The sequence below is a fragment of the Bradyrhizobium sp. CCBAU 53338 genome (assembly GCF_015291665.1).
Taxonomy (GTDB): domain Bacteria; phylum Pseudomonadota; class Alphaproteobacteria; order Rhizobiales; family Xanthobacteraceae; genus Bradyrhizobium.
Genome location: NZ_CP030048.1, coordinates 3,285,779 through 3,397,962 on the forward strand (window position 1 = coordinate 3,285,779; position 112,184 = coordinate 3,397,962).

A 112,184-nucleotide genomic window follows, 5' to 3' on the forward strand; every position below is an offset into this window, starting at 1 on the left:
CTCGACGCAGCTGACGCTGGACAATGTGACGGTGACCGGCACGACGATCACCGACAAGGGCACGCTGGCGCTGGCGGACACGGTGACGCTGGCGGGGATCGACATCATCACCGGGACGGGTGGCAGCACGATCAGCAACAGCGGGCTGCTGGACATCACCGGCACGACGACGCTGAACACCGACAGCGTGACCAACGGCGGCACGATCAGGGTCGGCAACACGCTGAAGCTGAACGGCACGACGATCAGCGGCGGCACGATCACCGACAACGGGCTGATCGAGACGGTGCAGGGCGTCAGCACGATCACCGGCAACGCGCAGCTGAACGGCGGCCTGGTGACGATCGATGCCTCGACGCAGCTGACGCTGGACAATGTGACGGTGACCGGCACGACGATCACCGACAAGGGCACGCTGGCGCTGGCGGACACGGTGACGCTGGCGGGGATCGACATCATCACCGGGACGGGTGGCAGCACGATCAGCAACAGCGGGCTGCTGGACATCACCGGCACGACGACGCTGAACACCGACAGCGTGACCAACGGCGGCACGATCAGGGTCGGCAACACGCTGAAGCTGAACGGCACGACGATCAGCGGCGGCACGATCGCCGACAACGGGCTGATCGAGACGGTGCAGGGCGTCAGCACGATCACCGGCAACGCGCAGCTGAACGGCGGCCTGGTGACGATCGATGCCTCGACGCAGCTGACGCTGGACAATGTGACGGTGACCGGCACGACGATCACCGACAAGGGCACGCTGGCGCTGGCGGACACGGTGACGCTGGCGGGGATCGACATCATCACCGGGACGGGTGGCAGCACGATCAGCAACAGCGGGCTGCTGGACATCACCGGCACGACGACGCTGAACACCGACAGCGTGACCAACGGCGGCACGATCAGGGTCGGCAACACGCTGAAGCTGAACGGCACGACGATCAGCGGCGGCACGATCGCCGACAACGGGCTGATCGAGACGGTGCAGGGCGTCAGCACGATCACCGGCAACGCGCAGCTGAACGGCGGCCTGGTGACGATCGATGCCTCGACGCAGCTGACGCTGGACAATGTGACGGTGACCGGCACGACGATCACCGACAAGGGCACGCTGGCGCTGGCGGACACGGTGACGCTGGCGGGGATCGACATCATCACCGGGACGGGTGGCAGCACGATCAGCAACAGCGGGCTGCTGGACATCACCGGCACGACGACGCTGAACACCGACAGCGTGATCAACAGCGGCACGGTCAGGGTCGACGGCGGCGCAACGCTTACGCTGAATTCATCAAATATTGCCGGGGGAACCGTCGCCGACTATGGCACGATTTACGCCATCACGGCAGTTGATATATCCGGGGACATCATTGGCACCGGCGCGATCAATATCGCCGACCTTGTACAGCTGCAGATCGGGGGCTCGGTCGCGTCTGGCAATATTGTGTTGTTTGCGGGCGTCCAAGGTGAACTCATTCTCGATCAATCGAAGCAATTCCTCGGATTGATCGCGGGATCTTCCGTCGGGACGCTTCTCACGCTGGATGATCAGATCGACTTGAGGGATCTGTCTTTCAATGCGAACAGCATGTCTACGACGGTTTCCTACAGCTCGAACATCAGCACTGTCACTTTCATCGATCACACCGTTGCCGGCGACATCTCCGTCCAGATCCGTTTCTCCGGTGACTATACAAACCAGGGCTGGCAATTCACGGATGATGGTCACGGCGGCAGCTTGGTCCAGTTGGCACCGCCACCCGTGTTCTCAGACATTATCGACAACCAATATGCGTTCACGGGCAATAAGACGGCGTCGGGAAGCATTTGGACGTTCCAGGCCGCTGTGACGGACAACGATGCGGCCGTTGTCGGCCAGGGCGGCATTACAAAATTCGATCTCACGGATAACGGAGTGCTCCTTGGCTCTGCGGCATTCAATGGAGGCGTATGGACGCTTTCGGGCTTGTTGTCGTCGGTTACTTACCAGTCCGGAATTTACACGATCACAACGAGTTCTACGACCCTCATCAAGAACAATGACGTTCTTGTAATCACTGCGTATGACTCCGCGAACTTGTCTGCAACCAAGTCGGTGGAATTGACGAATAACTCCTCCTTCCAAGTCGCGCCTGCCGGTACGTCCGGAGAGCCCATCAATTTGGCGCTGACGGATCCATCAGGCGTCCAGCTGACGGGTCCAGTCCATCTGACGTTGACCGGAGTACCGACGGATTGGAGCCTCAGCGAAGGTACGAATCTCGATAACGGCATTTGGACGGTAGACACGAATGATCTGAATGCACTGACGGTAACGACGGCCGCCGCCTTTTCTGGCGCCATGGTGCTGGGCGTGACCGAAACCTGGACCAATGCAGATGGCAGCATCGGAACCGCGCTGGTGCTGGACAACGTCGAAGCCTATGCGACGGGTTCGCCGATCTTTGCCCTGTCAGGCGACGACACGCTGACCGGCGCCGGTGGAAATGATCTTTTCGTTTTTGGGCAGCCGATCGGGCACGACACGGTTTACAGTTTTGACACGGCACGCGATCAGATCGACCTGATCGGATATGACGACTTTAAAAGCTTCAGCGAAGTCCAGGCGCATCTGACCGAAGACGTCAATGGCAATAGTTTGATCATGCTGGGAGAAGGGCAGTCGATCGAGTTGCAGGGAGTGCATGCGGCCGCCTTAAGCGAGAGCAATTTCGTTTTCGACCAGATGCCGACGCTCGACAATGCAGGGACAATGACGATCAGCGATGGGGCCGTGATGCCCTTCAGCGGCACAATCAACAATACCGGCACCATTGCGTTGAATTCCGCTGGCGATGAAACCGATTTTCAGCTGATTGGGTACGGTGTGACGCTGCTGGGCGGCGGTCACCTCGAACTGTCGGATAGCGATGACAACGTCATTTGCGGAACGGGCGCCGCCGTCACGCTCGATAACGAAGACAATACGATCTCCGGAGCCGGACGCCTCGGCAACGGCGAACTGACGCTGACCAACGCCGGCAATATCGACGCGACTGGTACTCACGCTCTCACGATCAATACCGGCGTCAACACGATATACAATTCAGGAGTTTTGGAAGCGTCGGGCAGTGGCGGTTTGATGGTTATGGGCTCGATCGCGAACTCAGGTGTATTGTGGGCCAACGGATCGAGCCTTACGGTTCAGGGCCAGCTGAGCGGAAGCGGCACCGCCAAGATCGATGGTGCTGCGACGCTTGACCTCGAAGCCTCCGCAACCATCAGTGTAACGTTCGGTTCGGGCTCCGGCGTTCTAAGGCTTGGCGACGCATTCCACTTCAATGGCACGATAGCGGGCTTCGGCGAAGCAGACGTGGTTGATCTTGCCAATCTTGATTTTGGTGCGGCCTCGCTCAGTTACCATCAGAACGTCGGCGGCGCTGGCGGCATGCTCACGATTTCCGATGGAGCCCACATCGCCGAGCTGTCGCTGATCGGTAATTACTCGGCGGACAATTTCAGCCTTGCATCCGATCTTTCAAAGGGGACTGCGATTACCTATGTGAACCACGATATTGTCGTTTGACTGGGGATGCACCGGGCAGCTTTCGATTGCACAAAATCATCACGCGGGTTTGCCCTGAAGTGCGGAGGTTCCGCGTGACCTCTCCGCAACAGGAAAAATCCTGAAAATCTGGTTCAATGTCCAGCTGAAGCGGAATATAGCCGAGGGGTGAGTCGATCAGCGCGGTGTCGCATGGCGGCCGCTGTGACGCCAGCCTCGGGAACCGCATCCGTCATGTATCTCGGCATCGATCTCGGCACCTCCGCAGTCAAGACCGTTCTCGTCGATGGCGCGCAGCACGTGATTGCGAGCGAGAGCAGGGCCCTGACGAGCGCCTCGCCGCATCCGGGCTATTTCGAGCAGGATCCCGCACAGTGGGTCGCGGCGACGTTTGCCACGCTCGATGCCCTGAAGGCGTCGCATGGGAAGGAGCTGGCATCCGTCGAAGGCATCGGGCTGTCAGGCCAGATGCATGGTCCCACGCTGCTCGATGCGAACGATACGCCATTGCGGCCCTGCATTCTCTGGAACGACGGGCGCTCCGCCGCGGAGTGCCGCATTCTGGAGCAGCGCTGGCCCGCCTTGCGCGCGATCACGGGCAACAAGGCGATGCCGGGCTTCGCGGCGCCAAAGCTGCTCTGGATCGCGACGCACGAGCCTGAGGTCTTTGCGGCGACCAAACGCGTTCTGCTGCCGAAGGCCTATCTGCGCCTGGTGCTGTCAGGCGAGGCGATCGAGGATGTCTCGGACGCGTCCGGATCCCTATGGCTCGATGCGGCGCGGCGGGACTGGTCGGATGCGGCACTGGCCGCGACCGGCCTGTCGCGCGCGCACATGCCGCGTCTGGTCGAGGGGTGCGCGCCCGCGGCCACGTTGCGGCGCGAGCTCGCGCAGCGTTGGGGCATGGCGCGGTGCCCGATGATCGCGGGCGGCGCCGGCGACAATCCCGCCGGCGCTGTCGGCATCGGCGCGATCAGGCCCGGCACTGCGTTCATCTCGCTGGGAACCTCCGGTGCACTGCTGGCGCCGTCCGACCATATTGCCGCCAATCCGGACCGCGTGGTCCACACCTTCTGCCACGCGATTCCCCACATGTGGATTCAGGCCGGTGCCATCCTCTCGGCGGCGTCGTGTCTGGCCTGGGCCGCCCGGCTGTTCGGCGCCACTGAAGCCGAGCTGTTAGCGCCGCTGGGAGAGTGCGCGCAGGCGCCGTCGCCGGTGAGCTTCCTGCCTTATCTTGCGGGCGAACGGACACCGCACGATGATCCCGTCGTGCGTGGCATGCTCGATGGCTTGAGCCACGGCATCGACCGCACCGCGATCGTGCAGGCCGTGCTCGAGGGGGTTGCCTTCGCGCTGGCCGATTGTCGTGAGGCGCTTGGCGATGCTGGCATCGCGGTGACGGAAGCTGATGTCATCGGCGGCGGTTCACGGTCCCGGTTCTGGCTGTCGGTGCTATCAAACGTTCTGAACGTCCCGATCCATCGCTTTGCCGACGGCGAAACCGGCGCGGCGTTCGGTGCGGCGAGATTGGGGCGGCTTGCTGTCACTGGCGAGGCAATCGAAACCGTCTGCACGCCACCGCAACGCGTCGAGACTTTCGAACCCGATCGCGCGCTGGTGGAGGCCTATGCCGAGCGGCTTCCCGCCTGGCGCCACTTGTATCGGCCGCACCACTAGCATCGCTTTGGATGCGCATTTCGCCTTGTTCGCTGTTGCCCTGCGCGATGGCCTTTTGTTTAATGGGCGAACCGCGCTCGAAACGAAGCGCGGACAGGAAATGCATTGTGCGCCGGGAGGCACGATGAACGATCCGATCCTCGAGATGCGGGGAGTTTCAAAATCCTTCTTCGGCATCAAGGCGCTGCGTGCGGTCGACCTGACCGTCTATGCCGGCGAGATCCATGCCCTGATGGGCGAGAACGGCGCCGGCAAATCGACTTTGATGAAAATCCTGTCGGGGGCCTACCGGCCCGATCCCGGCGGCGAGATCCGCATCGAGGGCAAGCCTGTCAGGATCGAAGGTCCGCTCGGCGGCCGGGCCGCGGGTATCTCGATCATCTATCAGGAACTGTCTTTGGCCCCCAATTTGAGCGTCGCGGAGAATATTTATCTCGGCCGCGAGATATCGCGTTCAGGTTTGCTGGCGCGCGGCACCATGCGCGAGGGCGTCGGCCCGATCCTTGCGCGGCTGGGCGCGGACTTCCTGCCCTCGACATTGGTGGCCCATCTGTCCATGGGCCAGCGCCAGCTGGTCGAGATCGCGCGTGCGCTGCACGCGCGCTCGAAAATCCTGATCATGGACGAGCCGACCACGGCGCTGTCGGCCGGCGAGAGCGAGCGGCTGTTTGCGCTGATCCGTCAGCTCCGTGCCGAAGGGCTTGCCATCATCTACATCTCGCACCGCATGGACGAGGTCTACGCGCTCGGGGACCGCGTCACCGTGCTGCGCGACGGCCGCCTGGTCGGCTCGCTCGACAAGCAGGACATCCGCGCCGACGCCATCGTCCGCATGATGGTCGGGCGCGACGTCTCGTCCTTCTACAAGAAGGATCACGATCCCGAGGCCGGGAAGGGGCACCCCGTGCTCACGGCGAGCGACATGGCCGACGGGCAGCGCGTCAGAGGCTGCTCGCTCACCGTGCATGCGGGGGAGGTGGTGGGACTTGCCGGCCTGATCGGTGCCGGCCGCACCGAGCTTGCGCATCTCATCGTCGGCGCGGCACCAAAGACGTCAGGCCGTCTCGAACTCGAAGGCCAGCCAATCGAGATCCGTACGCCCGGCGAGGCCCTCGAGGCCGGTATCGCCTATCTGACCGAGGACCGGAAGGCGCTTGGCTTGTTCCTCGACATGTCGTGCCTGGACAACATCAACCTTGCCGTGCTCGGGCGCGATGCGAGGCTCGGCTGGTTCCTGGATCGCGACAAGGCGCGCGAGCGCGCCGACAGGGCGTTTGCGGGACTCAGCATCCGCGCCGCCAATGTCGGCGTGCCCGCGGGCGGTCTTTCCGGCGGCAACCAGCAGAAGGTGCTGTTGTCGCGGCTTCTCGCCATTGCGCCGAAGGTGCTGATCCTCGACGAGCCGACGCGCGGCGTTGACGTCGGCGCCAAGTCGGAGATCTATTCGATCATCGACAATCTCGCCAAGGCCGGCACCGCGATCCTCGTCATTTCGTCCGATCTGCCTGAAATCATCGGCATCTGCGACCGCGTCCTCGTGATGCGGTCGGGGCTGATCGCAGGTGAGGTCAGGCGAACCGAGACGGCACCCCTTACTCAGGAAGACATCATGGCCCTCGCTACGGGGACGGAGCATCTCGATGCCTGACAATGGATCGACGCAGGCGAAGGCTGCGATGACGAACGGCCCTGCTGCCGCCGAGGCGACGAAGCGCCAACGCATCAGGCTGCTGATCCGCGCGGCCGGCATGCTGCCGGTGCTGCTGCTGCTCTGCGCCGGCTTTCATTATCTCTCGGACGGCCGTTTCTTCACCGGACAGAATCTCGGCATCGTCCTGCAGCAGGCCGCGGTCAACACGGTGCTTGCAGCGGGCATGACCTTCGTCATCCTCACCGGCGGCATCGATCTCTCGGTCGGCTCGATCCTGGCGGCATCCGCGATGGCTGGCCTGACGATTTCCAAGCTGCCTGACCTTGGCGCGCTGTGGCTGCCGGTCGCCGTTCTCACCGGCCTCGGCTTCGGCGTCGTCAATGGCGCGCTGATCGCGCTGTTGCGCCTGCCGCCCTTCATCGTCACGCTGGGCTCGCTCACCGCCGTGCGCGGCCTGGCGCGGCTGCTCGGCGCCGACACCACGGTGTTCAATCCGTCGATACCCTATGCCTTCATCGGCAACGGCTCGCTGACGCTCATCCCCGGCGTCGCCTCGATCCCCTGGCTCTCGGTGATCGCGCTGCTCGTCATCCTCGTCTCGTGGCTGGTGCTGCGCCGGACGGTGCTCGGCGTGCACATCTACGCGGTGGGCGGCAACGAGAGCGCCGCGCGGCTTGCCGGCATCAAGGTCTGGGCCGTCCTCATCTTCGTCTATGGCGTGTCGGGATTGCTGGCCGGGCTAGGCGGCGGCATGCAGGCGGCGCGGCTCTATGCGGCCAACGGCTTGCAACTCGGCCAAAGCTACGAGCTCGACGCCATCACCGCGGTGATCCTCGGCGGCACGTCCTTCGTCGGCGGCATCGGTTCGATCTGGGGAACGCTGGTCGGCGCGCTGATCATCGCGGTGCTCTCGAACGGCCTGATCCTCACCGGCGTCTCCGACATCTGGCAATATGTGATCAAGGGCCTCGTGATCATCGGCGCCGTGGCGCTGGATCGCTACCGGCTGCAAGGCTCCGCACGAACCTAGTGATGCGAAATTCGGTTGCGGCAACTGGTCTGCCGTGCCCGGGGATGAAGACAGACCAGGGAGGAAGACAATGTTGAAGATGACCATGCTCGCCGGCGCCGCGATGGCGCTCGCCCTGACCACCGTGCCGTCCTCTGCCAAGGAGCTCAAGTCGATCGGCGTCTCGCTGGGGTCGATGGGCAATCCGTTCTTCGTCGCGCTGTCGAAGGGCGCCGAGTTCGAGGCCAAGAAGACCAATCCCAATGTGAAGATCACCACCGTCGGCTTCGAATACGACCTCGGCAAGCAAGTCACCCAAATCGACAATTTCATCGCGGCCGGCGTCGACCTGATCCTGCTCAACCCCGGCGACCCCAAGGCGATCGGGCCGGCGATCAAGAAGGCGCAGGCGGCGGGCATCGTCGTCGTCGCGGTCGACACCGCGGCCGAAGGCGCCGATGCGACGGTGACCACCAACAACGTCCAGGCCGGCGAGATCTCGTGCCAGTACATCGTCGACAAGCTCGGCGGCAAGGGCGATGTCATCATCGAGAACGGGCCGCAGGTCTCGGCCGTGATCGATCGCGTCACCGGCTGCAAGAACGTGTTCGCGAAGAATGCGGGGATCAAGGTGCTGTCCAGCGACCAGGACGGCAAGGGCTCGCGTGAGGGCGGCCTCACCGTCGCGCAAGGCTATCTGACCCGTTTCTCCAAGATCGACGCCATCTTCGCCATCAATGATCCGCAGGCGATCGGGACCGACCTTGCGGCGAAACAGCAGAACCGCAGCGGCATCATCATCACCGCGGTCGACGGCGCGCCCGACATCGAGGCCGCACTGAAGGACCCGGCGTCGCCGCAGATCCAGGCGTCGGCCTCGCAGGACCCGTTCTTCATGGCGCGGCGCGCGGTGCAGCTGGGCGTCGGAATTCTCAATGGGCAGAAGCCGGCCTCGCCCGTCGAGCTGCTGCCCTCGAAGCTCGTGACCCGCGACAATATCAAGGATTACAAGGGCTGGACCTCGGACCGCTCGCAATAGAACGGGCTGCAATGGACGGCGATCCTCTCGCGGGATCGCCGTCCATTTTACGTTCGCATGATCGCCCGCTTTGGCACCGTCAGCGCCAACGGCACGGCGATGGCAAAAATCGCGACGCCGATGATCCATACGAGCCCGGTTCTGTCGGGGCGCGACAAGGCGTAAATTGCGCCGAAGACGAGCGGGCCGAGGATCGCAGCCAGGCTGACGAAGCTCGCGACGACCCCCTGCAACTGGCCCTGACGTTCGCCATCGATGACCTTGGACTGGAGCGCGCGCAATGCTGGCGCGCTGACGCCGCCGAACGCGATCAGCGGGATCAGCGCGAAAGCGATCCAGCCTGCTTGTGCGAAGGCGAGGGCGAGAAGAGCGATCGCCTCGCAGCTTATGCCGAGAATGAGCGTGCCACGTTCGCCAAGCCGGCCTGTGAGCGGGGCGATGGCGAAAGCCTGCACCAGCACGACCAGGGCGCCGAAGATGCCGAGCGAAACGCCGATATCGGTCGCGGTCCAGTGGAAGCGGTCGGTGACGAACAGCACCCAGACCGTGCTGTAGGTCTGGCCGACGAGACTGACGAGCAGGAACACCAGCAGCAGCGGGATCAGCGTGCGAAACGTCAGCGCCCAGCGCAGCGGTGCGAACGGGTTGAGCGTCCGCCACGCGAACGGCTTGCGCGCGGTGCGGTGCGTTTCCGGGAGCACGAACGCCGCGATCAGGACGTTCACGCTGCTCAAAGCCGCAGCGGCAAGGAACGGCGCGCGCAGCGAAATGTCGCCGAGCACGCCGCCGATGACAGGCCCGATGACGAAGCCGGCACCGAAGCAGGCGTGGAACAGGCCGAAACGGCGGGCGCGCTCCGCCTCCGGCGTGATGTCCGCGATCGTGGCGGTGATCATCGCGACGCCCGCCGCGGTGAGGCCGGCGATGGTGCGGCCGATGAACAGCAGCGACAGATAGGGCGTGAAGGCCATCACCAGATAGTCGATGGTCGAGCCGGCAAGCGCGAGCAACAGCACCGGCCGGCGGCCGAGCCGGTCCGAGAGAACACCGAGCACCGGCGTGACGACGAATTGCGTGAATGCGTGCAGCGCCAGCAGCACGCCATAGAGCGCCGACACGTTGTCCGTGAATGCCATGGCGCGCAGCAGATGAGGTAGAGTCGGAAAGATCAGCGCGATGCCCGATGCTTCGAGGGCGGCACAGGCGAGGATTGCGACGAGCGGCCGGCTCATGGGATTTTGCGGCCTGCCCATCAGCCGACCGTTTCCGGGAGCGCGGACGATGCAAGCGGCGGAGCCTCGGTCCAGCGAACGGGATCTGTCAAATCAGATGCGGTCAATCTGGCGTCGGCGGCTTCCACGGCCAGGGCGACGGCCTCGTCATCGGTAGGTGCCAGCGCGGTCAGCAGATCCGGGCGCCGGCGCTCTGCGATCGCCAGATAAGGATCGTTGGGGATGGGGTGCCAGAGCCAATAGGCCCCGGGCTGCTCGGCCGTAAAGCCGTCGACATGAGCCGCAACCTCTTGCGTGAACTCGGCCGCCGCGGCTTGAACGAGCATCGATGTCCGATAAGCGATCGGAGCGAGGATGTTCATCGAGAATCCCGTGGCATCGCGGCACGATGCGAAGCCGGGCAGAACCAGCGTGCCCGTCCGCGCGTAGCGCGCAGGTCCGGGTGGATAGCGGAATTCGGAATCATGGGTGTTGACGGTGATCCCGGCGTAGATGGCGCTGGGATAGACGTCCACGACCATGAAGACGACGCCTTTGTTCTGAAGCACGCGGGCGATCTCGGCTCCGGTGTTGCGTCGTGCGAACGCGATCGGCGTCGCCCCGGTTGCACTTCGGCCTGCATAGATCCATTGTTCGGTCGGTGTCGGCCGGCGGCCGATCGAATAGACGAAGCCGACGTTGAAGCCGCAGTCCTTGAGATGTGCTGCGAACAGTTCGAGGCTGCCGATATGGGGCACGGCAATGATGCAGCCGTTGCGCGATTCTGAAAGCGCCCGCGCGAGACGATCGAGCGCATCGCCCGGAATCCTGGCTTCGAGACCCAAGGCTCTGCCGCGATCCTGCTGAAGATTGGCAAGGTCGAACAGGACGGTGACCCACGCGGCCAATCCGTCGATCACATTGTCGGATGTCGCGGTACTGCGGCGAATGATGCTCTGGCGTAGGAACATGTTGTTGCCCATCGCGCTCGGCAGGCTCGCGATCAGGCTTGCGATCTCGCAGGCAACGTGTCCCTGACGTGCGACGGGGACGATTGGGGCCAGGCGGTCGACGAGAGTTACTACGGCGGTCTGGATGTCCCCGTGCTCGCGAGGAAAGGGCCGCGGATTTGTCCCGCGCTGGTCGATCCCCGCTGCTGTTTCCCGAAACGTCACGTGAGCCCCAGATCCCGCCAGAAATTGCGGGAAAATCACACCATACAAGTGTTACCAGCTTCTCAAGGTTTCCCTTCGGCCTTCGGTGCCGCCCCTCCGGCTCGCGGCCGGAATCCTCGGAAAAAGAACGGTTTAACGCCGTAGTGGGTTGACCCCGGCGAACGATGTGTCAGAGAAGGGCAGGTTTCGGAAGCCGGCCCCGCGGGGCCGATTGGGAGCGTTTGCGGATATGGCTGAGCGGGTCGCTCTCATCACCGGTGTGACGGGTCAGGACGGCGCTTACCTTGCCGAGCATCTGCTGTCGCTCGGTTATGTCGTGCACGGGATCAAGCGGCGCTCGTCCTCGTTCAACACCGCGCGCGTCGATCACCTTTACCAGGACCCGCATGTCGGCAACGTGCCGTTCCTGATGCACTACGGCGACATGACGGATTCGACCAATCTGATCCGCCTGGTGCAGCAGATCCGGCCAACCGAGATCTACAATCTCGCCGCCCAGAGCCACGTCGCCGTCAGCTTCGAGAGCCCCGAATATACCGCCAACGCCGACGCCATCGGCGTGCTGCGCTTGCTGGAGGCGATCCGTATCCTCGGCATGGAGAAGCAGACGCGGTTCTACCAGGCCTCGACCTCCGAGCTCTACGGCCTCGTGCAGGAGATCCCGCAGAAGGAGACGACGCCGTTCTATCCGCGCTCGCCCTATGGCGTGGCAAAACTCTATGGCTACTGGATCACGGTGAACTACCGCGAAGCCTATGGCATGTTTGCCAGCAACGGCATCCTGTTCAACCACGAGAGCCCGATCCGCGGCGAGACCTTCGTCACGCGCAAGATCACGCGCGGTGTGGCGCGGATCGAGGTCGGGCTGGAGCAGACGCTCTATCTCGGCAATCTCGAGGCCAAGCGCGACTGGGGCCATGCCAAGGATTACGTCGAGGGCATGCACATGATCCTGCAAGCCGACAAGCCCGACGATTTCGTGCTCGCCACCGGTGAGACGCGCTCAGTGCGTGAATTGGTCGAGCTGTCCTTTGCCCATGTCGGCCGTCGCATCGAATGGCGCGGTGCTGGCGTCGATGAAACCGGCATTGATGCCGCCAGCGGCAAGGCGGTGGTGAAGATCGACCCGACCTATTTCCGCCCGACCGAGGTCGATCTGCTCGTCGGCGATGCAAGCAAGGCGCGGCAGGTGCTCGGCTGGAAGCCGAAGCGGAGCTTTGCGCAACTCGTCGAGGAGATGATGACGAGCGATCTGGCCGATGCCAAACGGGATGTCGTCAATGGCAAGCGTACCGTTTGAGCTGAAAGGCAAGAGCGTCTACGTCGCCGGCCATCGCGGCATGGTCGGCAGCGCCATCGTGCGCCGGCTGGCGCGGGAGAATGTGAATCTCGTCACCGTCGACCGGCGCGAGGTCGATCTCTGCAACCAGGCTGCCGTGTTCGACTGGTTCGCGCGCCTGCGGCCGCAGGTCATCTTCCTCGCCGCGGCCAAGGTCGGCGGCATCGTCGCCAACAACACGCTGCGCGCCGAGTTCATCTACGACAACATCGCGATCGCCGCGAATGTGATCCAGGCCGCGCATCAAAACGGGGCCGAGAAGCTGATGTTCCTCGGCTCCTCCTGCATCTATCCGAAACTGGCGCCGCAGCCGCTGCGCGAGGACAGCGTGCTATCGGGCCCGCTGGAGCCGACCAACGAGCCCTACGCGATTGCCAAGATCGCGGGCATCAAGATGGCGGAGGCCTATCGCAGCCAGTATGGCAGCGACTTCATCAGCGTGATGCCGACCAATCTCTACGGCCCCGGCGACAATTATCACCCCGAGCTGAGCCACGTCGTTGCCGCGCTGATCCGTCGCTTTCACGAGGCGAAAGTGTCGGACGCGAAGACCGTCGCGGTCTGGGGTACCGGCACGCCGCGTCGCGAGTTCCTCTATGTCGACGACATGGCGGATGCCTGCGTGCATCTGATGAAGATCCATTCCGGCGCGGAGCTGGTCAACATCGGCACCGGCGAGGACATCGCCATCGCCGAGTTCGCGCGCGTCGTCGCCGAGATCGTCGGCTATCGGGGCGAGATTGTCTTCGACACCTCGCGTCCCGACGGCACGCCGCGCAAGCTGCTCGATGTCAACAGGCTGACCAGGCTCGGCTGGCGCGCGACGACGTCGCTTCAGGATGGCTTGAAGCAGGCTTACGAGGCGTATCAGGCCGCGTCGTCGGTTCCCGCGCAATAGACCTCACACGATCAGACGGCCGCGCCGCCCGGCAATGCCGATCGCGACCTCGGCGCCCGCATTGAAATCGAGGCGGTCGGCTTCGACGCCGTCGCTGAAGATGACGCCGTTCTCCGCCATCAGCGAGCGGATGCGCAATTTCTCCTCGGACGCGAGGCGCCCGCAGACCAGATTGGTCTGCGAGTAGCGGCTCGGGAAGGGCTCGCGCACGGCAAAGCGCAGCTCCGCGGCGTCCCAGGGCAGGGCCTCGTAGCCCGTCAGAGCAGGCGGCAGGCCAAAGCTGCCGGCGATGGCCAGCGAGCCGGTGACGATGCTCTTGAACCAGGCGGTCGATCCGAGACCGGTCGAGACGATCAGTCCGCTCGAGGATTGCCGTTCCGTCGTTCCTCCCGCTGCGATCTCGTAGATCGCGGAAGTATGGGTGCGCGCGCCGATGAAGAGGTCGTTTACGGCATGGAGCACCTGGCCGTCGCTGAGTCGCGCCTCGGCCATCGTCACGGCCTGGCTGTTGCGCTTGTCGGCTGCGACCTCCGGCAGCAGCTTTGCGAGGTCGGGCGGTTCGAAGGGAAGCAGGATGCCGTCGTAGCGCGCAGGATCCGGGTTGAGCCCGATCAGAGGATGGTCGTCGAGATATTTCATGGTGTTGGCGACGACGCCGTCCTGGCCCAGCGCGACCACGATGTCATCGGGCGCGAAGATGAAATTGGGCAGGAAGCCGCGCTCGATGACCTGGTAACGCCCCCATTGCTCCAGCACCTGAAGCGTCGCGTGTCGCTGCGCATGATAGATCTCGTGCTCGTGTTCATAGTCCGAGAAGTCGGCGCCGAGGTGCTCGACATAGAAGCGCGCCTGCGCCGCCGTCAGGTAACGCGCGACCAGGTCCTCCAGCCTGGTCTTGCGCGTCACCAGCACGACCTTGCGGTCATTGGCGGCGGGCATTGATGGCCTCCGGCTTCGGCTTCTCGATCAGCTGGCTGAGCAGGTCAGGCGAGACGTTGAGCTGGCCGATCCTCTCGGCCTTCTCGGCGATGCCGGAGAAGGCCTGCGCGATCAGCTGGCCCGGCTGCATGCCGGCCGCGGCGAGCGCCTGGATGACGCGGGTGTCGACGCCCTCGAAAATCTTCATCAGCGCGCCGACGCGATAGGCTTCGGCATCGGCCAGCGTACGAGTGTTCCCGGCGTTGAGGCCGACGAAATCCTTGCGCTTGCCTTCCAGCACGATGTCCGCGGCCATGCCGGCCTGGCGCAGCTCGTTGCGCTTGGCGGCGACGCTCGCCTCGGCGTCCATCTGGGTCTCGCGGATCGAGCGCTTCTTCTGCTCGACCGCGATCTCGGTGTCGAGCTCGCTCTCGCGAATGGCGCGCTCCTGCTCGACCGCGAAATTGCGCCGCGCGAAGATCGCCTCGTCCGCGATCTTCAGGATCGCTTCGCGGGCCTGCGCCTCCAGCGCCTTGGCGGTGTCAGGCGTCGGCTTGATGCCGCGGATCGACACGCCCAGGATTTCGAGGCCGAGGGCCTCGATGTCGGCGCGTCCCCGCAAGCCGCCTGCAATGATGTCGGCGATGCGGTCGGAAGCCTGCAACGCGTCCTTCAGCGCCAGCTCCTTGATCGCCTGCTGCGCGAGCACCTCGACCGTACCGAGAATACGCTCGGGCAGCTTCTCCGGATCGTCGCTCTCATAGGTCTTGCCGTCGGGCTTCAGGGTGAAGTTCAGCATCGAGGCCGCCTTCTTCGGCTCGCTGACGCGATAGGTGACGAGGCCCTGCACGGTCAGCGTTTGAAAGTCGCGCGCGATCAATGGGAAGATGAAGGAGGCGTCGCGGCTGCCGACGGGCACGGCGACGAGCGTGGTCACCGGCGCGTAGTACAGGGCGGAAAGGCCGGTGCCCTCGGCGACGACCGCACCGGCGCGGTACTTCATCAGATAGGTGGTGGGCTGGGCCTTGATGAATCGGATGCCGAACATGGCTTGCCTCCTATGGCAGTAAGTTGGTCTAAGCAACTAAGTAAGTTGGACTGTACAACTAACTGTGCTAGTGTCAAGGTCGAACGGGGGAGGCTGCCAATGGCGGGCGAGGATCGGGTCCAAGGGGCTGGACAATCAGGGCAATTGGATTTCGCGCGGCCGCTGACCACGGTCGACGTCGTGATCTTTGCGATTCTCGACGACAGGCTTCAGGTGCTGCTGGTGCAGCGTCCGGCCGGCGAGGGCGAGCCGTTTCCACTCAGCCTGGCGCTGCCGGGCGGCTTCGTCGACGTCGCCAAGGACCGTGACCTCGCCGCCTGTGCGGCACGCAAGCTGAAGGACAAGACCGGCGTCACCAGTCCTTATCTCGAGCAGCTCGGAAGCTGGGGAAGCGCGACGCGCGACCCGCGCGGCTGGTCGGCAACCCACGCCTATTTCGCGCTGATCCCGGCCGATGCAAGGGAGATTACCAGCGATGCGCGCTGGTGTCCGATCAGCGGCGGCAAGGTCAGGGAGAAGCTCGCCTTCGACCACGGCGATATCCTGACAAGCGCAATCCAGCGCCTGCGCAACAAGGTGGAGTATACCTCGCTGCCCGCTTATTTGATGCCTGCGGAATTCACGCTGCCCGATTTGCAACGCGTCTACGAGGTCGTGCTCGATCGTCCGCTGGAGAAGAGCGCCTTCCGCACAAGGATCCTCTCGGCCGACATCATCGAGCCGGTCGCAAAGATGCGGCGCGGCCCGAACCGTCCGGCGCAGCTCTATCGCCTCAGGAAGGGCAGGGAGCCCGTCTATTTCGTGCGGACATTCAATCCGCCGGAATGACGTCGCGTCGGGAGCTCCGGACGCAGATAACATCATGTTAGGTTTATCGCATAACTGGGTAATTGTGTTAGTCCGGCGAAAGCCTATTGTCGCGCCAATCAAACACCCATCGGCAGTGACGAACGCTTGCGGAGACCCCGCACGGCGCGCGGACAGTGCTGCCCAGTTTCTTCGAAGAAGCCCGACCACGGGACGCCAGCAAACCAGTTTGGAGGACTCTCAGGATGACCGGAATCCATCAGGTGAGCCAGTCGAGGAAAGCCGCTGCGAGCGGCTGGATCGGGTCGGCGCTCGAATATTATGACTTCTTCATCTACGCGACCGCCGCGTCGCTGATCTTCCCGCAAATCTTCTTCCCGTCGGACAATCCCACGGTCGCGATCGTCGCGTCGCTGGCGACCTATGGCGTTGGCTATGTGGCCCGGCCGATCGGCGCCTTCGTGCTCGGACATTGGGGCGACACCCACGGCCGCAAGACCGTTCTCATCGTCTGCATGTTCCTGATGGGCATCTCGACCATGGCGGTGGGCATCCTGCCGACCTATCAACAGGTCGGCATCCTCGCGCCGATCCTGCTGGTCATCCTTCGCCTGGTGCAGGGCTTTGCCGTTGCCGGCGAAATCTCCGGCGCAAGCTCGATGATTCTGGAGCATGCGCCGTTCGGCCGGCGCGGCTTCTATGCGAGTTTTGCGCTCCAGGGCGTGCAGGCCGGACAAATTCTCGCGGCCGCCGTCTTCCTGCCGCTGGCGGCTTACATGCCGACTGATGCCTTCAACAGTTGGGGCTGGCGGATTCCGTTCCTGCTCAGCTTCTTCGTCATCGTCGCAGGCTACATCATTCGTCGCGAAGTCGACGAAACCCCCGCCTTTGCGCGAGAAGGCGAAAGGGGAGAAACGCCGCGGACGCCCGTCGTTCAGGCCATCAAGCTGAACTGGCCCGACATGCTCAGGGTCATCTGCATGGCGCTGATGAACGTCATCCCGGTCGTTGCGACCATCTTCGGCGCGGCCTACGCCGTGCAGCCGGCCTACGGCATCGGCTTTGCCAAGGACGTCTATCTGTGGATCCCGGTGCTCGGAAACATGGTGGCCGTGTTCGTCATTCCCTTCGTCGGCAGTCTCTCCGACAGGATCGGCCGCAAGCCTCCGATCATCGTGGGTGCGCTGCTCTCCGGCCTGCTCGCCTTCCTCTATCTCTACGCCATCAGCATCCGGAACGTGCCGCTCGCGATCCTGGTCTCGCTCTTGATGTGGGGCGTCGTCTATCAGGGCTACAACGCGATCTTCCCGAGCTTCTATCCGGAGCTGTTTCCGACGCGCACCCGCGTCTCGGCGATGGCGATCTCGCAGAACATTGGAACGACCATCACGGCGTTGCTTCCGGCCCTGTTTGCGACGGTGGCGCCTCCCGGCTCGGCCAACATTCCGACAACGGTGGGCGCGATCGCCTTCGGCATCACTGTCATCGCGGCGCTGGCGGCTGTCACGGCGAGGGAAACCTACCGGATCAGCATCGACGATCTCGGCAATCCCACGGCCGTTCCGATGGCGCGCTCCGACTACGAGCGGCAGCGGGCGGGCGCCGCGAGCGGTGCTGTCGCCGTTCGGATCTGAAGGGGCAACGCCGCTGCGATGAGGTTCGCAGCGGCGAGACTTCACTGTATAAGCTGACCGTCGATTGAAGTTTGAAGCGCGCGAGCGCGATCATGATGAGGTTTGCAGATGAATCCCGTTGTTGTTGCCGTCGCAATCACCGGCTCCGTTCCGCGCAAGAAGGACAATCCGGCGGTGCCGATCTTGCCGGCCGAGCAGGTCGAATCGACACACCAGGCCTTCGAGGCCGGCGCCACGCTTGCGCATATCCATGTCCGCAACGACGACGAAACGCCGTCCTCCGACCCGGAGCGTTTTGCGCAGGTGCAGCAGGGGATCAAGAAGCATTGTCCCGGGATGATCGTGCAGTTCTCGACCGGCGGGCGCGGCCGCGATCCCTCGGCGCGAGGATCGTCGCTCTACCTGAAGCCGGACATGGCCTCGCTGTCGACGGGGTCGGTGAACTTTCCAACCATTGTCTACGAAAACAGCGCCGCCCTGGTCGAGACTCTCGCCACCGGCATGAAGGCGAATGGCATTCGCCCTGAGATCGAGATCTTCGATCTGTCGCATCTGCACGGCGCGCGACGCCTGATCGAGGCGGGGCTGATGGACGCGCGTCCGCACGTGCAGTTCGTCATGGGCGTCAAGAACGCGATGCCGGCCGACGAGCATGTGCTCGACATCCTGCTGGCTGAACTCCGTCGCCTGATCCCGAAAGCGACCTGGACCGCGGCCGGGATCGGACGCCATCAGGCCGAGGTGATGGGCTGGGCCTTGGCGCGCGGCGCCGATGCGGTTCGCACCGGGCTCGAGGACAATATCAGGGTCGACAAGACGCGCCTCGCCGCCAGCAATGCGGAGCTCGTGAGCATCGCTTGTGAAGCCGTCACGCACCACGGCCGGCGCGTGGCGACTGCGGCCGAGGCGCGATCCTTGCTCGGGATCGCGGGGTAGGGACGCCCGTCCCACACCTGACATCTGCCTGACATGCTCCTGGCTGCCTTCTGCCATTCGGCGCTCGGCGTTCCCGTGCGCTGAGTCTCCGGGTAAGACAGGGCTCACAGGCGTGATCGGCGCCTGCCGGGCAGGCGACGACTGGAATGCGGTTCTTGAAATCTGACAGCGGGCTCCTCGGGGTCCTGCTGGTGCTTGCAATCACCCAACTCATCGGATGGGGTACGATCGGCCTTCCGGCCGTGGTCGGCCGCGACCTCGGAGCTGATCTCGGCATGAGCCTGCCGGCGGTGTTCGCGGGCAGCTCGGTTCTCTATGTCACCATGGGTCTGTGTGCGCCGTGGCTGGCCAAGGCCTTTGCGCGGCACGGCGCGCGCAAGGTGATGATGGTCGGCACTCTTGTTTCCGCGCCGGGCTTTGTCGCTCTGTTTTTCGCGCGCGAACCGTTGCTCTATTTCGCCGGCTGGGTGATTCTCGGCATGGGCGGCAGCGCCACGCTGTCGACCGGCGCCTATATCATGCTCAACGAGGTGGCCGGACGAGGCGCCAAGAATGCGATCGGCGGGCTGATGCTGGTGACGGGTCTCTCCAGCAGCATCTTCTGGCCGACCACGTCGTTCCTGAGCGATTGGCTCGGCTGGCGCGGCACGTGCCTGGTCTATGCGGCGATGATGCTCGCCATCAACCTTCCGCTCTACGCGTTCGTCGCGCCGCGCCGGAAAATTACGACGGAGGATCGCGGCGAGGCCGTCAAGCGTGCGCCACCGTCGGCGATCCCAAGAAGCACCTTCGGTCTCGTCGTCTGCGTGATCACGATGAACGCCTTCGTCAATTTCGGCATCAGCGCGATCCTGATCGAACTGTTGCGGGCGGAGGGCCTCGCGCCCGCGCAGGCGCTTGCTTTCGGTTCGATGCTGGGCGTGATCCAGGTCAGCGCGCGCGGCCTCGACTTCCTCGGCGGCGGCCGATGGGACGGCATCACCACCGGGCTCGTCGCGGGCACGGCACTCCCCGTCGCCATGGTGCTGCTGATGCTGAGCGAGGGCGCGACCTGGGCGGTCGCGACCTTCATCCTGCTCTATGGTGCCGGCAGCGGCGCGATGGCGGTGGCGCGGGCGACGATCCCGCTCGTCTTCTACGACCAGGCCGAATTCGCCAAGGCGATGTCGATGATCGCGTTGCCGCTCAACCTGGCCTCGGCGATCTCGCCACCGCTGCTGGCCGGCCTGCTCACCCAGTTCGGCAGCCGCGGAGCGCTTGGCCTCACGCTGGTGTTTTCCTGCGCGACGGTGCTGATCCTGGTTTGGCTGGGCCGGAGGCGTCCGCAATTGGCTGCGGCAACAGCGACCTGAGGTCATCAGGGTAATATTCGCGGCGCGGAATGGCGCATCGCGGGCCGCCTCCGCTGCGGGGCCGGGGATGGCCGTATGCCCATAGCGCAGTGCTCGGGTCGCCAAAATGGTGTATCCGCAGGGAGCGCGGCCCGCGATCTCGCCGCCGCGCCAAGATCAGCTTCAAGATTCAGTTCCCGGAGGAAATCGACATGTCGGCCCTGCCGCTCTCAGGCATCAAGATCCTTGACTTCACGCGCGTGCTCGCGGGGCCCTTGTCGGCCCAGATGCTGGGCGATCTCGGCGCCGAGGTGATCAAGATCGAGCGGCCCGGCACCGGCGACGACGCGCGTGCCTTCGGCCCGCCTTATCTAACGGACCCCGAGGGCAAGGCGAACAACAACAATTCGTTCTATCTGTGCGCCAACCGCAACAAGAAGTCGGTCACGGTCAACATCGCAAAGCCCGAGGGGCAGGCGATCATCCGCGAACTCGCGAAAGATGTCGACGTCTTCATGGAGAACTACAAGGTCGGCGATCTCAAGCGCTACGGCCTCGACTACGAGACGATCAAGGCGATCAATCCAAAAATCATCTACTGCTCGGTGACCGGCTTCGGCCAGACCGGACCTTACGCGCCGCGTGCCGGCTATGACGCGATTCTCCAGGCGATGGGCGGCCTGATGAGCGTCACCGGCCATATCGACGGCGAGCCCGGCGAGGGCCCGATGAAGGTCGGCCCGTCGATCGTCGACTACATGACCGGCATGAACACCTCGATCGGGCTGCTCTCTGCGCTATACCACCGCGACGTCAATGGCGGGCAGGGACAGCACATCGATGTCTGCCTGTTCGACACCGTCATCGCCTCGCTGTCGCACTGGCTCCAGATCTATCTGGTCAACGGCAAGACGCCGCCGCGCCGCGGCACCTGGGGCAATGGCGGCATGCCGGCCGGCGTGTTCCGCTGTACCGACGGCGAACTGATGCTGGTGGTCGGCAATGACGGCCAGTTCCGGAAGACCTGCGCCGTGCTCGGCGAGCCGGAGCTTGCGAGCGATCCGCGCTTCATCAAGAACAACGACCGCGTCGTGCACGGCAAGGAGATCATGGCGATCTTCGCCGGCCTGTTCCTGAAGCAGCCGGTGGCCTATTGGCTCGAGAAGCTGGAGGAGGCCGGCGTGCCGTCGGGCCCGATCAACAATTTCGAGCAGGTGTTTTCGGATCCGCATGTGCAGTCGCGCGGCATGCGGGTGAAGGTCGACCATCCTTTCGAGCCCAATCTGTCGCTGATCCGCAACGCGCTGACCTTCTCGGAGACCCCCGTGAAGACCTATCGCGCCCCGCCGCTGCTCGGCGAGCACACCCAGGAGATTCTCGGCGGCAAGCTCGGCTATGATGCCGGCAAGATCGACGAGTTGAAGAAGCAGGGGATCATCTAGCGCTTTTCCTTCGCGCCCGCGGGGGCCGGCCACGATAAAATCGTGACTGAAGCATGACGATCGCGCGGCCTTGCGTAGGGCTTGCGCGCAATCCCCAGACAAACACGGTCCGTAGTACAACCGGCTTCCGCTTCGGCCTCGACTCAGATTCGATCAGTCTCACTGAGTTCGGGGAGACAAGTGCATGTCCTACACGATCGGGTTCCAGGCGAAGAACCAGAAGTCCATTCTGGCGACTGAGGCGGCGACGGCCAACCAGGCCGTCGCGATCATTGCCGCGCTGCGGCAAAGTGCCGAGGAGATCAAGTTCATCCGCTCGCCGCAGGAAGGCGACATGGGCATCGAGATGCTGCTGCTACTCGCCAAGGAAGAGGCCGAGGAGATGCCGCAGCGGGCCTAGCCCCGCGCATAGCAGCCACACTTCGAGCTTTGACGAAGCATACCGGCTACGGAACAATGTAGTCAGGCCTCAGTCTCGCTTGAACCGAAGGTGGCCCATGAAACGCGAAGCGCTCCGCGTCGAACCGATCTCGTCCTTTCTCGACCGCGTGAAGGCGCCGACCTCGCCGGTGACGCGCGCCGGTAACATGATATTTGTCGCCGGCCTGCCGCCGTTCCATCCCGAGACAGGCGAGATCGGAGGCATGCCGATCGAGCGGCAGAGCGAGATCGTCATGGAGCAGATGAAGTTGTGCCTGGAGGCGGCCGGCGCTTCGCTCGACAATGTCATGAAGTGCAACGTCTATTGCACCTCCACACAACACTTCGCCGCCTTCAACGCGGTCTATGCCCGCTACTTCCCGGTCGATCCGCCGGCGCGGATCTTCGTCGTGACGCCGGAATGGTTCGGCCCATTCGACGTCGAGATCGACTGCATCGCGATGATGTGAGGGACTAGCGAGCCGCGATCCTGGCGGCCGCCTTCGTCTCCGTCCGTCCCGCCGTCAGCGCCATCGTTGCCACGCTGACGACGCGCTGCACAACGTCCTCGACGTCGTCGAGATCGCATTTTCCTTCCGACAGTTTCGTCAGGCGTTCGCTCTCGCGGATGGTGTGATGCGCCATCGCGAGCGCGAAGTTCAGGCCCCAATAGATATCGACGTCGCTGCGGTCGGGCAGGGAGCGGCGCATCGCGCCCGCGAATTTCCGCAAATGATCGATCTCACGGTTCTTGATGCGGCGGATCGGCGGCACTGACTCGATCGAGGCGCGGATCATGAAGCGTGCCGCGGTGGAGCGCTGGTTCTCAGGGCCAAGGCAACCGCGCAGCGTGGGGCCGACCAGCGCACGCAGGATCACCTCGATCGGTGCGCGGCCGCCGCCGCCTTCCTCCGCCGCCTTCAGCTCGCGCAGGCGCTCGCGGTTGGTCGCGATCGAGCGGGTGACAAATAATTCCGCGATCAGCTCGTCCTTCGAGCCGAAATGATAGTTCACCGCAGCCAGGTTGACGTTCGCCTCCGCGACGATGTCCCGCAGCGTGACGTCGCCGAAGCCGCGATCGGCATAGAGCCGTTCCGCGGCGGCGAGAATGGCAGACCTCGTATGATCGCTGGCCATGGATTGCCCTCCGGGAGGGGAGTTGCATTTCAAACACTTGTATGAAACTATCGTTTGAAGGCCGGAGAAAGTCAATCCGCAATCGCAACTCGTTCGCATCAAGCGCAACGGTTCCGACGCTCGCAAAGCCTCATTCGCGCTTGCGGGCCGGGCATTGCGGGAGGACAGTCCGGCGCAAAACGAGATCGCAAAAGAGAGAGACCGAGGAGCGTCCCATGGATTTCGATATGTCGCCCAAGCAGAAGGAATGGCTCGACCGCGTGCAGTCCTTCATGGCCAAGCACGTGCGTCCGGCGGTGCCTGTTTACAACGAGCAGGATCACAGCGGCGAGCGCTGGAAGGTCATTCCTGTTCTCGAAGACCTCAAGAAGAAGGCGAAGGCCGAGGGCCTCTGGAACATGTTCATGCCGCCGAGCGAGCATGAGGATGACGAATTCCGCGGCGCGGGATTGAGCAATCTCGAATACGCGCTGCTCTCGGAAGAGATGGGCCGCATCACCTGGGCCTCGGAAGTGTTCAACTGCTCCGCGCCCGACACCGGCAACATGGAAGTCTTCATCCGCTACGGCTCCAAGGAGCAGAAGCGCAAATGGCTGCGTCCGCTGATGGACGGCGAGATCCGCTCGGCCTTCCTGATGACGGAACCGGCCGTCGCCTCGTCGGATGCCACCAACATCGAGACCCGCATCGAGAAGGACGGCGATCACTACGTCATCAACGGCCGCAAATGGTGGTCGTCGGGCGTCGGCGATCCCCGCTGCAAGGTCGCGATCCTGATGGGCAAGACCGACTTCAACGCGGCCAAGCACCAGCAGCAGTCGCAGATCCTGGTTCCGCTCGACACCCCCGGCATCAAGGTCGAGAAGATGCTGCCCGTGTTCGGCTTCGACGATGCGCCGCACGGCCACGCCCAGGTGCTGCTCGATAACGTGCGCGTGCCCAAGGAGAACATCCTGCTGGGCGAGGGCCGTGGTTTCGAGATCGCACAGGGCCGTCTCGGTCCCGGCCGTATTCACCACTGCATGCGCACCATCGGCAAGGCCGAGGAAGCGCTGGAGAAGATGGTGAAGCGTCTGACGTCGCGCACCGCCTTCGGCAAGAAGATCGTCGAGCACTCCGTGTGGGAGCAGCGCATCGGCGAGGCCCGCACCAACATCGAGATGACGCGTCTGCTCTGCCTCAAGGCCGCCGACATGATGGACAAGGTCGGCAACAAGACCGCGCAGGCCGAGATCGCCATGATCAAGGTCGCCGCCCCCAACATGGCGCTGAAGATCATCGACGAGGCGATCCAGGCGTTTGGCGGCGCGGGCGTCTCCGACGATGCCGGCCTTGCCAAGGACTACGCCCATATCCGCACGCTGCGTCTCGCCGACGGTCCGGACGAGGTGCACAATCGCGCCATTGCAAGGCTCGAGGTTCGGAAGTATGCCAACTCTCCCAAGCATTAAGCGGGGGAGCCCTGCGGCGCTCCTGACTTGAAGAAACGACGGGGCGTGATCCAATCGCGGTGACCGCTTGACGCAAGTGCGTCGGCGGTTACCGATTAGGATCATGTTCGGACTGAAGAGGGAGCGTCACAGTGGCTGACGGCGTCAGGAAAGACGAAGAGTTCTCGGGCACCAAGCCGGTCGAGGAGCGTCATCGCTTCGACGAGCTGCGGCTCGAAGCCTGGATGCACGAGCACGTCGAAGGCTTTGAAGGCCCGCTGGTCGTCCTCCAGTTCAAGGGCGGCCAGTCCAATCCGACCTACCGGCTCAACACGCCGAAGCGCTCATACGTGATGCGCAGAAAGCCGTTCGGCAAATTGCTGCCCTCGGCGCATGCGGTCGATCGCGAGTATCGCGTCATCGCGGCCCTTGGAAAACAGGGTTTTCCGGTCGCCCATGCCTACGCACTGTGCCAGGACGACAGCATCATCGGCGCTGCCTTCTACATCATGTCGATGGAGGAGGGCCGCGTGTTCTGGGATCCGACGCTGCCGAGCCAGGACAATGACGCGCGCCGCAAGATCTTCACCAGCAAGATCGAGACGCTGGCGAAACTCCACATGTACGATCCCGTTGCGATCGGGCTCGGCGATTTCGGTAAGCCCGGCAATTATTTCGCGCGCCAGATCGACCGCTGGACCAAGCAGTATCGCGCGTCCGAGACCCAGCACATTCCGGAGTTCGAGAAGGTTGCCGAATGGCTGCCCAAGACGGTGCCGGAGCAGGCGCGCGTCTCGATCGTCCACGGCGACTATCGCCTCGACAACATGATTTTCCACGCGACGGAACCGCGCGTGCAGGCGGTGCTCGACTGGGAGCTGTCGACGCTCGGCGATCCCATGGCCGACTTCACCTATCTGTTGATGCAGTGGATCATGCCGGGTCTGCAGGGTGCCGACCTCAAGGCACTCAACATTCCGAGCGTGGAAGAGGCAGCGCAGATCTATTGCAACGTCACCAAGATGACGGTGCCTGATCTCAACTGGTACTTCGCCTACAATCTGTTCCGCCTCGCCGGCATCACCCAGGGCATCGCCGGCCGCGTCCGCGACGGCACCGCCGCCAACGCCAAGGCGCTGGAGTCAGCCAAGCGCACCGTGCCACTGTCGAAGGCGTCATGGGAATACGCGCAGAAGGCGGGGGCGGTGTAGGAATAACAAGAGCGCGGCGGTGGCCGCGCTTTTTTCTTGCACCGCTCTCCTGTCCCGGACGCGCTGCAGCGTGAAATGCTGCTGCGCAGAGCCGGGACCCAGAGTTTTCGTGGAGGTCGATTACCTGGCCGCGCAATGCGCGATCAGCTTCTCCACGAAGCCTGCGCATTTCTCCAGCTCTGCCATCGCGACGAACTCATCCGGCGTATGCGCCTGCGCGATCGAGCCCGGGCCGATCACCACGGAGGGGATATCGGCCATGCTGGCAAACAAACTCGCTTCGGTGCCGAAGGCGACCTTGGCGTGGTCGTTGCGGCCCGCAAGGCTCTTGGCCAGCGTGACGATGGCGGCATCGGCCTTGGTGTCGAGGGCGGGGTAGTCCAAAATCTCCTCGAAATCGATGCCGCAATCCGGATGCTGCTTCTTCATCGCCGGCTCCAGCTCGGCCTTGGCCCAGGCGACGATCGAATCCGTCACCTCCTTGGACTCGGTGATGCCGATGCCGCGGCATTCGAAATCCACGGTGCAGGTGTCGGGCACGATGTTGAGCGCCGCGCCGCCATGCACGATGCTGGTGAGCAGCGTTGAGTGCGGCACGTCGTAGAGACTGTTGCGCTCGACTTCGGCTGCAAGCTTCACGGCGCGGCGACGGATCTCGGTGATCATCTCGGCGGCATATTCGATGGCGTTGACACCGTCAGGCGCGATCGAGGAGTGGCGGGCGAGGCCATGGAACGTCGCGCGCACGCCGTGCTTGCCCTTGTGGCCGATGATGACCTTCATCTCGGTCGGCTCGCCGATGAAGGCGCCGAGCGGCCGCACTTTCTTCTTCGCGACCTCGAGAAGCATCGGCCGCACGCCGATGCAGCCGATTTCCTCGTCATAGGAGATGGCGAGATGAATCGGCGTCGTCAGCTTGGCCTCCAGCATCTCTGGCACCATGGCAAGGCACACCGCGACAAAGCCCTTCATGTCGGTGGTGCCGCGGCCAAAGAGCTTGCCGTCGCGCTCGACCAGCTTGAACGGGTCATGGCTCCAATCCTGGCCGAGGACAGGCACGACGTCCGTATGCCCTGACAGCACCAGACCAGGCTTGTCCTCCGGTCCGATCGTGACCCAGAGCGAAGCCTTCTGCCCGGTCTCATCGACGACGCGCTCACCCTTGACGCCGAGGAAGGCGAGGTAGCTCTCGATATGCGCGATCAGCGGCAAATTGGTGCGGTCGCTGATGGTGTCGAAGCCGACGAGGTCAGCGAGAATATTGCGGATGCGATCGGCGCGTGAACTCGGGAAGATTGGATTGGGCATTTTCTTTTCTGTCGGAGATTGCAGAGGCTGAGGTTGCTTGCACGAACCATACCAACGGGGCGGCCCGTCAGGCAAATGTCAGCGCCTGCTATTGCCCGCGATTTGTTCCAGCGAAGCGAGGTCGCGCGGCAAAAGCTGCTTGAACAGCGCCAGCGATCGGCGGCCTTCGGCAGGCGGCAGGATGATCGCATGGCGCACGGCGGCGGCAATCAGCACCATCGTGATCTGTGAGAACGAGGTGAGGATAGTCCCCGGGACGTTTGGGGCGACGCGTTTCAATGCATCGCAGAGCAGGCCGGCCAGGAAAGCCACATCCTCCCTGTCGATCTCTTGAAGCGTCAGGTCTCCCTGCGTCGCCTGCCAGATGTGATGCATCACGGGATGCTCGCGGAACATCTGGTAATAGCCGTCGGTGATGCGGCCGAGCGCTGCATGAAGGTCGGACAGCTTCTTCATCTCGGCAAGGTCGCGCGCTACGCATTCGCGGCCGATGGCATTGCAGCGCTCGGCAAGTGTTCCGATCACGGCGCTCTTGTCCGGAAAATATTGATAGAGCGAGCCGAAGGCGATGCCGGTGCGCTCGACAATGTCGCTCATCCGGAAGGCGTCGCTGCCTTTTTCCGTCAATATCTCGCTTGCTGCGATCAGGATGCGATCGAAACGCTCCCGGCTGCGCTCCTGCGTCGGCACCAGCGGCGTGCGCCGCCCGGCCGCTTGCGTCGCTTTGCCCGCCCTGATCTTCCGTTCCGGCATCCTGATTTCCCGCGATCCGCGCTTGACGCCAAAAATAAGAGAGTCTATCGCTTTTATCAAATACGAGAGTTTATCGTATTTAATGGAGGCGTGGCATGCGGCAGGTTTTGACGAGCGGATTGCTGTGGTTTTCAGCCCTTGGCTGCGGCCTCATGGCCGGCGTCTATTTCGCCTTCTCGACCTTCATCATGACCTCGCTCGGCCGTCTCGATCAGGCCGCCGGCATTGCGGCGATGAACGCGATCAATGCCGACATCGTGCGCTCGCCGTTCATGCCGTTATTCCTCGGGACCACGGTGGCGGGCGCGGCTTTGGTGGTGATCGGCGCACTGCGTCTCAACGAGCCGGGGGCGATCAGCATGATCGCCGGCGGTGGCCTCTACGTCATCGGGATGTTCGTGGTGACGATGGCGTTCAATGTGCCGCTGAACGACGCACTCGCCGCGGTGCAGGCCTCTGCGCCGAAGGCGGGCGCGGTGTGGACAACGTATCTGAAGGACTGGGTGTTCTGGAACCATGTGCGGACGGTCGTGTCGGCAGCGACGAGCGCGCTCTTTATCGTTGCGCTCGCTGCGTAGCCCGGATGGCGCAAAATTCAGGCGAGACAAGCCGCGAGGATGCGAAGGTCCGCCTGCGATGAAGTTGCGGATCGAAAGAGCGGCGCCGCCACCACACGCTCCGTCCTTGCGAGCGTAGCTGCGCAGCAGCGTAAGAACGCTGCTGCGCGTGCGGGACATGCGAGAGAGCGTATTAAACCGGCTTCCCTGTGTAAGGCATCGAGGCCGTAAGGCCGCCGTCCACCGGGAACGCCTGGCCGTTGACATACGACGCCTCGTCGCTCGCCAGGAATAACCCCATCGCGGCAAGCTCGTGCGGCTGGCCGGGGCGCTTCAGCGGATTGAGCTGGCCGATCTTGTCCTGGGTGCCGCGCTCCTTGGCGCGGTCGAAGATCGGCTTGGTCATGCCTGTTTCGATAAGGCCCGGGCAGACCGCATTGATGCGTACGCCGGTGCCGGTGAGCGAATAGGCCGTGGTCTGCACCAGAGAGATCACGCCGGCCTTGCTCGCGGCATAGGGATGTCCGCTCGCGCCGGCCTTGAGGCCCGCAACCGACGCCGTGAGCACGATCGCGCCGGACTGCTGCTTCACCATGTGGGGCATCGCGTACTTCACCGCGAGGAACGGGCCGATCAGGTTGACGCGCAGGATTTCCTGCCAGTGTTCGACCGTCTGCTCGGCGATCGGAATGAGGCCGCCGGAGACGCCGGCATTGGCCCAGATCACGTCGAGCCTTCCATGCGTCTTCACCGCCTTGTCGATGACGGCCATGACGTCGGTCTCGGAGCCGGCATCGGCGATCATCGCCTCGGCAATGCCGCCGGCCTTCTTCACCTCGTCGACGGTCTCCTTCACCGCCTCGGTGCGATCGACCGCGATCAGTTTTGCGCCTTCCCTGGTGAACAGGTGCGCAGCCGCGCGGCCGATGCCGCTGCCGGCGCCGGTGATGATGACGGATTTGCCTTGCAGGCGACCCATGCGTTTCTCCCTTTGGTGCGCGCGCGACGCTTGCCGCGCGACGGAATTTCAAACAGAATTTCAAACGGCAAAGTGTCTTGAGACACGTTCACACCTGACGTACAGCGACATCACACGGGATGGAAGAGGCTCAATGGCAACCGCAGACAAGCCTGATGTGGTCACGACGCGCTGGTGGTGGGTTCGTCACGCGCCGGTGCGCAATGACGGCGGCAACATCTACGGGCAGAGCGATCTTCCCTGCGACACCAGCGACACCTACGTGTTCAACGCCGTTGCCAAGGTGCTGCCGCGCAACGCGGTCTGGTATTCGAGCAATCTGATGCGCACGCATCAGACCGCCGAAGCGATCTGGGAGGCCGGCTACCCGCGGCCTGCGTCGATGAAATGGGAGGCTGATCTCGCCGAACAGAATCTCGGCCGCTGGCAGGGCATGAACCGCGCCGCGTTCATCGCCAGCCGTCCCGTCGGTTCGAGCTGGTTCGCCGACATCAACGAGCCCGCGCCTGGCGGCGAAAGCTTCATGGACCTCTACAACCGCACCCGCCGCACCGTCGAACGGATCAACAATGAGGCGGGCGGGCAGGACATCATCGCAGTCGCGCATGGCGGAACCATCAAGGCGGCGATCGGCCTCGCGCTCGACGGCCAGGTCGAGCGGGCGCTGTCGTTCGACATCGACAACGTCTCGATCACGCGGCTCGATTATTTCGCAAGCCCCGAGCGTAGCGTCTGGCGGCTGCCGATGGTGAACCAGCAGCCGTGGATCGCCGACGATGCGCATGCCGAGCTGCATCAGTTGGCGGGACCGGAAGTCAAGAAGCTGGCGTAAGCGAATTGTCATTCCGGGACGGTCCGCAGGACCGAACGCGGTATCACATTGAAGATCACTCTGGGAGAGAAGCATGACCTTGTTCGACATGAAGGGGAAAGTCGCCGTCATCACCGGCTCGACGCGCGGCATCGGACTTGCGATCGCGGAACGCATGGCGGAGCACGGCGCCAAGGTCGTGATTTCGTCGCGCAAGGCGGACGTCTGCGAAGAGGTCGCCAAGGGCATCAACGACAAGTTCGGCAAGGGCACTGCGGTCGCGATCGCCGCCAACATCTCCTCGAAGGAAAATCTGCAGAACCTCGTCGACGAGAGCAACCGCGCCTTCGGCAAGATCGACGTGCTGGTCTGCAATGCGGCGTCCAATCCGTATTACGGTCCGCTCGCCGGCATCTCCGATGATCAATTCCGAAAGATTCTCGACAACAACATCGTCGCCAACAACTGGTTGATCTCGATGGTGGTGCCGCAGATGATCGAGCGCAAGGACGGCTCCGTCATCATCGTCTCTTCGATCGGCGGCCTGAAGGGCTCGACCATCCTCGGCGCCTACGCGATCTCGAAGGCTGCCGACATGCAACTCGCGCGCAACCTCGCCTGCGAATACGGCAAGCACAACATCCGCGTGAACTGCATCGCGCCCGGCCTGATCAAGACCGACTTTGCCAAAGCGCTGTGGGACAATCCGGAGAATTTGAAAGCCTCGACCTCGCGCTCGCCGTTGCTGCGCATCGGCATCCCCGACGAGATCGCCGGCGCGGCGGTGTTCCTCGGTTCGAAGGCCGGCGACTTCATGACCGGCCAGACCATGGTGATCGACGGCGGCGCGACGATCAGCTGACGCGTCAATGCCGGTATCATCGCCCGCGAAAGCGGGCGATCCAGTACTCCGCGGCGGAAGTTGTGTGAACGAACTGCCGCCGCGGAGTACTCGATGCCCCGGTCAAGCCGGGGCATGACAGCGAGTGTGTGGATGCGGCCTCGCGACGCGAGCCTAAGCGAGCGATTTCAATCCACCGCCGCGTAAACCAGATCCCGCACCAGCGTCCTTGTAAAATCGCGCTGGCCCGGACCTTGCGTCATGAACACCGTGAACAGATCCTCCCTCGGATCGATCCAGAAGAACGTGCCGGCGATGCCGCTCCAGAAATAGTTGCCGACGCTGCCGGGGAAGGGCGCGATGCCGGCCTCGCGGCGGACGGCGAAGCCGAGACCGAAACCATGGCCGGGCGAGAGCAGCGTGCCGTTGGTGACGACGTGAGGCCCGAGATGGTCGGACGCCATCAGTTCCAGCGTCTTGCGGCCGATGATCCTGACGCCGTCGAGCGTGCCGCCATTGCGCAGCATCAGCGCGAAGCGGGCATAGTCCATCGTGGTCGAGACCAGACCGCCGCCGCCTGATTCCATCACCGGCTGCTCGAGCATGTTGAACAGCGCGACCTTGTCGCCGGTCCAGGGATCGGCTTCGAACGGCTGGGCGAGCCTGCCAGCATTGACCTCGGAGGTGGAGAAGCCGGTCTCGGTCATCTGCAAGGGCGCGAGGATGCGTTCGGTGAGGAACGTGCCGAGTGATTTGCCGCTGACGACCTCGATGATGCGGCCGAGAATGTCGGTGGAGCGGCTGTAGTTGAACTCGTCGCCGGGGTGGCAGACGAGGGGGAAGCTCGCCACCAGCGCGGCGTGCTCGGCATTGGTGATCTTGCGGCTGCGGACGCGGGACTCCTGGTAGATCTTGTGCACGGGGCCATCGCCCTGATGCTCGTAAGTCAAGCCCGAGGTATGGCGGAGCAGGTCCTGCACCGTCATCGGCCGCTTCGGTGGAACCAGTTCCAGCCTGCCGCCGCTGACGACGCCGACTTTCTGGTTCGCGAACTCCGGAATGAACTTGGCGACGGGATCGCCAAGGAGCAGGTGGCCGTCCTCGACCAGCGCCATGACGCCGACCGACACGATCGGCTTGGTCATCGAGAAGATCCGGAAGATCGAATCAAGCGCCATCGCCGGACCCGCCGGGCCCTGCTTGCCGAGCGCCTCGAACCAGCCGATTTGGCCGCGGCGGGCCACCAGCACGGTCACACCGGGCACGGTTCCCTTGTCGATCTCGCGCTTGAAGGCGTCCGACATCGCCTGGAGGCGGGATCGCGACAGGCCCAGCGTTTCCGGATTGGCCTCGGGCAGAGGCGGGGTTTTCGGCGGGGTCGAGGGGCGGGCGGCGGTGGCGGTCATGTTCACTCCCGGGGGCGCGTTATTATAGGGAACGGAGAGTGGCCCAGAAGCCGCGGTACAAACAAGCGAAGCCAGCGCGCTTCACCCTTGCAATCCGTCCTTGCAATCCGGCCGTCCCCTGTGCTTGAAAGCGCCCCTGATCCGCGTGGCAACGCGAGGGTCCGTAGGAGTGTAGCTCAATTGGTAGAGCACCGGTCTCCAAAACCGGGGGTCGCAGGTTCGAGCCCTGCCACTCCTGCCAGCTAATCCCGACATTCAGGATCGACAGGCGGGACGGCGCCGGGCCGAAGGCGCGGACCGCGGTCAGCGGCCCCTGTAAACCCTTGATCTGCATCACGTCCGTCAGCCGGCCCCGCGCGCATCGCACTCCGGCCACACCTTGACCTTTGGCCCCATCCGCAGTAGATACCCCGCACTCGCAGCCGGCCCGTTAGACGCGGATCTCCGGCGCGGCTTTGAAATCCCCGAACATCAGAGCCCGGTTTTCCGGCTCATCCTTCGAGACAGAGGGCTGGGCCACAGGCGGCTGTTCGGATCCCTGAAATCTTCAATGGCGTCTCAAACGATGGCAGTCAGCCCGTTCAAGTTCTTGCAGGAAGTGCGCTCGGAGACCGCCAAGGTCACCTGGCCGACCCGTCGTGAGACCACGATCACCACCATCATGGTGTTCGTGATGGTCGCCGTGGCCTCGATCTTCTTCTTCGCCGCCGACCAGATCATCCGCTACCTCATCACCTTCCTTTTGGGCATTCACTGATGGCTACAGCAACGGCTCAACTGTCCGACAAGCGCTGGTACATCGTCCACGCCTATTCGAACTTCGAGAAGAAGGTCGCCGAATCCATTCGCGAGCAGGCCAAGCAGCGCGGGCTCGAGGAGCTGTTCGAGCTGGTGCTGGTTCCAACCGAGAAGGTCACGGAGGTGCGCCGCGGCCGCAAGATCGACGCCGAGCGCAAGTTCTTCCCGGGCTACGTGCTGGTGAAGATGAAGCTGACCGACGAGGCGTTTCATCTGATCAAGAACACCCCGAAGGTCACGGGCTTCCTCGGCGCCGAGAACAAGCCGATGCCGATCTCTGAAGCCGAGGCCATGCGCATTCTGCATCAGGTGCAGGAGGGCGTGGAGCGGCCGAAGGCGTCGGTGTCGTTCGAGATCGGCGAGAACGTGCGCGTGGCCGATGGCCCGTTCGCCTCGTTCTCGGGTGTGGTCGAGGAAATCGACGAGGCGCGCTCGCGCGTGAAGGTCGCGGTGTCGATCTTCGGTCGCGCAACGCCGGTCGAACTGGAATTCGGTCAGGTCGAGAAGGTCTGACCGGGTAACGCGTAAAGCCGAGAGGCTTTGCGCAAAGAGAGGCCGTGGGAGGGAGAGGGCGGTTGCCAGCCGCATCCGACCCAGACCACGAACCTGAAACCGCCGGCACTCGTCGGCACAACAGGAGTGATACATGGCAAAGAAAGTGACCGGATACCTGAAGCTTCAGGTCCCGGCCGGTGCGGCGAATCCCTCGCCCCCGATCGGTCCCGCGCTTGGTCAGCGCGGTCTCAACATCATGGAGTTCTGCAAGGCGTTCAACGCCCAGACCCAGAAGGAAGAGAAGAACACCCCGATTCCCGTCGTGATCACGATCTACGCCGATCGTTCGTTCACGTTCGAGATGAAGACCCCCCCGATGTCCTTCTTCCTCAAGCAGGCTGCCAAGATCCAGTCGGGCTCGAAGGCGCCGGGCCGTGACAAGGCCGGCAAGGTGACCAAGGCGCAGGTGCGCGAGATCGCCGAGAAGAAGATGAAGGATCTCAATTGCGATACCATCGAATCGGCCATGAAGATGGTCGAGGGCTCCGCCCGTTCGATGGGTCTGGAAGTTGCGGGGTAAGCGGTCATGGCAATCGGAAAGCGTTTGAACAAAGCCCGCGAAGGTGTTGACCGCGAGAGGCTCTACCCGCTCGCGGACGCCATCAAGATGGTCAAGGAACGCGCGAAAGCGAAGTTCGACGAGACCATCGAGGTCGCGATCAATCTCGGCGTCGATCCGCGTCACGCCGACCAGATGGTCCGCGGCGTCGTGACCCTGCCGAACGGCACCGGCCGTACGCTCCGTGTCGGCGTGTTCGCCCGCGGCGCCAAGGCTGACGAAGCCAAGGCCGCAGGTGCTGACGTTGTCGGCGCCGAAGACCTGGTCGAGAAGGTGCAGAACGGTTCGATCGATTTCGACCGCTGCATCGCCACCCCCGACATGATGCCGCTGGTCGGCCGTCTCGGTAAGGTGCTCGGCCCGCGCGGCCTGATGCCGAACCCGAAGATCGGCACCGTGACCATGGACGTCACCGGTGCGGTGAAGGGTGCCAAGGGCGGCTCGGTCGAGTTCCGCGTCGAGAAGGCGGGCATCCTGCAGGCCGGCGTCGGCAAGGCCTCGTTCTCCGAGGAGAAGCTGGTCGAGAACATCAAGGCGCTCGCGGATGCGGTTGCGAAGGCGAAGCCGGCTGGCTCCAAGGGCACCTACATCCAGCGCGTCGCGGTATCCTCGACGATGGGCCCGGGCGTGAAGGTCGAGCCGGGTACCATTCTCGGCTAAGTCTGGAAATTGCATGAGGCGAGGGGCGGAATTGGGCAACCGATTCCGCCCCTCGTCGTTTGTGGGCGGCACTCACCGGAAACGAGAACAATGGCTGACAAGGTCCTGATCTATTCGCGCTTTCCCAAGACGATGATGGCGCGCTTCGCCGAGCGGTTCGAACTGCTCGACACTGGTGGAAAGCCCGCGCGCGACGTCTTTCCTGCCGAGGAGCTCAGCGGCATCCGCGCGTTGCTGACCGCCGGCGGCTCGCCGCTGGGGGCTGAGGCGATGGACCTGCTTCCAAAGCTCGGTGCCATCGTCTGCTACGGCACCGGCTATGACGGCGTCGACCTGAAGGCGGCGGCCAGCCGCAACATCACGGTCGCCCACAGCCCCGGCGCCAATGCGGCATCGGTCGCCGACATCGCGATGACCCTGATGCTGGCGACGACGCGGCGGATTCTGGTGGCCGACCAATATGTTCGCAGCGGTGATTGGGCCGCGTCAAAACAGTCGCCGATGATGCGGCCTCAGGCCGGCATGCCCGGCCGCCGCATCGGCGTCTTTGGCATGGGCGAGATCGGCCGCAAGATCGCCGCGCGCTGCGCCGCCTTCGAGAGCGAGGTCGGCTATTTCAGCCGCGCCAGGTACGATCTGCCCTATCAATATTTCCCGACCCTGGAGGCGCTCGCCGACTGGTGCAGCGTGCTGATGATCGCGGTCCGGGCGGGGGCCGACACGCAGCACGTCGTCAACGGCGATATCCTGGGGCGCCTCGGCGCGGACGGCTATGTCGTCAACATCTCCCGCGGCTCGGTCATTGACGAGAAGGCCCTGGTCGCCGCGCTGACCGACAAGACCATCGCCGGCGCCGGCCTCGACGTCTTCGAGAAGGAACCGCACGGCCCGGACGCGTTGACGGCGCTCCCCAACGTGGTGTTTGCCCCCCATATCGGCGGTCACACCCTCGAATCGCACGTCGCCATGCAGAGCTGCGTCCTGGCCAATTTGGGCGCATTTTTCGAGGGCAAACCGCTGCCTCATCCGGTCAAATCAGCCTGAATCGGCCCTTGTCCGGCTGCCTCGCGCCCTGATAGCAACGGATTGGAACTGGTGTGAATTTTGCTCTTGGCAATCAGGTAGAGAGCGGTTAAAGAACCGCCTCCGGACGTGCCGGCTCTGGCTGGCGCGTCCGTGCACGCATTCCGAAAACCCGACACGCAGGAGATCATTCCTTTTCAGGACGTCCGCAAGGATTGGCCCGAAAAGGAAGGAAAATCCATCGGCCGGTGGGATGCGGGCAGAGGTCAGGCGGTTCGCCGGCTGGCCTTGTCCTGTCCAAGACTGCAGGCGCCCGCGGGAAATTTCGATTTCTCAACGGCTTAATCGCATGGCCTGCATAGACGGGTGAAGACCGGATTTCACTTCGCTTCTCACCTTTCGGTGGTCGCGGAAGGAGTTTGGTTCGGACCTCGACACGCCGTGGGCTCTTACAGGCTCCCGGAGGGCAGGCTTTTAAATTGTCGTCTTGCCCGGCGTGTCCGATGGGTTTTGACCCTGAGGTTCAGGTTTGGGCGGGACGATGGGTGCAACCCGGCGGTCCCGCTTTCGCGATGACCGCCAACCGGAAAGAGCTTGCTGTGGAACGAGCGGCAAAAAAAGACGCGGTCGAACAGCTCAATGGGGTCTTCAAGACCACGAGCGTCGCGATCGTTGCTCAATATTCCGGCCTCACCGTCGCCCAGATGCAGAAGCTGCGCCAGCAGATGAAGCAGGCGGGTGCCTCGGTGAAGGTCTCGAAGAACCGTCTCGCCAAAATTGCTCTTGAAGGCACTGACGTCGTTGCCATCGGCCCCATGCTGAAGGGACCGACCGTGATCGCCACTTCGAACGATCCGGTAGCGGCGCCGAAGGTCGCCGTCGAATTCGCCAAGGCGAACGAAAAGTTCGTCATCGTTGGCGGTTCGATGGGAACGACCGTCCTGAATGTCGACGGCGTGAAGGCTCTTGCCTCGCTGCCGTCGCTTGACGAACTGCGTGCCAAGATCGTCGGCCTGCTCGTGGCCCCGGCGACCAAGCTCGCTCAGCTCGCCAATGCGCCCGCGGGCAAGCTCGCGCGCGTCATCCAGGCTCATGCCTCAAAGGGCGAAGCGGCCTGACGCCCTTCGCAAAACTCAAACCCGAACCAGACTTACACCTAAGGAAACTGAACAATGGCTGACTTGCAGAAGATCGTTGACGACCTCTCGAGCCTCACCGTGCTCGAGGCTGCCGAACTCGCGAAGCTCCTCGAAGAGAAGTGGGGCGTTTCGGCTGCCGCGGCTGTCGCCGTGGCCGGCCCGGCCGGTGGTGGCGCTGCCGCCGCTCCGGCGGAAGAGAAGACCGAGTTCACGGTCGTTCTCGCCTCTGCCGGCGAGAAGAAGATCGAGGTCATCAAGGAAGTCCGCGCCATCACCGGTCTCGGCCTGAAGGAAGCAAAGGACCTCGTCGAGGGTGCTCCGAAGCCGCTGAAGGAAGGCGTGAACAAGGAAGAAGCCGAGAAGATCAAGGCCCAGATCGAGAAGGCTGGCGCCAAGGTCGAGCTCAAGTAAGCATTGCTTACGGGCAGGGTCCCGGGCCGAGGCTCGGGACCCTGGTCCGCCCCGCAAGAGGGCGGCCTGATGCAAAAGGCGTGCGACGGATCGTCCCGACGCAGGCCAAACACGAAAATGTGTGGGGATTTGAGGGTTTAACCCTCGAATCTACTCTATTGTCGCCCCATATCGGGTCGGCAGCACGAAAGCGCGGTGGGCAGGGATGCCGGATTTCCCTGTAAGCCGTTGGGAGAGCAGGCTATTTCGGGCTTTTGCAGTCCGTGAAGACGATCGTTGTGACGGGCGGGCGCGCGCTAGCGCCCCGCGCGTCGTTTTGCGTTTTGAAGGTCTGAAGAACAGATTCAGGACATTCCCGCCTGAAGCTGAGTCTCCGGCCCCCAAAGCGGGTTCGAAAAATTCAACCCGGGGAGCGGTGGCAGCCGCGTTCCGGACGGTTCGCCCAGAGCGGGCGACGAAAATGAGAGGCCACGATGGCGCAGCAGACATTCACCGGTCGCAAACGCGTTCGCAAGTTTTTCGGACACATCAAGGAAGTCGCCGAGATGCCGAACCTCATCGAGGTTCAGAAGGCGTCCTATGACCAGTTCCTGATGGTCGACGAACCCGCGGGTGGGCGCCTCGACGAGGGCCTGCAGGCTGTGTTCCGTTCCGTGTTCCCGATCTCGGACTTCTCGGGCACCTCGATGCTGGAATTCGTTCGCTACGAGTTCGAGCAGCCGAAGTACGACGTCGATGAGTGCCGTCAGCGCGGCATGACCTTCGCGGCTCCCCTCAAGGTGACGCTGCGCCTCATCGTGTTCGATATCGACGAAGAAACCGGCGCGAAGTCCGTCAAGGACATCAAGGAGCAGGACGTCTACATGGGCGACATCCCGCTCATGACGATGAACGGCACCTTCATCGTGAACGGCACCGAGCGCGTCATCGTTTCGCAGATGCACCGTTCGCCGGGCGTGTTCTTCGACCACGACAAGGGCAAGACCCATTCGTCGGGCAAGCTGCTGTTCGCTGCCCGCGTGATCCCGTATCGCGGCTCCTGGCTCGACATCGAGTTCGACGCCAAGGACATCGTCTATGCGCGTATCGACCGTCGCCGCAAGATTCCGGTGACGTCGCTGATGTTCGCCCTCGGTCTCGACGGCGAGGCGATCCTGTCGACCTTCTACAAGAAGATCCTCTACAAGCGGACCAAGGAAGGCTGGCGCGTTCCGTTCGACGCCAACCGTTTCCGCGGTTACTCGACCATCAACGACCTGATCGATGCCGACACCGGCAAGGTCGTGCTCGAGGCCGGCAAGAAGCTCACCGTCCGCGCCGCCCGCCAGCTCCAGGAGAAGGGGCTCAAGGCGCTGCGTCTGTCGGATGAGGAACTCGTCGGCAACTACCTCGCCGAGGACCTGGTCAACCCGAAGACGGGCGAGATCCACGCCGAAGCCGGTGAGGAAATCACCGACAAGTCGATGAAGGCCCTCAACGAGCACGGCTACAAGGAACTGCCGCTGCTCGACATCGACCACGTCAATGTCGGCGCCTACATCCGCAATACGCTCTCGGCCGACAAGAACATGACGCGTGAAGACGCGCTGTTCGACATCTACCGCGTGATGCGTCCGGGCGAGCCGCCGACGCTGGATTCGGCGCAGGCGATGTTCCAGTCGCTGTTCTTCGACGCTGAGCGCTACGACCTCTCCGCGGTCGGCCGCGTCAAGATGAACATGCGGCTCGATCTCGATGCGCCCGACACCCAGCGCACGCTGCGCAAGGAAGACATTCTTTGCGTCATCAAGACGCTGGTGGACCTGCGCGACGGCAAGGGCGAGATCGACGACATCGACCATCTCGGCAACCGCCGTGTGCGCTCGGTCGGCGAGCTCATGGAGAACCAGTACCGCATCGGCCTGCTGCGCATGGAGCGTGCGATCAAGGAGCGCATGTCCTCGGTCGACATCGACACGGTCATGCCGCAGGACCTGATCAACGCGAAGCCGGCGGCTGCCGCCGTGCGCGAGTTCTTCGGCTCCTCGCAGCTCTCGCAGTTCATGGACCAGACCAACCCGCTCAGCGAGATCACCCACAAGCGCCGTCTCTCGGCGCTTGGACCGGGCGGTCTGACCCGCGAGCGCGCCGGCTTCGAAGTGCGCGACGTGCATCCGACGCATTACGGCCGTATCTGCCCCATCGAGACGCCGGAAGGTCCGAACATCGGCCTGATCAACTCGCTCGCCACCTTCGCGCGCGTGAACAAGTACGGCTTCGTCGAGACGCCGTACCGCAAGGTCAAGGACGGTCGCGTCACCGACGAGGTCGTGTACCTCTCGGCGATGGAGGAAGGCCGCTACTCGGTTGCGCAGGCGAACGTGCCGGTCGACGCCAAGGGCCGCTTCACCGAAGACCTCGTGGTCTGCCGCGCCAGCGGCACCCGCGACGTCGTGCCGATGACGCCCGACAAGGTCGACTACATGGACGTGTCGCCGAAGCAGCTCGTTTCGGTCGCCGCGGCCCTGATCCCGTTCCTCGAGAACGACGACGCCAACCGCGCGCTGATGGGCTCGAACATGCAGCGCCAGGCGGTGCCGCTGGTTCGCGCCGAGGCACCGTTCGTCGGCACCGGCATGGAAGGCGTGGTTGCGCGTGACTCGGGTGCTGCGATCGCGGCGCGCCGTTCGGGCGTGATCGACCAGATCGACGCGACCCGCGTCGTGATCCGCGCTACCGAAGATCTCGATCCGACCAAGTCGGGCGTCGATATCTACCGTCTGATGAAGTACCAGCGCTCCAACCAGTCGACCTGCATCAACCAGCGCCCGCTCGTGAAGGTCGGCGACATCGTCAAGAAGGGCGACATCATCGCTGACGGTCCGTCGACCGACCTCGGTGAGCTCGCTCTGGGCCGCAACGTGCTCGTCGCGTTCATGCCGTGGAACGGCTACAACTTCGAAGACTCGATCCTGCTCTCCGAGCGCATCGTGAAGGAAGACGTCTTCACCTCGATCCACATCGAGGAGTTCGAGGTGATGGCCCGCGACACCAAGCTCGGCCCCGAGGAAATCACCCGCGACATTCCGAACGTGTCGGAAGAAGCGCTGAAGAACCTCGACGAAGCCGGTATCGTCTACATCGGTGCGGAAGTGCGTGCCGGCGATATCCTGGTCGGCAAGATCACGCCGAAGGGCGAAAGCCCGATGACGCCGGAAGAAAAGCTCCTGCGCGCCATCTTCGGCGAAAAGGCCTCCGACGTTCGCGACACCTCGCTGCGCGTTCCTCCGGGCGTGCAGGGCACGATCGTGGAAGTCCGCGTGTTCAACCGCCACGGCGTCGACAAGGACGAGCGTGCGCTGGCGATCGAGCGGGAAGAGATCGAGCGTCTGGCCAAGGACCGCGACGACGAGCAGGCGATCCTGGACCGCAACGTCTACAACCGTCTTGCCGAGCTCCTCGAGGGGCGGCAGGGCATTGCCGGTCCGAAGGGCTTCAAGAAGGACACCAAGATCACCCGTGCGGTGCTCGAGGAGTATCCGAAGTCGCAGTGGTGGCTGTTCGCTTCGCCGAACGACAAGCTGATGGCCGAGATCGAGGCGATGCGGAAGCAGTACGACGAGTCGAAGAAGGGGCTCGAGCAGCGCTTCCTCGACAAGGTCGAGAAGCTTCAGCGCGGTGACGAATTGCCGCCCGGCGTGATGAAGATGGTCAAGGTCTTCGTCGCGGTGAAGCGCAAGATCCAGCCCGGCGACAAGATGGCCGGCCGCCACGGCAACAAGGGCGTGGTGTCGAAGATCGTGCCGATCGAGGACATGCCGTTCCTCGAAGACGGTACGCACGCCGACATCGTGCTCAATCCGCTGGGCGTGCCCTCGCGCATGAACGTCGGACAGATCCTCGAGACGCATCTCGGCTGGGCTTGCGCCGGCCTCGGCAAGCGTATCGGCCAGACCGTCGATGCGTATCTGTCGAAGCAGGACATCAAGCCGCTGAAGGAAACCTTGAAGAAGGTCTACGGCGAGGACGAGACGATCAAGACGCTCAACGACAACGAGCTGCTTGAACTCGGCCATAACCTCAGCCGCGGCGTGCCGATTGCGACGCCGGTGTTCGACGGTGCCAAGGAGACCGACATCGAGGAGATGCTGAAGCTCGCGGGTCTGGACGCTTCGGGGCAGTCGACCGTCTATGACGGCCGCACCGGCGACGCGTTCGATCGCAAGGTGACGGTGGGCTACATCTACATGCTCAAGCTGCACCATCTCGTGGACGACAAGATCCACGCGCGGTCGATCGGTCCGTACTCGCTCGTCACCCAGCAGCCGCTGGGCGGCAAGGCGCAGTTCGGCGGCCAGCGCTTCGGCGAAATGGAGGTGTGGGCCCTCGAAGCTTACGGCGCGGCCTACACGCTCCAGGAAATGCTGACCGTGAAATCGGACGACGTCGCCGGCCGTACCAAGGTGTACGAGGCGATCGTGCGTGGCGACGACACCTTCGAGGCAGGTATTCCGGAATCGTTCAACGTGCTGGTCAAGGAAATGCGCTCGCTCGGCCTCAACGTCGATCTGCACAATTCCAAGATGGGTCCGGCGCCGACGTCGGAAGCGGCCGAGTAACCCGACCTTCCATGCCCGGCCTTCGCGGCCGGGCATTGGCGCCCCTCCCGATGCCTTGAGGGCAGGGCGCCCCGCTCAAGTGATTTTCGAATTTGCGGCCGGAGGCGACCGGTACGCGAGGAGAAGACGATGAACCAAGAAATTATGAATCTCTTTAACCCGACGACGCCGGCTCAGGTCTTCGACCAGATCCGGATCTCGATCGCGTCCCCGGAGAAGATTCTGTCCTGGTCCTACGGCGAGATCAAGAAGCCGGAGACCATCAACTACCGTACCTTCAAGCCCGAGCGCGACGGCCTGTTCTGCGCCCGCATCTTCGGGCCGATCAAGGACTACGAGTGCTTGTGCGGCAAGTACAAGCGCATGAAATACAAGGGCATCATCTGCGAGAAGTGCTCGGTCGAGGTCACGCTGTCGCGCGTCCGGCGCGAGCGCATGGGCCATATCGAGCTCGCAGCGCCCGTCGCCCACATCTGGTTCCTGAAGTCGCTGCCCTCGCGCATCGGCCTCCTGCTCGACATGACGCTGAAGGATCTCGAGCGGATCCTCTACTTCGAATATTACGTCGTGCTCGAGCCGGGCCTCACCGCGCTGAAGGACCGTCAGCTGCTGTCGGAAGACGAGTATCTGAAGGCGCAGGACGAGTACGGCCAGGATTCCTTCACCGCCATGATCGGCGCCGAGGCGATCCGCGAGCTGCTCAAGGGCATGGACCTCGAGAAGCTCGAAGTGTCGCTTCGTGCCGAGATGCAGGAGACCGACTCCGACATCAAGCACAAGAAGCTCGCCAAGCGACTCAAGATCGTCGAGGCTTTCCGCCACTCCGGCAACAAGCCGGAATGGATGATCCTGACCGTCGTTCCCGTGATCCCGCCGGACCTGCGTCCGCTGGTGCCGCTGGACGGCGGCCGCTTCGCGACCTCCGATCTCAACGACCTCTATCGCCGCGTCATCAACCGCAACAACCGCTTGAAGCGGCTGATGGAGCTACGCGCCCCCGACATCATCATCCGCAACGAGAAGCGCATGCTTCAGGAAGCGGTCGATGCGCTGTTCGACAACGGCCGCCGTGGCCGCGTCATCACGGGTGCGAACAAGCGCCCGCTGAAGTCGCTCGCCGACATGCTCAAGGGCAAGCAGGGTCGCTTCCGCCAGAACCTGCTCGGCAAGCGCGTCGACTATTCGGGCCGTTCGGTGATCGTGGTCGGTCCCGAACTGCGCCTGCATCAGTGCGGCCTGCCGAAGAAGATGGCGCTCGAGCTTTTCAAGCCGTTCATCTACTCACGGCTTGACGCCAAGGGCCTGTCCACCACCGTGAAGCAGGCGAAGAAGCTGGTCGAGAAGGAGCGGCCCGAGGTCTGGGACATCCTGGACGAGGTCATCCGCGAGCATCCGGTGCTGCTGAACCGCGCGCCGACGCTGCATCGTCTGGGCATCCAGGCGTTCGAGCCGGTGCTGATCGAGGGCAAGGCGATCCAGCTTCACCCGCTGGTCTGCTCGGCGTTCAACGCCGACTTCGACGGCGACCAGATGGCCGTGCACGTTCCGCTGTCGCTCGAAGCGCAGCTGGAAGCGCGCGTCCTGATGATGTCGACCAACAACATCCTGCATCCCGCGAACGGCCAGCCGATCATCGTGCCGTCGCAGGACATCGTGCTCGGTCTCTATTACGTCTCGATCATGCGCGAGGGCCTGCCCGGCGAGGGCAAGCTGTTCGGCGACATGGCCGAGCTCGAGCACGCCCTGCACGCGAAGGTCATCCACCTCCACACCAAGATCAAGTATCGGTGGGAAGGCATGGACGAGACCGGCAAGGTCTCCAAGCGCTGGATCGAAACCACCGCTGGCCGCGTCATGCTCGGCAACCTGCTGCCGAAGAACCCGCGCATCTCGTACGAGATCATCAACAAGCTGATGACCAAGCGCGAGATCTCGGGCGTCATCGACCAGGTCTACCGTCACTGCGGCCAGAAGGAGACGGTGATCTTCTGCGACCGCATCATGGCGCTCGGCTTCTACAACGCGTTCAAGGCCGGCATCTCGTTCGGCAAGGACGACATGGTCGTACCGCACTCCAAGTGGAAGATCGTCGACACCACCCGTACGCTGGCGAAGGATTTCGAGCAGCAGTACAACGACGGCCTGATCACCCATGGTGAGAAGTACAACAAGGTCGTCGACGCCTGGTCGAAGGCCACGGAAGAAATCGCCAAGGCGATGATGAAGGAGATCTCCTCCACCAAGAAGACTGCGGCTGGAGCCGATGCCGACATCAACTCGATCTACATGATGGCTCACTCCGGTGCCCGCGGTTCGCCGGCCCAGATGCGCCAGCTCGCCGGCATGCGCGGCCTGATGGCCAAGCCGTCGGGCGAGATCATCGAGACGCCGATCATCTCGAACTTCAAGGAAGGCCTCTCGGTTCTCGAGTACTTCAACTCGACCCACGGCGCCCGTAAGGGTCTCGCGGACACCGCGCTGAAGACCGCGAACTCCGGCTACCTGACCCGTCGTCTGGTCGACGTCGCGCAGGACTGCATCATCACGCAGTCCGATTGCGGCACCAAGCTCGGCATCAAGATGCGCGCCATCGTCGATGCCGGCACCGTGGTCGCTTCGCTCGGCTCGCGCATCCTCGGACGCACGGCCTGCGAAGACATCCGCGACAGCTCTGGCAAGGTGATCATCAAGCGCGACACGCTGATGGAAGAAAGCCATCTGGACGCCATCCAGCAGGGTGGCGTGCAGGAGGTGAAGATCCGCTCGGCGCTGACCTGCGAACTCGTCAACGGCATCTGCGGCAAGTGCTACGGCCGCGATCTCGCTCGCGGTACGCCGGTCAACCACGGCGAAGCCGTGGGCGTCATCGCGGCGCAGTCGATCGGCGAGCCGGGCACCCAGCTGACCATGCGCACCTTCCACATCGGTGGTGCGGCGCAGCTCAACGAGCAGTCCTTCGTCGAAGCCAACTTCGACGGCAAGATCGTGATCCGGAACAAGGCCATCGCCCGCAACAGCGAAGGTCACCTGGTCGCGATGGTCCGCAACATGGTGATTGCGATCGTCGATGCCGACGGTACCGAGCGTGCGACGCACCGTATTCAGTACGGCGCGCGCCTGCACGTGGACGAGGGCGACATGGTCAAGCGTGGCCAGCGCATCGTCGAGTGGGATCCGTACACCCGTCCGCTTCTCACCGAAGTCGAAGGCACCATCGGCTTCGAGGATCTGGTCGAAGGGCAGTCGATCTCGGAAACGCTGGACGAGGCCACCGGCATCGCCAAGCGCGTGGTCATCGACTGGCGCTCGACCCGCGGCGGCTCGGACCTGCGTCCGGCAATCGTGGTCAAGGGCAAGGACGGCAAGGTGCTCAAGCTCGCCCGCGGCGGCGATGCCCGCTACATGCTGTCGGTCGACGGCATTCTGTCGGTCGACGTCGGAGCCAAGGTCAACCCGGGCGACATCCTCGCGCGTGTCTCGACCGAAAGCGCAAAGACGCGTGACATCACCGGCGGTCTGCCGCGGGTGGCGGAGCTGTTCGAGGCACGGCGTCCGAAGGATGCGGCGATCATCGCCGAAATCGCGGGCACCATCCGGTTCGGACGCGACTACAAGAACAAGCGTCGCATCTCGATCGAGCCGATGGACAAGACCGATGAGGCGCGCGAGTACCTGATCCCGAAGGGCAAGCACATCCACCTTCAGGACGGCGACGTCGTCGAAAAGGGCGACTTCATCGTGGAAGGCAACCCGGCGCCGCACGACATCCTCGCGGTCAAGGGCATCGAGGAGCTTGCGGCCTACCTGGTCAACGAAATCCAGGAAGTCTACCGGCTCCAGGGCGTGCTCATCAACGACAAGCACATCGAGGTGATTGTCCGTCAGATGCTCCAGAAGGTGGAAGTCACCGACCAGGGCGATACGGACATGATCTCCGGCGAACAGGTCGACAAGATCGAGTTCGACGCGCTGAACGAGAAGGCCAAGGAAGAAGGCAAGAAGCCCGCCACGGGTACGCCGGTTCTGCTCGGCATCACCAAGGCGAGCCTCCAGACCCGCTCGTTCTTCTCGGCGGCTTCGTTCCAGGAGACCACCCGCGTCCTCACGGAAGCGGCGGTCAACGGCAAGATCGATCCGCTCGAGGGCCTCAAGGAGAACGTCATCGTCGGCCGGCTGATCCCGGCAGGCACCGGCGCCTCCATGGCCAAGATCCGCGAAGTCGCCATGAAGCGCGACAAGCTGATTCTGGACGAGCGCGAGAAGCAGCAGTCCGTCGTGCCGCCGGCGCCGGAAGCTGAACTTCCCGCGCTTCCGCCCGCGGAATAATGGTTCATCCGTAGGAATACCGAGGACAACGAAAAGGCCGGCGAAAGCCGGCCTTTTTGCTGCTTTGTTTGCCTGTTGCGATGCGGGATCAACCTTTGTTCATCTTTCCTTCAGGCGCAAAAGCGCTTCTGCTAAGGGAGCTTAGACCGGTGGATCCCGTGACGGGGGCAGGGCCGGAGACCACGGAACTAATATGCTGGATCTCGCAATCGTAGGCGGCGGCCCGGGCGGGCTGATGAGCGCCTGGTATCTGAAGCGTAAGCTCGGCGACCTCTGCCGCATCACCATCTTCGAGGCCTCCGACAGGCTCGGCGGCAAGATCGTCACGCGCAAATTCGATTCGGCGCCGGCAATGTACGAGGCTGGTGTTGCCGAGATCTACGACTACTCGATGACGGGTCCAGATCCGCTGCGCGAGCTGATCCAGCATTTCGGCTTGCAGACGATTCCGATGGATGCCGAGCAGGTGCAGTTCGGCGGTGAGTTGCTCAACGACGTCGCCGGCATGCGCCGCAAATACGGTGCCAAGACTGCGGCCGCGATCGAGGAGTTTCGCAAGCGCTGTGCCGACGAGATGTCGCCGATCGAGTATTACGAAGGCGTCGGCGCCCATGACAACGAGAACCCCTGGGCCTACAAGACCGCCGAGCAGGTGCTCGACGAGGAGGTCAAGGACGAGATCGCAAAGCGGTTCTTCAAGGTGATGGCGCGCTCGGACATCGCGACCGAGAGTCACAACACCAACGGCCTCAACGCGCTCAAGAACTATCTGATGGATGTCGACGGCTATATCGGCCTCTACTCCATCCAGAACGGCAACGAGCAGCTGATCGACTGCCTCCAGTCGGAGGTCAACGCCGACATCCAGCTCAATCATCGCGTGCTGACCGTCGGCAAGGCGTCGACCGGCCGCTATCAGCTCAAGATGATGAACGGGAAGGGGCCGGAGACTCGCGACTTCGATCTCGTGCTGGTTTGTCTGCCGCACTCCTGGCTCTCCACCGTCGGATGGGAAGGCGAGCAGCTGCGCAAGTCGATGGTCAAGCACGTCGCTTTTTTCGACCGTCCCGCGCATTATTTGCGCGTCTCGATCCTGTTCGACAGCCCGTTCTGGGGCGACAGGATTTCCGGCGCCTGGTTCATGTCGGAAGCCTTCGGCGGCTGCTGCGTCTACAACGAGGGCGCCCGTCACGACGTCGGCAAGCACGGCGTGCTGAACTGGCTGATTCCGGGCTCCGATGCGCTCGCCTTCGCCAACCTGTCAGACCAGGAACTGATCGACGCCGCGCTGAAATCATTGCCGGCCTCGCTTGGGGACGCGCGCGCGCACTTCATGGAAGGCAAGATCCACCGCTGGCTGTCGTCGGTGAATGCGCTGCCTGGCGGCCTGCCCGTGCGCGACATCATGACCAACCATCGCCCCGAGCCGAAGGAACATCCCGGCATCGTGGTGGTCGGCGATTATCTGTTCGACTCGACGCTGAACGGTCTGCTCGATTCCTCGGACGCCGCGACCGACATCATCCTGACCGAGATGATGCGCCTGCGCCGCGAGCGCGCGCAGGAAGCCGGCGAGGCGATCTCCGACAAGATCGACCGCGACTATTTCGAGAACTACCGCGGCCTCGGCCCCTATGGCGAGGTCTGGAAGCAGTTCACCGATCCGGATTATCTGTCCGGGCTGATCAGCATCGTCTGGGGCAAGACCAAGGGCGCGCGGCTGCTGGTCGCAGGCTCCGCCAGCGGCGAGCTGGTCGGCGCGTTGCGAGATCGCGGTATCGATGCCTGGGGCATCGAGAACAACCGCGCCATTCACGCCAAGACGCCGAAGGCGCTGAAGAAGTTCAACAAGCTCGGCTCGATCACCGACATGCCGTTCAAGGACGGCAGCTTCGACTACGTGTTCGAGACCAGCCTCTGCCACGTTGCCCCGAAGCAGGTGGTCCGTGCGATCCGCGAGTTGAACCGCGTGGTCAAGACCGGCCTCGTGTTCGGCTCGGTCACCTCGGACATGGCATCGGCCGTGATCGACCGCTACGATCTCTTGCGCGGGGTCAAGAAGCTCGGCACCTGGTGGGAATGGTCCGAACTGTTCTTCGGCAACGGCTTCGATCTGTCGATGCACCGCAAGGACTGCACCGACGCGCTCTGGACGGCGACGCTCGCCGCCAACAAGGGCCCGGGCCAGTGGTATGCCGACGCCGACAGTTTGCGCTATTCCTTCTTCGACAAGGTCGAGGACGAAGACGACGACTAGCATCACGAGGCGGATGAATTCGCCAATTGTTTTGCCGAATTCATCCTGATCGCATAGAATCGCTGCAAGTAGCGGCTTCCGCTATTTCCCTGCTTTCTCTGCGGTCATGCCGGCCGTCAGCATCGGTTGGTTTCATGGCGTCCAGGCCTCTTTCTCCCGACAAACAGAAGCTCGCCGCGCAAGAGGCGGCCGAGCTCGAGGACAAGCTCGTCGCCGGTCAGGAGCCCGAGCTGGAAGACGACGAGGACGACCAAGACGAGGACGACGACGAGCTCGAGCTCGAGGACGATGATGACGAGGATCTCGTCGTCTTTACCGCCCGCGAAGCCGCCGGCGCGCTGGCGACCATCCTGGGTTTCGTCAGACCCTTCCTGTCCAACTACAAGCGCATCCTGGGCTATGTGGCGTTCGGCGTTCTGGTCGAGACGCTGTTCAACGTCATCATGCCGCTCAGCCTCAAATTCCTCATCGACGATGCGCTCGGCGAGGAGGATTTCCAGGCGCTGTACAAGATCCTCGGCGTGCTCGCGGTCGCCGGTATCTTCACATCGATTGTCGCGGTCTGGTACGAGCGCTGGGACGCACGGCTGGCCGCCTGCATCATCTCCGACGTCCGCAAGCGGCTGTTCGAGCACGTCCAGGATCTGCCGGCGGCCTATTTCGGCCGCACCAAGCGCGGTGAGATCCTGTCGCGTTTCTCGGTCGACCTCTCGGCTTTCGAAGGCTCGGTCAAGACCTTTGCCAACAGCGCGGCGCTGCCGTTCCTGGAGTTGATCGCCGGCATCATTCTGATGCTGTTCCTGAACTGGCAGCTCGCCGTGGTCGCGCTGCTGGTGTTTCCGATCACGCTGATTGGCCCGCGCATCCTGACGCCCAAGGCGGTGCAGGCCAATTACGAGCAGAAGCTCAACGAAAGCGCACTGCTCGGCATGGTGCAGGAGAACGTGGCGGCGCAGGCCGTGATCAAGGCGTTCAGCCTGCAACGCAAGATGTTCGGCTTCTTCAGCTTCCGCAACGACGCGACCCGCGACAGGATTGCGGCCGCGGCGTTCCTGTCGACGATGGTGGAGCGGACGGTCACCATCTCGGTGCTGCTGTTGCACCTCGTCGTGCTCGCCATCGGCGCCTATCTGGCGACCAAGGGCCAGATCACCATCGGCACCTTCGTCACCTTCGAGAGCGCGTTCTGGGAAGTGTCCTACAACATCGCCCACGTGATGCACTTCATCCCGGTGTCGATCTCCTCGGCTGCTGCAATCCGTCACATCCAGGAGTTGCTCGACGAGCCGACCCGCGGGGCCGATCGCCCGGGCGCGCCGGATCTGCCGCGCATCACCAACGACATCACCTTCGACCACGTGACGTTCCAGTACGAGGGCGGCCAGACGCCGGTGCTGGACAATCTCAGCCTCAAGCTCAATGCCGGCAAGAGCATCGCCATCGTCGGCCCGTCAGGCTCCGGCAAAAGCACGCTCCTCAATCTGATCCTGCGGCTTTACGTGCCGGACGAGGGGCGCGTCACCATCGACGGCGTCGACGTGCGCAAGGTGACGCTGGATTCGCTGCGTCGGAGCATGGCCGTGGTGTTCCAGGAGAACATGCTGTTCAACATGTCGATCCGCGAGAACATCCGGCTCGGCAAGGAAGGCGCCACCGACGCGGAGGTGGAGGAGGCCGCCAAGAAGGCCGAGATCCACCGCTACATCATGAGCCTGCCGCAGCGCTACGACACGCCGGTCGGTGAGCGCGGCGACACGCTGTCGGGCGGCCAGCGCCAGCGCATCGCGATCGCGCGCGCGATCATCCGTAACCCTTCCGTGCTGCTGCTGGATGAGGCCACCTCGGCGCTCGACCAGACCACGGAGGCTGCGATCAACCGCACGTTGCTGAAGGTCGCCAAGGGCCGCACCATGATCTGGTCGACCCACCGCCTGACTTCGGTGGTCGAGATGGACGAGATCATCGTGATTTCAGGGGGCAGGGCGATCGAGCGCGGCTCGCACGCCGAACTGCTCGCCAAGAACGGCACCTATCGCAAGCTCTGGAACGACCAGATCCATCAGCCGCACGGCGGGGCCGCTCAGGCTGAAGACGACAGCGACGATGACGACGAGGATGAGGACGACCTCGACGAGGATGATGAGGACGAGGACGAGGAGGAGGAGTGACCAAGGAAGTTCGGCTCCAGATCGAAGGCGCCTCCAAGCCTGCGCAATAATCCCTGGGTCGACCACGCCATGAAGCGCGCCCAGCGCTGCGCCGTCCAGTACGGGCCGGTTGCCATCGAAACCGAGCGGAAGTGGAAGGCTTTCGCCGCCGACCATTCATCGCAGGCCCGCTTGACCGGATCGGCATAGTAGCCGGCGATCTTGTTCGCATCCATCGCGTCGGACGCCAGCCATTGTGGGATGTAGACGTTGCAGAGCCGCTCGACGTCGGTGAAGACCTTGTCGCAGCCGGTGCCCGCAACCGGGCAAGAGGTGGCAAAGGCATCGCCCGCCAGCACCACGCCTGGCTGATGGCCGGCATCGTTCACGTAGAGGTCGACGGGACGGATCTTCGGCTCGCCGGCGATGTCGAAGGCGCCGGTGATGCGCTTCAGCCGCGGCAGGGAGGCGTTCAATGTCTCGGCCGGCGCGCGGCGGAACTCGCGCAGCCAAGGATCGTCGAAACCGCGGTACACGAACAGATTGGCCCGCATCCGCGGGCCGATCGGAAACAGCGAGAAATAGGGGATCCGATCGCTCGGCCGCTCCGAGAAATAGGTCAGCGCCGGGAAGTCGAACGAAGTCCGTCCCGCCGGCACCACGTCGAAGCCGATCGAGATCGAATGGCAGGCGCTGATGACGTTGCGCTCGATCCCAAGCTGGTGGCGCAGGCCGACGTTCAGGCCGTTGGCGAGCACCACCAGACGGGCCGAGATGGCCTCGCCGTTCGCGAGGGCGATTCTCTGCCGCTCCGGGCTGGTCTCGACCGATACGGCTTTGGTCCAGATTCGCTCGACCGTCTCGGGGATTTCGTCGCGGATCGCGTTGACCAGGGAATCGTAGAGGATGTTGAACTGCCGACTCGGCGCCTTGTCGAGCAGATGGCCGAAGCGCGCGATCCAGTTCTCGCCGGAGAAAGTTGCCCGGCGCAGCACCGAGTCGGCGATTCCCGTCCGCTGAAATCGCTCGACCTGTCCGTGACCGCTGAGTTTCTCGACGCGAAAATCGACCGGGTAGGTCTCATGCGGGTCGATCATGACTGCCGAAATGCCGGCGCGCCCGAGCATCGCAGCGGCCGTCGAGCCGGCCAGTCCCCCGCCAATGATGGCAATATCGGTGTACCGCATGGCGCTTGTCTCTGCCGGAGGCGGCAGATTGACGCATCAACAGGAAAAAAAACCTTAGCGGGCGATATAAAAGTATATTTCTTCCGGGTATAAATGACTTGTGGGCTGGCGGAACAGGGCGGCTTTCCCACATCAGGGAGGCGCGGCGAGGGTGCCCAACGGGCGATTTCCGGAGGCGCGCGAAGCGCTTTCCAGCTGTGGTTTCGCCTTGACTTGAGCGATTCTCACTTATAGAAAGCGCCTCACTTAACGACAGGCGGTGAGCATTGCCAACGTCGGAACGGGCCACCCGTTGATCCGCTGGGATCGCCAAACGGGCACCAACCTCGACGAATGCCGCTCAAACGCTGTCGATAATAGCTAGGCAATGCCAGTGCGATTTTAGGCCTCTCGAGCAAGTTCTCCTGAGACCGAATTCGGATGCATGACCTCAGTGCGCGGGCCGCGGCTTCACGCTGATCGGCCTCAATACTGCGGTCCTCTGTGGCGTCGAAGCGCTTTCCACTCAGCAATGGGCGGTTGGCGCGATTTCGCTTTGTGCGGATTGTTCCGTGCGAGGTGGCCTCCGTCGGCGGGTAGCGCGACAAGAATTTGCGGTCCCGGCAACGGGCCGCGGCAAGACAGCGGATCCGCAAGGGGCCGCGATAACAAAGGGTAAGGCCAGGATGCCGACGATCAACCAGCTGATCGCTCAACCGCGTGAAGTGCAGAAGTCGCGCAAGAAGGTGCCGGCGCTGCAGCAGTCGCCGCAGAAGCGTGGCGTTTGCACGCGCGTCTACACCACGACCCCGAAGAAGCCGAACTCGGCGCTTCGTAAGGTCGCCAAGGTGCGTCTGACCAACGGTTTCGAGGTGATCGGCTACATCCCGGGTGAGGGTCATAACCTCCAGGAGCACTCGGTGGTCATGATCCGCGGCGGTCGCGTCAAGGACTTGCCCGGCGTGCGCTACCACATCCTCCGCGGCGTTCTGGATACCCAGGGCGTCAAGAACCGTAAGCAGCGTCGTTCGAAGTACGGCGCGAAGCGTCCGAAGTAAGCGGGAACCAGCTCAATGTCTCGTCGCCACTCAGCGGAAAAGCGCGAAGTTCTTCCCGATCCGAAGTTCGGGAACATCATCGTCACGAAGTTCATGAACTCGGTGATGTACGCCGGCAAGAAGTCGGTCGCCGAAGGCATCGTCTACGGTGCGTTCGGTCTCATCGAAGCCAAGACCAAGCAGAGCCCCCTCGGCGTGTTCGAGCAGGCGCTCGAGAACGTCATGCCGACAATCGAGGTGCGCTCCCGCCGCGTTGGTGGCGCGACCTACCAGGTTCCGGTCGAGGTTCGCTCGACCCGCCGTCAGGCTCTGGGCATTCGCTGGCTGATCTCGGCTGCGCGCGAGCGCAACGAGAAGACCATGACCGAGCGTCTTTCGGCCGAGCTCCTCGACGCATCGAACAACCGTGGCAACGCCGTCAAGAAGCGCGAAGACGTGCACCGGATGGCGGAAGCCAACCGTGCCTTCTCGCACTATCGCTGGTAACGGCGAAGCAAACGGACTCGCAAGGAACACCCCATGCCCCGCCAACATGCCATCGAAGACTACCGTAACTTCGGTATCATGGCGCATATCGACGCCGGCAAGACGACCACGACCGAGCGCATCCTCTATTACACCGGCAAGAGCCACAAGATCGGCGAAGTGCACGAAGGTGCCGCGACGATGGACTGGATGGAGCAGGAGCAGGAGCGTGGCATCACGATCACCTCCGCTGCGACCACCGCCTTCTGGGCCGGCAAGCGCCTGAACATCATCGACACCCCCGGTCACGTCGACTTCACCATCGAAGTCGAGCGTTCGCTGCGCGTGCTCGATGGCGCCGTCTGCGTGCTCGACTCGAACCAGGGCGTCGAGCCCCAGACCGAAACCGTCTGGCGCCAGGGCGACAAGTACAAGGTTCCGCGCATCGTCTTCGCCAACAAGATGGACAAGACCGGCGCCGACTTCTTCAAGTGCCTTGCCGACATCGTGGACCGCCTCGGTGCCAAGCCGATCGCGATTCAGCTTCCGATCGGTGCCGAGAACAACTTCAAGGGTCTCGTCGACCTCGTGAAGATGAAGGGCATCGTCTGGAACGACGAGTCGCTCGGCGCGAAGTTCGACTACGTCGACATTCCGGAAGACATGGTCGAGCAGGCCAAGGAATACCGCGAGAAGATGGTGGAAGCCGCCGTCGAGCTCGATGACGACGCCATGGCCGCCTATCTCGACGGCAAGGAGCCGGACGAGGCGACCCTGAAGCGTCTGCTCCGCAAGGCGGTGCTGACCGGCGCGTTCTATCCCGTGCTGTGCGGCTCGGCGTTCAAGAACAAGGGCGTGCAGCCGCTGCTGGATGCCGTCGTCGACTATCTGCCGTCGCCGATCGACGTGCCCGCGATCAAGGGTACCGACGACAGCGGCAACGAGGTCGTGCGCAAGGCGGACGACAAGGAGCCGCTGGCTCTGCTCGCGTTCAAGATCATGGACGATCCGTTCGTCGGCACCATCACCTTCTGCCGCATCTATTCCGGCGTTCTGCAGAGCGGCACCGGCGTCGTGAACTCGACCCGTGAGAAGAAGGAGCGCATTGGACGCATGCTGTTGATGCATGCGAACAACCGCGAAGACATCAAGGAAGCCTATGCTGGCGACATCGTCGCTCTGGCTGGCCTGAAGGAAGCGCGCACCGGTGACACGCTGTGCGATCCCGACAAGCAGGTGATCCTGGAGAAGATGGAATTCCCCGAGCCGGTCATCGAGATCGCGATCGAGCCGAAGTCCAAGGCCGACCAGGAAAAGCTGGGTGTGGCTCTGGCCAAGCTCGCTGCGGAGGATCCGTCCTTCCGCGTGTCGACCGACCAGGAGTCCGGCCAGACCATTCTCAAGGGCATGGGCGAACTCCACCTCGACATCAAGGTCGACATTCTCCGCCGCACCTACAAGGTCGACGCCAACATCGGCGCGCCGCAGGTTGCGTTCCGTGAGCGCGTCACCAAGAAGGCCGAAGTCAAGTACACGCACAAGAAGCAGACCGGTGGTACCGGTCAGTTCGCCGAAGTGTCGATCGTCGTCGAGCCGAACGAGCCCGGTAAGGGCTACGAGTTCGAGTCGAAGATCGTCGGCGGCGCGGTGCCGAAGGAATACATCCCCGGCGTCGAAAAGGGCCTCAACAGCGTGATGAGCTCTGGCGTGGTTGCGGGCTTCCCCGTGGTCGACGTCAAGGTTCAGCTCGTCGACGGCAAGTATCACGACGTCGACTCGTCGGCGCTCGCCTTCGAAATCGCCTCGCGCGCTGCATTCCGCGAAGCCTTGCAGAAGGGCAAGTCCGTCCTGCTCGAGCCGATCATGAAGGTCGAAGTGGTGACCCCGGAAGACTACACCGGTTCGGTCATCGGCGACCTGAATTCCCGGCGCGGTCAGATCCAGGGGCAGGACATGCGCGGCAACGCCAACGTCATCAACGCGATGGTGCCGCTCATGAACATGTTCGGTTACGTGAATAACCTGCGCTCGATGAGCCAGGGTCGCGCAACCTTCACCATGCAGTTCGACCACTACGCAGAAGCGCCGGCCAACGTGTCGGCAGAAGTCCAGAAGAAGTTTGCCTGATTGTCGTCGGTCACGAACTGACGATTGAACGGAGAGTCAAATGGCCAAAGCTAAGTTTGAACGTAACAAGCCGCACTGCAACATCGGTACCATCGGTCACGTCGACCATGGCAAGACGTCGCTGACCGCGGCGATCACCAAGGTTCTCGCCGAAGCCGGCGGCGCGACGTTCACCGCGTACGACCAGATCGACAAGGCGCCGGAAGAGAAGGCGCGCGGCATCACCATCTCGACCGCGCACGTCGAGTACGAGACACCGAACCGCCACTACGCGCACGTCGACTGCCCCGGCCACGCCGACTACGTGAAGAACATGATCACCGGTGCCGCCCAGATGGACGGCGCGATCCTGGTCGTGTCGGCCGCTGACGGCCCGATGCCGCAGACCCGCGAGCACATCCTGCTCGCCCGCCAGGTCGGCGTGCCCGCGCTCGTCGTGTTCCTCAACAAGTGCGACATGGTCGACGATCCGGAGCTCCTCGAGCTCGTCGAGCTCGAAGTCCGCGAACTGCTCTCGAAGTACGACTTCCCGGGCGACAAGATTCCGATCATCAAGGGCTCGGCGCTCGCCGCTCTCGAAGACAGCGACAAGAAGCTCGGCCACGACGCCATCCTCGAGCTGATGAAGAACGTCGACGAGTACATCCCGCAGCCGGAGCGTCCGATCGATCAGCCGTTCCTGATGCCGGTTGAAGACGTGTTCTCGATCTCGGGCCGCGGCACCGTCGTGACCGGCCGTGTCGAGCGCGGCATCGTCAAGGTCGGCGAGGAAATCGAGATCGTCGGTCTCCGCGCGACCCAGAAGACCACCGTCACCGGCGTCGAAATGTTCCGCAAGCTGCTCGATCAGGGCCAGGCCGGCGACAACATCGGTGCGCTGCTCCGCGGCACCAAGCGTGAAGACGTCGAACGCGGCCAGGTGCTGTGCAAGCCGGGTTCGGTCAAGCCGCACACCAAGTTCAAGGCTGAGGCTTACATCCTCACCAAGGAGGAGGGCGGTCGCCACACCCCGTTCTTCACCAACTACCGTCCGCAGTTCTACTTCCGCACCACCGACGTGACCGGTGTCGTGCACCTGCCGGAAGGTACCGAGATGGTGATGCCGGGCGACAACATCGCGATGGAAGTGCACCTCATCGTGCCGATCGCGATGGAAGAGAAGCTCCGCTTCGCGATCCGCGAAGGTGGCCGCACCGTCGGCGCCGGCGTCGTCGCTTCGATCATCGAGTAATTACGAGAATAGGGACCGGCGAGTAGCGAATGGTGACATTCGCTATTCGCTATTCGCCACCCAACGAAGAGAGACCACGGCAATGAACGGCCAGAATATTCGCATCCGTCTCAAGGCGTTCGACCATCGGATCCTCGATACGTCGACCCGCGAGATCGTGAACACGGCGAAGCGCACCGGTGCGCAGGTTCGCGGACCCATTCCGCTGCCCACCCGCATCGAGAAGTTCACCGTCAACCGTTCGCCCCACGTCGACAAGAAGAGCCGCGAACAGTTCGAGATGCGCACTCACAAGCGTCTGCTCGACATCGTCGATCCGACCCCGCAGACCGTCGATGCTTTGATGAAGCTCGACCTGGCCGCCGGTGTCGACGTCGAGATCAAGCTCTAAGATTTTTGGATCACGTTCGCACCTAGCGGACAGAAAGAACAGGAAGCACGCCGATGCGCTCCGGAGTGATCGCACAAAAGGTCGGGATGACGCGAGTCTTTACAGAGGCCGGCGAACATATCCCCGTGACCGTGCTGAAGCTCGGCAATTGCCAGGTCGTAGGCCACCGCACTGAAGAGAAGAACGGTTACGTTGCGCTCCAGCTTGGTTCTGGCAGCCGCAAGACCGTGTACATGCCCAAGGCAGAGCGCGGCCAGTTCGCGGTCGCCAAGGTAGAGCCGAAGCGGCAGGTCGAGGAGTTCCGCGTTTCCGCGGACGCCATGATCCCCGTGGGCGCCGAGATCCTCGCCGACCATTTCGTCGTCGGCCAGTTCGTCGACGTCACCGGCACCTCGGTCGGTAAGGGCTTCGCCGGCGGTATGAAGCGCTGGAACTTCGGCGGTCTGCGCGCCACGCACGGTGTGTCGGTCTCGCACCGTTCGATCGGTTCGACCGGTGGTCGTCAGGACCCGGGCAAGACCTGGAAGAACAAGAAGATGCCCGGCCACATGGGCGTCGACCGCATCACCACGCTCAACCTGCGCGTCGTTCAGCTCGACGTCGAGCGTGGCCTGATCCTCGTCGAAGGCGCCGTTCCTGGCTCCAAGGGCGGCTGGATCCGCGTGCGCGACGCCGTCAAGAAGCCGCTGCCGAAGGAAGCTCCGAAGCCCGGCAAGTTCAAGGTTGCGGGCGGCGAAGCCGAGGCTGCGGCCCAGCAAGAGGGTGCGTGAGATGGAATTGAAGGTCACCACTCTCGAGGGCAAGGAAGCGGGCTCCGTCCAGCTGTCCGACGCCATTTTCGGCCTCGAGCCGCGCCAGGACATCATTGCACGTTGCGTGCAGTGGCAGCTCAACAAGCGTCAGGCCGGTACGCACAAGGCCAAGGGTCGCGCCGAGATCTGGCGCACCGGCAAGAAGATGTACAAGCAGAAGGGGACCGGCGGTGCTCGTCACGGCTCGGCCCGCGTGCCGCAGTTCCGCGGCGGCGGTCGTGCCTTCGGTCCGGTCGTGCGTTCGCACGCCACCGACCTGCCGAAGAAGGTCCGTGCGCTCGCTCTGAAGCATGCGCTCTCGGCCAAGGCCAAGGACGGCGATCTGCTCGTGATCGACAAGGCGGCGCTGGAGGCTGCCAAGACCAAGGCGCTGCTCGGTCACTTCTCGGGCCTGGGGCTCACCAACGCGCTGATCATTGACGGTGCCGAGCTCAACAACGGCTTTGCCGCGGCGGCCCGCAACATCCCGAACATGGACGTGCTGCCGATCCAGGGCATCAACGTCTATGACATCCTGCGCCGTCAGAAGCTCGTTCTGACCAAGGCCGCCATCGATGCGCTGGAGGCGCGCTTCAAATGACGAAGAACATCGAGGCTCGCCATTACGACGTGATCGTCGCCCCGGTCGTCACCGAAAAGGCGACGCTGGCGTCCGAGCACAACAAGGTTCTGTTCAAGGTGGCCGCGAAGGCGACCAAGCCGCAGATCAAGGAAGCGATCGAGAAGCTGTTTGACGTCAAGGTCAAGAGCGTCAACACGCTGGTCCGCAAGGGCAAGACCAAGGTCTTCCGCGGAAATCTCGGCTCGCAGTCGAACACCAAGCGCGCGATCGTGACCCTCGAAGAGGGTCATCGGATCGACGTGACCACCGGTCTGTAAGGTCGCACGACGATGGCACTGAAGAAATTCAATCCCACGACACCGGGTCAGCGCCAGCTGGTCATGGTCGATCGTTCAGCCCTCTACAAGGGCAAGCCGGTCAAGGCGCTCACCGAAGGCAAGAAGTCCTCGGGTGGCCGCAACAACACCGGTCGCATCACCGTGCGCTTCCGTGGCGGTGGCCACAAGCAGACGCTGCGCACCGTCGACTTCAAGCGTGAGAAGATCGACGTTCCCGCAACCGTCGAGCGGCTCGAGTACGATCCGAACCGGACCGGCTTCATCGCGCTGATCAAGTATCAGGACGGCGAACAGGCCTACATCCTGGCGCCGCAGCGCCTGGCCGTGGGTGATACCATCGTCGCCGGCAACTACGTCGACGTGAAGCCGGGCAACGTCATGCCGCTCGGCAACATGCCGGTCGGCACGATCATCCACAACATCGAGGTCAAGATCGGGAAGGGCGGCCAGCTCGCCCGGTCCGCCGGCACCTACGCCCAGCTCGTCGGCCGCGACCAGGACTACGTGATCATCCGCCTGAACTCGGGTGAGCAGCGCCTGGTGCACGGCCGTTGCCGCGGTACGATCGGTGCGGTGTCGAATCCGGACCACATGAACACCTCGATCGGCAAGGCCGGTCGCAAGCGTTGGATGGGCCGTCGCCCGCACAACCGCGGTGTCGCGATGAACCCGATCGACCATCCGCACGGCGGTGGTGAAGGTCGTACCTCGGGCGGTCGCCACCCGGTCACCCCGTGGGGCAAGCCGACCAAGGGCAAGAAGACCCGCACCAACAAGTCGACCAACAAATTCATTCTCCTAAGCCGCCACAAGCGGAAGAAGTAAGGAACGACGGACATGGTTCGTTCAGTCTGGAAAGGCCCGTTCGTCGAGGGTTCTCTGCTCAAGAAGGCAGATGCCGCGCGCGCGTCCGGCCGTCACGACGTCATCAAGATCTGGAGCCGTCGCTCGACGATCCTGCCGCAGTTCGTCGGCCTGACCTTCGGCGTCTACAACGGTCAGAAGCACGTGCCGGTGGCCGTCAACGAGGAAATGGTCGGTCACAAGTTCGGCGAGTTCTCGCCGACCCGGACCTTCCATGGCCACTCGGGCGACAAGAAAGCCAAGAAGGCTTGAGGATTAAACGATGAGCAAACCTAAGCGCGAACGGAGCCTCGCCGAGAACGAGGCCAAGGCGGTCGCCCGGATGCTGCGGGTGAGCCCGCAGAAGCTCAACCTGGTCGCCCAGCTCATTCGCGGCCGGAAGGCTTCTGCTGCGCTCGCCGACCTGCAGTTTTCGCGCAAGCGGATCGCGGTTGACGTGAAGAAGTGCCTGGAATCGGCTATCGCCAATGCCGAAAACAACCACGACCTCGACGTCGATGATCTCGTCGTGGCGCAGGCCTTCGTCGGCAACGGCCTCGTGATGAAGCGCTTTGCCGCCCGCGGCCGTGGCCGCTCGGGCCGCGTCTACAAACCATTTTCGCAGCTGACGATCATTGTTCGTCAGGTCGAAGCCGAAGCAGCAGCGGCTTAAGGGTCGCAGGAGAAAACGATGGGTCAAAAGATCAATCCGATCGGTCTGCGTCTCGGCATCAACCGGACCTGGGATTCCCGCTGGTTCGCCGGCAAGCAGGAATACGGCAAGCTGCTGCATGAGGACGTCAAGATCCGCGAGATCCTGCACAAGGAGCTCAAGCAGGCGGCCGTCGCCCGCATCGTGATCGAGCGTCCGCACAAGAAGTGCCGCGTCACCATCCACTCGGCTCGTCCGGGCGTGGTGATCGGCAAGAAGGGCGCCGACATCGACAAGCTTCGCAAGAAGGTCGCGGACATCACCTCGTCCGACGTCGTCATCAACATCGTCGAAATCCGCAAGCCGGAACTCGACGCGACGCTGGTGGCCGAGTCGATCGCGCAGCAGCTCGAGCGCCGCGTGGCGTTCCGCCGCGCCATGAAGCGCGCCGTTCAGTCGGCGATGCGTCTCGGCGCGGAAGGCATCCGCATCAACTGCTCGGGTCGTCTGGGCGGTGCGGAAATCGCGCGCATGGAGTGGTATCGCGAGGGGCGCGTGCCGCTGCACACGCTGCGCGCCGACATCGACTACGGCGTTGCGACCGCGTTCACGACCTTCGGCACCTGCGGCGTCAAGGTCTGGATCTTCAAGGGCGAGATCCTCGAGCACGATCCGATGGCCCAGGACAAGAGAATGGCCGAGGGCGAGACGGGTGGCAGTGGTGATCGTGGTGGCCGTCAGCGCCGCGATACGGCTGCAGCCTGATCCAGCACAGGAATTTGAGGGCTTAAAGCCATGATGCAACCTAAGAAAACGAAGTTCCGGAAGGCGCATAAGGGCCGCATTCACGGCGTTGCGACTTCGGGCGCGACGTTGGCGTTCGGCCAGTTCGGCCTGAAGGCGACCGAGCCTGAGCGCGTCACCGCGCGTCAGATCGAAGCCGCCCGCCGCGCGCTGACCCGCCACATGAAGCGCGCCGGCCGCGTCTGGATCCGCGTGTTCCCCGACGTTCCGGTGTCGAAGAAGCCGGCCGAAGTCCGCATGGGCTCCGGCAAGGGTTCGCCGGAATTGTGGGTCGCCCGCGTCAAGCCGGGCCGGGTGCTGTTCGAGATCGACGGCGTCAACACCCAGACGGCGCGTGAGGCGCTGACCCTGGCGGCCGCCAAGCTGCCGATCAAGACGCGCTTCGTCGAGCGCATTGCGGAGTAATGGCCATGGCCCAGATGAAGATCGAAGACATCCGCGCGATGAGCCCCGACCAGCAGGACGACGCCGTCCTGAACCTGAAGAAGGAGCGCTTCAACCTGCGCTTCCAGCGTGCCACCGGGCAGCTCGAGAACACCTCGCGTCTGCGCGAGGCTCGCCGTGACATCGCCCGGATCAAGACCGTCGCCGCGCAGCAGCGCGCGAAGAAGAAGTAAGGGGCTAACGGATATGCCGAAACGTACTTTGCAAGGCGTGGTCGTCAGCGACAAGACTGCCAAGACCGTCGTGGTGCGCGTCGATCGCCGCTTCACGCACCCGATCTACAAGAAGACCATCCGCCGTTCGAAGAACTACCACGCGCACGACGAGAACAACGAGTTCAAGCCGGGCGACATGGTCTGGATCGAAGAGACCAAGCCGATCTCGAAGTTGAAGTGCTGGATCGTGATCCGGGGCGAACACAAGAAAAGCGCCTGATCTGTTGGCCTTGGCCGACTGACTTCAGGGAAATGTTGAGCGCCGGCTAGGCTGGCGCAAAGAGAAAGAGGACGAGGTGCATCAATGATTCAGATGCAGACCAACCTCGACGTGGCCGACAATTCTGGCGCACGCCGTGTCATGTGTATCAAGGTGCTCGGAGGCTCCAAGCGCCGCTACGCCACGATCGGCGACGTCATTGTCGTCTCGATCAAGGAAGCCATTCCGCGTGGCAAGGTGAAGAAGGGCGACGTGATGAAGGCCGTCGTGGTGCGTGTCCGCAAGGACATCCGCCGCGCTGACGGTTCGGTCATCCGGTTCGACCGCAACGCCGCCGTTCTGATCAACAATCAGTCCGAGCCGGTCGGCACCCGTATCTTCGGGCCCGTGCCGCGCGAGCTGCGCGCCAAGAACCACATGAAGATCATTTCGCTCGCGCCGGAGGTGCTGTGATGGCTGCGAAGATCCGCAAGGGCGACAAGGTCGTCGTGCTGACCGGCCGCGACAAGGGTCGCACCGGCGAAGTGTTCGAAGTTCGCCCCGACGCCGGCACGGCGCTCGTGCGCGGCATCAACATGGTCAAGCGTCACCAGAAGCAGACGCAGGCCCAGGAGGGCGGCATCATCTCGAAGGAGTCGCCGATCCAACTGTCCAACATCGCGTATGTCGGCAAGGACGGAAAGCCGACCCGCGTCGGATTCAAGATTCTGGCGGACGGCAAGAAGGTCCGCATCGCCAAGAGCTCGGGAGCTGAGATCGATGGCTGAGGCCGCTTACACCCCGCGCCTGCGCGCGGAATACGACGCGAAGATCCGCACGGCCATGACCGAGAAGTTCGGTTATGAGAACGTGATGCAGGTTCCGCGCCTGGACAAGGTCGTGCTGAACATGGGCGTGGGCGACAGCGTCAACGACCGCAAGAAGGCCGAGACCGCCGCTGCCGAACTGACCCAGATCGCCGGCCAGAAGGCGATCGTGACCTATTCGCGCATCGCGATCGCGACCTTCAAGCTGCGTGAGAACCAGCCGATCGGCTGCAAGGTCACGCTGCGCAAGGCCCGCATGTACGAGTTCATCGATCGCCTGGTGACGGTCGCGCTGCCGCGCGTCCGCGACTTCCGCGGCCTGAACCCGAAGAGCTTTGACGGCCGCGGCAACTACTCGCTCGGCATCAAGGAGCACATCATTTTCCCCGAGATCGACTTCGACAAGGTCACGGAAGCCCGCGGCATGGACATCACCGTCTGCACCACGGCCAAGACCGACGAAGAGGCGAGGGCCTTGTTGACCGCTTTCAATTTCCCGTTCCGGCAGTGAGACGCTGACCTAAAGCCTCTCAAACGCGGATACCCAGGAGCCAAGCATGGCAAAGAAGAGTTCAGTCGAGAAGAACAACCGGCGCAAGCGGATGGTGAAGAACGCCGCCCCGAAGCGCGAGCGGTTGAAGGCGATCATCGCCGACAAGACGCTGCCGATGGAGGAGCGGTTCGCCGCGACCCTGAAGCTTGCGGAAATGCCGCGCAATTCGTCGGCCACCCGCATCCGTCTGCGTTGCGAGCTGTCGGGCCGTCCGCGCTCGAACTACCGCAAGAACAAGCTGTCCCGTATCGCGCTCCGCGACCTTGGCTCCAAGGGCATGGTCCCGGGCCTCGTGAAGTCGAGCTGGTAAGGAGGGTCGTTTAGATGTCTACGCACGATCCAATCAGCGATCTGATCACCCGCATCCGCAACGCGCAGATGCGCTCCAAGAGCAAGGTCTCCACGCCTGGCTCGAAGATGCGCGAGAACGTCCTCGAAGTGCTCAAGAGCGAGGGCTACATCCGCGGTTATGCGACCCTCGAGCACTCCTCGGGTCGCAGCGAGATCGAGATCGAGCTGAAGTATTTCGACGGCGAGCCCGTCATCCGCGAAATCGAACGTGTTTCCAAGCCCGGGCGTCGCGTCTACGCCTCGGTGAAGAACCTGCCGCGGGTCAATAACGGACTCGGTATTTCGGTGTTGTCGACGCCGAAGGGGATCATGGCCGACCACAGTGCGCGTGAAGCGAACGTGGGCGGTGAAGTCCTCTTCACGGTGTTCTGAGAAGGGTTTTTGATCCATGTCACGTGTTGGCAAAAGGCCTGTGGCGGTGCCGTCCGGTGTGACCGCGACCGTCGACGGGCAGACCGTCAAGATGAAGGGGCCGAAGGGCCAGCTTCAGTTCGTCGTCCATGACGACGTCGAGGTGAAGCTCGAGAGCGGCCAGATCAAGGTCCAGCCGCGGGCCGAGACCAACCGCGCGCGGGCGCTGTACGGCACCGCTCGCGCCCAGGTCGCGAATCTGGTCGAAGGCGTCACCAAGGGCTTCGAGAAGAAGCTCGAAATCACCGGCGTCGGTTACCGCGCCGCGATGCAGGGCAAGAACCTGCAACTCGCGCTCGGCTACAGCCACGACGTGATCTACACGATCCCGGAAGGGATCACGATCACCGTGCCGAAGCCGACCGAGATCACGGTGACGGGCAGCGACATCCAGCGCGTCGGCCAGGTCGCCGCTGAGATCCGCTCGTATCGCCCGCCGGAGCCCTACAAGGGCAAGGGCGTGAAGTATGTTGGCGAATTCATCTTCCGCAAGGAAGGCAAGAAGAAGTAACGGAGCCGGTCATGTCCAAAGCCAAGGTTACCAATGCCCGGCGCAAGCGGAGTGTGCGGCTGAAGCTGCGCCGCTCCGGTGGTGGTCGTCCGCGTCTGTCGGTGTTCCGCTCGTCCAAGCACATCTACGCCCAGGTCATCGACGACCTGAAGGGCGAGACGCTGGCCTCTGCCTCCTCGCTCGAGAAGGCGATGCGCGACGGCGGCAAGACCGGCGCCGACATCGATGCGGCGAAAGCGGTCGGCAAGCTGCTGGCCGAGCGCGCTGCCGAGAAGGGCGTCAAGGAAGTCGTGTTCGATCGCGGCAGCTACCTCTACCACGGGCGTGTCAAGGCTCTCGCCGACGCTGCGCGTGAGAGCGGGCTGAGCTTCTAACAGAATTTGAGGATTGAGGCGCAAGCCTCTGAAGGATTGGAAAAATGGCAGAACGCGAACAACGTGGTGGACGCGATCAACGCGGCGGCGGGCGTGAACGCAAGGAGCGCGAGGAGCGCGACAGCGAGTTCGTCGACAAGCTGGTCCACATCAACCGCGTGGCCAAGGTCGTCAAGGGCGGCAAGCGCTTCGGTTTCGCGGCGCTGGTCGTGATCGGCGATCAGAAGGGCCGCGCCGGCTTCGGTCACGGCAAGGCGCGCGAAGTGCCTGAGGCGATCCGCAAGGCCACCGAGTCCGCCAAGCGCAACCTGACCCGCGTGTCGCTGCGCGAGGGCCGTACGCTGCATCACGACATCGCCGGCCGTCATGGCGCGGGCCGTGTCTACCTGCGTGCCGCTCCGGCCGGCACCGGCATCATCGCCGGCGGCCCGATGCGCGCCGTGTTCGAGACGCTCGGCGTCCAGGACGTGGTCGCGAAGTCGATCGGCTCGTCGAACCCGTACAACATGGTTCGCGCGACCTTCGATGCGCTCAAGCACCAAGACAGCCCGCGTTCGGTCGCGGCGCGCCGCAACATCAAGGTGTCCACCCTCCAGGGTCGTCGCGTCGGCGGCGATGCCGAGGCGGCTGCGGACTAACCAACGTTTTTCGGAGTAGACCACGATGGCCAAGGACGCCGCTAAGTCCGCAAAGACGATCAAGCTCGAGCAGACTGGCAGCGCGATCCGCCGCCATCACTCGCAGCGTTCGACGCTGATCGGGCTCAAGCTCAACAAGATCGGCCGCACCAGCGAACTGCCGGACACCCCGGCCGTGCGCGGCATGATCGAAAAGGTTCACCATCTCGTTCGCATCGTCGACGAGAAGTAAAATTTGCGCGCATGATCCCGAAAAGTGGATCCCGGTTTTCGGACCAGGTCATGCGCAAAACACAAGGAGCAGGGCGATGAAGCTCAGCGATATCGCCGACAACGCCGGCTCGCGCAAGAAGCGCATGCGCGTCGGCCGTGGCATCGGTTCGGGCAAGGGCAAGCAGTCCGGCCGCGGCGGCAAGGGCCAGACCGCGCGTTCGGGCGTGCGCATCAAGGGTTTCGAAGGCGGTCAGATGCCGATGCATCGCCGTCTGCCCAAGCGCGGCTTCAACAACATCTTCCGCGTCGAGTACGCCGAGATCAATCTCGACCGTCTCCAGGATGCGGTCGATGCCAAGAAGCTCGAAGCCGGCAGCATCGTGAACGTCGAGGCCCTGGTGAAGGCCGGCGTGCTGCGCCGCGCCAAGGGCGGCCTGCGGCTGCTCGGCCGCGGCGAGCTCAAGGCCAAGCTGAACATCGAAGTCCATGGGGCCACCAAGTCCGCGATCGAGGCGGTCGAGAAGGCCGGCGGTTCGGTGAAGATCCTCGCCCCTGCCAAGGAAGAAGGCGAGGCGGCGTAACAACTGCGTCATTGGCCCGCGCCTCGCGGGCCTTTACGCATGCGGGACGATGGACTTATCGAAGCCGAAGCCCCAGATAATGTCCGGCGTCCGCTAGAATAGCCCGGCCGCGGGTATGACGGCGCAACAGGCGGCGGGAGAAAGTCCAATATGGCCTCAGCAGCGGAACAACTGGCAGCCAATCTCAATTTCGGCGCGTTTGCCAAGGCCGACGAACTGAAGAAGCGCATCTGGTTCACGCTGGGTGCGCTGCTCGTTTATCGGCTCGGAACCTACATCCCGCTGCCCGGCATCGATCCCAACATCTGGGAGCAGGTGTTCAAGTCGCAGGCGGGCGGCATCCTCGGCATGTTCAACATGTTCGCCGGCGGCGGCATCCACCGCATGGCGATCTTCGCGCTGAACATCATGCCGTACATCTCGGCCTCGATCATCATCCAGCTCCTCACCACCGTCTCGCCGCAGCTCGAGGCGCTGAAGAAGGAGGGTGAGGCGGGCCGCAAGACGCTGAACCAGTACACCCGCTACCTCACGGTGATCCTGGCCGCATTCCAGTCCTACGGCATCGCGGTCGGCCTCGAAGGTGCCGGCAATGTCGTCAGCGACCCCGGCATGTTCTTCCGTCTTTCCACCGCGATCACGCTGACCGGCGGCACCATGTTCCTGATGTGGCTGGGCGAGCAGATCACCTCGCGCGGCATCGGCAACGGCATCTCGCTGATCATTCTCTCCGGCATCGTCGCCGAGCTGCCCGCAGCTCTCGCCAACATGCTCGAGCTCGGCCGTCAGGGTGCGATGTCGACCGGCCTGATCCTGGTCGTGATCGTGATGGCGGTCGCCGTGATCGCCTTCATCGTGTTCATGGAGCGCGCCCAGCGCCGGCTGCTGATCCAGTATCCGAAGCGCCAGGTCGGCAACAAGATGTTCGAGGGGCAGTCCTCGCATCTGCCGCTCAAGCTCAACACCTCGGGCGTGATCCCGCCGATCTTCGCGTCCTCGCTGCTCCTCTTGCCGACCACGGTTGCGAACTTCAACGCAGGCAAGGGGCCGGAGTGGTTCCAGTGGATCACCACGCAGCTCGGCCACGGCCGTCCGCTGTTCCTGGTGCTCTATCTCGCGCTGATCGTGTTCTTCGCCTTCTTCTACACCGCGATCGTGTTCAACCCGACCGAGACCGCCGACAATCTGAAGAAGCATGGCGGCTTCATCCCGGGCATCCGGCCGGGCGAGCGCACCGCGGAATATATCGACTACGTGCTCTCGCGCATCACTGTGCTCGGTGCGATCTATCTCGCGATCGTCTGCTTGATCCCGGAGATCCTGATCTCCTACGCGTCGGTGCCGTTCTACTTCGGCGGCACCTCGCTGCTGATCGTGGTCAGCGTCACCATGGACACGGTGGCACAGGTGCAGGGTTATCTGCTGGCTCATCAGTATGAGGGCCTGATCCGCAAGTCGAAGCTGCGAGGCCGCCGCCGCTAAGCCGCGGCGTCCTCCAAGGCGGCGCGCCTGCGCCGTCGATTCGCCGCGCGAGCGACGCGCGGCGCCTTCGGAAGGCGATCGACAACGGTTCGGTCGCACCGGCAGAGCTGCTCTCTATGCAGCGCAATCACTGATTTCAAAGCTGTCTTGGCGTCCGGGCGTTTGCTCCCCTATGATATGGGTAGCGGTGCGGCGCTGATTATGATTTGCACTGTTACTGAATTTTCAAACACAGGTGCGCGATCTGTCGCTCACCAATCCGGGGGGCGTACGCAATGAGAATTATACTTCTGGGACCGCCAGGATCGGGCAAGGGGACCCAGGCGCAGCTGCTGGTGCAGCGCTACGGTATCGTCCAGCTCTCGACCGGCGAAATGTTGCGTGCAGCCGTCGCGGCGGGGACGCCGGTCGGGCTGAAGGCCAAGGAGATCATGGCCAGCGGCGGACTCGTGCCCGACGACGTCGTGGTGGGAATCATCTCCGACCGCATCGACCAGCCCGACGCGAAAAATGGATTCATCCTGGACGGTTTCCCGCGCACCGTGCCGCAGGCCGCAGCGCTGGATGATTTGCTCAGGCACAAGCATCTCAAGCTCGACGCCGTGATCGAGCTCCGCGTCAACGAGAGCGCGCTGTTGAGCCGCGTCGAGACCCGCGTCGCCCAGATGCGGGAGCGCGGGGAGGAGGTCCGGCTCGACGACACCCCGGAAGTCCTGACCAAGCGCCTCGCCAGCTACCGCAGCCAGACGGAACCGCTGATTCACTATTATTCCGAGCGTCGGAAGCTATCGACGATCGACGGCATGATGGCCATCGACGAGGTCACTCGTGCCATCCACCGCCAGCTTCTGGCGCTGGGCGCGGTCGACCCAAAGACCCATGCCCGCAGCGCGGCCAAGGCGGCGCCCGCGAAGAAGGCGGTAAGGAAGGTCAAGGCAGCGAAGAAATCGGCCAAAAAGGCGGCGAAATCAGCCAAAAAGGCTGCCAAATCGGCCAAAAAAGCCGTGAAGGGCGCAAAAAGGGCGGCCAGGAAGGCAGCCCAGAAGACGGTCAAAAAGACCGCCAAGAAGACCGCCAAGAAGGCCGTCAAAAAGGGTGCCAAAAAGGCCGCAAAAAAGGTCACGAAAAAGCGAGCCAGGCGCTAGCGGCGGTTGACGGAAGCCCCCTGAATCCCTTAATAAGCCCCGCATCCAAGTCGGATAGTTTCAAACGATGCCGGGCCCCAGGAAGACCAGGGGTGGGCGTCGTGTTCGCGTTTGTGAACACCTGCCCGAGAAACACAAGCACTTAAAGCCCGATTCCTGACGAGGGATCGGCAACAGGAGAGAAGGCCGTGGCCCGTATTGCCGGCGTGAACATTCCGACCAACAAGCGCGTGCTGATCGCGCTCCAGTACATCCATGGCATCGGCCAGAAGATCGCTGGTGAGATCCTTGAAAAGGTGAAGATCCCCGAGGATCGTCGCGTCAATCAGCTCAGCGACGCCGAGGTGCTTCAGATCCGCGAAGTGATCGACCGCGACTATCTCGTCGAGGGCGATCTGCGTCGCGAAGTCGGTATCAACATCAAGCGTCTAATGGACCTCGGCTGCTATCGCGGCCTGCGCCATCGTCGCGGTCTGCCGGTGCGCGGCCAGCGCACCCACACCAATGCGCGTACGCGCAAGGGCCCGGCCAAGGCCATCGCCGGCAAGAAGAAGTAAGTTTTCGAATCCAATCGCGGCGTGTGGCGATAGGGGAAGCCCGTTCGCCACGCGCCTTTCGTTCCATCAGGTGTAGCCGCTGGCATTACGGCGGCGTTTGAGATCTTCAGGAAAGGTACTCTATGGGCAAGGAAGCCACCCGTGTTCGTCGTCGTGAGCGCAAGAACATCGCCTCCGGCGTCGCGCACGTGAACTCGTCCTTCAACAACACGACCATCACCATCACCGATGCGCAGGGCAACACGATTGCCTGGTCCTCCGCCGGCACGATGGGCTTCAAGGGCTCGCGCAAGTCGACCCCGTATGCTGCGCAGGTTGCTGCCGAGGACGTCTCCAAGAAGGCGCAGGAACACGGCATGCGCACGCTGGAAGTCGAGGTCGCCGGTCCCGGTTCGGGCCGTGAGTCGGCGCTCCGTGCGCTCCAGGCCGCGGGCTTCACCGTCACCTCGATCCGCGACGTGACCACGATCCCGCACAACGGTTGCCGTCCGCGCAAGCGCCGGCGCGTCTGATGCGAAGTTGCGGGCGCTGTGGTGCCCGCGATGCTTTTTTTAAGAAGCCGCGGGTTTGATCTGCGGCCTTTCTCCAACGCCAGTATTTGAATTTTTCAAATCGACTGGCCTGTATGGGTGAAACAGTGACGATCCAGAAAAATTGGCAAGAACTGATTCGGCCGAACAAGCTCCAGGTCACGCCCGGCAGCGATCCGTCGCGCTTCGCGACCATCGTTGCCGAGCCGCTCGAGCGTGGTTTCGGCCAGACCCTCGGCAACGCGCTGCGTCGCATCCTGCTCTCCTCGCTTCAGGGCGCGGCGGTGCAGTCGGTGCACATCGACGGCGTGCTGCACGAGTTCTCCTCGATCGCGGGCGTCCGTGAGGACGTCACCGACATCGTGCTGAACATCAAGGACATCTCGATCAAGATGCAGGGCGAAGGCCCCAAGCGCATGGTCGTGAAGAAGAGCGGCCCGGGCGTCGTCACGGCCGGCGACATCCAGACAGTCGGCGATGTCACCGTGCTGAACCCTGACCTCCAGATCTGCACGCTCGACGAGGGCGCCGAGATCCGCATGGAGTTCACGGTCGCGACCGGCAAGGGCTATGTGCCCGCCGAGCGCAACCGTCCCGAGGATGCACCGATCGGCCTGATCCCGGTCGACAGCCTGTACTCGCCCGTCCGCAAGGTCTCCTACAAGGTCGAGAACACCCGCGAGGGCCAGATCCTCGACTACGACAAGCTGACCATGACGATCGAGACCAACGGCGCCATCTCGCCGGATGATTCGGTGGCTTACGCCGCCCGCATCCTGCAGGATCAGCTCAACGTGTTCGTCAACTTCGAAGAGCCGCGCAAGGAAGTCGCCCAGGAGATCATCCCGGACCTCGCCTTCAACCCGGCCTTCCTCAAGAAGGTGGACGAGCTCGAGCTGTCGGTGCGTTCGGCCAACTGCCTGAAGAACGACAACATCGTCTACATCGGCGACCTCGTGCAGAAGAGCGAAGCGGAAATGCTCCGCACCCCGAACTTCGGCCGCAAGTCGCTGAACGAAATCAAGGAAGTGCTGGCCCAGATGGGTCTGCACCTCGGCATGGAAGTGCCGGGCTGGCCGCCGGAGAACATCGACGAGCTCGCCAAGCGTTTCGAAGATCACTACTGAGAATTCGTCGTTCCGGGGCGATGCGCGAGCATCGAACCCGGAACCTCGAGATTCCGGATCGTCGCTTCGCGGCGTCCGGAATGACCGACCAGGGCGAACGCAGGCAGCCCACCTGAGCAACATGTCCGACGAACCGTCGCGGCAGTTTTAAGTAAGGACTACACACATGCGTCACGGCAAGGTTCATCGGAAGCTCAACCGCACGGCCGAGCACCGCCGCGCGATGTTCGCCAACATGGCGGCCGCGCTGATCAAGCACGAGCAGATCGTCACCACGCTGCCCAAGGCCAAGGAGCTTCGTCCGATCGTCGAGAAGCTCGTCACCCTCGGCAAGAAGGGCGGCCTCTCCATGCGTCGCCAGGCCATCTCCGAGATGCGCGACAAGGACCAGGTCAAGAAGCTGTTCGACGTGCTGGCGCCCCGCTACAAGGATCGCCAGGGTGGCTACACCAGGATCATCAAGGCCGGCTTCCGCTACGGCGACAACGCCGCGATGGCCGTGATCGAGTTTGTCGATCGCGACGTCGATGCCAAGGGCCAGGACTCCGGTCCGGTGCAGGCGAAGGAAGCCGAGGCGGCGTAAGCCGACTCGCAATCAGCGTTTCAGAAGCGGCGCCCCTGGGGCGCCGCTTTTTTTACATCCGGCAGCCATTTCTCGTGCTGCGCACGATGATGACGAAATCAAGCGTGCGATTGCGCAAGGCATCGCGCACGACGGTCGCAAGCTGAAGCCGCCGATGGCCTATGCTGGCTGCGCCACCATGACGGCCCAGGATCTCGATGCATCGTCGCGTTTGTCCGGACGCTACCGCCGAAAAGCTCAATCCTCACGCGTCGGTGAGGGACGATTGAAGCTGCGTGTGCAGCGCACGATATCTCCGTCAACAGCAATGGAGATTGACTGATGAAGATCGACCTTTCCGGAAAGACCGCCCTCGTGACCGGCTCGACCGCCGGCATCGGCCACGCAATCGCCAAGGGTCTTGCCGGCTCGGGCGCGAGCGTCGTGATCAACGGGCGTAGCCGGGACAAGGTCGATGCAGCCGTGCACAAGCTGGAAGCGACCGGCGCCAAGGTGCGCGGCATCGCCGCCGACGTTTCGACTTCGGCAGGCTGCAAGGCGCTGGTGGCGGCGCTGCCCGAGGTCGATATCCTCATCAACAACGCCGGCATCTTCGAGCCGAAGGACTTCTTCGAGATTCCGGACGAGGATTGGAGTCGATTCTTCGAGGTCAACGTGATGAGCGGCGTGCGGCTGTCGCGCGCTTACATGAAGGGCATGCTCGAGCGCAACTGGGGCCGCATCGTCTTCATCTCCTCGGAATCGGGTCTCAACATTCCCGTCGAGATGATCCACTACGGCACGAGCAAGACGGCCCAACTCGCGGTCGCGCGTGGCCTCGCGCAGCTCACCCGGGGCAGCGGCGTCACGGTGAACTCGGTGCTGCCTGGCCCGACCATGTCCGAAGGCGTCGAAACCTTCGTGAGGGATCTGGCCAGGCAGAACGGGCAATCGGTCGACGAGGCCGCCGCCAATTTCGTCAAGCAACACCGCCCGAGTTCGCTGATCCAGCGTTTTGCCAGCGTCGACGAGATTGCCAACATGGTGGTCTATGTCGCCTCGAAAGAGGCATCCGCCACCAACGGTGCGGCACTGCGCGCCGAAGGCGGCATCGTCAATACGATTGCGTAAGAGGGGCGCATGACGGCGTATGTGATTTCCGAAGTCGAGATGCGCGATCTCGATGGTTTCGAGGCCTATCGCGCGCTCGCGGCGAAGACGATCGCGCAATATGGTGGGCGATATCTCGTTCGTGGCGGCAAGGCGGAGCTGGCGGAAGGCAACCTTCCGCCGAGGGCCATCGTCGTCGTCGAATTTCCGTCGATGGCGAGGCTCAAGGAATGGTATGCCTCGCCGGAATACGCCGAGGCGTTGAAGATCCGCGCCGGCGCACTGGAACGCCGGTTGCTGTTCGTCGAGGGCGTGGTTCCGGACTAGCTGGTCTTCCCACTTGCCGCTTTAATTCGGGGCCCGACCGGTTAAAACAGGGGCTCCATGTTCCGTCCCCTCTCGACCCGCCACAAGCGCCTGTTCAGGCTGACGTCTGCGCGATGGCAGCGACGGGCAATCTTTCTGCTCGGGGGGATCGGGGTCGGCGCTGCGGCCGTGGCGCTGGCGCAGCTCGCTGATCTCGCGCAGCACGCCTTTGCACTCCTGCTTGGCAAGTCGCGCTATGCCGTGCTGGCGGTGACGCCGCTCGGATTCATGCTGTCGGCCTATCTGACCATCCGCCTGTTTCCGAACGCGCAAGGAAGCGGCATTCCGCAGGCGATTGCCGCGCGGCATCTGACCGATCAAAGTGCGCGCGAGAGCTTGGTCTCGATCCGGATTGCAATCGGCAAGATTATCCTCACGCTGTTCGGCCTCCTCTGCGGCGGCTCGGTGGGGCGGGAAGGGCCGACTGTTCAGGTCGGCGCCTCGATCATGTTCGCGCTCGGGCGTGTCTCGCCGCGCCGTCAGCCCGGGTTGATCCTCGCCGGTGCCGCCGCGGGCGTCGCCGCGGCCTTCAACACGCCGCTTGCGGGAATTGTCTTCGGCATCGAGGAAATGAGCCGCGCTTTCGAGACCCGAACATCCAGCCTCATCATCGCGGCGGTCATCGCGGCCGGCCTGACCTCGCTCGCGCTGGCCGGCAACTACGCCTATTTCGGCAGCAGCGCGATGTCGCTTTCGCGTGGCGCCGACTGGCTGGCCGTTCCGCTGTGTGGGATGGTCGGTGGCCTCGCCGGCGGCCTGTTCAGCCGGATCGTCATCGCCTTGGCGCGCGGTTTCAAGACCCCGCTCGGACGTGCGATCAAGGGCCACCCGCTCTGGTTCGCGTGTGCTTGCGGTCTCGCCGTCGCGATCTGCGGCCTGGTGTCTGGCGATACGATCTATGGCACGGGCTATGAGCAGGTGAAGACGGCGCTGGAGCACGGTACGCCGCTGCCTCGAGATTTTGGCGTGCTCAAGCTCCTGGCGACCACCTTCGCCGCGATTAGCGGCATTCCCGGCGGCATCTTCTCGCCCTCGCTGGCGGTCGGTGCCGGCATCGGCAGCAACATCGCGGCGCTCTTCCACGACGCGCCGCTCGGCGCGATCATGCTGCTCGGCATGGTCTCGTATTTCGCCGGCGTCGTGCAGGCGCCGATCACCGCCTTCGTGATCGTGACCGAGATGACCGACAATCACGGCATGGTCGTGCCGTTGATGACGGCCGCACTGATCGCGCATTTCGTCTCGCGGATGATCTGTGAGGAGGGTATCTATCACGCGCTGGCAAAAGGCTTCGTCGAGCGGGCGACGCGTTCGCGTGAGGGGGAGTGACGATGAGCCGTTTCTGGAGCAGCTTGACGCATGAGTTGAAGCCCTACGTGCCGGGCGAACAGCCCCGCATGGCGGATTTAGTCAAGCTGAATACCAACGAGAACCCGGCAGGTCCGTCGCCGCGTGCGCTGGAGGCGATTCGCGAGGCGGCGGCCGATACGCTGCGTCTCTATCCGGACCCGCAGGCCACCGCGCTGCGGGCGACCCTGGCCGCCTATCACGGCGTGAGCCCCGAGCAGGTGTTTGTCGGCAATGGCTCGGACGAGGTGCTCGCGCATGCCTTCGTCGCCCTGCTGAAGCACGATGCGCCGCTGCTGTTTCCGGATATCACCTACAGTTTCTATCCGGTCTATTGTCGCCTGTTCGGCATCGCCTACGAGACCGTGCCGCTCGATCAGGCCATGCGGATCCGCGTTGCCGACTATCGCCGGCCGGCCGGTGCGATCATCATCCCCAATCCGAATGCGCCGACGGGGATCGCGCTGCCGCGCGCCGAGATCATAATGCTGCTTGAAGAGCATCCGGATGTGCCCGTGGTCGTCGACGAGGCCTATGTCGATTTCGGCGCCGAGACCGCGATTCCGCTGGTCGCGTCCCATCGCAATCTGCTGGTCGTGCAGACCATGTCGAAGTCGCGTGCGCTGGCCGGGCTTCGGGTCGGATATGCGATCGGCGATGCCGATCTGATCGATGCGCTGACCCGCGTGAAGGACAGCTTCAATTCATATCCGCTTGGCCGGCCGGCTCAGGCCGGCGCGATCGCCTCGCTCGAGGACGAAGCCTATTTCCAGCAGAGCCGCCTTCGCGTGATCGAGGGCAGGGAGCGGTTGACCCGTGGACTCAAGGGCGCTGGCTTCGAGGTGCTGCCGTCGCTGGCAAACTTCGTCTTCGCGCGCCATCCCGCGCATCGGGGGGCTGCCCTTGCAGCGGCGCTGCGGGAGCAGGCGGTGATCGTCCGCCACTTCTCCGCACCTCGGATATCGGACTATCTGCGGATCACCGTGGGCACGGATGAGCAGATCGACCGGATGTTGTCGGCCTTGTCCCGGATCATGGGATAACTAAGAACGGTGGGCACGGCGCAAGCGCCTTTGCCCACCTTGCGAGAGACTTGCCTACCACCCCTCCAGCACGATCTTGCCGCGCGACTTGCCGCTCTCGAGCAGTACATGTGCGCGCTTGAGATTGGTGGCGTTAATCGTGCCGAAGGTCTGGTCGAGCGTGGTGCGCAGCACGCCCTTGTCGATGAGGTCGGCGACGTCGTTGAGCAGGTGATGCTGCGCGATCATGTCGGGCGTCTGGAACGAGGAGCGCGTGAACATCGATTCCCAGTGCACCGAGATCGCCTTGCCCTTGAAGGTGCTCATGGTGAACTCAGGAGGATCGTCGATCAGGCCGAAGCGCCCTTGCGGCGCCATCAACTCGGCGATGCCCTTATAGTGCTGATCGGTGAAGGTGAGGCTCGCCACCAGCGCGACCGGCGGCAGCTTCAGCTTCTCGATCTGCTCTCTCATCGGCTTGCCGTGATCGATTACCGCATGCGCGCCGAGATCGAGGCACCATTTCTGCGATTCCGGCCGCGTCGCGGTTGCAACCACGGTGAGGCCGGTGAGTCGGCGTGCCAGCTGGATCAGGATCGAGCCGACACCGCCGGCGCCACCGGTGATCAAGAGAGTGCGCGGATCGACGCTTTTGCCTGGGACCGCACCGAGGCGGTCGAACAGCAATTCCCAGGCGGTGATGGAGGTGAGGGGAAGGGCTGCGGCCTGCGCGAACGAGAGCGATTTCGGTTTGTTGCCGACGATACGTTCGTCAACCAGATGGAATTCCGAATTGGTGCCCTGGCGCAGGATCGAGCCCGCGTAAAACACCTCGTCTCCGGGCTTGAACAGCGTGACCTCGGGGCCGACGGCGTCGACCACGCCGGCTGCGTCATACCCCAGGATCTTGGTCTCGCCTTCGGGCGGGGCGGCGCGCTTGCGTACCTTGTAATCGACCGGATTGGCCGAGATCGCCTTCACAGCGACGCGGATGTCGCGTCCCCTGGGCTCCGGCTTGGCGGTCTCGAAATCGATCAGCGCGTCCCGATCGTCGATCGGAAGCGACTTCCTGTAGCCGACGGCCTTCATGGCTTGTCTCCATCAGATGGCGAATTCGCCTGCCGCTCTAATTGTCGCGCTGGCTCCCATTTGGCAAGTACTGTACGTTTGGGGATATAGTCCCTGTTTGGATACTATTGGGAAAATGCAGATGAAGCGGCGTAATTTTGCCCGTCGTCCGGGCTGCTCGGTCGAGGCGACGCTGGATCTGATCGACGGCAAATGGAAGGGCGTGATCCTCTATCACCTCCAGAGCGGCACCCAGCGCTTCGGCGAACTGCGCCGCATGATGCCCGGCATCACCCAGCGGATGCTGACCAAGCAGCTTCGCGCGCTGGAGGAGGACAAGCTCGTCATCCGCAAGGTCTATGCCGAGGTGCCGCCGCGGGTGGAATATTGCCTGTCCGAGCTCGGCGAGAGCCTGCGGCCGGTGATCGACATTCTCAAGGCCTGGGGCGAGAGCCACCAGCAACGGCTGTCCTGTGCGCCGCCGCCGGTGGTCGTGAAGAAGGCGAAGCGCGCGGCGTGATATCCGGGAGCGGCGTGCCGCTCCCGGAAGAGATCGCCTTAGAACGCGACTTGCGTCCGCATCGCCACCGCATTGAACGTCGAGCCCGCGTTCACCGCGGAGACGGCGCTGGCCTGCTTGGAGATGTCGCCATGCAGATAGTCGAGCATGAAGCGGACATTGTTGTTGACGTACCAGTTCAGCGCGGCGGTGTAGATGGTTTGCCGTCCACCGGCGATGCCGGCGGCGGTTGCGAGCTGATCGTTCAGGTTCATCGTGCTCACGCGTCCTGCGATTTCCCATGCGCCCCAGCCGCCGCCCGCGAGTGAGAAGGGATTGGCCGGCTTGATGCCGCCATAGGCGGCCGACGCCGGATTGTAGGCACGGTGCTCGCCGGTCAGGACGTACCCGACCTGCGCGTAACCGCCGTCGAACTTCAGGCTCGTCGCGCCAACCGGCGGCAGGCCGGTGTTCGCCGTGCGGTCGACGTTGAACCAGTAGTATTCGCCCTGCGCGATGAACGAGCCATAGGTCGCGGCCGCTTCGACGCCATAGACCTGCGCGCCGGAGACGTTGGCGATTGCACCGGTCGAGATCAGCGTCGTCGGATCGATCCGCAACTCCGGCCGGTCGCTGAGCGTGAGCGTCTGGGCCTGCGTTACCAGGTTGCGCGGCGGCTGGATCAGCCATTCCGCGTCGGCGCCGATATGCACGGAGTAGCCGTTGCCGCTGATCGGATTGCCGGCGACACGGGCGACTGCGCCATACTGCTCGCTGGTGCCGGGCGGCGAGACGCTGGACGCCGAGTGAATCTGGCCAGTGGTCGGTCCCGTGACGTAGGCGCCCATCCAGAGCTGGTCATTCCACCAGCGGGTCCCGACGGCCGAGCGGAAGTCGCCGGCTGCAATATTCTGCGCGATGAGACCGGGCGTGGCGCGCTCCATGAACATGATGTCGTTGGAGCTGGTGGATTCATCCATGGTCCAGGCGATATCCATGACGCCGGCCTCGACCGCCATCTTGCCGCCGAATGGCTTGAGGCCGGTGTAGCTGAGAAAGGCGTTTTCGATGCCCGACGTTCCGCCGCCCGGAAGGAAGCCGACAGCAGTGCCGCCAGCCGCGCCGGTGCCGCCAAAACCGTCGGACGAACCGCCGAAGTCGTAGATCAGGCTGTAGTTCCAGTCGCCAAAGAACTTGCCGACGATGCCGATGCGCGCGCGGCGGATGTTCTCGCCGCTGTCGAGCTTTTGCGGCACAGTTGATGCTGTGTCGGGACGGTAATTGTAGCCGCCGACATCCCAGTGCACGCGGCTCGTGATGGCCACGCAGTTCTGGTCGTCGGCCGTGCAGATGGTCGGCCGGTTGTTCGGCATCGTCACCACGACACCGGACGGGGCCACCGGGCCCTTGACCGGAATTGCCGCGTTGGCATTGGCGAGGGCAGCCTTCGCCTCGGAGCGCGCTTCAGCCTTGGCCTCTGCCTTCGCTTCCTGTCTCGCCTTCGCCGTGGCTGCCGTGTTGGCGGCGGTCTGGCTCTGAAGCTTGTCGAGCTTCTGCTCGAGCATCTTCAGCTGCTGTTTCAGGAGCGCGATCTCCTGTTCGCTGTTGCTTGCCGATTGGGCCTGGGCCTGTGAGGCCGCCAGCACGCCGGCGAGACCAATCGCCGTGGCTGCAATTCTCGTCCTGCTCATGTTGTGACTCCATCCTTTGACGAACTTCCCCAAGTCGCAACGGGAGAGCCTAAGAGTGATCGATGACTGCCCCGCGACGGCACGCGCCCGGTTGCGCGGTTCCCACTGATGCCAATTCGCCGCAACCGAATCCGCCATCGCGCACAATGCAAGATGACGCGCATCATGCCAATCCACCAACCCCTGCAGATCGCGATTTCGCACGCGGGGCTTGCATGCCGGACACACCGGCCAGGAGCTGAATATTGCGGTCCGGCGCCCTTCTATTGGGGAGCGAACGCGCCTATATTCCGGCGTCTTTTCCAAGAGGTAGGAATGTTTCGATCGACCTGGACCGCCGTCGTCACGGCATTGTGCATAGCCTTTTCGGCCCACTTCAATCCTGCTGCGGCGCAGGACCGTCGCGTGCCCTCGTCGCCGGCCGAGCTGCGGCTGTCCTACGCGCCGATCGTGCAGCGTGTGCAGCCGGCGGTCGTCAACGTCTATGCCGCCAAGGTGGTGCAGAACCGCAATCCGCTGCTCGATGACCCGATCTTCCGCCGCTTCTTCGGCGTGCCGGGCCAGCAGCAGGAGCAGGTGCAGCGGTCGCTGGGCTCGGGCGTGATCGTCGATTCCTCGGGTCTCGTCGTCACCAATGTCCACGTCATCGAGGGCGCCGACCAGGTGAAGGTGTCGCTGTCGGACAAGCGCGAGTTCGAGGCCGAGATCGTGCTGAAGGATTCCCGCAGCGATCTCGCGGTGCTGCGCCTCAAGGACACCAAGGAGAAGTTTCCGGCGCTCGAATTCACCAATTCGGATGAGCTGATGGTGGGGGACGTCGTGCTGGCGATCGGCAATCCCTTCGGCGTCGGTCAGACCGTGACCCACGGCATCATCTCGGCGCTGGCGCGCACGCAGGTCGGCATCACCGACTATCAGTTTTTCATCCAGACCGACGCGGCGATCAATCCCGGCAATTCCGGCGGCGCGCTGGTCGACATGAACGGCCGGCTCGCCGGCATCAACACCGCGATCTACTCGCGCTCCGGCGGCTCGCAGGGCATCGGCTTTGCGATTCCGGCCAACATGGTGCGCGTCGTCGTCGCCTCCGCCAAGAGCGGCGGCACCGCAGTGAAGCGGCCGTGGCTGGGGGCGAAGCTCCAGGCCGTGACGCCCGAGATCGCCGAGAGCCTCGGCCTGCGTTCGCCGACCGGCGCGCTGGTCGCGAGCGTCGTTCCGAACGGTCCTGCCGCGAAGGCCGGTTTGAAATCCTCCGACCTCATCACCGGCATCGACGGCCAGACCGTGGACGATCCCAACGCGTTCGACTACCGCTTCGCCACCCGTCCGCTCGGCGGCAGTGCGCAGATCGACGTGCAACGCAGCGGCAGGCCGCTCAAGCTCGCGATCGCGCTGGAGACGGCGCCCGATACCGGCCGCAACGAACTCGTCCTCACCGCCCGCTCGCCGTTCCAGGGGGCGAAGATCTCGACCATCACACCCGCCCTTGCCGACGAGCTGCACCTTGACGCCGACACCGAAGGCGTCGTGATCACCGATCTCGGCGGTGACAGCGCGGCCGCGAATGTCGGCTTCCAGAAGGGCGACATCATTCTGGCCGTCAACAACCAGAAGATGGTCAAGAGCGTCGACCTGGAGAGAGTCGCCAGCGAGCGCCAGCGGCTCTGGCGCATCACGCTCTTGCGCGGCGGTCAGCAGATCAACGTCACGCTGGGCGGATGAGTCCGAAGCGACCACAGGAGACGCCAACTCTCTTTGCCGCGGCGGGGCTCGATCACGAGGCCCCGCATCCGCTGCCGGATCGGCTGCGGCCGCGTGCGCTGTCGGAGGTGGTCGGCCAGGATCACATCCTCGGCCCCGACGGCGCGCTGACGCGCATGCTGGAGACGCGCACGCTGGGTTCGCTGGTGTTCTGGGGCCCGCCCGGCACCGGCAAGACCACGGTGGCGCGGCTGCTGGCGGATGCGACCGACCTGCATTTCGAGCAGATATCGGCAGTGTTCTCCGGCGTCGCCGACCTGAAGAAGGCGTTCGATGCCGCGCGGGCCCGCCGCGAGATGGGCAAGGGCACGCTCTTGTTCGTCGACGAGGTGCATCGCTTCAACCGTGCCCAGCAGGATTCGTTTCTGCCCGTGATGGAGGACGGCACCGTCGTCATGGTCGGCGCGACTACGGAGAATCCGTCCTTCGAGCTCAACGCGGCGTTGCTCTCTCGCGCGCGCGTGCTGGTGTTCCGCTCGCTTGATGCCGCGGCGATCGAAAAGCTGTTCGCGCATGCGGAGGAGGTCGAGGGCCGCAAACTGCCGCTCGATGCAGAGGCGCGCGCCGTCCTGGTGCGGATGGCCGATGGCGATGGCCGCGCGTCGCTGACGCTGGCCGAAGAGGTCTGGCGCTCGGCACGGGCTGACGAGGTTTTCAATGCCGCGCAGTTGCAGGACATCCTGCAGCGTCGCGCGCCGATCTACGACAAATCGGCCGATGGCCATTACAACCTGATTTCGGCGCTGCATAAATCGGTGCGCGGCTCCGATCCGGACGCGGCGCTGTATTATCTCTGCCGCATGCTCGATGCCGGCGAGGACCCGCTGTTCCTGGCGCGGCGCGTCGTGCGCATGGCGGTGGAGGATATCGGCCTTGCCGATCCACAGGCGCTCGTCGTCGCCAATGCCGCGAAGGACGCCTTCGACTTCCTTGGCCATCCCGAGGGCGAGCTCGCCATCGCGCAAGCGGTGGTCTATCTCGCAACGGCGCCGAAATCGAACGCGGTCTATACCGCCTTCGGGACGGCGATGCAGGTCGCAAAACAGGCCGGTTCGCTGCTGCCGCCCAAGCACATCCTGAACTCGCCGACCAAGCTGATGAAGTCCGAGGGCTACGGCGCAGCTTACGAATACGACCACGACGCCCCCGATGCCTTCTCCGGCCAGGACTACTTCCCGGAGGCCCTGGGCCGCCAGACCTTCTACGACCCGCCAGAGCGGGGCTTTGAGCGCGAGATAAGGAAGCGGCTGGATTACTGGGCCAAGCTGCGCAAGGAGCGGGGCGGCTCGCGCTAAAGCATGATCCGGAAAAGTGCGTAGCGGTTTTCCGAAAAGATCATGCTCAACAATAGCCTAAGGCGCGATGACGATTCGCCCTCATCTCGTCGCGCTTTAGAAGGGCCATTTCGTCGTGACGAAAGGCCACTTTTAGGGTAGGCAGGCAGCCATGAGCCGCCGCATCAAAAGAACCAATCAAGAGCCCCGTTCGCGCGACGAGCGCAAGGATTCGCGTCCATTCAAGGCGCGTAGCACGAAGAAGGCGGGGCCTCGTCCGGCGGCCAAGCCGGGCAGCAAGCCGCCGCGCTTTGCGGCTGAGCGCACTGAACGGCGTCCGCCCAAGGCGGAAGCGGAGAGGGCCGTGCCGGCAAAGCCGGTTGAGGCGCTGCTGCCGACCAAGGTGCAGACCGTCACCGTGACGGCGGACGAGAACAACATGCGCGTTGATCGTTTCCTCGAAGCGCGCTTTCCCGGCCTGTCGTTCTCCCATATCCAGCGCGTCGTCCGCAAAGGCGAGCTGCGCGTCGACGGCAAGCGCGTCGACAGCAAGGACCGGCTGGAGGAGGGACAGAGCGTCCGCATTCCGCCGCTGAAGCTCGACGCACCAAAGGTTGTCGGCGAGCTTTCGGAGGCCGCGCAGAAGACGCTGAAGGCATTGAAGGAGATGACCATCTACGAGGACGACGACGTCCTCGTGCTGAACAAGCCCGCCGGCCTTGCCGTGCAGGGCGGCTCGGGCATGACCCGCCACATCGACCAGATGCTGGAGGTGATGCGCGATTCCAAGGGGCAGAAGCCGCGCCTCGTGCATCGCATCGATCGCGAGACGTCAGGCTGTCTGCTGATCGCCAAGACGCGCTTTGCTGCCTCGCATCTGACCGGCGCGTTCCGCTCGCGCTCGGCGCGGAAGGTGTATTGGGCGCTGGTGCCAGGTCTGCCGAAGCCGAAGCAGGGGCGCATCTCGACCTTCCTTGCAAAGGAAGAGAGCGAGGACGACACCATCATGCGCATCGCCCAGCACGGCGACGAGGGCGCCAGCCACGCGGTGACCTATTACGCGGTGGTCGAGACCGCCGGCAACAAGCTGACCTGGGTATCGCTGAAGCCGGTGACCGGCCGCACCCATCAGCTGCGCGCCCACATGGCGCATATCGGCCATCCCATCGTCGGCGATCCCAAATATTTCAACATCGAGAACTGGCAGCTGCCGGGCGGCCTGCAAAACCGGCTGCATCTGCTCGCGCGCCGCATCGTCATCCCGCATCCGCGCGGCGGCGTGATCGACGCCACCGCGCCGCTGCCGCCGCATATGCAGCAGTCGTGGAATCTGCTCGGGCTGGACGCGAGCCGGTTCGATCCGATCGAGAACGCGCCGGAGGAGTAGGATTGGGTCGACGGTGTCGTCGCTTCAATTCCGAAACTGCTCCAGAAACATCCGCAATGAGTCATGCGGGCTCTCGACGTCGGTGATCAGCCAGCCCTCCGGCTCGTTGACCAGGATGAAGTTCAGCCTCACAGGCCGGCCGCGATTGTCGAAACTCGCCGCGACATAGGTCTTGTCGTATTCCTTGCGGATGATTGAGATCGCGACCGGGCCGAGCTTCCAGCTCGGGCTCTGAACCAGGAAATCGTAGGGCTCGCTGCGCGGCGCGGACCACGCTCTGCGCAAGGAGGGATCGAAGAATTGCCGGGCCGTGGCATCGTCCCGCGGCAGGCCCCTGGAGAGTTCCGGCACGCCCTCGCCATAATGGGCGTAGACGTTGCGGATCAGCGATTCCGGGGTGCGAAAGCCGGCCTCGGCTCCGGCCGGCCAAAGCCCGGCGAACAGGGCCACGATGCCCGCAAGTTCCCTCATGCCCGCTCGCTTTATCGGCCGCAACTCTTAGCATAAAATCTTGGCATAAAATCTTGGCTTAAAACGCGCTTACCTTAAAAGCCTAGCATCCAGTGACCGGGACCGAAAACTCACATGCGCGAATTGTTCGAAGAAGCCGCCAGGCAACCACCGCCGGACCCCCGGGAATCGGCGCGCGCTTCGGCACGGATGCCGCTGCGCAAGCGCTTCTACAGGGAGGCCGGCGTCACCGAGGCCGAGGGCGGCTTTACCATCACGCTCGACGGCAAGCCGATCCGCACGCCCTCTGCACGCCCGGTGGTGATCCCCTCGCGCGGGCTTGCCGATGCCGTGGCCGCGGAATGGGCCGCCCAGGGCGAGGCGATCGATCCTGTCACCATGCCGCTGACGCGGATCGCCAACAGCGTGGTCGAGGGCGTGGTCGACCGCGTCGAACTCGTCACGGACGACCTTGCAAAATACTTCGAGACGGACCTGCTGTTTTATCGCGCCGGTCATCCCGATGGGCTGGTCGCTCGCGAGGCCGCCCATTGGGACCCAGTGCTGTTTTGGGCCGCCGAGACGCTGGGGGCGCATTTCATCCTCTCCGAGGGCATCACGCATGTGAAGCAGCCCGACGAGGCGCTCCGGGCGGCCCGCAGCGCGCTGCCGGGAGATCCCTGGTCGGTGGCTGCCCTCCACATGGTGACGACCCTGACCGGCTCGGCGTTGCTGGCGCTGGCGCTCGCCCATGGCGCGCGTGACGCCGATCAGGTCTGGGCCGCCGCCCACGTCGATGAGGACTGGAACATCGACCAATGGGGCGTGGACGAGGAGGCGGCCGTCCGTCGCGCCGCGCGCCTCAGGGATTTCGAGGCCGCCGTGGCGGTCCTTACGGCCGTGAACCCGCTCGGGGCCTAAGGTCCTTAACGAGAGGTTTACGAGGGGGCCTTAGGGTGGGAATCGCGTTCCCCGGGCCCTTGAGATGCCGACGCCGATAAGCTCGATCATTCCGGTCAGTGCCGCCAGCCCCGTGGCTGATGCGGCAACGCCCGATCTCGTGCTGCAGGCCGGGAGCGTCGTCGATGCCAGGGTCGTCAGCGTGCTCGCCGACAATCTGGTGCGGATCGCGATCGCCAATCTGTCGATGGACGTGATGTCCGAGGTGTCGCTGACCCCAGGGCAAAATCTCGAGCTTGCGGTCTCGCAAAACGACGGCACGATCAGGCTCGCCGTGGTCAATGGGGCAGGCGGGGCGAGCGCCGATCAGGTGACGTTGACGCCGACGGCGGCGTCGCTGGTCGACAGCCCGTCGCTTGCGCCGTCCGCAATCGCGGTGCGTAACCCCCTGACGCCGGCCGAGCAGGTCGCTGTCACCGTCGCCTCGGCCGAGGCCGTGACCAAGCAGGGCGGCCAGGCGCCTCTATTCGCCAACCTCGCATCGGTCGTCACCGGTAGCGATCTGCCTGAGGGGCTGAAGCAGGCCGTGCTTGATGTGCTGGCACAACAGACGCCGCTCACCACTGCGCTCGACGGCGGCGATATCGAATCCGCCTTCCAGAAGTCCGGACTGTTTCTCGAGGCCTCGCTTGCAGCAGTCGCGACGCCGCCATCAGGTGCGGTGCCCGACCTGAAGGCCGCGCTGCTCGTGTTGCGCCAGACGCTGGCGGCGACGTCAGGCACCCTCAAGCCCCCAGGGCCGCAAGTCGCAGCACAAAGCGCAGCGGTTTCGCTGCCCGCTGCGGCCGCGCCGCGGATCGCAGTTTCGGTCCCGCAAGCGGCAGGCGAGGCCGTGCAGTCAGTAATGCCGACGGTTGACGCAGAGGTTGCTCAATCCGCCCAACTGCCGCGCGAGGCTGCGCTTGCGGCTGCCGTGCTGAAAGACATGGCCGGCGGTGCGTCGCAGGCAACACCGCCGCGGACCATCTCCGCAGGCCTTGCCGCGACCCTGCTGCAAGAGGTCACGCAAAACCTGCCGCGCATGACCGGCAATGTGCCGGGTTCAAATAAAGCAGTGCCTGACAGTCACGCCTTCGAAGCGGCCGCGCGTGCGACCACGCCGCCACCGTTTCGCGGCGCGCTGCCATCGCCGCAGGCCGTCGCCTCGCCATCGCTTGCACCAAACGCACCGCTCGCTGCGACCGTGCATCGCCTGCTCGGCGACACCGATGCCGCGATCGCGCGGCAGACGTTATTGCAGGTGGCCTCGTTGCCCGATCGCGCCGATGCTGGCGGCCATCGCATCGACCCGACCGTGCCGCAGTGGAATTTCGAGATTCCGTTCGCGACCCCGCAGGGCACGGCGATGGCGCAGTTCGAGATCTCGCGCGATGGCGGCAACGATCAGGCCGATCCCGCCAAGCGCGCCTGGCGCGCGCGCTTCACGCTCAATGTCGAGCCGAGCGGACCGGTGCATGCGCTGATCACGCTGAGCGGGGACAAGACCTTCGTGCGGATGTGGGCCGAGCGGCCCGCAACCGTGCAGCAGCTTCGCGCCGGGATCGGTGAGCTCAATCAGGCGCTGACCAAGGCCGAGCTCAAGCCCGGCGACATCATCGTGCGCGACGGCACCCCGCCGCAGCCGGCACCCGCGCGCGCCGGGCATTTCCTGGATCGCGCCACATGAGTGACGAATCCAAGCTCGCAATTGCGCTGCATTACGAGAAGGGCAGCGGTGCGCCTGTCGTCGTGGCCAAGGGCAAGGGCACGATCGGCGCCAAGATCGTCGAGATTGCGAAGGCCAACGATATCCCGATCGAGGAGAACGAGATTCTGGCCGGCGCGCTCTCCAAGGTCGAGCTCGGTGAGGAAATCCCGCCTGACCTCTACAAGGCCGTCGCCGAAGTCCTCGTGTTTGTGCTGCGGCTTTCGGGCCGCGCGCGCTAGCGACGATCCCTGGCGCGCCTGACGCGCGGGCGCATCACGCCTCGTCGGCCGGCTTCGTCGCCGTCAGCGCCTGGTCGATGGCGAAGCCGCCGATCTCGCTCATCGCCTGCGAGATCACGTCGCCCTTCCGCGCAAAGCCGCTGGAGAGATAGTCGAACTGGGTCCGCGCCAGCCGCAGCACCTCGATCGGCACGGAGATAGCGGTCTCGTTGAACGCGTCGACCGAGGCGCGCAACGTCTCGAGTTCGGTGGTGAGCTTGCCGATATGGCCTTCCGCATCCTGCATCAGGTCGAGCAGCTTGCCGCGCTCGGTGTCGAACGCGGCCCGTTCGGCGGCCGCAGCTGTCGTCGCCTCGGTGAGCTGCGCCCGCAGCGCGGCGATCTGGCCGACCATCGCGTCGGAGGCGAGCTCGGTGGCCTCGCGCAGCTCCACCAGGCGCTTGTTCTGTTCCTGCTGTTCGTGAAACAGCCGTTCGGCCGACATGGCCCGTTGGGTGAGTGATGCAATCAGCGCGGCCGCGCGCAGCAGAATCTCGCCGTTCCGCCCCGACACCATGCTGGCCATGCGCCGCAGGAAATCTGTGGTCTCGGACGCGCTGTTCGGAAGCAGGGGAACGACCGTGGCGGACATGAGGTGATGCTTGCAGCCGGACGTGGTGACCGCCGCCGTACCGACTGAGCTCACGCAACATTCGGCGCCTGATCGAAGCGGTGAGCAAGCCTGAATCGGCAGGCCCGGTCAACCTGTCAGCCCCGTCAAAATGGCGGTCATCCCGCCGCCAGTCCGCGCAAGGATCAGCCGTCCTTCTGCCGGCCGATCCGCCCCAGATGGGTGAAGCCGAAGCCGGCCGAATATTTCAGGCCATAGCCCAGGGCCCGGTCGATGCCGATATGGGCGAGCCAGATCAAGGCGATGGACAAGGTGAGGGGCGAGGCGAGGCCGAACCCCAGCGTCATCAGCGTCACCGGCGCCATGTAGCTGTGGGCGGCGTTGTAAGCCAGCGCGCCGAATTTGGCGTCCGACAAATAGGCCAGGAAGCTCAGATCCGGCACCAGGAAGAGCAGTAGATAGACCGTCCAGGAGCCGCCCCAGGCCGCATAGAGCGCCGTCATGCCCGCGAACAGAACGAGCCCCTCGAGCCGCAGCAGAATCCGGACGCCGCCGGTCACGGCGCCGGCTTCAGTCCCTCTCTCGTCCATCGTCGCCTCCGGGCAAAACTTTGTAATTCCTTGCGCTTTCACGCTGCGGCAGGGCAGCCCTGCGGCGCCGAAAGCCGCTTCCCGGCTTGCAAAATGCCGTGTTAGAACCCCGCATCACTTAAGGCTTAAGAACTGGCGGGAGCAAATGAAACATATCCTGGACGCCCTTGAAGACCGTCGCGCCGGCGCAAAGCTCGGCGGCGGGGAGAAGCGCATCGAGGCGCAGCACGCCCGCGGCAAGCTGACCGCGCGTGAGCGCATCGAGCTCTTGCTCGACAAGGGATCGTTCGAGGAGTTCGACATGTTCGTCGAGCACCGCTCCACCGAGTTCGGCATGGAGAAAAACAAGGTGCCCGGCGACGGCGTCGTCACCGGCTGGGGCACCGTCAATGGTCGCAAGACCTTCGTGTTCGCTAAAGACTTCACCGTGTTCGGCGGCTCGCTGTCGGAAACACATGCGCTGAAGATCACCAAGCTCCAGGACATGGCGATGAAGGCGCGCGCGCCCATCATCGGCCTCTATGACGCGGGCGGCGCCCGCATTCAGGAGGGCGTCGCCGCGCTCGCCGGCTATTCCTACGTGTTCCGCCGCAACGTGCTCGCCTCGGGCGTGATCCCGCAGATCTCCGTCATCATGGGCCCCTGCGCCGGCGGCGATGTCTATTCGCCTGCCATGACCGACTTCATCTTCATGGTGAAGAACACCAGCTACATGTTCGTCACCGGTCCCGACGTGGTGAAGACCGTGACCAACGAGGTCGTCACCGCCGAAGAGCTCGGCGGCGCCTCGGTGCACGCCACGCGTTCGTCGATTGCGGACGGCGCCTTCGAGAACGACGTCGAGACGCTTCTGCAGATGCGTCGCCTGATCGACTTCCTGCCGTCCAACAACACCGACGGCGTGCCGGAATGGCCGAGCTTCGACGACATTGGCCGCGTCGACATGTCGCTCGACACGCTGATTCCCGACAATCCGAACAAGCCCTACGACATGAAGGAATTGATCCTGAAGGTCGTCGACGAGGGCGACTTCTTCGAGATCGCGGAGAGCTTCGCCAAGAACATCGTCACCGGCTTTGGCCGCATCGCGGGCCGCACCGTCGGCTTCGTCGCCAACCAGCCGATGGTGCTGGCCGGCGTGCTCGACAGCGATGCATCACGCAAGGCCGCGCGCTTTGTCCGGTTTTGCGACGCATTCAACATTCCGATCGTGACCTTCGTCGACGTGCCGGGCTTCCTGCCGGGCACCGCGCAGGAATATGGCGGCCTGATCAAGCACGGCGCGAAGCTCCTGTTCGCGTACTCGCAGTGCACCGTGCCGCTGGTGACGATCATCACCCGCAAGGCCTATGGCGGCGCCTTTGACGTCATGGCCTCCAAGGAAATCGGCGCCGACATGAACTACGCCTGGCCGACCGCCCAGATCGCTGTCATGGGTGCCAAGGGCGCGGTCGAGATCATCTTTCGCAGTGACATCGGCGACCCCGACAAGATCGCTGCGCGCACCAAGGAATACGAAGACCGCTTCCTGTCACCCTTCATCGCCGCCGAGCGCGGCTACATCGACGACGTCATCATGCCGCACTCGACCCGCAAGCGGATCGCACGCGCGCTGGCGATGCTGAAGGACAAGAAGGTCGAAGCGCCGGCGAAGAAGCACGACAATTTGCCGTTGTAGAGGGCCATGGCAAAGAAGAAACCAAGTAGAGCGAAACTGCAGGCGACGGCGAGTGCTAAGGCAGAAGTCGTTGCCAAAGCATCCTACGAGCGAAAGCGCGTGACCACGGAGGTGATTCCTCCAGATGTGACACGAGCGAGAACAAGCGCGTGGCTCGACTTGGTTTCTCCCCTTACTGAATGGGCCGGATTGAAGGGGGATGAACTTAGACTCAAGCGAGCACAGTTGCGCCTTCAGCAAGAAGACGTGTTGGGCGAAATTGTTCGGAGAGCTCAAACGCGCATAAAAGGGTCTACGGCGGAGCTTAAGCCAATTCAGAACAAGTTTCTCGTCCCATTTCTTGAGAAAGCGTCGCTAGAAGATGAGGAAAGCTCCCTAATTGATCTTTGGGCAGGTTTGTTGGCCTCTGCGGCTGAAGGTGGAAGTTCCCAGCATATTCATTTCGTCAGCATCATTTCCCAGTTGTCGCCAGCGCAAGGTAGTCTGTTCGCCAAGCTGATTCATACCAAGTCGGAAGAAAGACTTGGGCTTGCGATGGATTACATCAAGAACCTAGAATTTCACGCGGTTCGCGACGCGCTGACAAAGAGGCTTGAGCCAATACTAGCATCGCTTCCAACGGCGTTTGACCCAATCGAGTCCAAGATTGCGGAATATCTGGATTGCTTGGGCGTGGCGGTTGTGTACGGCGATCTGGGAATAGCTAGCCCGGATAATTTTGTCGAGATCGATTTTCCAAATGGAGAGATCTATTCCGACGCTATTGACGTCGATTTCTCAATTCTCGAAGCCGTTGGGTTGATCCGAAGAGTGGAAACAACCTTCGTTGCTAAGGAGATCTATTCAATATCGTTGGTCTATTATCACCTAGCAAGCATGGGGTTCCATTTCGCTAAAGCTTGTGGCTTAGTCCGGCTCCTCGGGGAGGTAAGCTCGATCGAATTCGATGGCGACGATATGATGGTCCATTTCGACGATGGGCGGTCGCTTAGGGTGAGCCTAACGTTGTTTCCCGTGCTTCTCGACGCTTCTTCATTGGAAAGAGAAAATTTTCATATCACTGCGGTTTCGATTGAATGGGAAAAACTGGAAGAAGAAATCCTCATTGAGGATCTTTTAGAAGCTGCCCAGGGCAAATGATACTTATCTCGCCCGACGTGACCCCAATGACCGAAGACGATCAGACCGACGAAATCTCCGACATCGAAGATCGGATCGAGCGGCTCGCCGAGATCGCCGAGCGATGCCGGAAATACATCCTGGCGTCCAAGATCGCGATCGGCAGCGGTGCGACGCTGCTCCTGGTCACCATTCTCGGATTGTTTGGGTTTGGTCAGACCGCCGCGCTCGGCTCGATCGCCTTGGTGCTCGGTGGCATCGTCTCGCTCGGCTCGAACATCAGCACGTTGCGGCAGACGGACGATGCGATCGGGGCTGCAGAGGCGCGCCGCGCTGCGCTGATTGGAACAATCGACCTGCGTGTGGTCGCCGATACACCGATGAAGCTGGTGTGACGCGCTGCCTTACGCGGCAGGCTTGAGGCTCAGCACCTGCAACTCCGCGCGGCATTCGGCGGCGAAGGCCTGAAGCCGTTCCGCGGTGTGCTGGTCGAGGATCGCCTTCGCCAGACGTTCAGCACGGGCTACTTGCGCTTTGAGATAGTCGATGCGGGCCATGTGTCACCTTCCGCAGGGATAATTTGAGGCAAATTGCTTCGTTCCAGTGGCCATGAGCCTATGGCTAACCCTGGGTTAATGATGTGCGGTGGGTCACACCGAGCGCGTCGCGTCCGCCGCAGCGAAATGCGCCATCTGGTCGTCCCGCGCTTTTGCGAACGCAGGCCTCGCCGTGGCGCGCGCGACGTAGGCGCGGCAGGCAGGGCTCCCGGCGAGCCCGTCGAAACGTTCGACGATGCGCAGCACGTCCGCCATTAGGATGTCGGCGACGGAGAAGGAGCCCGCAAGCCATTCGCGGTCGGCCAGCACCGCTTCCATGCGCTTGAGGCGAAGCTCGATGAAGTTGTCGAAGAACTTCGATCCCGGCTCGCCCATGAATTTCAGCATCGTCCAGGGAAGGCTTGCCATCTCCACCGAATTGAGCGCACCGAATACCCATTCCGTCACGTCACTGCGGCCGCGCCGATCAGACGGCATCAGCTTGGCGCTGAGCCCGCCGAGATGCAGCAGGATCGCGCCGGTCTCGAAAATCGAGAGATCGCCGTCGGTCAGCCATGGCGCCTGGCCGAACGGCTGGTGCGCCAGATGCGCTGGGCCACGGTCGTCGAATGGCGTGCTGGCGACGCGATAGGGCAAGCCGGCCTCTTCTAGCGCCCAGCGCACCCTGAGGTCGCGGACATAACCGCGCGGTGGCGGCGGAACCCAGTCGTAGGTGAACAAGGTGAGGTCGGGCATGCGGTGTCTCCGTGCTGTCTCAGGGATAGGACGGATGGAGGCGGCGCGTTCCGACAGGCAGAGGCGATTTTTTTGCGTGGTGCTACCGGCACGCCGGGTAGCCGAAGCGCCTGACGATTTCGCTTCCCGAGATTGAATGAAAGGCGAAGGTGTCCATGAAATGGTTGCCGGTCACGTATTGGCGCAAGGCGGCGCTGTAGGCGCTGGCCATTTGTTGCGTGAGCGATGGGCTGATGATGCCCTTTTTCCTGGAGCTGCCGAGATTCATGTTCCGTCGCGCGGCGCTCGCGCGAGACGCTGGTGCTGGCGCAGGAGTTCGCGAAATAGCACGCTATCCTGACATCCTTGCAATGAACCTGAACGGGCGATTCAGCGGCAGTTCATGTCATGCCCGCGACACTTCCTCCGCATCACTTGATCGATGAAGCAGAGGATATCTCATGGAGCGCCGGAACTTTTTGAAACTTGCCTTCGGTGTCGCGGCGGGAGCGGCCGCGTTCACCGCCGCCGCACAGGCTGCGCCGCTGGCGCCGCAGGTGCTCGGGAATGGCGGCACGCCATCGGCCAATCCGGATGCTCATCCCGCCGTCACCAGCAGTGAGGAGGCCGCCCAGCTCAAGCCCGAGCAGGTGCATTGGCACGGTCACGGTCACGGCCACTGGCACCGCCGTCACTGGGGCTGGCGCCATCGCCATTGGGGCTGGCATCGTCGCTGGCACCATCATCGGCATTGGCGCCGCTGGTAACGGCGCTGGACTGAAAAGGGGATCGCGACTGCGATCCCCTTTTTGTCGAGGTCGGGCCTCAACGAAAATGGCCGCGCAGGCTTTTGCCGCGCGGCCATTTCGCGGGTGCGGTCAATCAGAACGGACGGCAGCGGCCGGCGTACCAGCGGAAGCCATAGGGGCACACGCGCGGACGCACGACGACGACCGGCGGGGCGACCACGACCGGAGCGGGGGCGACGACGACATGACCGCGCATCGGACGGCAGCCGCCATAGGCGCCGCGGTACCAGCCCGGGCCGCAACCACCGGCGGCGCTGGCCGCCTCGCTGAAGCCGACGACCGCGCTGGCGAGCATCAGGGCGGCAAACAGATATTTCATTTGATTTTCCTTCTCGTCCTTGGGACTGGGCCTGGCGCTTGCGGCGCACAATCAATCAAACCATACGATTTGACATGTTAATTTTTGCGACATGTCGGCACGGCGCGATCCAAACCTGCCAATCATGACCTGAATGCGGCATGAATATTCGCCGCGTGCGGCCTTGCGCGACATGATGGCGCGTGAGCCTCGTCCCGATGAATCGGAACGAGCTCACGAATCTTGTTTGATGCGCTTTGTGGACGCCCGGCCATGACGACGGCGAAAGTCGGTACGCGACTTGTGCGCTCTCACACAAATCGCGCGATCAGTCCTTGCCGTTCCCGAACAGGGCCGCAAACTGCTTCTCGCCGGTGCGCGTAAAGTTCACCACGCGGCTGCCGGGGGTGGCGTCGCGCGCGGCCCATTTCAGCTCGGCGAAACGCTGCATCATCGCGGCGCCAAGCGTGCCGGCGAGATGATGGCGCCGCTCGCTCCAGTCGAGGCAGGCCTTGCAGACTGGCCGGCGCGGATGGCTGAGCATGTCAGGCGAGATCTGCAGATGCTTGGCGAGGAAGCGCTCGCCGTCCGCGGTCAGCTCGATGTCCTGCTTCTTCTGCCTGACCAGGTTTCGCATCCGCAGGCTGTCGAGCATCTGCACGCCGAGATCGCCGGCGAGATGGTCGTAGCAGATCCGCGCGCGCCGCAGTGCCGGGTCCTTCGGCCCGGTGCGCACGCGCATGTGGCCGGTGCGCGCGGCAAGTCCGGCAAGGCCTTCGAGCACGCCGGCGACGTCGTCGTCGGTGAGGCGGTAGTAACGGTGACGACCCTGCTTCTCCGGCTCGACCAGCCCGCCGGCCTCGAGTTTCGCCAGATGCGAGCTCGCGGTCTGCGGCGTGATGCCCGCCTCCTGCGCCAGCTCGCTCGCGGTGAGCGCGCGGCCGTTCATCAGCGCCGTGAGCATGTTGGCGCGGGCGGGGTCGCCGACCAGCGAGGCGACCATGGCGATGTCGGGTCCTGATTTCATGCTTCGATGGTAGCCGAAGCATTGTGGTCGGGCAAGCGCGTAGCGTGGTGCTGCGAATACGTCATTGCGAACGAAGCGAAGCAATTCAGATGCTTCAGCGGCGACGGTGTCGCTCGCGCTGCGCAATGAAAACCAAGGAGCCCATCATGTCCGTCACCGTCTTCATCCGCTACCAGCTCGATCCCTTCAAGCGCGCCCAGTTCGAGGAGTATTCGAAACGCTGGCTCACCATCATCCCGAAATGCGGCGGCGACCTGATCGGCTATTTCATGCCGCACGAAGGCACCAACAACATCGCCTTCGCGCTGATCACCTTCGAAAGCCTGGCTGCCTACGAGGCCTATCGCGCGCGGCTGCGGCAGGATGCGGAAGGCATGGCGAACTTCCATTTCGCCGAGGACAACAAATTCATCCTCGCCGAAGAGCGCACCTTCCTGCGCAAGGTGGTAGTGTAGGCCATCCAGTCAAGGAGACGCCCATGATCGCCGTGATCTTCGAGGTCTGGCCCAAGCCAGAACACAGTCAGACTTACTTCGACCTCGCGGCCGATCTGAAGCCGATCCTGCAAACCATCGACGGCTTCATCTCGGTCGAGCGCTTCGAGAGCCTGACCGAGAAGGGCAAGATCCTGTCGCTGTCGTTCTGGCGCGATGAGGCCGCGGTGCAAGCCTGGCGCAACACGATGGAGCACCGCCGCACCCAGGCCAAGGGCAGGGCGAAGATCTTCTCCGACTATCACCTGCGCATCGCCAGCGTCGTCAGGGACTACGGCATGACCGATCGCGAGCAGGCGCCGAAGGACAGTCGCGCCGTGCACGACGCGCACTAGGGCTGTCGGGCGCGCACTGGCGCTGCCCACTCAGTGTGCCTATCTCTGCGCGGCCAACAAGGGAGAGAAACATGCATGTGACGACCGCTGACAAGCGCGCGACGTTCAGGAAGATGCACGAGAGCGGCTGCTTCATCCTGCCCAATCCGGTCGATGTCGGCAGTGCCAAGGCCTTGCAGCATCTCGGTTTCAAGGCGATTGCGTCTTCGAGTGCGGGCTTCGCCTGGACCATCGGCAAGGCCGACAATCGCGTCACCGTCGAGGATGTCTGTCAGCATCTGGCAGCATTGAGCTCGTCCGTCGACATTCCCGTGAACGCGGATTTCGAGGGCGGTTTTGCGGTCGAGCCTGACAAGGTCGCCGATCACGTCGAGCGCGGCGTGCGCACCGGCGTTGCCGGCCTCTCGATCGAGGATTCCACCGGCGACAAGGACAAGCCGTTCTATGAGCACGCGCTCGCGGTCGAACGCATCAAGGCCTCGCGCAAGGCGATCGGCGACAGCGGCACGCTCTTGGTCGGACGCTGCGAGGCGTATCTCTGGGGCGTCACCGATCTCAAGCTCGTCATCGACCGGCTCACCGCTTACGCCGATGCCGGCGCCGACTGCCTCTACGCGCCGGGCCTGAAGACCCGCGAGGACATCGCCGCGGTGGTGAAGGCCGTCGCACCAAAACCGTTCAATCTGCTGATTGGTGCCTCCGGCCTGTCGTTGAAGGAAGCCGAAGATCTCGGCGTGCGCCGCATCAGCGTCGGCGGCTCGCTCGCGCGCGCCGCCTGGGGCGGCTTCATGCGTGCGGCGAAGGAGATGGCGGAGAAGGGGACGTTCACCGAACTCGCCAGCGGTTACCCCGGCGGCGAGCTCAACAAGATGTTCAGCTAGAACCAGAACAAAGCGGCGGGATCTTTCGATCCCGCCGCTGTCACATCGTGTTGCAAATCGTTACTTCGCGCCGTCAGACGGTGTCTGCGTAGCCGGCGCGGGCTTTGCCGCAGGCGTATCCGCCGGCGCAGCCGGCTTGCTCGGTGCGGCGCCCGTCGTCACGCCGGGCGAGGTGTTGCTGCGCGGCGTCACGTCACGCATGCCGGGAGGTGCGGCCGGATTGGCCGGAGCCGTCTGCTGCGCGGTCTGCGTGCTCGGCGTGGTACTTGCCTGGTTGCTCGTGCTGCTGTTGTTCAAGCCGTAGAACACAGCGCCCAGCACCAGGGCGATTGCCACCGCGAACAGCGCGACCTTGCCGCTGGAGGCGGGGCCTTCGCCCAGTTCGGGATCGGCCTGAAGGTCGGCATCCCGGCGCGCCGCGCGAAGATACTCATCGTCGGCGAGGTTCGGGCGGTACGGATCGTTGGGAAAACGGTCGTCAGCCATCGATTGGATCTCCTCGTTGATTGCGTTCTGACAACCCCGAGGTGCGAGATTCCGTTCCGCGCGCATTATGCTTTCGTCGCATGTTGCCCTCGCGCCAGGAATCGGGAACCTGTTCATGCGGGAACCCAGTGCGTAAGTTCCATCGCGGGAGAAGGGAACAAGGCGATGTGGAACCTGCCGCCGAGCGATAGCGTGCTGCATTTCCTGTCTCTTGTCGCGGTGGCCGCGCAAGGCATGACCGCCGCACTTGCAGCGGGACGGCGCAGCATGGACTGGCTTGGCGTCTGCTTCCTCGGCTGCATCACGGCGCTCGGCGGCGGCACGCTGCGCGATCTCTTCCTCGGGCACTATCCGCTGGCCTGGGTGCAAAACCCTGTTTACCTCGCGCTCGCCGGCGGTGCCGCTTTCCTCACGATCTTGATGGCCCGTCTCGTGCACCGGCTGAAGATTGCCTTCATCGTGCTCGATGCCATCGGCCTCGTCGTCTTCACCATGGCCGGCTGCGACGTCGCCTGGCAGATGGATGCCTCGCTGCCGATCGTGATCGTCTCCGGCATGGTGACGGGCTGCGCCGGCGGCGTGCTCCGCGACGTGCTCTGCAACGACGTGCCGCTGTTGTTTCGCTCCGAGCTCTACGCCAGCGTCTCGGTGGTGACGGGGTTGTTCTACGCGACCGCCTTCGGCCTGAAGCTCAATGCCGAGCTCTGGACCATCCTGACCTTCGTGCTCGGCATCAGCTTCCGCCTGCTTGCGGTGCGCTACAAATGGGAAATGCCGAAATTCGTCTTCACGGGGGATGAGGAGAAGTAGCTACGGCTGTTGCCCGCGTGCCTTCGCCACCTGTGCCGGCGTTACCAACGGGCCGGCATTGCCCCAGGAATTGCGGATGTAGTTCGTCACCGCCGCGATCTCCTCGTCGGACAATTGCCTGGCATAGGGCGGCATCTCGCCGGTGTTCGGCGCGCGCGGCGTCGTCACGGTGTGGGCGCCATCGAGGATGATACGCAGGGTCGAGGACGGGTTGATCGATTGCAGCAGCGCGTTCGCCGGCAGCGGCGGATAGATGCGCGGTGCGCCGGAGCCATCGGCCTCATGGCAGGCGATGCAGAACTTTGCGTAGACCGCCTGGCCCGCCTTCATCTCGGCCTCGTCGGGCGGCGTCACGTTGGTCTCGCGGCGCGCCGGCGGCAGGCTCTTCAGGTACACCGCGATTGCGCGCACATCGGCATCGCTCATCTTCGAGGTCGAGTTGACGATGACCTCGGCCATGGGACCGCCGGCATGGCTTTTGGCGTTGCGGCCGCTCTGCAGGTATTCCGTGATGTCATCCGCGCTCCACGATTGCAGCCCGCTGCGCGCGGCGCCATCGAGGCGCGGCGCGTACCAGCCGCCGATCTCGCTGCCGGCCAGCGCCTGCGCAGTCTTGTCCGCACCGAAATAGTTCTTCGGCGTATGACAGGCGCCGCAATGGCCGAGGCCGGTGACGAGATAGCCACCTCTGTTCCAGGCCGCGCTCTTGCTCTGGTCCGGCTCGAACAGGCCGGGCGAGAAGAACAGCAGGTTCCAGCCGCGCATCAGGAAGCGATAGTTGAGGGGCCAGTCCAGCTGCGGTGGTTTGTTGCGGTTCACGACGGGCGCGAGCGTGCCGAGATAGGCGCGGATTGCCAGCGTGTCGTCCTTGGTCATCCGCGTGAAGTAGGGGTAGGGGAAGGCCGGGTAGTAAAGCGAGCCGTCGGGCGCGGTGCCGGTGCGCACGGCACGGGTGAAATCGGCGTCCGTCCAGGCGCCGATGCCGGTGTCGCGGTCCGGGGTCAGGTTCGGTGCATAGATAGCGCCGAAGGGCGTGTCGATGCGCTTGCCGCCGGCAAACGGTTTGGCGGGGTCGGCGGTGTGGCAGCCCGCGCAGTCGCCGGCCTCAACCAGCGTCTTGCCGTAGGCGATCAGCTCGGGCGACGGCTCGGCGGCGAAAGCGGTCGTCGCAACCGCACTGCACAAGAGCGCAACAGCCAGAATCGTCCGCATCGAAAGCCTTCCCCTGCGACCATCGGTCGAGTGCCCGAGCATAGCGGCGTCATGTCGTTTCGCGACAGCCGGGGTATGGTGACACAAATTGAAAATCGCCAATGCCTTTCCGGCCACGAAATTGCGTTTTTTTCCCGCCGCCGCCGAAGGTCCAGATTTGTGATGCGCCGCGTTAAATATCCGACATAGAGTGGCAGAGGTGGTCGGCGTGCCCTAGCTAAAAACAACGGGCAGGCAACGGCTTAAGCAGCCAAACGCTCAAAAGGGCGGAAGAGGACAATAATGGGCATCAACCAGGGTCCGATCAGTCTCGATCAGAAATACACCCAGGACACCGGCCATATCTTCACGACGGGCATCCAGGCGCTGGTCCGTCTGCCCATGGCCCAGATTCGCCGCGACCGCGCCGCCGGCCTGAACACCGCAGGCTTCATCTCCGGCTATCGCGGCTCGCCGCTCGGCGGCTACGATCAGCAGCTCTTCGCCGCGCGAAAACATCTCGAGCAGTACAACATCAAATTCCAGCCCGGCGTGAACGAGGACCTGGCGGCGACCGCGGTGTGGGGCTCGCAGCAGCTCAACCTCTCGCCCGGCGCCAAGTATGATGGCGTGGTCGGCATCTGGTACGGCAAGGGCCCCGGCGTCGACCGCTGCGGCGACGTCTTCCGCCACGGCAACGCCGCCGGCTCCGCCAAGAATGGCGGCGTGCTGTGCCTTGCTGGCGACGACCACGGCGCCAAATCCTCCACCGTTCCCCACCAGTCCGACCACGCCTTCATCTCGGCGCTGATGCCGTATCTCTATCCCTCGAGCATCCACGAAATGATCGAGATGGGCCTGCTCGGCATCGCGATGTCGCGCTACTCCGGCTGCTGGGTCGGCATGAAGGTGATCACGGAGACGGTGGAGACCACCGCCGAGATCGACCTCACCGACGAGATGAAGCCCTTCATCATCCCGCCTGACTTCGAGTTGCCGCCCGGCGGGCTCAATCTGCGCTGGCCCGACGACCGCTTCGAGCAGGACCGCCGCCTGCAGGACTACAAGGGCTTTGCCGCGATCGCTTTCGCCCGCGCCAACAAGGTCAACCGCATTACCATGGATTCGCCGAACGCACGCTTCGGCATCATGGCCTCGGGAAAGAGCTATGAGGACGTCCGCCAGGCGCTGCGCGAGCTCGGCATCACCGAGCAGGTCGCCGCCAAGATCGGTCTCCGTCTCTACAAGATCGGCATGCCCTGGCCGTTGGAGCCGGAAGGCGTGCATGAATTCGCCGTCGGGCTCGAGGAGATCTTCATCGTCGAGGAGCGCCGCGAAATCGTCGAGAACCAGGTCAAGCAGGTGTTGTTCAACTGGCGCGACGACGTCCGCCCCCGCATCGTCGGCAAGATGGACGAGCACGACAAGCGCTTCCTGACCTTCGCCGCCGAGCTCAGCGTCGCCTCGCTTGCGACCTCGCTGACCGAACGACTCCTTCGACTTAATCTCAATCCTGAAATCGCGGAGATGCTCCGCGCCAAGGCCGACTGGTTCAACGGCCGCCAGGCGTCCCAGATGATCCCCACGGCGCCCGTCTCCCGCACCCCGTATTTCTGCTCCGGCTGCCCCCACAACACCTCGACCAAGGTCCCCGAAGGCAGCCGCGCGCTGGCCGGCATCGGCTGCCACTTCATGGCGCTGTGGATGGATCGCTCGACCGAGACGTTTACCCATATGGGCGGCGAGGGCGTGCCGTGGGTCGGCATCGCACCGTTCACCAACGAGAACCACATCTTCGCCAATCTCGGCGACGGCACTTATTTCCACTCCGGCCTTCTCGCCATCCGCCAGGCGGTCGCGTCCAAGACCAACATCACCTACAAGATCCTCTACAACGACGCCGTCGCCATGACCGGCGGCCAGCGCCATGACGGCGATCTCTCGCCGCAGCAGATCACTTTCCAGCTCCACGCCGAGGGCATCCGCGAGATCTATCTGGTCTCGGAGAATCCCGATGCCTATCCGGCCAGCACCATCGCGCCCGGTGTGAAGCTGCACCATCGCGACGAGCTGCAAGACGTCATGAAGATGTGCCGCGAATACAAGGGTACGTCGGCGATCGTCTTCGTGCAGACCTGCGCCGCCGAGAAGCGCCGCCGCCGCAAGCGCGGCCTGATGGAAGATCCGGCGCGCCGCGTCATGATCAACCCGGCGGTCTGCGAAGGCTGCGGCGATTGCTCGGTGCAGTCGAACTGCATCTCGGTCGAACCGCTGGAGACGGAGTTCGGCCGCAAGCGCGCCATCAACCAGTCCGCCTGCAACAAGGATTATTCCTGCCTGAAGGGTTTTTGCCCGTCCTTCGTCACCGTGGACGGCGGCAAGCCGCGCCATCGCGCGCCGGCTGATCTGTCCGACATCGGTGCAATTCCCGAGCCGGCCTCGCGGCCGACGCTGGACAAGCCTTACAACATCGCGGTCGGTGGTGTCGGCGGCACCGGCGTGCTCACCATCGGTGCGTTGCTCGGCATGGCTGCGCATATCGAGGGCAAGGCCTCGATGATCCTCGACATGTCCGGGCTCGCGCAGAAGGGCGGTGCGGTGCTCAGCCACGTCCGCCTGTCTGATCATCCGGCCGAAGTGACGTGCTCGCGCATCGTCACCGGCACCGCCGACGTCGTGCTCGCAGCCGACGAGGTGGTTGCGGTCGCCAAGGACACGATCTCGCTCTGCGACACCAGCCGTACCCGCGGCATCATCAACAGCCACGTCATCCCGACCGCGGACTTCGTGCTCAACCGCGACTTCAACTTCCAGACCCGCAAGCTGAATGGCTTGCTGGAAACGGCGCTGCACAAGGACTCGGTCTTCTTCGACTTCACCAAGCCGGCCGAGCAGCTGCTCGGCGATGCCATCGCCACCAACATGATGATGATGGGCTACGCCTATCAGAAGGGCCTGTTCCCGCTGTCGGCGGAATCGATCGAGCAGGCGATCGAGATCAACGGCGTCTCGATCAAGATGAACAAGGAAGCCTTCCGTCTCGGCCGCCTCGCGGTCGCGGACCCCGCGCGCCTCGCCGAGATGTTGAAGGGCACCGACGAGGTTGAGGCGCCCAAGGCGCTGGACGCCATGACGCTCGACGAAATCATCGAGCACCGCGCCAAGCATCTCACCGCCTATCAGAATGGCCGCCTCGCCAAGCGCTACCGCAAGCTGGTCGACCAGGTCCGCGACGCCGCGGTCAAGGGCGGTTACGGCGATGCGCTGCCGCGCGCGGTCGCGATCAATTATGCGAAGCTGCTGGCCTACAAGGACGAGTATGAAGTGGCGCGGCTCTTCACCGACGGCGCCTTCGCAAAGCAGCTCCAGGACCAGTTCGAGGGCGACTTCAAGTTCAGCTTCAACCTGGCCCCGCCCATCCTGGCGTCAGGCGTCGATGCGCTGGGCCGCCCGAAGAAGCGCGCGTTTGGCCCGTGGATGCTGAAGGTGTTCGGCGTGCTGGCCAAGTTCAGGTTCCTGCGCGGCACCCCGCTCGACATCTTCGGTCGCAGCGCCGACCGAAAGCTCGAGCGCGATCTGATCGTCGGTTACGAGAAGGACGTCGCCACCGTGCTTGGCCTGTTGTCGCCGGTTACGGTCGACACGTCGGTCGAATTGCTCTCGCTGCCCGACCGCATCCGCGGCTACGGTCCGGTCAAGGAGAAGGCGGTGGCGGACGCGAAAGCCCGCTACGCCCAGCTTGCTGCGGATCTGGCGAACCCGCCGCCTGCGCCAAGGCAGATCGCGGCGGAGTAGGGGCTTTCGGTGGCGTAGCGGATTGCGCGAAGCGCAAACCGCTGGGCGTAACCCACCACTTCGACGTCCGCGTGGAGAGCAAAAAGGTGGGTTACGCTTTCGCTCACCCACCCTACGAATTCTCCTTTGAAATCAACCCCAGCTCTACTGTGCATGGGGTTGTTTTCGTAGGAGGAGACATTTCGACAAAAGCGAAATACTGCTTGCGCCGTCGGGCAAAACACCTTTAGGCTTTCGGCTGTCTCTTCCGTCATCGTGAGCGCCGCGAAGCAATCCAGAAATGCATCAGCGGAAAGACTTCTGGATTGCTTCGCCGCGCTCGCAACGACGGTGAGGAGGCGCACGGCCACCCCACTTGCGCCAACCCGCTACCCTCTCGTCCGACGGAATATTTCCGCGCTTGCCAATCCGCCCGGTGCGGTTCAGAAAAAAGAGCCAAGAAGAAACGCGAGCGGAGACCTCTGTTTTGACCATCAAGGGCAAGGCCTACATTGCCGGGATCTACGAACACCCGACCCGGCATGCGCCGGACAAATCCACCGCCCAGCTTCACGCCGAGGTCGCCAAGGGCGCGATCGAGGATGCCGGGCTCTCCAAGGACGATGTCGACGGCTATTTCTGCGCGGGCGATGCGCCCGGCGGTGCCTGGCCGATGGTCGACTATCTCGGTCTGAACACCAAGAAGCTTCGTCACGTCGATTCCACCGAGACCGGCGGTTGTTCCTACATCATCCATCTCGGCCATGCCGCCGAGGCGATCGCCGCGGGCAAGTGCTCGATCGCGCTTGTTACGCTCGCCGGTAAGCCGCGCACCGGCGTGATGCCGCCGCGTGCGGCCGGCGCCGAGGTCGATTTCGAATCCGCTTACGGCGCGACCACGCACAATGCCTATGGCATGTGTGCCATGCGCCATATGCACGACTATGGCACCACCTCGGAGCAGCTCGCCTGGATCAAGGTCGCAGCTTCCCACCATGCGCAATACAATCCGCATGCGATGCTCAAGGATGTCGTCACCGTCGAGGACGTGCTGAACTCGCCGATGATCTCCGATCCGCTTCATCGCATGGATTGTTGCGTCGTCTCCGACGGCGGCGGCGCGCTGATCGTGACGACGCCCGAGATTGCCAAGAGCCTGAAGAAGCCGCTGGTCAAGTTGATCGGCCATGGCGAGGCCATGAAAGGACCGCGCGGCGGCAAGGATCTCGACCTCACTTATTCGGCCGGTGTCTGGTCCGGTCCGCGTGCGTTCGAGGAAGCCGGCATCACGCCGAAGGACATCAAGTACGCTTCGATCTATGACAGCTTCACCATCACGGTGCTGATGCAGCTCGAAGACCTCGGCTTCTGCAAGAAGGGCGAGGGCGGCAAGTTCGTCGCCGACGGCAACCTGATCTCGGGCGTGGGCAAGCTGCCGTTCAACACCGATGGCGGCGGCCTTTGCAGCAATCACCCCGTCAACCGCGGCGGCATGACCAAGATCATCGAGGCGGTCAGGCAACTGCGCGGCGAGGCGCATCCGAAGGTGCAGGTCAAGAATTGCGATCTCGCCATCGCCCACGGCACCGGCGGATTGTTGGGCGTCCGCCACGCTGCCTCGACGGCCATTCTGGAGCGCGTGTGATGAGCGAAGCCAAAAAATATCCGGCCCCGGTCACGAACCCCGAGACCGCCGCATTCTGGGATGCAGCCAAGCAGGGCAGGTTCATGATCAAGCGCTGCACCGCCTGCGGCGAAGCGCATTACTTCCCGCGCTCGATCTGCCCGTTCTGCTACTCCGACAAGACGGTGTGGGAGGAGGCGTCGGGCGAGGGCACGATCTACACCTGGAGCCTGATGCGGAAGTCTCCGACCGGCCCCTATGCCATCGGCTACGTCAGGCTGAAGGAGGGTCCGTCGGTGCAGACCAATTTCGTCGACTGCGATCTCGAGAAGCTCAAGATCGGGCAGAAGGTGAAGGTGGTGTTCAAGCCGACCGACGGCGCGCCGCTGCCGTTTTTTACGGTGGCCTGACTGCTTTCTTCCTTCTCCCCTTGTGGGAGAAGGTGGCGCGAAGCGCCGGATGAGGGGTTCTCTCCGCACCGAGAGTCTTGCTGCCGAGGCAACCCCTCACCCAAACGAGCTTGCTGCACCGTCCTCGCAGCCCTGTCCCGCAAGGAAAGAGGGCTGCAACCGGCGGTGTCGAAGACATTCGGGAGGAAACAAACAAAATGTCCGCCAGATACGAAGAACTGAAAGGCCTGAAAAATCTCGGCCAGAAATATGCCTATGGCGATCGCGAGGTCATGCTCTACGCCTACGGCATCGGCCTGGGTGCCGATCCCATGGACGAGAACGAGCTTGCCTTCGTCAACGAGGGCACGTTCACGCCGCGGCCGCTCAAGGTGGTGCCGACCTTCGCCTCCGTCGCCGCCTGGGGCTCTGGTCCCGGCGAGATGAAGCTCAACCGCGTGATGGTGGTGGACGGCGAGCGCGACATTACCTTCCACCAGCCGCTGCCGATCGCTGCCAACATCACCGCCGACTCCTCCGTGCTCGAGGTCTACGACAAGGGCGAGGGCAAGGGCGTTGTCATTAGCCATCAGACCGTGCTCAGGAACGAGAAGGGCGACAAGCTCGCGACTCTCGTCGCCTCCCGCTTCGCCCGCGGCGACGGCGGCTTTGGCGGGCCGAGCCTGATCCAGCCCGATCCGCACAAGATCCCCTCGCGCAGCCCTGACAAGACCATCGACATCGTCACGCGGCCCGATCAGGCGCTGGTCTATCGTCTTTGCGGTGATCGCAATCCGCTGCACTCCGATCCCGAGTTCGCCAGGAAGGCCGGCTTCCCGCGTCCGATCCTGCACGGCATGTGCACCTACGGCATCACCTGCCGCGGCGTGCTCCAGACCTACGCCGACTACGACGCGTCCGCCTTCCGCCAGCACGTCGCGCGCTTCTCTTCGCCCGTCTACCCCGGCGAGACCGTGACCATGGACCTCTGGAAGGACGGCAACACGATCTCGTTCGAAGCCAAGGTGAAGTCGCGCGGCGTCACCGTGATCAGGAACGGCAAGACGGTGCTGGGTTAGGCGGATAGAGGCGAAGAAAGAAAAGCGAAACAGGGAGAAGCCACCATGGGACTACTCGACGGCAAGGTTGCGCTGATCACCGGCGCGGGCGGCGGGCTCGGTGAGGCCTACGCAAAGCTGTTCGCGCGGGAAGGGGCCTCGGTCGTCGTCAACGACCTCGGCGGGCCCCGTGACGGCTCCGGCGCGGACAAGTCGATGGCGCAGCTTGTGGTGGACGCGATCAAGGCCGAGGGCGGCAAGGCCGTCGCCAACGGCGCCGACATCTCCACCATGGAAGGTGGGCAGTCGGTGTTCGACGACGCCATCAAGCATTTTGGCCGCGCCGACATCCTCGTCAACAATGCCGGCATTTTGCGTGACCAGACCTTCGCCAAGGCCAGTGAGTCAGATTGGGACAAGGTGATCAAGGTGCACCTGAAAGGCACCTTTTGTTGCACCATGCCGGTGTTTCGCTGGATGCGGGAAAACGGCGGCGGCGTCATCGTCAACACCTCCTCGACATCTGGCCTGATCGGCAATTTCGGCCAGACCAATTACGGCGCTGCCAAGGGCGGCATCTGGGGCTTGTCCAACGTGCTGGCGATCGAGGGCCGGAAGTACAACATCCGGATCTGGACCCTCGCCCCAGGGGCCCTGACCCGCATGACCGCAGACCTGCCCCGCTATAAGGAGAACCCAGGTGCGGCGCTGGGGCCGGACGGCATCGCGCCGGCCGTGCTATATATGGTCAGCGATTTGTCGGGCGACCAGACCGGCAAGGTGCTGGGCGTGTCCGGGCCTCGCGGCGTGCGCGAAATGCGGATGATGGAAATGGAAGGCTGGAGACCGCCGCACACGGGCTGGAACGCCCAGGACATCGTCAATCATGCCAAGGAGATCTTCTTCTCCGAGGAGCAGATCAAGATGGGTGCGAGGCGGTTCTAGCCATCGACAAAGAGAAACAAGGAAGACGATGAAACTCACCGCCGACGCCAAGGGCACCTTCGCAATCGCGCCGACGCCGTTCCACGATGACGGCCGGATCGACGAGCGCTCGATCGACCGCCTGGCCGATTTCTACGAGGAGGTCGGCTGCGACGGCGTCACGGTGCTGGGCATCCTCGGTGAGGCGCCAAAGCTTGATGCCACCGAGGCCGAGCAGGTGGCGGTACGCTACGTCAAGCGTGCCAAGAAGATGCAGGTGATCGTCGGCGTCTCCGCGCCGGGGTTTGCCACCATGCGCTCGCTGGCGAGGGCCTCGATGGACGCGGGCGCGGCCGGCGTGATGATCGCGCCGCCGCCCTCGCTCCGCACCGACGACCAGATCGTCGGCTATTTCAAGCAGGCGGCCGAGGCGATCGGTCCTGACGTGCCCTGGGTGCTCCAGGACTATCCGCTGACGCTCACGGTGGTGTTCACTCCCGCCGTGATCCGCAAGATCGTCATGGACAATCCGAACTGCGTGATGCTCAAGCACGAGGACTGGCCGGGCCTCGAGAAGATCTCGACGCTGCGCGGCTTCCAGAAGGACGGCTCGCTGCGCCCGCTCTCGATCCTTTGCGGCAATGGCGGCACATTCCTTGATTTCGAGATGGAGCGCGGCGCCGACGGCGCCATGACCGGCTATGCGTTCCCCGAGCTTCTGATCGATGTCGTCAACCTCTCCAAGGCCGGCAAGCGCGACGCCGCGCATGATCTGTTCGATGCACATCTACCTCTAATCCGCTACGAACAGCAGCCCGGCGTCGGCCTGACCGTCCGCAAATACGTGCTGCAGAAGCGCGGCATCATCGCCTCCAGCGCGCAGCGCAAGCCGGGCGCGACGATGACGGCGACCGCGAAGGCCGAGGTCGACTACCTCTTGTCTCGCGTCGCCCGTTTCGACAAGCGCGCCAATCTCGGCCCGCAATCCAGCGCCGCAGGTTAGTTGAATGGCCGAGACATCAGCATCACGTCCGGCTTCGACGATCCTCCTGCTGCGCGACGGCACCAAGGAGGTCGAAATCTTCATGATGGTTCGCCATCATCAGATCGAGTTCAACTCGGGCGCGCTGGTGTTTCCGGGCGGCAGCGTCGACGCCGGCGATAACGAGATCGTCGCCCGGGCCGATCTCTATTCGGGCGGCGAAGGCCTCGGCGAAGCGGAGCGCGGTTTTCGCATCGCCGCCATCCGCGAGACCTTTGAAGAAAGCGGCATCCTGCTGGCGCGATCGAAAGGATCGAACACGCCAGTTGATGCCAAGCGCGCCGGCGAGATCGCCGACGCGCATCGCGTCGCGCTCAACGAGCACAAGATCAGCTTCCTGAGCATTCTCTCCGACAATAACCTCCAGCTCGCGCTCGACACGCTGGTGCCCTACGCGCACTGGATCACGCCGGAGGGCATGCCGAAGCGGTTCGACACCTGGTTCTTCCTCGCGGCGGCGCCGCCTGACCAACTCGGTGCGCATGACGGTCGGGAGTCGACCGACTCGATCTGGCTGTCAGCCCGCGAGGCGGTGGAGGGTGGTGAGAGCGGTCGCTTCAAGCTGCCGTTCCCGACCACGCGCAACCTGATACGGCTGGCCAAGCAGCCGAGCGTGAGCGCCGCGCTCGATCATGCCAGGGGGATGTCGATCGTCACGGTGATGCCGGTCATGACCAAGACTGAGACCGGCCGGCAGCTCAGCATTCCGCGCGAGGCCGGCTATGACGGCGAGGTGTTCGAGGTTGGCGCGGTCGGCTAGAACACTTCGATACCGAGCGAAGTATTACTGACCGCGGGCGCGCTAGAGTCCGTCCATTGCAGAGTGGACGGAGTGCGCCATGGACGCCAGGCAGGACACCAATATCGCCGTCGAGCTGGCGCTGCTGGTCGCGCTCGCCACGCTCTGGGGCGGCTCCTACACCTTCATCAAGCTGGGCGTCGCCACCATCCCGCCGGTCACGCTGATCGCCGCGCGCACGACGGTTGCGGGTCTGCTGCTGCTCATCGTCATGCGGGCGAGGGGCATCGGCATGCCCAGGGACGCCGCGACCTGGCAGCGCTTCGCCTTCCAGGCCGTGCTCAACAGCGTCATTCCCTGGACCCTGATCGCCTGGGGCGAGCGCCATGTCGATGCAGCCCTTGCCACCATCCTCAATTCGGCAGGCCCGGTATTCACGTTCCTGCTCACCGCAATCGTCACCCGCCATGAGGCCACGACTCCGCGAAAGCTGTTCGGCGTGGTTGCCGGCATGGCCGGCATCCTCCTGATCGTCGGCGTCGATGCGTTTCATGACGTCGGCAGCGGCCTCATAGCGGAGGCGGCCATCGTTGCCGCCACGATCTGCTACGCCTGCGCCGCGATCTTCGGCCGCAGCTTCAAGGGCCTCGATCCCATGGCGCCCGCCGCCGGCTCGCTGCTCGCGGGCGCGGCCATGCTGATTCCGGCCTCGCTGATGCTCGAGCAGCCCTGGACGCTGTCGCCCTCGCTGAGCTCCGCCCTGGCGCTGCTGGCGCTTGCGGTGTTCTCGACCGCAGCTGCATTCGCGATCTACTTCCGCCTGATCCAGACCCTCGGCTCGGTTGGCACCACAGCGCAGGCGTACTTGCGAGTCCCCATCGGGGTCGCCATCAGCGTCGCCTTCCTGGGGGAGACCCTGAGCCGGACCGCCTGGATTGGGCTTGCCTGCGTCGTCCTCGGCGTCGCCGCCATGACGATCCCGGCCGGGCGGGCGGCCGTCGTTAAACCATCATGAAAAACAGCCGCTTCCGGCCCACGGAGGCATGTTCCCCCGGAGGGTCGATACAGCGTATATTGGGGGCGTATGGAGTCCGGTTCCGCCCCAATGCCCGTCGAAACGCCACCGAATCCGCCGCCGAAGCGATCATTTTCGCTATCGATCGGCCAGATGACGTTCGGCAGCTTCATCCTGGTGCTGGCGGTGATCATCGTCACCTCGACCGCCAGCGTGATCGCGATCCGGCATATCGACGCCACCTTCGCCGAACTCCAGCGGCTGCAAAGCGTCGGTGACCTCGCCGAAGACATCGACCGCCGCATGAACGATTTGCGGCTCGCCGCACGCGACTTCGTCACCGATCCCGGCGCCGGCATCCAGTTCAAGCAGGTCGGCGAGGCCGCCTCGACCCTGAGCGACCTCCTCAAGAAGACCCGCATCGAGCTTGCCCCCGAGCAGCAGGACATGATCGATGGTGTTTCCGAGCGGCTTGCGACGTACCGCAGCGGTCTGGAGCGCATCTCGACCCTGATCGATCGCCGCGCGCAACTGCTTGCCGGGCTGCCGCCGCTGCGCGACCAGTTCGACGCCGCGGTCTCCGAAAGCGGGGATCGTGAGCTCGCCGCACGTCTGTCGGAAGCTCAGAGCCGTATCGCGCTCGGGCTGCTTGCACGCAACCCGTCCGCGGCGGAACAGGCCGCGCAGAGCATGCGGACGATGGAGATCGCCGACGCGAAGTTGAAGTCTGCCGTGAACAATTACGCCGACGCCATCATCGCGGTGGCGGTCCGCGAACGGCAGATCGCCGATATCGACCGCGAGGTGCTGGGTACCGAGGGCCGGCTGATCGGCCGTGTCACCGAATTGCTGCGCGATGTCAGTGACCGCCGTGGCCATGTGCTGTCGCGCGACTTTGCCCGGACGCTTGCCGAGGCGCGCTGGCAGAGCATCGTGCTCGGCAGCATGGGTGTGCTGATCGGCATCCTCGCCGCCGTATTCGTGGTCGGGCGGACGGTGCGGCCGCTTGCCCAGATTGCGCGCTCCATCCGTGCCCTTGCAGCGGGCGAGAAAAGAACGTCGATCCCCTCGGCCGATCTCAACAACGAGATCGGCGACATTGCGCGGGCCGCAGAGGTGTTCCGCCGCGCGCTGGAGGAGGCCGACACCGCGCGAGAAGCCGCAGTGCGCGCGCTCACCGAGCAGCGGCTGGCCGAAGAAAGCTATCGCAAGCTGTTCGAGGGATCTGTCGACGGCATCTACGTGACGACGCCGGCAGGCGATCTCCTCAACGCCAACCCCGCGCTGGCGCGGATGATGGGCTATGACAGTCCGCAGCACCTGATCTACAGCATCAACGACATCGCCCACACCATCTACGTCCATCCCGAGGCGCGCGAGGAATACCAGCGGCTGATGCATCGCGACGGCATGGTGCGCGAATTCGAATACCAGGTGCGCCAGCGCAGCGGCGACATCCTCTGGCTTTCCGACAGCGCGACCGGGGTGCGGGACGAGCAGGGCAGGATCGTCCGCTACGAAGGCACGCTGCGCGACATCACCGACCAGAAGCGGGCTGAGGACGCCATTGCCGAAGGCCGGCGCCTGCTGCAGCAGGTCATCGATACCGTGCCCGCCGTCATCAACGTCAAGGACCGCGACCTCCGTTACGTCTTGATGAACCGCTACATGGCCGGCATCTTCGGCATCGAACCCGGCGATGCACTCGGTCGCACCACCGCCGATTTGATGTCGCGCTACGGCGCTGCCAAGACCGACGAGAATGACAAGCGCGTCCTCAGCCTGCGAAAGGGTCTCGGCTTCTACGAGGAGGAGTACAAGGACGCTTCCGGCAACATGCGGCAATGGCTGGTCAACAAGCTGCCGCTGCTCGACGCCGAGGGGGAGATCGAGCGGATCGTCACCGTGGCGCTCGACATCGGTGAGCGCAAACGCGGCGAGCAGGAGATGCGCAAGGCCAAGGATGCCGCCGAAACCGCGCTTCGCAATCTGCGCGAGACCCAGGCCTCGCTGATCGAGGCGGAGAAGCTCGCCGCACTCGGACGCCTAGTCGCCGGTGTCGCGCACGAGGTCAACAATCCCGTCGGTATCAGTCTCACGGTCGCCTCTGCGCTGGAGCGCAAGACGGCGATGTTCAGCGCCGAGGTCGAGCGCGGCGAGCTACGCCGCTCGACGCTCAATGAGTACCTCAACACCAGCCGCGATGCGTCCTCGCAGCTCGTCTCCAACCTCAACCGTGCAGCCGAGCTGATCCAGTCGTTCAAGCAGGTTGCGGCCGATCGCAACTATTCGGACCAGCGCAGCTTCGACCTCGCCGACCTCACCGAGCAAGTGGTGATGAGCCTGCGACCGGGCCTGCGCAAACAGAACCTGACGCTCAACGTGGAGTGCCAGCCCAATCTGACCATGAACAGCTATCCCGGCCCGTACGGCCAGGTGCTGACCAATCTGTTCCTGAATTCGGTGGCGCACGCTTTCCCGGACGGACGTCCTGGCATCATCGACATCCAGGTACGCGAGTCCGGTAAGGACAATGTCGAGGTCATCGTCTCCGACAACGGTTGCGGCATGTCGCTCGACGTGCGCCGCCGTGCCTTCGATCCGTTTTTCACGACGCGACGCGACCAGGGTGGCACCGGCCTCGGGCTGCACATCGTCTACAGCATCGTCACCAACAGGCTTGGCGGACGGCTCGATCTCGATTCCGAGCCGGGTGGCGGCACGCGCATCCAGATGATCCTGCCGCGCACGGCGCCGCTGGAGCAGGCTGCCGAATAGGTCTGTGACTAGACTAGTCGACGTCTGCGAGCTTGAGCAGAGTGGCGCCGAAAATCAGGCTGGCCTTGCCGACCAGCGCCGTGCCGGTCATCTCCGCACGGGTGTCGGTATAGGTGCCGCTGACGCCGATGCCGACCGGGGCCGGGCCGCCGAACAGAGGATTGTCGTCACCGCGCGGCGAGGTGTGCCGTTGCACCAGCACCTCGCCCTTGAAGGTA

At 63.7% G+C, this 112,184-nt stretch carries 112 protein-coding genes and 1 tRNA gene (2 of these 113 running past the window's edge); 90 read left to right on the plus strand and 23 right to left on the minus strand.

Annotation, left to right across the window (positions count from 1 at the left end):
* The 5 genes from XH90_RS15245 to XH90_RS15265 form a co-directional block, all read left to right on the plus strand.
* A protein-coding gene (locus XH90_RS15245; protein ID WP_194482230.1) for a hypothetical protein crosses the window boundary here: on the plus strand, window positions 1-3,571 show its 3' portion. Its footprint begins 6,020 nt before the window's first position; the window shows 3,571 of its 9,591 coding nt (coding positions 6,021-9,591); the start codon falls outside the window, past its left edge; it ends in the stop codon at window positions 3,569-3,571.
* 213 nt (window positions 3,572-3,784) lie between these two features.
* The gene (gene xylB / locus XH90_RS15250; protein WP_194482704.1) at window positions 3,785-5,230 is read left to right on the plus strand and encodes a xylulokinase; all 1,446 of its coding nucleotides are present in this window, start codon (window positions 3,785-3,787) and stop codon (window positions 5,228-5,230) included.
* Window positions 5,231-5,354: 124 nt separating this feature from the next.
* Complete coding sequence (locus tag XH90_RS15255) at window positions 5,355-6,878, plus strand: sugar ABC transporter ATP-binding protein (protein ID WP_194482231.1); 1,524 nt, start codon at window positions 5,355-5,357, stop codon at window positions 6,876-6,878.
* Window positions 6,871-7,911 carry a ribose ABC transporter permease gene (locus XH90_RS15260; RefSeq protein WP_194482232.1) on the plus strand — a complete coding sequence of 347 codons (1,041 nt, stop codon included), beginning with the start codon at window positions 6,871-6,873 and terminating at the stop codon, window positions 7,909-7,911. The genes XH90_RS15255 and XH90_RS15260 overlap by 8 nt, the downstream gene beginning before the upstream one ends.
* Window positions 7,912-7,981: 70 nt before the next feature.
* Window positions 7,982-8,929, plus strand: a complete 948-nt coding sequence (locus XH90_RS15265; protein WP_194482233.1) for an ABC transporter substrate-binding protein — start codon at window positions 7,982-7,984, stop codon at window positions 8,927-8,929.
* Between the two features lie 47 nt (window positions 8,930-8,976).
* Here XH90_RS15265 and XH90_RS15270 read toward each other — a convergent pair whose 3' ends face one another.
* Both XH90_RS15270 and XH90_RS15275 read right to left on the minus strand, forming a co-directional pair.
* Complete coding sequence (locus XH90_RS15270) at window positions 8,977-10,161, minus strand: TCR/Tet family MFS transporter (protein WP_194482234.1); 1,185 nt, start codon at window positions 10,159-10,161, stop codon at window positions 8,977-8,979.
* 20 nt (window positions 10,162-10,181) lie between these two features.
* Window positions 10,182-11,315 carry a hypothetical protein gene (locus tag XH90_RS15275; protein ID WP_194482235.1) on the minus strand — a complete coding sequence of 378 codons (1,134 nt, stop codon included), beginning with the start codon at window positions 11,313-11,315 and terminating at the stop codon, window positions 10,182-10,184.
* Between the two features lie 229 nt (window positions 11,316-11,544).
* On the opposite strand from XH90_RS15275, the gene gmd reads away from it, so the two are divergent.
* Complete coding sequence (gene gmd / locus XH90_RS15280) at window positions 11,545-12,615, plus strand: GDP-mannose 4,6-dehydratase (RefSeq protein WP_194482236.1); 1,071 nt, start codon at window positions 11,545-11,547, stop codon at window positions 12,613-12,615.
* Window positions 12,596-13,552 (plus strand): GDP-L-fucose synthase, encoded by a 957-nt coding sequence (locus tag XH90_RS15285; protein WP_305853189.1) that lies wholly within the window; start codon window positions 12,596-12,598, stop codon window positions 13,550-13,552. The genes gmd and XH90_RS15285 overlap by 20 nt, the downstream gene beginning before the upstream one ends.
* A 3-nt stretch (window positions 13,553-13,555) precedes the next feature.
* Here the strand turns inward: XH90_RS15285 and XH90_RS15290 are convergent, their stop codons facing one another.
* Together XH90_RS15290 and XH90_RS15295 are read right to left on the minus strand one after the other, a co-directional pair.
* Window positions 13,556-14,491 carry a sugar kinase gene (locus XH90_RS15290; RefSeq protein WP_194482237.1) on the minus strand — a complete coding sequence of 312 codons (936 nt, stop codon included), beginning with the start codon at window positions 14,489-14,491 and terminating at the stop codon, window positions 13,556-13,558.
* Entirely contained in the window at window positions 14,475-15,518 is a 1,044-nt protein-coding gene (locus XH90_RS15295) for an SPFH domain-containing protein (RefSeq protein ID WP_194482238.1), read from the minus strand. Before XH90_RS15295 ends, XH90_RS15290 begins: the two co-directional genes overlap by 17 nt.
* Before the next feature lie 99 nt (window positions 15,519-15,617).
* Between XH90_RS15295 and XH90_RS15300 the strand changes: the two genes are divergently transcribed.
* The 7 genes from XH90_RS15300 to XH90_RS15330 all read left to right on the plus strand — a co-directional run bounded on the left by XH90_RS15300 (window position 15,618) and on the right by XH90_RS15330 (window position 22,558).
* Window positions 15,618-16,346 carry an NUDIX domain-containing protein gene (locus tag XH90_RS15300; protein ID WP_194482239.1) on the plus strand — a complete coding sequence of 243 codons (729 nt, stop codon included), beginning with the start codon at window positions 15,618-15,620 and terminating at the stop codon, window positions 16,344-16,346.
* A 224-nt stretch (window positions 16,347-16,570) separates the two neighbouring features.
* Window positions 16,571-17,959 (plus strand): MFS transporter, encoded by a 1,389-nt coding sequence (locus XH90_RS15305; RefSeq protein ID WP_194482240.1) that lies wholly within the window; start codon window positions 16,571-16,573, stop codon window positions 17,957-17,959.
* A gap of 108 nt (window positions 17,960-18,067) precedes the next feature.
* Window positions 18,068-18,895, plus strand: coding sequence for a 3-keto-5-aminohexanoate cleavage protein (locus XH90_RS15310; RefSeq protein ID WP_194482241.1), 828 nt, complete (start codon window positions 18,068-18,070; stop codon window positions 18,893-18,895).
* A 146-nt stretch (window positions 18,896-19,041) separates the two neighbouring features.
* Entirely contained in the window at window positions 19,042-20,247 is a 1,206-nt protein-coding gene (locus XH90_RS15315) for an MFS transporter (RefSeq protein WP_194482242.1), read from the plus strand.
* A gap of 191 nt (window positions 20,248-20,438) precedes the next feature.
* Window positions 20,439-21,668, plus strand: a complete 1,230-nt coding sequence (locus XH90_RS15320; protein WP_194482243.1) for a CaiB/BaiF CoA-transferase family protein — start codon at window positions 20,439-20,441, stop codon at window positions 21,666-21,668.
* A gap of 184 nt (window positions 21,669-21,852) precedes the next feature.
* Entirely contained in the window at window positions 21,853-22,068 is a 216-nt protein-coding gene (locus XH90_RS15325) for a hypothetical protein (protein ID WP_092228482.1), read from the plus strand.
* Between the two features lie 97 nt (window positions 22,069-22,165).
* Complete coding sequence (locus XH90_RS15330) at window positions 22,166-22,558, plus strand: RidA family protein (protein ID WP_194482244.1); 393 nt, start codon at window positions 22,166-22,168, stop codon at window positions 22,556-22,558.
* Window positions 22,559-22,562: 4 nt separating this feature from the next.
* Here the strand turns inward: XH90_RS15330 and XH90_RS15335 are convergent, their stop codons facing one another.
* Complete coding sequence (locus XH90_RS15335) at window positions 22,563-23,225, minus strand: TetR/AcrR family transcriptional regulator (RefSeq protein ID WP_194482245.1); 663 nt, start codon at window positions 23,223-23,225, stop codon at window positions 22,563-22,565.
* A 215-nt stretch (window positions 23,226-23,440) separates the two neighbouring features.
* On the opposite strand from XH90_RS15335, the gene XH90_RS15340 reads away from it, so the two are divergent.
* Window positions 23,441-24,676: an acyl-CoA dehydrogenase family protein gene (locus XH90_RS15340; protein ID WP_194482246.1), complete on the plus strand. Its 1,236-nt coding sequence runs from the start codon at window positions 23,441-23,443 to the stop codon at window positions 24,674-24,676.
* 131 nt (window positions 24,677-24,807) lie between these two features.
* On the plus strand, window positions 24,808-25,866 hold the full coding sequence (locus XH90_RS15345; RefSeq protein ID WP_194482247.1) for a phosphotransferase family protein: 1,059 nt from the start codon (window positions 24,808-24,810) through the stop codon (window positions 25,864-25,866).
* 120 nt (window positions 25,867-25,986) lie between these two features.
* On the opposite strand, the gene argE is transcribed toward XH90_RS15345, so the two are convergent.
* A complete protein-coding gene (gene argE / locus XH90_RS15350; protein ID WP_194482248.1) occupies window positions 25,987-27,174 on the minus strand; it encodes an acetylornithine deacetylase in 1,188 nt (395 codons plus the stop codon).
* A 78-nt stretch (window positions 27,175-27,252) separates the two neighbouring features.
* A complete protein-coding gene (locus XH90_RS15355; protein ID WP_194482249.1) occupies window positions 27,253-27,927 on the minus strand; it encodes a TetR/AcrR family transcriptional regulator in 675 nt (224 codons plus the stop codon).
* Window positions 27,928-28,022: 95 nt separating this feature from the next.
* On the opposite strand from XH90_RS15355, the gene XH90_RS15360 reads away from it, so the two are divergent.
* Window positions 28,023-28,505 carry a DUF1772 domain-containing protein gene (locus XH90_RS15360; RefSeq protein WP_194482250.1) on the plus strand — a complete coding sequence of 161 codons (483 nt, stop codon included), beginning with the start codon at window positions 28,023-28,025 and terminating at the stop codon, window positions 28,503-28,505.
* Window positions 28,506-28,677: 172 nt separating this feature from the next.
* Here XH90_RS15360 and XH90_RS15365 read toward each other — a convergent pair whose 3' ends face one another.
* Complete coding sequence (locus XH90_RS15365) at window positions 28,678-29,463, minus strand: SDR family NAD(P)-dependent oxidoreductase (protein ID WP_194482251.1); 786 nt, start codon at window positions 29,461-29,463, stop codon at window positions 28,678-28,680.
* Between the two features lie 133 nt (window positions 29,464-29,596).
* Here XH90_RS15365 and XH90_RS15370 point away from each other — a divergent pair, with 133 nt between their 5' ends.
* Both XH90_RS15370 and XH90_RS15375 read left to right on the plus strand, forming a co-directional pair.
* Window positions 29,597-30,295 carry a histidine phosphatase family protein gene (locus XH90_RS15370; protein WP_194482252.1) on the plus strand — a complete coding sequence of 233 codons (699 nt, stop codon included), beginning with the start codon at window positions 29,597-29,599 and terminating at the stop codon, window positions 30,293-30,295.
* 73 nt (window positions 30,296-30,368) lie between these two features.
* The gene (locus tag XH90_RS15375; protein WP_194482253.1) at window positions 30,369-31,136 is read left to right on the plus strand and encodes an SDR family NAD(P)-dependent oxidoreductase; all 768 of its coding nucleotides are present in this window, start codon (window positions 30,369-30,371) and stop codon (window positions 31,134-31,136) included.
* 167 nt (window positions 31,137-31,303) lie between these two features.
* Here the strand turns inward: XH90_RS15375 and XH90_RS15380 are convergent, their stop codons facing one another.
* Window positions 31,304-32,521, minus strand: coding sequence for a serine hydrolase (locus XH90_RS15380; protein WP_194482254.1), 1,218 nt, complete (start codon window positions 32,519-32,521; stop codon window positions 31,304-31,306).
* Between the two features lie 165 nt (window positions 32,522-32,686).
* On the opposite strand from XH90_RS15380, the gene XH90_RS15385 reads away from it, so the two are divergent.
* The 12 genes from XH90_RS15385 to XH90_RS15440 all read left to right on the plus strand — a co-directional run bounded on the left by XH90_RS15385 (window position 32,687) and on the right by XH90_RS15440 (window position 51,015).
* A tRNA-Trp gene (locus tag XH90_RS15385) sits at window positions 32,687-32,762 on the plus strand.
* 324 nt (window positions 32,763-33,086) lie between these two features.
* Window positions 33,087-33,278, plus strand: a complete 192-nt coding sequence (secE, locus tag XH90_RS15390; protein ID WP_007611620.1) for a preprotein translocase subunit SecE — start codon at window positions 33,087-33,089, stop codon at window positions 33,276-33,278.
* A complete protein-coding gene (gene nusG, locus XH90_RS15395; RefSeq protein ID WP_007602985.1) occupies window positions 33,278-33,832 on the plus strand; it encodes a transcription termination/antitermination protein NusG in 555 nt (184 codons plus the stop codon). The genes secE and nusG overlap by 1 nt, the downstream gene beginning before the upstream one ends.
* A 133-nt stretch (window positions 33,833-33,965) precedes the next feature.
* Window positions 33,966-34,394, plus strand: a complete 429-nt coding sequence (gene rplK, locus XH90_RS15400; RefSeq protein WP_008136439.1) for a 50S ribosomal protein L11 — start codon at window positions 33,966-33,968, stop codon at window positions 34,392-34,394.
* A gap of 6 nt (window positions 34,395-34,400) precedes the next feature.
* Window positions 34,401-35,093 (plus strand): 50S ribosomal protein L1, encoded by a 693-nt coding sequence (rplA, locus tag XH90_RS15405; RefSeq protein WP_194482255.1) that lies wholly within the window; start codon window positions 34,401-34,403, stop codon window positions 35,091-35,093.
* Window positions 35,094-35,183: 90 nt separating this feature from the next.
* Window positions 35,184-36,137, plus strand: a complete 954-nt coding sequence (locus XH90_RS15410; protein WP_194482256.1) for a 2-hydroxyacid dehydrogenase — start codon at window positions 35,184-35,186, stop codon at window positions 36,135-36,137.
* Between the two features lie 578 nt (window positions 36,138-36,715).
* Window positions 36,716-37,234, plus strand: coding sequence for a 50S ribosomal protein L10 (gene rplJ, locus XH90_RS15415; RefSeq protein WP_194482257.1), 519 nt, complete (start codon window positions 36,716-36,718; stop codon window positions 37,232-37,234).
* A 54-nt stretch (window positions 37,235-37,288) separates the two neighbouring features.
* A complete protein-coding gene (gene rplL / locus XH90_RS15420; RefSeq protein ID WP_018647233.1) occupies window positions 37,289-37,666 on the plus strand; it encodes a 50S ribosomal protein L7/L12 in 378 nt (125 codons plus the stop codon).
* 473 nt (window positions 37,667-38,139) lie between these two features.
* Complete coding sequence (rpoB, locus tag XH90_RS15425) at window positions 38,140-42,264, plus strand: DNA-directed RNA polymerase subunit beta (RefSeq protein ID WP_128951215.1); 4,125 nt, start codon at window positions 38,140-38,142, stop codon at window positions 42,262-42,264.
* A gap of 129 nt (window positions 42,265-42,393) precedes the next feature.
* Window positions 42,394-46,590, plus strand: a complete 4,197-nt coding sequence (gene rpoC / locus XH90_RS15430) for a DNA-directed RNA polymerase subunit beta' (RefSeq protein WP_194482258.1) — start codon at window positions 42,394-42,396, stop codon at window positions 46,588-46,590.
* Window positions 46,591-46,783: 193 nt separating this feature from the next.
* Complete coding sequence (locus XH90_RS15435) at window positions 46,784-48,847, plus strand: FAD-dependent oxidoreductase (RefSeq protein ID WP_194482259.1); 2,064 nt, start codon at window positions 46,784-46,786, stop codon at window positions 48,845-48,847.
* 134 nt (window positions 48,848-48,981) lie between these two features.
* The gene (locus XH90_RS15440) at window positions 48,982-51,015 is read left to right on the plus strand and encodes an ABC transporter ATP-binding protein (RefSeq protein ID WP_194482260.1); all 2,034 of its coding nucleotides are present in this window, start codon (window positions 48,982-48,984) and stop codon (window positions 51,013-51,015) included.
* Here the strand turns inward: XH90_RS15440 and XH90_RS15445 are convergent.
* Window positions 50,928-52,181, minus strand: coding sequence for an NAD(P)/FAD-dependent oxidoreductase (locus XH90_RS15445; protein ID WP_194482261.1), 1,254 nt, complete (start codon window positions 52,179-52,181; stop codon window positions 50,928-50,930). The two genes, XH90_RS15440 and XH90_RS15445, sit on opposite strands and share 88 nt — an antisense overlap.
* Window positions 52,182-52,846: 665 nt before the next feature.
* Between XH90_RS15445 and rpsL the strand changes: the two genes are divergently transcribed.
* The 35 genes from rpsL to hisC all read left to right on the plus strand — a co-directional run bounded on the left by rpsL (window position 52,847) and on the right by hisC (window position 76,029).
* Window positions 52,847-53,218 (plus strand): 30S ribosomal protein S12, encoded by a 372-nt coding sequence (gene rpsL, locus XH90_RS15450; RefSeq protein WP_007603006.1) that lies wholly within the window; start codon window positions 52,847-52,849, stop codon window positions 53,216-53,218.
* Window positions 53,219-53,233: 15 nt separating this feature from the next.
* On the plus strand, window positions 53,234-53,704 hold the full coding sequence (rpsG, locus tag XH90_RS15455; RefSeq protein ID WP_194482262.1) for a 30S ribosomal protein S7: 471 nt from the start codon (window positions 53,234-53,236) through the stop codon (window positions 53,702-53,704).
* Between the two features lie 33 nt (window positions 53,705-53,737).
* Window positions 53,738-55,810 carry an elongation factor G gene (gene fusA, locus XH90_RS15460; RefSeq protein WP_194482263.1) on the plus strand — a complete coding sequence of 691 codons (2,073 nt, stop codon included), beginning with the start codon at window positions 53,738-53,740 and terminating at the stop codon, window positions 55,808-55,810.
* Between the two features lie 40 nt (window positions 55,811-55,850).
* Window positions 55,851-57,041 carry an elongation factor Tu gene (tuf, locus tag XH90_RS15465; RefSeq protein ID WP_008136415.1) on the plus strand — a complete coding sequence of 397 codons (1,191 nt, stop codon included), beginning with the start codon at window positions 55,851-55,853 and terminating at the stop codon, window positions 57,039-57,041.
* Between the two features lie 82 nt (window positions 57,042-57,123).
* The gene (rpsJ, locus tag XH90_RS15470) at window positions 57,124-57,432 is read left to right on the plus strand and encodes a 30S ribosomal protein S10 (RefSeq protein ID WP_002712302.1); all 309 of its coding nucleotides are present in this window, start codon (window positions 57,124-57,126) and stop codon (window positions 57,430-57,432) included.
* A gap of 53 nt (window positions 57,433-57,485) precedes the next feature.
* Entirely contained in the window at window positions 57,486-58,202 is a 717-nt protein-coding gene (rplC, locus tag XH90_RS15475) for a 50S ribosomal protein L3 (protein WP_128951221.1), read from the plus strand.
* Between the two features lies 1 nt (window position 58,203).
* Window positions 58,204-58,824, plus strand: a complete 621-nt coding sequence (gene rplD, locus XH90_RS15480; RefSeq protein ID WP_011088150.1) for a 50S ribosomal protein L4 — start codon at window positions 58,204-58,206, stop codon at window positions 58,822-58,824.
* Window positions 58,821-59,123 (plus strand): 50S ribosomal protein L23, encoded by a 303-nt coding sequence (locus tag XH90_RS15485; RefSeq protein ID WP_027535292.1) that lies wholly within the window; start codon window positions 58,821-58,823, stop codon window positions 59,121-59,123. Before rplD ends, XH90_RS15485 begins: the two co-directional genes overlap by 4 nt.
* Before the next feature lie 12 nt (window positions 59,124-59,135).
* On the plus strand, window positions 59,136-59,969 hold the full coding sequence (gene rplB, locus XH90_RS15490; RefSeq protein ID WP_194482264.1) for a 50S ribosomal protein L2: 834 nt from the start codon (window positions 59,136-59,138) through the stop codon (window positions 59,967-59,969).
* A gap of 12 nt (window positions 59,970-59,981) precedes the next feature.
* A complete protein-coding gene (gene rpsS, locus XH90_RS15495) occupies window positions 59,982-60,260 on the plus strand; it encodes a 30S ribosomal protein S19 (protein WP_008136357.1) in 279 nt (92 codons plus the stop codon).
* 10 nt (window positions 60,261-60,270) lie between these two features.
* Window positions 60,271-60,660 carry a 50S ribosomal protein L22 gene (gene rplV / locus XH90_RS15500; protein ID WP_057745488.1) on the plus strand — a complete coding sequence of 130 codons (390 nt, stop codon included), beginning with the start codon at window positions 60,271-60,273 and terminating at the stop codon, window positions 60,658-60,660.
* A gap of 18 nt (window positions 60,661-60,678) precedes the next feature.
* Entirely contained in the window at window positions 60,679-61,404 is a 726-nt protein-coding gene (rpsC, locus tag XH90_RS15505) for a 30S ribosomal protein S3 (RefSeq protein ID WP_014494500.1), read from the plus strand.
* 30 nt (window positions 61,405-61,434) lie between these two features.
* Window positions 61,435-61,848, plus strand: coding sequence for a 50S ribosomal protein L16 (rplP, locus tag XH90_RS15510; protein ID WP_027535296.1), 414 nt, complete (start codon window positions 61,435-61,437; stop codon window positions 61,846-61,848).
* A 5-nt stretch (window positions 61,849-61,853) separates the two neighbouring features.
* Window positions 61,854-62,060: a 50S ribosomal protein L29 gene (gene rpmC / locus XH90_RS15515; RefSeq protein ID WP_027520957.1), complete on the plus strand. Its 207-nt coding sequence runs from the start codon at window positions 61,854-61,856 to the stop codon at window positions 62,058-62,060.
* 13 nt (window positions 62,061-62,073) lie between these two features.
* Window positions 62,074-62,322: a 30S ribosomal protein S17 gene (gene rpsQ, locus XH90_RS15520; protein WP_057745481.1), complete on the plus strand. Its 249-nt coding sequence runs from the start codon at window positions 62,074-62,076 to the stop codon at window positions 62,320-62,322.
* 84 nt (window positions 62,323-62,406) lie between these two features.
* Window positions 62,407-62,775, plus strand: coding sequence for a 50S ribosomal protein L14 (rplN, locus tag XH90_RS15525; protein WP_063682754.1), 369 nt, complete (start codon window positions 62,407-62,409; stop codon window positions 62,773-62,775).
* The gene (rplX, locus tag XH90_RS15530; RefSeq protein WP_007603031.1) at window positions 62,775-63,089 is read left to right on the plus strand and encodes a 50S ribosomal protein L24; all 315 of its coding nucleotides are present in this window, start codon (window positions 62,775-62,777) and stop codon (window positions 63,087-63,089) included. The genes rplN and rplX overlap by 1 nt, the downstream gene beginning before the upstream one ends.
* A complete protein-coding gene (rplE, locus tag XH90_RS15535) occupies window positions 63,082-63,639 on the plus strand; it encodes a 50S ribosomal protein L5 (protein ID WP_011088141.1) in 558 nt (185 codons plus the stop codon). Before rplX ends, rplE begins: the two co-directional genes overlap by 8 nt.
* Window positions 63,640-63,685: 46 nt before the next feature.
* On the plus strand, window positions 63,686-63,991 hold the full coding sequence (rpsN, locus tag XH90_RS15540) for a 30S ribosomal protein S14 (RefSeq protein ID WP_057745473.1): 306 nt from the start codon (window positions 63,686-63,688) through the stop codon (window positions 63,989-63,991).
* 14 nt (window positions 63,992-64,005) lie between these two features.
* Entirely contained in the window at window positions 64,006-64,404 is a 399-nt protein-coding gene (gene rpsH / locus XH90_RS15545) for a 30S ribosomal protein S8 (RefSeq protein WP_015685407.1), read from the plus strand.
* 16 nt (window positions 64,405-64,420) lie between these two features.
* A complete protein-coding gene (gene rplF / locus XH90_RS15550) occupies window positions 64,421-64,954 on the plus strand; it encodes a 50S ribosomal protein L6 (protein ID WP_194482265.1) in 534 nt (177 codons plus the stop codon).
* Between the two features lie 11 nt (window positions 64,955-64,965).
* On the plus strand, window positions 64,966-65,328 hold the full coding sequence (gene rplR, locus XH90_RS15555; RefSeq protein ID WP_008549238.1) for a 50S ribosomal protein L18: 363 nt from the start codon (window positions 64,966-64,968) through the stop codon (window positions 65,326-65,328).
* A 44-nt stretch (window positions 65,329-65,372) separates the two neighbouring features.
* A complete protein-coding gene (rpsE, locus tag XH90_RS15560; RefSeq protein ID WP_194482266.1) occupies window positions 65,373-65,966 on the plus strand; it encodes a 30S ribosomal protein S5 in 594 nt (197 codons plus the stop codon).
* Between the two features lie 25 nt (window positions 65,967-65,991).
* The gene (gene rpmD / locus XH90_RS15565; RefSeq protein WP_092294155.1) at window positions 65,992-66,198 is read left to right on the plus strand and encodes a 50S ribosomal protein L30; all 207 of its coding nucleotides are present in this window, start codon (window positions 65,992-65,994) and stop codon (window positions 66,196-66,198) included.
* Between the two features lie 76 nt (window positions 66,199-66,274).
* Window positions 66,275-66,760, plus strand: coding sequence for a 50S ribosomal protein L15 (gene rplO, locus XH90_RS15570; protein WP_194482267.1), 486 nt, complete (start codon window positions 66,275-66,277; stop codon window positions 66,758-66,760).
* Window positions 66,761-66,910: 150 nt separating this feature from the next.
* Window positions 66,911-68,242, plus strand: coding sequence for a preprotein translocase subunit SecY (gene secY, locus XH90_RS15575; protein ID WP_092228451.1), 1,332 nt, complete (start codon window positions 66,911-66,913; stop codon window positions 68,240-68,242).
* Between the two features lie 275 nt (window positions 68,243-68,517).
* A complete protein-coding gene (locus XH90_RS15580) occupies window positions 68,518-69,387 on the plus strand; it encodes an adenylate kinase (RefSeq protein WP_194482268.1) in 870 nt (289 codons plus the stop codon).
* A 188-nt stretch (window positions 69,388-69,575) separates the two neighbouring features.
* Complete coding sequence (gene rpsM, locus XH90_RS15585; protein WP_014494511.1) at window positions 69,576-69,944, plus strand: 30S ribosomal protein S13; 369 nt, start codon at window positions 69,576-69,578, stop codon at window positions 69,942-69,944.
* Between the two features lie 122 nt (window positions 69,945-70,066).
* Complete coding sequence (gene rpsK, locus XH90_RS15590) at window positions 70,067-70,456, plus strand: 30S ribosomal protein S11 (protein ID WP_007603045.1); 390 nt, start codon at window positions 70,067-70,069, stop codon at window positions 70,454-70,456.
* Between the two features lie 113 nt (window positions 70,457-70,569).
* Window positions 70,570-71,601, plus strand: a complete 1,032-nt coding sequence (locus XH90_RS15595; protein ID WP_194482269.1) for a DNA-directed RNA polymerase subunit alpha — start codon at window positions 70,570-70,572, stop codon at window positions 71,599-71,601.
* Window positions 71,602-71,767: 166 nt separating this feature from the next.
* A complete protein-coding gene (gene rplQ / locus XH90_RS15600; protein WP_057745449.1) occupies window positions 71,768-72,184 on the plus strand; it encodes a 50S ribosomal protein L17 in 417 nt (138 codons plus the stop codon).
* A 321-nt stretch (window positions 72,185-72,505) separates the two neighbouring features.
* Window positions 72,506-73,294, plus strand: a complete 789-nt coding sequence (locus XH90_RS15605; RefSeq protein WP_194482270.1) for an SDR family NAD(P)-dependent oxidoreductase — start codon at window positions 72,506-72,508, stop codon at window positions 73,292-73,294.
* Between the two features lie 9 nt (window positions 73,295-73,303).
* Window positions 73,304-73,600: a DUF1330 domain-containing protein gene (locus tag XH90_RS15610; protein ID WP_194482271.1), complete on the plus strand. Its 297-nt coding sequence runs from the start codon at window positions 73,304-73,306 to the stop codon at window positions 73,598-73,600.
* Between the two features lie 57 nt (window positions 73,601-73,657).
* Window positions 73,658-74,968 (plus strand): chloride channel protein, encoded by a 1,311-nt coding sequence (locus XH90_RS15615; RefSeq protein ID WP_194482272.1) that lies wholly within the window; start codon window positions 73,658-73,660, stop codon window positions 74,966-74,968.
* Window positions 74,969-74,970: 2 nt separating this feature from the next.
* A complete protein-coding gene (gene hisC / locus XH90_RS15620; RefSeq protein ID WP_194482273.1) occupies window positions 74,971-76,029 on the plus strand; it encodes a histidinol-phosphate transaminase in 1,059 nt (352 codons plus the stop codon).
* A gap of 54 nt (window positions 76,030-76,083) precedes the next feature.
* Here hisC and XH90_RS15625 read toward each other — a convergent pair whose 3' ends face one another.
* Window positions 76,084-77,097, minus strand: a complete 1,014-nt coding sequence (locus tag XH90_RS15625) for a zinc-binding alcohol dehydrogenase family protein (RefSeq protein WP_194482274.1) — start codon at window positions 77,095-77,097, stop codon at window positions 76,084-76,086.
* A gap of 121 nt (window positions 77,098-77,218) precedes the next feature.
* Between XH90_RS15625 and XH90_RS15630 the strand changes: the two genes are divergently transcribed.
* Entirely contained in the window at window positions 77,219-77,596 is a 378-nt protein-coding gene (locus XH90_RS15630) for a helix-turn-helix domain-containing protein (protein ID WP_194482275.1), read from the plus strand.
* A gap of 38 nt (window positions 77,597-77,634) precedes the next feature.
* On the opposite strand, the gene XH90_RS15635 is transcribed toward XH90_RS15630, so the two are convergent.
* Window positions 77,635-79,266 carry an OprO/OprP family phosphate-selective porin gene (locus XH90_RS15635; RefSeq protein WP_194482276.1) on the minus strand — a complete coding sequence of 544 codons (1,632 nt, stop codon included), beginning with the start codon at window positions 79,264-79,266 and terminating at the stop codon, window positions 77,635-77,637.
* 315 nt (window positions 79,267-79,581) lie between these two features.
* Here XH90_RS15635 and XH90_RS15640 point away from each other — a divergent pair, with 315 nt between their 5' ends.
* The 3 genes from XH90_RS15640 to XH90_RS15650 all read left to right on the plus strand — a co-directional run bounded on the left by XH90_RS15640 (window position 79,582) and on the right by XH90_RS15650 (window position 83,688).
* Window positions 79,582-80,988 (plus strand): DegQ family serine endoprotease, encoded by a 1,407-nt coding sequence (locus XH90_RS15640; RefSeq protein WP_194482277.1) that lies wholly within the window; start codon window positions 79,582-79,584, stop codon window positions 80,986-80,988.
* Window positions 80,985-82,322: a replication-associated recombination protein A gene (locus XH90_RS15645; protein ID WP_194482278.1), complete on the plus strand. Its 1,338-nt coding sequence runs from the start codon at window positions 80,985-80,987 to the stop codon at window positions 82,320-82,322. Before XH90_RS15640 ends, XH90_RS15645 begins: the two co-directional genes overlap by 4 nt.
* A gap of 151 nt (window positions 82,323-82,473) precedes the next feature.
* Window positions 82,474-83,688, plus strand: coding sequence for an RluA family pseudouridine synthase (locus XH90_RS15650; RefSeq protein WP_194482279.1), 1,215 nt, complete (start codon window positions 82,474-82,476; stop codon window positions 83,686-83,688).
* Window positions 83,689-83,712: 24 nt separating this feature from the next.
* Here XH90_RS15650 and XH90_RS15655 read toward each other — a convergent pair whose 3' ends face one another.
* On the minus strand, window positions 83,713-84,159 hold the full coding sequence (locus tag XH90_RS15655) for a hypothetical protein (RefSeq protein WP_194482280.1): 447 nt from the start codon (window positions 84,157-84,159) through the stop codon (window positions 83,713-83,715).
* Window positions 84,160-84,273: 114 nt separating this feature from the next.
* Here XH90_RS15655 and XH90_RS15660 point away from each other — a divergent pair, with 114 nt between their 5' ends.
* From XH90_RS15660 to XH90_RS15670, 3 genes are all read left to right on the plus strand, one after another.
* Window positions 84,274-85,059 carry an ATP12 family chaperone protein gene (locus XH90_RS15660; protein ID WP_194482281.1) on the plus strand — a complete coding sequence of 262 codons (786 nt, stop codon included), beginning with the start codon at window positions 84,274-84,276 and terminating at the stop codon, window positions 85,057-85,059.
* 64 nt (window positions 85,060-85,123) lie between these two features.
* Complete coding sequence (locus XH90_RS15665) at window positions 85,124-86,764, plus strand: flagellar hook-length control protein FliK (protein WP_194482282.1); 1,641 nt, start codon at window positions 85,124-85,126, stop codon at window positions 86,762-86,764.
* Window positions 86,761-87,024, plus strand: coding sequence for an EscU/YscU/HrcU family type III secretion system export apparatus switch protein (locus XH90_RS15670; protein ID WP_027535726.1), 264 nt, complete (start codon window positions 86,761-86,763; stop codon window positions 87,022-87,024). The genes XH90_RS15665 and XH90_RS15670 overlap by 4 nt, the downstream gene beginning before the upstream one ends.
* 34 nt (window positions 87,025-87,058) lie before the next feature.
* Here XH90_RS15670 and XH90_RS15675 read toward each other — a convergent pair whose 3' ends face one another.
* Together XH90_RS15675 and XH90_RS15680 are read right to left on the minus strand one after the other, a co-directional pair.
* Window positions 87,059-87,655, minus strand: coding sequence for a hypothetical protein (locus XH90_RS15675; RefSeq protein WP_194482706.1), 597 nt, complete (start codon window positions 87,653-87,655; stop codon window positions 87,059-87,061).
* Between the two features lie 164 nt (window positions 87,656-87,819).
* Window positions 87,820-88,224 carry a DUF4260 domain-containing protein gene (locus XH90_RS15680; protein ID WP_194482283.1) on the minus strand — a complete coding sequence of 135 codons (405 nt, stop codon included), beginning with the start codon at window positions 88,222-88,224 and terminating at the stop codon, window positions 87,820-87,822.
* Between the two features lie 145 nt (window positions 88,225-88,369).
* Here XH90_RS15680 and XH90_RS15685 point away from each other — a divergent pair, with 145 nt between their 5' ends.
* The 3 genes from XH90_RS15685 to XH90_RS15695 are packed head-to-tail and all read left to right on the plus strand — an operon-like array spanning window position 88,370 to window position 91,416.
* Window positions 88,370-89,902, plus strand: coding sequence for an acyl-CoA carboxylase subunit beta (locus XH90_RS15685; protein ID WP_194482284.1), 1,533 nt, complete (start codon window positions 88,370-88,372; stop codon window positions 89,900-89,902).
* A 6-nt stretch (window positions 89,903-89,908) separates the two neighbouring features.
* Entirely contained in the window at window positions 89,909-91,042 is a 1,134-nt protein-coding gene (locus tag XH90_RS15690) for a DUF2442 domain-containing protein (RefSeq protein ID WP_194482285.1), read from the plus strand.
* Window positions 91,043-91,068: 26 nt separating this feature from the next.
* On the plus strand, window positions 91,069-91,416 hold the full coding sequence (locus XH90_RS15695) for a hypothetical protein (RefSeq protein WP_194482286.1): 348 nt from the start codon (window positions 91,069-91,071) through the stop codon (window positions 91,414-91,416).
* 9 nt (window positions 91,417-91,425) lie between these two features.
* Here the strand turns inward: XH90_RS15695 and XH90_RS15700 are convergent, their stop codons facing one another.
* The 3 genes from XH90_RS15700 to XH90_RS15710 all read right to left on the minus strand — a co-directional run bounded on the left by XH90_RS15700 (window position 91,426) and on the right by XH90_RS15710 (window position 92,581).
* Window positions 91,426-91,578 (minus strand): hypothetical protein, encoded by a 153-nt coding sequence (locus XH90_RS15700; RefSeq protein WP_194482287.1) that lies wholly within the window; start codon window positions 91,576-91,578, stop codon window positions 91,426-91,428.
* Between the two features lie 93 nt (window positions 91,579-91,671).
* A complete protein-coding gene (locus XH90_RS15705; protein WP_194482288.1) occupies window positions 91,672-92,313 on the minus strand; it encodes a glutathione S-transferase family protein in 642 nt (213 codons plus the stop codon).
* 82 nt (window positions 92,314-92,395) lie between these two features.
* Window positions 92,396-92,581, minus strand: coding sequence for a hypothetical protein (locus XH90_RS15710; RefSeq protein WP_194482289.1), 186 nt, complete (start codon window positions 92,579-92,581; stop codon window positions 92,396-92,398).
* 172 nt (window positions 92,582-92,753) lie between these two features.
* Between XH90_RS15710 and XH90_RS15715 the strand changes: the two genes are divergently transcribed.
* Window positions 92,754-93,059 carry a twin-arginine translocation signal domain-containing protein gene (locus XH90_RS15715; RefSeq protein ID WP_194482290.1) on the plus strand — a complete coding sequence of 102 codons (306 nt, stop codon included), beginning with the start codon at window positions 92,754-92,756 and terminating at the stop codon, window positions 93,057-93,059.
* Window positions 93,060-93,174: 115 nt separating this feature from the next.
* Here XH90_RS15715 and XH90_RS15720 read toward each other — a convergent pair whose 3' ends face one another.
* Together XH90_RS15720 and XH90_RS15725 are read right to left on the minus strand one after the other, a co-directional pair.
* On the minus strand, window positions 93,175-93,420 hold the full coding sequence (locus tag XH90_RS15720; protein WP_194482291.1) for a GCG_CRPN prefix-to-repeats domain-containing protein: 246 nt from the start codon (window positions 93,418-93,420) through the stop codon (window positions 93,175-93,177).
* A gap of 307 nt (window positions 93,421-93,727) precedes the next feature.
* Window positions 93,728-94,426: a helix-turn-helix transcriptional regulator gene (locus XH90_RS15725; RefSeq protein ID WP_194482292.1), complete on the minus strand. Its 699-nt coding sequence runs from the start codon at window positions 94,424-94,426 to the stop codon at window positions 93,728-93,730.
* Between the two features lie 146 nt (window positions 94,427-94,572).
* Here XH90_RS15725 and XH90_RS15730 point away from each other — a divergent pair, with 146 nt between their 5' ends.
* The 3 genes from XH90_RS15730 to XH90_RS15740 all read left to right on the plus strand — a co-directional run bounded on the left by XH90_RS15730 (window position 94,573) and on the right by XH90_RS15740 (window position 96,136).
* On the plus strand, window positions 94,573-94,881 hold the full coding sequence (locus tag XH90_RS15730) for an NIPSNAP family protein (RefSeq protein WP_128966802.1): 309 nt from the start codon (window positions 94,573-94,575) through the stop codon (window positions 94,879-94,881).
* Between the two features lie 23 nt (window positions 94,882-94,904).
* Window positions 94,905-95,255, plus strand: a complete 351-nt coding sequence (locus XH90_RS15735; protein WP_194482293.1) for an antibiotic biosynthesis monooxygenase — start codon at window positions 94,905-94,907, stop codon at window positions 95,253-95,255.
* A gap of 71 nt (window positions 95,256-95,326) precedes the next feature.
* Window positions 95,327-96,136 carry an oxaloacetate decarboxylase gene (locus XH90_RS15740; RefSeq protein ID WP_194482294.1) on the plus strand — a complete coding sequence of 270 codons (810 nt, stop codon included), beginning with the start codon at window positions 95,327-95,329 and terminating at the stop codon, window positions 96,134-96,136.
* A 60-nt stretch (window positions 96,137-96,196) separates the two neighbouring features.
* On the opposite strand, the gene XH90_RS15745 is transcribed toward XH90_RS15740, so the two are convergent.
* On the minus strand, window positions 96,197-96,622 hold the full coding sequence (locus XH90_RS15745) for a hypothetical protein (RefSeq protein WP_194482295.1): 426 nt from the start codon (window positions 96,620-96,622) through the stop codon (window positions 96,197-96,199).
* Window positions 96,623-96,787: 165 nt separating this feature from the next.
* Here XH90_RS15745 and XH90_RS15750 point away from each other — a divergent pair, with 165 nt between their 5' ends.
* On the plus strand, window positions 96,788-97,432 hold the full coding sequence (locus XH90_RS15750; protein ID WP_194482296.1) for a trimeric intracellular cation channel family protein: 645 nt from the start codon (window positions 96,788-96,790) through the stop codon (window positions 97,430-97,432).
* Here the strand turns inward: XH90_RS15750 and XH90_RS15755 are convergent, their stop codons facing one another.
* Window positions 97,433-98,644 carry a cytochrome c gene (locus XH90_RS15755; protein WP_194482297.1) on the minus strand — a complete coding sequence of 404 codons (1,212 nt, stop codon included), beginning with the start codon at window positions 98,642-98,644 and terminating at the stop codon, window positions 97,433-97,435.
* A 282-nt stretch (window positions 98,645-98,926) separates the two neighbouring features.
* On the opposite strand from XH90_RS15755, the gene XH90_RS15760 reads away from it, so the two are divergent.
* The 9 genes from XH90_RS15760 (at window position 98,927) to XH90_RS15800 (ending at window position 111,966) form a co-directional block, all read left to right on the plus strand.
* The gene (locus tag XH90_RS15760) at window positions 98,927-102,418 is read left to right on the plus strand and encodes an indolepyruvate ferredoxin oxidoreductase family protein (protein WP_194482298.1); all 3,492 of its coding nucleotides are present in this window, start codon (window positions 98,927-98,929) and stop codon (window positions 102,416-102,418) included.
* A gap of 466 nt (window positions 102,419-102,884) precedes the next feature.
* Window positions 102,885-104,042: a thiolase domain-containing protein gene (locus tag XH90_RS15765; protein WP_194482299.1), complete on the plus strand. Its 1,158-nt coding sequence runs from the start codon at window positions 102,885-102,887 to the stop codon at window positions 104,040-104,042.
* Window positions 104,042-104,431, plus strand: coding sequence for a Zn-ribbon domain-containing OB-fold protein (locus XH90_RS15770; RefSeq protein WP_194482300.1), 390 nt, complete (start codon window positions 104,042-104,044; stop codon window positions 104,429-104,431). Before XH90_RS15765 ends, XH90_RS15770 begins: the two co-directional genes overlap by 1 nt.
* A gap of 197 nt (window positions 104,432-104,628) precedes the next feature.
* Window positions 104,629-105,489: a MaoC family dehydratase gene (locus tag XH90_RS15775; protein WP_194482301.1), complete on the plus strand. Its 861-nt coding sequence runs from the start codon at window positions 104,629-104,631 to the stop codon at window positions 105,487-105,489.
* Window positions 105,490-105,534: 45 nt separating this feature from the next.
* On the plus strand, window positions 105,535-106,413 hold the full coding sequence (locus tag XH90_RS15780; RefSeq protein WP_194482302.1) for an SDR family oxidoreductase: 879 nt from the start codon (window positions 105,535-105,537) through the stop codon (window positions 106,411-106,413).
* A 28-nt stretch (window positions 106,414-106,441) separates the two neighbouring features.
* On the plus strand, window positions 106,442-107,395 hold the full coding sequence (locus tag XH90_RS15785; protein WP_194482303.1) for a dihydrodipicolinate synthase family protein: 954 nt from the start codon (window positions 106,442-106,444) through the stop codon (window positions 107,393-107,395).
* A 4-nt stretch (window positions 107,396-107,399) separates the two neighbouring features.
* On the plus strand, window positions 107,400-108,194 hold the full coding sequence (locus XH90_RS15790) for an NUDIX domain-containing protein (protein WP_194482304.1): 795 nt from the start codon (window positions 107,400-107,402) through the stop codon (window positions 108,192-108,194).
* Window positions 108,195-108,273: 79 nt separating this feature from the next.
* Window positions 108,274-109,188 (plus strand): DMT family transporter, encoded by a 915-nt coding sequence (locus tag XH90_RS15795; RefSeq protein ID WP_194482305.1) that lies wholly within the window; start codon window positions 108,274-108,276, stop codon window positions 109,186-109,188.
* Window positions 109,189-109,278: 90 nt separating this feature from the next.
* Window positions 109,279-111,966, plus strand: coding sequence for a PAS domain S-box protein (locus tag XH90_RS15800; RefSeq protein ID WP_194482306.1), 2,688 nt, complete (start codon window positions 109,279-109,281; stop codon window positions 111,964-111,966).
* A 13-nt stretch (window positions 111,967-111,979) separates the two neighbouring features.
* Here the strand turns inward: XH90_RS15800 and XH90_RS15805 are convergent, their stop codons facing one another.
* On the minus strand, window positions 111,980-112,184 hold the 3' portion of the coding sequence (locus XH90_RS15805) for a GrlR family regulatory protein (protein ID WP_246755831.1). It continues 149 nt past the right edge of the window; the window shows 205 of its 354 coding nt (coding positions 150-354); its start codon lies off the right edge, out of view — the gene reads right to left on this strand; the stop codon is at window positions 111,980-111,982.

Coding starts and splice junctions, on each gene's coding strand:
- XH90_RS15785 (WP_194482303.1), top strand. CDS start 106,442: ATGAAACTCACCGCCGACGCCAAGGGCACCTTCGCAATCGCGCCGACG.
- XH90_RS15410 (WP_194482256.1), top strand. CDS start 35,184: ATGGCTGACAAGGTCCTGATCTATTCGCGCTTTCCCAAGACGATGATG.
- rplE (WP_011088141.1), top strand. CDS start 63,082: ATGGCTGAGGCCGCTTACACCCCGCGCCTGCGCGCGGAATACGACGCG.
- XH90_RS15365 (WP_194482251.1), bottom strand. CDS start 29,463: ATGGGTCGCCTGCAAGGCAAATCCGTCATCATCACCGGCGCCGGCAGC.
- rpsS (WP_008136357.1), top strand. CDS start 59,982: ATGGTTCGTTCAGTCTGGAAAGGCCCGTTCGTCGAGGGTTCTCTGCTC.
- XH90_RS15710 (WP_194482289.1), bottom strand. CDS start 92,581: ATGAATCTCGGCAGCTCCAGGAAAAAGGGCATCATCAGCCCATCGCTC.
- XH90_RS15380 (WP_194482254.1), bottom strand. CDS start 32,521: ATGACCGCCACCGCCGCCCGCCCCTCGACCCCGCCGAAAACCCCGCCT.
- xylB (WP_194482704.1), top strand. CDS start 3,785: ATGTATCTCGGCATCGATCTCGGCACCTCCGCAGTCAAGACCGTTCTC.
- rpsN (WP_057745473.1), top strand. CDS start 63,686: ATGGCAAAGAAGAGTTCAGTCGAGAAGAACAACCGGCGCAAGCGGATG.
- XH90_RS15700 (WP_194482287.1), bottom strand. CDS start 91,578: ATGGCCCGCATCGACTATCTCAAAGCGCAAGTAGCCCGTGCTGAACGT.
- rpsH (WP_015685407.1), top strand. CDS start 64,006: ATGTCTACGCACGATCCAATCAGCGATCTGATCACCCGCATCCGCAAC.
- XH90_RS15735 (WP_194482293.1), top strand. CDS start 94,905: ATGATCGCCGTGATCTTCGAGGTCTGGCCCAAGCCAGAACACAGTCAG.
- XH90_RS15270 (WP_194482234.1), bottom strand. CDS start 10,161: ATGAGCCGGCCGCTCGTCGCAATCCTCGCCTGTGCCGCCCTCGAAGCA.
- tuf (WP_008136415.1), top strand. CDS start 55,851: ATGGCCAAAGCTAAGTTTGAACGTAACAAGCCGCACTGCAACATCGGT.
- rpsQ (WP_057745481.1), top strand. CDS start 62,074: ATGCCGAAACGTACTTTGCAAGGCGTGGTCGTCAGCGACAAGACTGCC.
- XH90_RS15730 (WP_128966802.1), top strand. CDS start 94,573: ATGTCCGTCACCGTCTTCATCCGCTACCAGCTCGATCCCTTCAAGCGC.
- rpmD (WP_092294155.1), top strand. CDS start 65,992: ATGGCCAAGGACGCCGCTAAGTCCGCAAAGACGATCAAGCTCGAGCAG.
- rplN (WP_063682754.1), top strand. CDS start 62,407: ATGATTCAGATGCAGACCAACCTCGACGTGGCCGACAATTCTGGCGCA.
- XH90_RS15625 (WP_194482274.1), bottom strand. CDS start 77,097: ATGAAGGCCGTCGGCTACAGGAAGTCGCTTCCGATCGACGATCGGGAC.
- rplA (WP_194482255.1), top strand. CDS start 34,401: ATGGCAATCGGAAAGCGTTTGAACAAAGCCCGCGAAGGTGTTGACCGC.
- XH90_RS15755 (WP_194482297.1), bottom strand. CDS start 98,644: ATGCGGACGATTCTGGCTGTTGCGCTCTTGTGCAGTGCGGTTGCGACG.
- XH90_RS15775 (WP_194482301.1), top strand. CDS start 104,629: ATGTCCGCCAGATACGAAGAACTGAAAGGCCTGAAAAATCTCGGCCAG.
- XH90_RS15255 (WP_194482231.1), top strand. CDS start 5,355: ATGAACGATCCGATCCTCGAGATGCGGGGAGTTTCAAAATCCTTCTTC.
- XH90_RS15320 (WP_194482243.1), top strand. CDS start 20,439: ATGTCGGCCCTGCCGCTCTCAGGCATCAAGATCCTTGACTTCACGCGC.
- XH90_RS15305 (WP_194482240.1), top strand. CDS start 16,571: ATGACCGGAATCCATCAGGTGAGCCAGTCGAGGAAAGCCGCTGCGAGC.
- XH90_RS15745 (WP_194482295.1), bottom strand. CDS start 96,622: ATGGCTGACGACCGTTTTCCCAACGATCCGTACCGCCCGAACCTCGCC.
- rplX (WP_007603031.1), top strand. CDS start 62,775: ATGGCTGCGAAGATCCGCAAGGGCGACAAGGTCGTCGTGCTGACCGGC.
- XH90_RS15725 (WP_194482292.1), bottom strand. CDS start 94,426: ATGAAATCAGGACCCGACATCGCCATGGTCGCCTCGCTGGTCGGCGAC.
- rpsE (WP_194482266.1), top strand. CDS start 65,373: ATGGCAGAACGCGAACAACGTGGTGGACGCGATCAACGCGGCGGCGGG.
- XH90_RS15685 (WP_194482284.1), top strand. CDS start 88,370: ATGAAACATATCCTGGACGCCCTTGAAGACCGTCGCGCCGGCGCAAAG.
- XH90_RS15670 (WP_027535726.1), top strand. CDS start 86,761: ATGAGTGACGAATCCAAGCTCGCAATTGCGCTGCATTACGAGAAGGGC.
- rpsK (WP_007603045.1), top strand. CDS start 70,067: ATGGGCAAGGAAGCCACCCGTGTTCGTCGTCGTGAGCGCAAGAACATC.
- XH90_RS15355 (WP_194482249.1), bottom strand. CDS start 27,927: ATGCCGGAACGGAAGATCAGGGCGGGCAAAGCGACGCAAGCGGCCGGG.
- XH90_RS15770 (WP_194482300.1), top strand. CDS start 104,042: ATGAGCGAAGCCAAAAAATATCCGGCCCCGGTCACGAACCCCGAGACC.
- XH90_RS15315 (WP_194482242.1), top strand. CDS start 19,042: ATGCGGTTCTTGAAATCTGACAGCGGGCTCCTCGGGGTCCTGCTGGTG.
- XH90_RS15660 (WP_194482281.1), top strand. CDS start 84,274: ATGCGCGAATTGTTCGAAGAAGCCGCCAGGCAACCACCGCCGGACCCC.
- XH90_RS15615 (WP_194482272.1), top strand. CDS start 73,658: ATGTTCCGTCCCCTCTCGACCCGCCACAAGCGCCTGTTCAGGCTGACG.
- XH90_RS15645 (WP_194482278.1), top strand. CDS start 80,985: ATGAGTCCGAAGCGACCACAGGAGACGCCAACTCTCTTTGCCGCGGCG.
- XH90_RS15655 (WP_194482280.1), bottom strand. CDS start 84,159: ATGAGGGAACTTGCGGGCATCGTGGCCCTGTTCGCCGGGCTTTGGCCG.
- XH90_RS15260 (WP_194482232.1), top strand. CDS start 6,871: ATGCCTGACAATGGATCGACGCAGGCGAAGGCTGCGATGACGAACGGC.
- XH90_RS15690 (WP_194482285.1), top strand. CDS start 89,909: ATGGCAAAGAAGAAACCAAGTAGAGCGAAACTGCAGGCGACGGCGAGT.
- hisC (WP_194482273.1), top strand. CDS start 74,971: ATGAGCCGTTTCTGGAGCAGCTTGACGCATGAGTTGAAGCCCTACGTG.
- XH90_RS15790 (WP_194482304.1), top strand. CDS start 107,400: ATGGCCGAGACATCAGCATCACGTCCGGCTTCGACGATCCTCCTGCTG.
- rplP (WP_027535296.1), top strand. CDS start 61,435: ATGATGCAACCTAAGAAAACGAAGTTCCGGAAGGCGCATAAGGGCCGC.
- XH90_RS15640 (WP_194482277.1), top strand. CDS start 79,582: ATGTTTCGATCGACCTGGACCGCCGTCGTCACGGCATTGTGCATAGCC.
- XH90_RS15610 (WP_194482271.1), top strand. CDS start 73,304: ATGACGGCGTATGTGATTTCCGAAGTCGAGATGCGCGATCTCGATGGT.
- fusA (WP_194482263.1), top strand. CDS start 53,738: ATGCCCCGCCAACATGCCATCGAAGACTACCGTAACTTCGGTATCATG.
- rplD (WP_011088150.1), top strand. CDS start 58,204: ATGGAATTGAAGGTCACCACTCTCGAGGGCAAGGAAGCGGGCTCCGTC.
- rplV (WP_057745488.1), top strand. CDS start 60,271: ATGAGCAAACCTAAGCGCGAACGGAGCCTCGCCGAGAACGAGGCCAAG.
- XH90_RS15750 (WP_194482296.1), top strand. CDS start 96,788: ATGTGGAACCTGCCGCCGAGCGATAGCGTGCTGCATTTCCTGTCTCTT.
- rplK (WP_008136439.1), top strand. CDS start 33,966: ATGGCAAAGAAAGTGACCGGATACCTGAAGCTTCAGGTCCCGGCCGGT.
- XH90_RS15705 (WP_194482288.1), bottom strand. CDS start 92,313: ATGCCCGACCTCACCTTGTTCACCTACGACTGGGTTCCGCCGCCACCG.
- XH90_RS15340 (WP_194482246.1), top strand. CDS start 23,441: ATGGATTTCGATATGTCGCCCAAGCAGAAGGAATGGCTCGACCGCGTG.
- XH90_RS15265 (WP_194482233.1), top strand. CDS start 7,982: ATGTTGAAGATGACCATGCTCGCCGGCGCCGCGATGGCGCTCGCCCTG.
- XH90_RS15285 (WP_305853189.1), top strand. CDS start 12,596: ATGGCAAGCGTACCGTTTGAGCTGAAAGGCAAGAGCGTCTACGTCGCC.
- XH90_RS15580 (WP_194482268.1), top strand. CDS start 68,518: ATGAGAATTATACTTCTGGGACCGCCAGGATCGGGCAAGGGGACCCAG.
- XH90_RS15760 (WP_194482298.1), top strand. CDS start 98,927: ATGGGCATCAACCAGGGTCCGATCAGTCTCGATCAGAAATACACCCAG.
- XH90_RS15800 (WP_194482306.1), top strand. CDS start 109,279: ATGCCCGTCGAAACGCCACCGAATCCGCCGCCGAAGCGATCATTTTCG.
- XH90_RS15595 (WP_194482269.1), top strand. CDS start 70,570: ATGGGTGAAACAGTGACGATCCAGAAAAATTGGCAAGAACTGATTCGG.
- secE (WP_007611620.1), top strand. CDS start 33,087: ATGGCAGTCAGCCCGTTCAAGTTCTTGCAGGAAGTGCGCTCGGAGACC.
- rplC (WP_128951221.1), top strand. CDS start 57,486: ATGCGCTCCGGAGTGATCGCACAAAAGGTCGGGATGACGCGAGTCTTT.
- rplF (WP_194482265.1), top strand. CDS start 64,421: ATGTCACGTGTTGGCAAAAGGCCTGTGGCGGTGCCGTCCGGTGTGACC.
- nusG (WP_007602985.1), top strand. CDS start 33,278: ATGGCTACAGCAACGGCTCAACTGTCCGACAAGCGCTGGTACATCGTC.
- XH90_RS15330 (WP_194482244.1), top strand. CDS start 22,166: ATGAAACGCGAAGCGCTCCGCGTCGAACCGATCTCGTCCTTTCTCGAC.
- rpsC (WP_014494500.1), top strand. CDS start 60,679: ATGGGTCAAAAGATCAATCCGATCGGTCTGCGTCTCGGCATCAACCGG.
- rplL (WP_018647233.1), top strand. CDS start 37,289: ATGGCTGACTTGCAGAAGATCGTTGACGACCTCTCGAGCCTCACCGTG.
- XH90_RS15715 (WP_194482290.1), top strand. CDS start 92,754: ATGGAGCGCCGGAACTTTTTGAAACTTGCCTTCGGTGTCGCGGCGGGA.
- rpmC (WP_027520957.1), top strand. CDS start 61,854: ATGGCCCAGATGAAGATCGAAGACATCCGCGCGATGAGCCCCGACCAG.
- XH90_RS15445 (WP_194482261.1), bottom strand. CDS start 52,181: ATGCGGTACACCGATATTGCCATCATTGGCGGGGGACTGGCCGGCTCG.
- rpsL (WP_007603006.1), top strand. CDS start 52,847: ATGCCGACGATCAACCAGCTGATCGCTCAACCGCGTGAAGTGCAGAAG.
- XH90_RS15325 (WP_092228482.1), top strand. CDS start 21,853: ATGTCCTACACGATCGGGTTCCAGGCGAAGAACCAGAAGTCCATTCTG.
- XH90_RS15440 (WP_194482260.1), top strand. CDS start 48,982: ATGGCGTCCAGGCCTCTTTCTCCCGACAAACAGAAGCTCGCCGCGCAA.
- rpoB (WP_128951215.1), top strand. CDS start 38,140: ATGGCGCAGCAGACATTCACCGGTCGCAAACGCGTTCGCAAGTTTTTC.
- rpsG (WP_194482262.1), top strand. CDS start 53,234: ATGTCTCGTCGCCACTCAGCGGAAAAGCGCGAAGTTCTTCCCGATCCG.
- XH90_RS15630 (WP_194482275.1), top strand. CDS start 77,219: ATGAAGCGGCGTAATTTTGCCCGTCGTCCGGGCTGCTCGGTCGAGGCG.
- secY (WP_092228451.1), top strand. CDS start 66,911: ATGGCCTCAGCAGCGGAACAACTGGCAGCCAATCTCAATTTCGGCGCG.
- XH90_RS15740 (WP_194482294.1), top strand. CDS start 95,327: ATGCATGTGACGACCGCTGACAAGCGCGCGACGTTCAGGAAGATGCAC.
- XH90_RS15295 (WP_194482238.1), bottom strand. CDS start 15,518: ATGTTCGGCATCCGATTCATCAAGGCCCAGCCCACCACCTATCTGATG.
- XH90_RS15665 (WP_194482282.1), top strand. CDS start 85,124: ATGCCGACGCCGATAAGCTCGATCATTCCGGTCAGTGCCGCCAGCCCC.
- XH90_RS15300 (WP_194482239.1), top strand. CDS start 15,618: ATGGCGGGCGAGGATCGGGTCCAAGGGGCTGGACAATCAGGGCAATTG.
- XH90_RS15795 (WP_194482305.1), top strand. CDS start 108,274: ATGGACGCCAGGCAGGACACCAATATCGCCGTCGAGCTGGCGCTGCTG.
- XH90_RS15605 (WP_194482270.1), top strand. CDS start 72,506: ATGAAGATCGACCTTTCCGGAAAGACCGCCCTCGTGACCGGCTCGACC.
- XH90_RS15310 (WP_194482241.1), top strand. CDS start 18,068: ATGAATCCCGTTGTTGTTGCCGTCGCAATCACCGGCTCCGTTCCGCGC.
- XH90_RS15370 (WP_194482252.1), top strand. CDS start 29,597: ATGGCAACCGCAGACAAGCCTGATGTGGTCACGACGCGCTGGTGGTGG.
- XH90_RS15680 (WP_194482283.1), bottom strand. CDS start 88,224: ATGGACGAGAGAGGGACTGAAGCCGGCGCCGTGACCGGCGGCGTCCGG.
- XH90_RS15335 (WP_194482245.1), bottom strand. CDS start 23,225: ATGGCCAGCGATCATACGAGGTCTGCCATTCTCGCCGCCGCGGAACGG.
- gmd (WP_194482236.1), top strand. CDS start 11,545: ATGGCTGAGCGGGTCGCTCTCATCACCGGTGTGACGGGTCAGGACGGC.
- rplO (WP_194482267.1), top strand. CDS start 66,275: ATGAAGCTCAGCGATATCGCCGACAACGCCGGCTCGCGCAAGAAGCGC.
- XH90_RS15290 (WP_194482237.1), bottom strand. CDS start 14,491: ATGCCCGCCGCCAATGACCGCAAGGTCGTGCTGGTGACGCGCAAGACC.
- XH90_RS15360 (WP_194482250.1), top strand. CDS start 28,023: ATGCGGCAGGTTTTGACGAGCGGATTGCTGTGGTTTTCAGCCCTTGGC.
- XH90_RS15675 (WP_194482706.1), bottom strand. CDS start 87,655: ATGTCCGCCACGGTCGTTCCCCTGCTTCCGAACAGCGCGTCCGAGACC.
- XH90_RS15695 (WP_194482286.1), top strand. CDS start 91,069: ATGACCGAAGACGATCAGACCGACGAAATCTCCGACATCGAAGATCGG.
- rplR (WP_008549238.1), top strand. CDS start 64,966: ATGTCCAAAGCCAAGGTTACCAATGCCCGGCGCAAGCGGAGTGTGCGG.
- XH90_RS15780 (WP_194482302.1), top strand. CDS start 105,535: ATGGGACTACTCGACGGCAAGGTTGCGCTGATCACCGGCGCGGGCGGC.
- rplQ (WP_057745449.1), top strand. CDS start 71,768: ATGCGTCACGGCAAGGTTCATCGGAAGCTCAACCGCACGGCCGAGCAC.
- XH90_RS15435 (WP_194482259.1), top strand. CDS start 46,784: ATGCTGGATCTCGCAATCGTAGGCGGCGGCCCGGGCGGGCTGATGAGC.
- argE (WP_194482248.1), bottom strand. CDS start 27,174: ATGCCCAATCCAATCTTCCCGAGTTCACGCGCCGATCGCATCCGCAAT.
- XH90_RS15720 (WP_194482291.1), bottom strand. CDS start 93,420: ATGAAATATCTGTTTGCCGCCCTGATGCTCGCCAGCGCGGTCGTCGGC.
- XH90_RS15635 (WP_194482276.1), bottom strand. CDS start 79,266: ATGAGCAGGACGAGAATTGCAGCCACGGCGATTGGTCTCGCCGGCGTG.
- XH90_RS15485 (WP_027535292.1), top strand. CDS start 58,821: ATGACGAAGAACATCGAGGCTCGCCATTACGACGTGATCGTCGCCCCG.
- XH90_RS15650 (WP_194482279.1), top strand. CDS start 82,474: ATGAGCCGCCGCATCAAAAGAACCAATCAAGAGCCCCGTTCGCGCGAC.
- rplB (WP_194482264.1), top strand. CDS start 59,136: ATGGCACTGAAGAAATTCAATCCCACGACACCGGGTCAGCGCCAGCTG.
- XH90_RS15375 (WP_194482253.1), top strand. CDS start 30,369: ATGACCTTGTTCGACATGAAGGGGAAAGTCGCCGTCATCACCGGCTCG.
- rpsJ (WP_002712302.1), top strand. CDS start 57,124: ATGAACGGCCAGAATATTCGCATCCGTCTCAAGGCGTTCGACCATCGG.
- rpoC (WP_194482258.1), top strand. CDS start 42,394: ATGAACCAAGAAATTATGAATCTCTTTAACCCGACGACGCCGGCTCAG.